The sequence below is a fragment of the Bacillus australimaris genome, assembly GCF_001307105.1.
Taxonomy (GTDB): domain Bacteria; phylum Bacillota; class Bacilli; order Bacillales; family Bacillaceae; genus Bacillus; species Bacillus australimaris.
Genome location: NZ_LGYN01000027.1, coordinates 1 through 115,343, shown reverse-complemented (window position 1 = coordinate 115,343; position 115,343 = coordinate 1). Strand labels below are relative to the sequence as shown.

Sequence of the window (115,343 nt, the reverse complement as noted above, 5' to 3'; positions counted from 1 at the left end):
TAAAAATTCTTGAATTTTCAGCTTTATTAATCTTTATTTTATTGGCATAATAGAATTACAAGAAAAAGAGAAGTAGGTGAAATGGATGAATCATTCGGAACAGCCTTTCGATGTAAAAGAAGCACTTTTATTCAGTCAAAGAATGGCCCAATTGAGCAAAGCTCTTTGGAAATCCATTGAAAAGGACTGGCAGCAGTGGATCAAACCGTATAACCTAAATATCAATGAACATCATATTTTATGGATTGCGTATCAATTAAAAGGAGCTTCAATATCAGAAATTGCAAAGTTTGGCGTCATGCATGTATCAACGGCGTTTAACTTCTCCAAGAAACTGGAGGAACGAGGATTTTTAAAATTTTCTAAAAAGTTAAACGATAAACGCAATACGTATATTGAGCTAACGCCAAAAGGCGAAGAGACATTCCATAAACTACTCGAAGATTATGACCCGGCACGAACTGGTATTGTCAAAGGCGCACAGCCGCTTCATGACATTTACGGAAAATTCCCTGAGATTTTAGAAATGATGTGTATCATCCGAAACATTTATGGTGAGGATTTCATGGAGATTTTTGAGAAATCGTTTTCAAACATTGAGAAGGACTTTTTGAATGAGCGAGGAAAAGTCACGAAAAAGCCTGAGGAACTTGAAAACTCAGCTGAGGCAGCAGAAAAAGCGGCTAAAACAAATCAAATTGTTTAATGATCTTTATAAATTCATTCATTAATGGCTGAAACAGTCCTTGATCATGCAAAGCAAATATGGTCTCATGAACATCCAGCTTTTCAATTAATTGTCCCGCAAAAAGCGCAAGGAGATCGTCAAACATGACGTAGCCTTGTGCTTTTTGCTTATCCATTTCCTCAGAAAGCTCAGCACAAATACGCTCAATATCCTCTGCCTCTTCTTTTGATACTCGCTGCCTGATCAATAACGCATAATATGGATAACGGCTCATATCGGTTGCCGTCAATAGAAGTTCCATATAATATTCGAGCTGGCTCATTCGTTCCTCAATACTCATGTACGTTCCCTCTTTCTCTTAGTCCTTCTATTTTAGCCGAAATTACTCATTGACGAAAGAGACGAACCTCCCCCTTCTGTCTTTTTTTCTTGAAAAATCCAAAGTTTCCTCTCTTTATTCCATATGAAGGCAACATTTTATTTTTTTTCACCAAAACCATTGATTTTTATCCTCAGGAAGAGTAAATTATCTTGAGATATTCAATTCGATTTGTAGATTGGAAGGATGGAAATGAATTGTTGGAAGACCATTAATCTTGAAAAGGATTATGGTTATACGAGAATGATGATTTCAGCCATAAGTCTTGCTATACTTTTTTTCATTATGGCATTTTTATGTTTTCAGCTGACTCATCCTGAAACGAGGCTAAGTAGCCATAACGCACCGCTTTTTGCTGTGCTTTTACTTATGACATTGCTTGTCCACCGTGTAGTTCACTTGATCCCAGTGATGAAAAATAAGAAAAAAATGACGCTTTTTATAAAACGAAATTGCTGGCAGCGCGTGCCTAAGAAAGTGATGCTTTATTCACTTCTCAGCCCATTTTGTGTCATCTCACCAGTTTACTTTGTGCTAGGCGTGGTGTTCCCAATGTACGCCCATTATTTTATCATCATCGCAAGTATTCATGCAGGCTATTGTTTGCCTGACTTTTTATTTGCTTGGAAGCTGCTAAAAGCACCTAAATCCTGTATCATCGATCAAGCTCAAGACGAGTTTGATATTTTAGTTGACCAAACTTCCTCATCATGAGGTTTTTAAAGCCAACTTCTATCTTTTTCATAAAAAATTTGGTAATGTAGTATGGGAATAGCATAGAGAGGGGGGATCTCCGATAGTTTTATTTTACTTCATCGTCTTTGCCGCGTTTATTGTCTATTCAATAAACAGGCTTACTAATACATTATGCCTTGTCAGAGAGATTCCTGAAGAACGGCAAGATAAGGTGTTTCGCTTTATCAATGTATCGATACTGATTTTACTTATCTCATCATTTGTTGAAATTACCATTTCTATTTAAGATCAAAGCAAAAGCTGCCAGGTTGAGGGCAGCTTTTTGTGTATAATCAATGATTAGCAAATCCAAGATGCACCGATGATAATCAATAAAATAAATAACACGACGACTAGTGCAAAACCGCCAGCAAAGACTTCTCCTCCCATGTGAAAACACCTCCTGCCAGGTCTTCCTCTGTTCTAAGCTCAGTGTATGCAAAAATATTAAAAACGTTTAGGCACCTGTCATCGTTTGAAAAAAGAACCGCCCGCACGCACGGCAGGACGGCTCCCCTCTGTCACAGCGATTTAATTAATAAAGATATGCTGCACCAACGATGATCAGCAAAATGAATAGCACGACCAATAAAGCAAACCCATTAGAATATCCTGCTCCCATATAATTCAGCCTCCTTTTTGTGATCACTATATGTGTATGTCGCACGCAATTTTTTGACTAGACGAATGCCCTTCCATTTGCATTTCTTTTTACAGCATGTCACAATATGTTATGATACAAGCAATGATAAATAAATTGGAAAGATTAGGAGTGTTTTTTGAATGAAAAAAATGGCTTTAGCAGCTGTAACAGCAGTAAGTGTTTTAACTCTTGGCGCATGCAGTAGCGGTGATAAAGAAGTTATTGCAACAACAAAATCAGGAGATGTCACAAAAGAAGAACTTTATACAACTCTTAAGAAGCAAGCAGGTGGAGATGCATTAAACCTACTTGTTCAACAAAAGGTTCTTGCTGACAAATACAAAGTATCCGATAAAGAGATCGATAAGAAATTGGAAGAATATAAAAAGTCACTTGGTGAAGATCGTTTAAAACAGCTTCAAGATGAATTCGGTAAAGATTACATCAAAGATCAAGTGAAATATGAGCTGCTGACTCAAAAGGCTGCCAAAGCTAACATCAAAATCACTGATAAAGAAGTAAAAGCATATTACGATGACCTAAAAGGGAAAATCCGTGCAAGCCACATTTTAGTAGCTGATAAGAAAACAGCGGACGAAGTGGAAAAGAAATTAGATAAAGGCGAAAAATGGGATGCCCTTGTATCTGAATATTCAACTGATACCGCTTCAGCAGCACAAGGCGGCGATGTAGGCTGGTTCGCTAAAGAAGGCCAAATGGACGAGAACTTCAGCAAAGCTGCTTTCAAACTAAAAGTAAATGAAATCAGCAAACCAGTGAAATCACAATTCGGCTACCATATCATCAAAAAGACCGAAGAACGCGGTAAATACGATGACATGAAAGCAGACTTGAAAAAAGAATTACTTGACCAAAAACAAGCTGACACAAATGAAATCCAAACCATCTTAAACAAATTGGTGAAAGATGCTGATGTGAAAGTAAAAGATAAAGAGCTTGAAAACACGTTCAAAGAAAAATCTCAACAACCGGCACAACAAACTCAACAAGGCCAATAATCAAAAAACCCCCTCTGCAGTGAACGTGCAGAGGGGGTTTTTGTATGACTAGATTTAAGCAATCGAGTGATCTTCATGTGACGCGGTATCCTGTGATCTTTTCACTTGCTGATCCTGACGTCTGCGCTCTCTTTCTTGTTCCATTCTCTCGATAAAAATTTCTCCTTCCTTTTCAATAAAGGATTGATCAATCTCTTGCTCCTCTTTGGCTGTTGTCATTAATTTATATGCACAGAAAATAATGCCAATGATACACGCATACACCCACCACGGAAAAAACAACATTTTTTCATCGCCTCCTTTTCTCAGGACATTCCTCTCTTCCTTTGTGTTACATGCTTATGCGAAAAGAAGACAAGTTATGAAAAAAAACGCCCGCATAAACGGACGTTTTCACATAATTATTCTTGATGGAAGGTTGGTTTATAAAACGAGCGATTCTCAAGTGCAAAAATACGTTCTGTATATTCTCCTGGCTTCACATGCTCAAGCGCACGATCCATCATGTTCATCTTCGCATCTAAATTATCAATATAGTGAAGAATTTCAGCTTCCTTCACCATTGGTGGTTTCGGGCTGCCCCATTCCCCTTTTCCGTGATGACTCAGAACTAAGTGCTGTAAAATCAGAATTTCTTCTGAATCAATGCTAAGCTCTTCTGCAGCTTTCGCAATTTCTGTCACCATAATGGAAATATGGCCGATTAAATTCCCTTCCACTGTATATGTGGTGGAGACTGGACCCGAGAGCTCTTTGACTTTCCCTAAATCATGAAGAATGATGCCTGAATATAAAAGATCTCGATCTAGTGAAGGATACAGGTCTACAATGGATTTTGCCAAATGCAGCATGGACACCACGTGATAGGCGAGTCCAGAGACAAATTCGTGATGATTTTTGGTCGCTGCTGGATAATCAGCGAATTCCTGTCCATATTTCTTCAGCAAATGTCTTGTGACACGCTGAATATTAGGGTTTTTCATATCAAAGATATATTGCATAATCGTATCCATCATATCGTGTTTTGGAATAGGAGCTGTTTCGAGAAAGTCATCAATACGAATTTGCTCGTTCTCAGCAACAGGGCGTATATTCCTAAGTTTTAGTTGATTCCTCCCGCGATAATGATGAATGTCGCCTACTACCTTCACGATGGTTTGCGCAGCATAGGTGATTTCATCATTTTGCTTTGCATCCCATAGTTTCGCCTCAATATCTCCACTTTGATCTTGAAGAATGAGCGTTAAAAATGGTTTGCCATTACTCGCAATTCCTTTAGTAGATGATTTAATTAATAAATGCAGGTCAACTTGTTCGCCGACATCATAGGTCATGATCCCTTTAGCCATTCAATAAAAGCTCCTTCCATGTTTCTGCTCATATAAGTATAACATAAGTCATTATTTGTCAATCAACTGCTAAACTCGTAATCTGTCCATCTTCTGCTGCTTGTGTCATATGCTGATGACAGGTGAAATAGAACAGCTGTGTTTCAAATCTTGTAAGCTCATTCATCAACTCCAGCACTCTTCCTAGACGAACATGATCAAAATGAACGAAGCTGTCATCCATCATAAACGGAAGCTGACAATCCTTCTGATGAGACAAAGCGAGTGCAAAACGAATCGCCAGATAGATTTGTTCACATGTTGCCTGTGATAGCTCCTCTGGCCGGAATATTCGTCCATCCACTCTTTTCACCATCAATCGATCATCTTCGGTTGAAAATAAAATGGCTTCATATCGGTCATTCGTTAACGGCTGAATAAAGCTGGAAGCTGTTTGCAGCAGTGCTGGCAGCCTTGTTTCTTTATGCTCATTCAATTTTTCTTGAATGACGGAGCGGACTAGCTGAATTGCCGCCCATTTTTTCGCAAGGTGCTTTGCATGCTCCTGCTCAGCAGCAAGCTGATGAGTCAAATCAGACACCGTACCTGAAGCTTCTATTTGCCGGATTTCAACTGCTAGTTCTGCCAAGCGTTTTTCCATATCCGCCGCATTCAATTGCATGTTTTGCAGGTGCTGCTCCGCTTCTTGGCACTCCTCTTCAAGAAGGCGCAACCCTTTGCGAACAATCCTTTCCTCCTCATTGAAACAGCCGCTTCTATGCAGCTCTTGATTCAGCTGCTGCAATTGGGAAAGCCGTTCTCGATATTCTTTTGATAAATGAGAAAGGACTTGGTAATCTTCTTTGGACGCTGCTTCTACTTGACGAAAAAGCGCGCCAGTTTGTTTTTCGTAGTATTGAATTTCCCCTTCAAGCGTTGTGAGCTGCTGCTTCACATGTTGAATGGATACATCCAATGTCTGACGTTCTTTTTCTCTTTTCGCCTCATCTTTCAATATCTCTTGAAAGGCCGAGATGTTGTCTTGAATGGTTTCTTCCTCTTTGTGAAGATGACTGCTTAACACGGATACCTTGTGTTCATAGATGGATTGCTGACCAGTAAGCTCGTCTATTTCCCGTCTAAGCCCCTCATATACCGCTGTATCCGTTTTTAATTGCTTCAAGATAAGGAAGGCTTCTACAAGAAAAGAAAGCTCTGAGGACAAGCCCAGCTGTCTTTTCTTTTCCTCTACTTGCTGCTGAACAGGTTCCAGCTCCAGCTCCCAGTCTTCATATTGCCGGATGATTCTTTCATACAAAAGCTCCTTTTGCCTCACAAGCGTTTCAGCTGAAGCTGCCTGCACTTGGAAAGAATCGAATGTTTCTCCGCCGCTTCTCTGTTTCGCCTGTGTCAATTTTAAAAATGGATAAATGGCAAAGAGAACAAAAACAGAAAATCCTGCAAATAAGAAAGTGACCCACCATTCTGTTAAAAAGAATAGAACAAGCAAAAATGCAGCATCAAACATCACCATGACAGGAAATAACCACGCCCGGGAATGAGCCTGTTTCTCTTTTGCTCTTATTCCTCCGGCTTCCACTGTACCATGCGGGCTGGTTTGCTGTTCCTTTAATCCTTTTAAAGCAGTTTCCGCTTCTTCCAGCTCATGTCTTGCATGATCAAACCGATCATCCAGCTGCGCCTTTCTGTCCATTAAACGAACGTATTGGCCCACAGCCTCCTTTAATTCCCATTCAAATTCAAGTGAGTCGTCAATCTGATCAAGCCTGATTGAACCCTGCCACTTCAGCTTTGCTGCCGCTTCGTCTATTTTTTGTTTCAATGAATCACTGTCTGCTTTACATTCGGCTAAGCGATTTTTGACACGTTCAGCATTAGACGCTTCATCAACGACACGTTTCATCTCCAGTAACGCCTCCTTGTCATGAAGCGGTTGAACTTGTGTCAGCGAGGTTTGCAAATGATCTAATTTTTGCTTTAGTGCAGTCATTTGAGCCATTTTCGGATGAAGATGTGATTCTAATTTATCCAATTCATGCTCTGTTTCTACTCTAAAGCGTTTGACTCGTTCTGGATAACGGGCTAATTCCTTTTTTAACTCCACCTTGTTCTCTATCATGGGATAAAGTCGAATGTATTCAGTTAATTGCTGAATCTGTTCTTCTGTCTGCTTCATGTCATTTTGAAGCGTTTCGGCCGCCTCTGTTAATTCAGCATGCTCCCGTTTTTTGTCGGTATAACGGCCTTCTACCAATCTAGCTTGTTTCAGCTGACCAGTTAGCTCTTTTAAACGATCAAGCTGCTTGTTTAATTCCGGCTTGCGTCCATTTGGTTTAAACAGCTGCTCCTGCTGCTTAAGCAGCCTGCTATCCATCTTAGAGGCAGCATCTGAGCCAAATAAACTTGAGAAAAGTAGAAATTCACCGATTTGATCTTGGTTTAGGGCTTGGACATTTTGCAAGCCAAATACATCAAATGAATAGATGGATTGAAATAATCTGCGATCCGTTCCCTTTAAAAGAGTTTGTAGAAATGCTTCGTCTTTTACTTCACCATTTGATAAAAACACCTGTGCTTGACCGCCTCGGTCGGACGTTCTCTCAATATGAATGTCGCCTAGCTCCTCATCTAAACAAGTGAGGGAGCCGCCATAGAAAGTTCCTTGTTTCGGCTTGTACGTCTTATTTTTAGAAAAACCAAATAACATCGACTCAATAAACGCCTTCAATGTCGTTTTCCCCGATTCATTTAAGCCGTAAACTAGCTGAAAACCGTCATCAGAAAAGTGAAAGGTTCGATTTGAAAATTTCCCGAAATTGATTATATGGAGTGATCGTATTTTCATCATGCCTCTCCTTTTCTCATCATTGTTTCAGCTGTTCAGTCAGCAGCCTTTGTGCTTCTTCTTTTATATCCAATTCATCTTCTTTGGTGAGCGATTTTCCTGACTTCCTATAGACTGGGTGACGCTTGATCGGTGAGAGCAGCTCTTCATATGCCTCAAACTGTGCGATTTCTGCAGTTAGTTCCTTCAAAAAAGAGTCTTGCGGATAGATCACATTCTCGTTTGTTCGGCAGTCAATCGACATCACCCAAACGAACACGTCTTCCTCTTCTTCCTGTTCATGAAGAACAGTCATCAGCTCCTCGAGGACCTCAAGCTGCGTGCGCTCAAAGTAAGGAGGGGCATCACCTGTCAATTCAATCTTCACAAAATGAGGAATGCCTTCCTCTTTTAATTCACCGATTTTACTTTCCACAAGCGTCACAAGATCCGTCATATGACTTGTTTCTGTGATGTCTATAGCCAGCGTCTCAAAGATGACATCTGCACAGCTTATAAATTCTGCTGTCTCAGAATTTTCGGAGAGGTGAACAAAATAACAGCCCTTTTCACCCGTTTCTTTTATATGCCTGCCCTGTACATTGCCAGGATAAATAATCAGTGGGTCTTCATGCAAAAAGGCTCTCTTATGGATATGTCCAAGCGCCCAATAATTGAAATCCCGCGAAAGAAGCTGCTGAAGCTGAAATGGTGCATACGCATCATGTCCTTCTTGACCGGCTAATGTGCCGTGAAGCATCCCAATGTGATAAGCCGCATTTGTCGTTTTTTCATAATGAGATGTCATATTTTCATAGACAGCCCGCTCTTTGTAGCTAAATCCATAAATACTCGCGACAAGCTGATTCTCTCTATAATAGGATTGCTCACTTGGTGTACTGCTTGAAAAAACATGTACATTCTTGGGCCACTCAATCGGTGTCCATTCACCGCCTAAATGATCATGATTCCCATAAATAATAAAAACTTCAATCCCGTGTGTTTGCAGTCTTAAAAACTGATTTCTTAAAAACAGCTGTGCTTTCAGACTGCGATTGGATTCATCAAATAAATCTCCGCTCAGCAGCACAAAGTCTACAGCCCGCGCAATGGCGTGATCAAACATGTTCTTAGCACTTTGAAATGTACTTTCTTTGAGCCGCTTAAAAATGGAATCAGGGATATTCGACATCCCTGCAAATGGACTGTCTAAATGTAGATCTGCGGCATGAATAAAGGTGAGCTTAGTCAAACTTCTATCTCCTTGTCCGATACTGTCATTGTCCATATTTTATCACGCCATTTTTACGAATGCACGTTCTATCACTCTCATTCTAAAAAACACATTTTAAAGGGCTAAAAAAGAGGTTTTGTTATATTCCTTGTTTAATTACATTAAAAAACAGAGGAAAGGAAGATGTGGAATGGAGAAGACATACTATTTAACCGTATTTGACCGGTCAGGTGAGGCTTTACTAAATGAAAAAGTCACAGCAGACAGTGACGAAAAGGCAAAGGAATTAGGGCGTCATCGCTTAATGGAACAGAAATACACGAAGCATTCACATCGACTCGTTGATGATGCAGGCAAACTTCTTTTATTTGAACGTTAAAAAAGCCGGCATTCGCCGGCCTCATGTTCATCTATGCTTTTTGAAACACAGGTCGTCTTTTTTCTAAAAAGGCCTGTATGCCTTCCTTGTGATCATGGCTTTCTCTCAGTCTTGCCTGTGCGGCTCTCTCTTTTTGAAGAACTGCTAAGAGCTTTGATTCTGACTGCTGGAAATAGATCATCTTTGTTTCAATAAATGCTTGAAGCGGCATGTTCATGAACGGCTTCACACACACCTTTTGATACGTATCGACCTCATCCTGAAACACCCCGTCTGCAAGGCGCAGCTTTAACGCTTCATCAGCTGGAAGCTTTTGGCCGCTCCAAATCAATTGTTTGGCAGTTTGCTCACTGACTCTTTTTGTAAGGAAAAAATGCCCCCCGCCATCTGGGATTAATCCTACTCCATTAAAATTCATGGCGAGCTTTGCATCCTGATGCATAAACAAGTAGTCACAGCTTAGGGCAAAGCTAAAAGCAAGGCCTGCTGCTGATCCGTGGACAAGCGCAATCGTCACTTTTTTCATACCAGCTAGAGAAAGTGTAATTCCCTCGATCAAATCCATCACACGATGGAAATCCTCTTCATTTTCCTGCTTAAGCATCATCCCAATATCTCCGCCAGCTGAAAACCCTTTCCCCGCTCCCTTGATTACAACGACTTTTGCAGGGCTTTCCTCCGCTGCATCACATGCCTCTTTGAATTCAGCAAACATGTCCACATGAAATGAATTATAAGCTTCCGGTCTGTTGAAAACGATTTCAAAAACATCCCCGTCTAACTGACAATTGATATAAGTCATCATCCATCCCCCTTTTCAATTAAAAGCTCATGACTTACTTCCATTTCCATCAAATAAAACCTTTTTCTCTAAATAAAAAATTTCAAGATCAATTGATACTAAAACAAGCATAATGATTGAAACAAGAAATATATTTTTATATAGTAAAATAAGAAAGAAAATAATGTTGAAAGGAGGATGATGTTCGATAAGATGTTCCATTATAATGTTGGTTAGCTTCATCGTCATGTTTTCTCCTTTTTCAAATAGCGTTTTTGCTTCACAAGCAGAAGCGAGCACACTTGGCCTTATTTCTCCATCCATCTATGATGAAGAAATAAACGCTGTGAAGACACCTCCATTTACCAAAAAACATGCCTCAACTATTCTGTTGAAAGACAAACTATCAATGGCTGATGCAAAGACCTTTCTTACAAGGGCTGCTTCATCACCTGCGTTATCCATTGATCTATGTTTTTTGGAAATGAAATGTGCGATCCCCATTATGTATCAATCAAATTACCTCTACTCATTCATTTTATTTCATCCGTATTCACTATATGAGAAACACAACCTATCATATTCGGAGGGATAAAATGAACATTAAAGAAAATGATCTTCCTGGGATCGGAAAGAAATTTGAAATTGAAACGAGAAATAGAGAAAAGATGACGATTGTGATTCATGATGATGGCAGACGAGAGATTTATCGTTTTGACGATGATGATCCAGATGAAGTGCTGTCCACCATTTCTCTCGATGATGCTGAATCTCGGCAAATCGCTGCTATTATCGGCGGCATGGTGTATAAACCGCAGGCACTAGAAACCATTGAAATGGCCTTTAACGATTTGATCATTGAATGGTTTAAGGTGGAAAAAGGGGCAAAAGCGGTTGGACATACACTCGGTGATTTAGATGTGAGACAAAATTATGAAGTCACCGTGATTGCGATCATTAAACATTCAAATGAAAAATTACTCAACCCTGGTGCCGATTCGATTATTCAAGCGAATGATACGATGATTATTTCAGGCGAAAGAAAACACTTGAAGCGATTGGTACGTGATTTTCTTTCTAGAGGGGGAGAGTGATGAATGGATCATTTAGTCTTTGAGGTTGGGACGGCGCTTATTCTCATCGCCATCGCCAGCTTAATTGCCAACAAAATTAAATTTTCTATCATCCCTTTTCTCATAGTGCTCGGAATGATTGTTGGGCCGCATGCACCAACCATCGGGATCATTGATTTGAAATTTATCGAAAGCACAGAAATTATCTCGTTTTTTGGCAGAATGGGCGTCTTGTTCCTCCTCTTCTATCTTGGACTTGAGTTCTCTGTCGGAAAACTGATTAAATCAGGCAAATCCATTGCAGTCGGCGGATCTATTTATATTTTGATCAACTTCAGCTTAGGGCTGCTTTATGGTTTTATCACAGGATTTGGATTCCTTGAGGTTCTCATTATGGCAGGGGTTATCACCATTTCATCCAGTGCCATTGTCGCCAAAGTCCTTGTCGATTTGAAACGAACAGCGAATCCTGAAACAGAGTTAATTCTAGGGATTATTATGTTTGAGGATATTTTTCTCGCCGTTTACTTATCGGTCGTATCAGGTCTTGTCCTTGGAGATGCCACTACTGTTGGCGGTGCCTTATTATCCATTTTAATTGCTTTTGGTTATATGATGCTTTTCTTTATCATTGCGCGCAAGCTGCCAAAACTATTAAACAAGTTGTTTGATATCCGTTCGAACGAAGTGTTCATCATTGTGATTTTTGCTGCTCTGTTCTTTGTCGCTGGTTTCTCAGAAACGATCCACGTAGCAGAGGCTATTGGGGCACTCTTACTTGGTCTTGTTTTCTCAGAAACAGAGCACTCTGACCGCATCGAGCATCTCGTGGTTCCATTTAGAGATTTCTTTGGGGCAATGTTTTTCTTCAGCTTTGGTCTCAGTATTGATCCATTTACATTAGGTGACGCTTTCTGGCTTGCGATCGGCGCTGTGATTCTCACCTTAATCGGGAACTTCACTGCCGGAATGTTCGCTGGACGGAGAGCTGGATTTTCTCATAAAGCCTCTTCTAATATTGGATTAACGATCGTATCAAGGGGAGAGTTTTCAATCATTGTAGCCGAGCTTGGCATTGCGGGCGGACTTGCCGCTACATTGAAACCATTTGCTGCATTGTATGTCTTAATCCTAGCGATTTTAGGACCGCTGGTCACGAAAGAATCTAAGCGGATCTATCAAATCCTAAACAAAATTTTCAAATGGAAACCTGAAAAACCAAAAGTAAAAAAAGAAACGACGATCCCATAAAAAAGGGCCCTATGCTTGGGCCCTTTTTATGTCTTATTCAAATTGCTGAAAGGCTGTTTCTTGCTTGGATGGCGCTTCCTTTACCCCGCGAATGGTTTGAATCACTTTCTGGTTGCGGTAGATCGACAGCTTTAAATTCGTCGCCGCTGTTCCATGAGAGTGATCAAGATTCGTGAATGTAAAGAAATGATAGGGGCGCTTGTCTTTGAAGACAAGTCTGAAGTCGTCTGTCACTTTAAAATGATCATCACTTTCCCATTCAATGAAAGGTTCATATGCGTGAAACCATTCAGGAATATTCGGCGTGTACCCTGTAGCCAATACGACATGATCTGCTGTTATGCTCTTTTCTTTCTTCAGCTGCCACTGCCTAAGGTGCAGCTCCAAAGGCTGATATTCGCCTATTTGAATGGATTCAAGCTCGGTCATTGGCTGAATGATCACAGATGGCTCATCACCTGAAACAGAACGATGGTACAGTTCCTGATAAATGCGTGAGAGCGTTGATGCATCTATGCCATTTCTTAATCCTGTCAGCCTCGGCAATGTGTTCATCCGTTCTTCATAAGGGAGAGAATGAAAATACTCGACATATTTTGGTGTAAATAGCTCTTGACCAAGCTCTGCTGTCTCCAGCTCTCTAAATTCACTTGAACGTGTAAACCACGAAAGCTGCTGTCCTTTCTTTTGATGCAAAAGCAGGTCTAAGAAGATTTCAGCTGCACTCTGTCCTGAGCCGATCACCGACACCGAATCAGCTTCGTGAAGTGCTTCCTGCTGATCTACATAACGGCTGCTATGGGTCACATATGGGTATGCTGCTTCAGGCACATCGACCGGTATCATCGGTTTGCTTCCTGTTCCAAGCACGACATGCTTTGCACGATACTCAGATAACGAACCATCTTTCAATCGTCTGACTTTCACAAGGTAGCCTTCTTGGCAGTCCGTCACTTCTTCTACCTTCATCCCAAACTGACAGCTATCTAACTCTCCTGCAACCCATGATAAATACTCATTGAATTCTCTTCGCGGGATATCAAACTGTTCAAATGTATAGAACCGGTGAAGTCTATTTGATTCATGTAAATAATTTAAAAATGTATACCTGCTTCTTGGATTCGCCATTGTCACAAGGTCTGCTAAAAAGGAAACTTGTAAATCCGTTCCTTTTATCAGCATACCTGGATGCCAGGCAAAGTCGGACTCCTGTTCAAAAAAACAGCATGAGACATCCTCATACTCCTCTAACAACGCTGCCAATCCTAAATTGGCAGGCCCAATCCCAATTCCGATCACATCAATCATATGTACACCCGCTTTAACTTTTTATCCCTTATATACCCTTTTGTATATGAAAAAAACACTGCGTCACCGCAGTGTTTAAACGTGAGAAACGAACAATGACTCTAGGAATTGAATTTTCTCTTCTGTATAGTGTTCATAACGATCATTATACGACTTTGGATCTTTTGGATTGGCATACTGCGTAATTTTTCCTGACCGCGGATCAATGAATTTACTCGCTGCCCCGCAGCCAATACCAATGATTGTCTGCACTTCTTCCATGATGATGATATTATACAAGCTTTCCTGCCCATCTAATGAATACCCGACATTTTCGAGATTTCCCAAAATATTTTTTTGTCTATATAAATAATATGGGTAATATTGATGTGCTTTCGTCCAATTGACCGCTTCATCCATCATACGTGTGATTTCTTCTCGGTCTGCCACTTGATATTTCTCCTTATTGCGGGTCATTTCAGATGCTCTTTTAAAGGAGAGCGTATGCACGGTTAAAGATTCAGGCTTGAGCTCTTCTGTCTGCTGCAAGGAGTTCTGAAATTCTTTGATCCCTTCTCCCGGTAAACCGATGATTAAATCCATATTAATATTATTCATCCCGTACTGTCTTGATAAATGATACTTCTCAATCGTTTCTTCCACACTATGGTGCCGTCCGATGGCCTTTAGTGTTTCATTCTCATACGATTGCGGGTTGATACTAATCCGGTCAATATTGTAGCGGTTTAACACCTCTAGCTTATCAGGCGAAATCGTATCAGGTCGCCCTGCTTCTACTGTAATTTCTCGAATATGCTTCACATCAGGGAACGAACGGTACATTTCTTCATACAGCAAATCCATTTCTTCCGCTGTAATGCTCGTTGGCGTGCCTCCGCCAAAGTATACGGTCGTCACTTTGATGCCATGTTCCTTTAACCATGCGCCCATTTTTTGCATTTCATAATGCAGACCAAACAAAAACGTTCCCACTCTTCCAGCTTGTCCTTTAATCGCGTAAGCAGGGAACGTACAATAAGCACATTTTGTTGGGCAGAAAGGAATGCCGATATAAATACTCACTTCCTGCTGAAGATCATACAGATCTGGAATCGCTTGAAGCTGACGGTCGACAATCTCCTGCATCAAATCGATTTTTTCATCATGAATCAAGTAATCCCGTTTTAACGCCGCATGTGCGTCTTCCTTTGTCATGCCTTCTCTCAGCATTTTATGAAGCAATTTCGTAGGACGTATTCCTGTGAGAATCCCCCACTTTTGTGTCATTCCTGTATGCTCCTGAAGCAGGTGTAAATAAACAGACAGCACTGTGTTCTTGATTTGCTTCCAGCGCTCCTTATCGTTCAAGCCCTCCGGGACATCTCGTGTAAAATGGCTGGTGATGTCAGATCCAGCGATATGGCCTGATGCTTCCACCATGCCATTTTCATCTTTCCAACTAAATACCATGACCAAACCATCATCCAATTCACTTGGATCAAATATCACTTCACTATCTTCTTCAAATAAATTGGCTATATTGACAAGCGGGCGATGAAATCGTTCATCTGACAGCCCTTTAATTAAAATTCGCATCGTATCACCTTTATCTTCAAACTTGTTTCATTTTACAAAATTCATGTAGGAAAAGCAATGAAGGGAACAGATGAAGACCCTGTCATTTCTTGATTGACAGGGTCTTCACTGTATTATCGTTTAATATCAAATTGATGTAAAAACCCTTCTCTTTGCTGCATTCTAAAGTATTCCTTGATCATATAAGCGACCCCCTGCTCATCATGAGAACGTGTCACCCAATCGGCTTTACGCTTGACATCAAGGGGTGCATTTCCCATCGCAACACCTAAACCAGCCAGTTCAAGCATTGGAATATCATCTGTTCCATGTCCAATGACGACCGTATCTTCTAAAGTAAAACCGAGTGCAGAGGTTAAAAGAGAAAGTCCCGCTTCTTTCGAAACCCCTTTGCTTACAATATTCATTTTCTCATCACTGATCCTAATAAGATCTACAGATGGAAATGCTTGTTGAATGGTCCGGTGAATCTCAGGCTGAAGCTCCGCGGTCGAATAGACTTCAATCACTGGTGTACTAACCGGTTCATCCATCAGCATATCACTTAACGATTCAACAAATTGGACGGGATAGAAAATAGGATCAGACGGATGAATTAACGTCTTTCCCATGAGCTGAGACTGCGTTTTTTTCCGATTGCCGATCGAGAATTTTTCATGCAGCAAGCGGACATTACAATCAAAACTTTCAAGGATTTGCACAAGATTAAATGTTTTTTCTTCCGTTAATTTCTTCACATGAAGCGGCTCATCGAGTTTATCGGCGATAAATGCACCACTATGCGTCACAAGAGTTGAAGCTGGAATCTTCAACGCCTTGGCAATTTTTTGTGCAGAACGAAAATGCCGGTTGGTGACAATCGTCACGTAAACCCCTTTTTTCTTTACATATTCAATAGCTTCTTTTGTAGCGGAATGGATTTTTCCATTGGAACGCAGTAACGTCCCATCTATATTGAGTGCAAGTAGTTTTTTTGACACTGAGGCATCCCCCTTCTTGATGACTGTACTTACGATGAGGATATGCCCTAGCTTTGTACTTTAGAACATGCAGTTGTAAGAGCCCAGATTTATGAATAATTAATAAATAAAAAAAGCCTACCCCTAGGCTTTTTTTTATGTATGGTTTGGATGCGTAACAATGGAGTGGTGAAGCTCCCCATGATCCCCTTATCTTTCACACACCAAAGCATTGCTTATATCAGATCCCCTTATGCTTTGCGTTTCTCCCAGAAGCGCTTCTCTCTCGTTTGGCTCACCGCCACAAATCCCAAGTGAAACGCACCCAATTGCCCCTTGAGAGCGCCCTTTTGAAAGCACTTTCAATATATGTATTATCGCAAAATTTATGAGCTTCGACAACCTTTTTTTAAAAGATATTCATGGGAAATATGAAACAAAAAAAGGGCGAATTTCATCGCCCTTTCAATTAATTTTCTTCTGGATTCCCATAAAGCTCTTCAAGAGGCTTCATGATAATTTTATTTAATTCACCGATCAGAACACTCACACGTTGTTCTGCTTCCATCAACTGAGAGATTTTATCGTGCTGTTGAACAAGTGCAACTGTTTTTTGAGCTTGCTCCACTTCTTCTTGAGTGATCTCTTGACCAGTCATTTGTTTTTGTTGAAGGTTTACTTGAATGTCACGGAAGTTCTCAAACATTTTTTTAGAGGACTCATCCGCGTTTACCTCATCATAAAGATTTCTTAAAGTTGAATATTCTTCGCTATGACGCAATGCTTTCTCAAGGTCATATGCAACATCATAAAGATTTACAGACATGTTATGTCTCCTTTCTATCCGTTATCACCGATATGATCGGCGGACACCACTCCACTATAACAAACTATGGCTTTCGTTTCACATATATACAATGAATTCAATAAAATTTCTCTAGCTTATCTTAGAATAGCACAACAAAAACAGCCTGGATTGCACCAATTATTCCGCCTAAAAAACCGCCTAGAAATGTAATCATCTTCAGCTCTTTACTGGAGATGCTGACCACAAGTTCCTCCATTTTTTCAAGCGGGAAAAGTTCAATTTGTTCACGAATGATGTCTTCAAATTGCAGCTTTTCAAGCAGCCCCTCTAAAGCAGTTGATGCCGCTGCGACTCCTTTATGAATCAATACTGGTGCAAAGTGTGTTTTAAGGTCATCAGCTACAGCACCGACATATGTTCCAACTGGTTTGTCTAATATCAGCTTTGTAGAGAAATGAGAAAGCAATTGGTTTTTCACACTAAAAATAAGCTCCTTCACATTCCATTTTTCATCAAGCTCATGAAGAGAAAACTGCTTCACCTTGTCCCATTCTTGAACAAGCAAATCTGATAAAAATCTTTTTGTTTCTGCGTTTCTTAAAAACTTAATGATTTCAGGATGTACACGATCAATTAAGCTTGAATTTCCTAAAAACATTTGGACCATACTGCCAAGCATCCCACGCTCTTTTAAGAAATCATCAATCATATTGCCAAGCCTTGCCTTGCCTTCATCACTTTCAAAATAATGAATGCCTCTCTTTAATATATAATCTGCAGCATCTGGAATTTTCGACGTTATTTTGCTTTCCACTTCCAGCGGGAGCAATTCAAATAAAGTTTGCTCATTATATGTTTCAAGCAATGAACCGAGCTTCTGATCAGACCACTGATGGAGCCATTCATCTGCTTTGACGTCAGCCTGTGAAAAGCCGAATTTTTCTAGCAGAGAGAGCACGGTTATCTCCATACTTGCACCTTTGTCAATATAACGATGGACTGTATGCAGTATCTCTTGCTTTGCCTCCGAGGTTTCAAATCGTTTTTGAATACCTTCTGGCGTAAGTAAATGCTCCATCACCATGACACCAACCTGCTTGGCTACTTCATCTCTTCTTTTAGGAATGAGTCCTGGAGTAAATGGAAGCTGTTTCCCAAATAAGTAATATGGCTTATAAGGCCGAAAAAGCATTTTAATTGCAAGATGATTTGTCGCTGCTCCTATGACTGCTCCTATAACAATCATAAAGATAAACGTTGTGAATATATTCAAAGTCGTCATCTACCTTTCAAACAACACCCGATGTTTATTGTTTTGATCTATACGTATTATAGTGGTTGTCAAGATCCCAAGCAAATGAAGCACGCAGCGAGAGACATATGATCAAGCAATCTGTCGTAATGATAAAGGAGCGCAGGCATTATGTAAAATCATGAAAAAGTGTTTTTCTGATAGTAAAAAAGAAGTTGAAAAGAAGGTGCTTTTTAATGACATCAACATTAGGTATTGTAACCCTTTCTCCGCAATATGAAGAGATATTTACACGTCAGCTCGCCAAAGCTGCCCCTGCTTATCGTTTAAAGGTTGTTCGTTTTACACCACTTGATTTAAAGCCGGCTTCTAATTTGATTCAAGGTCAAATATATACGAGTAGCAAAGGGTTTACCGACGCAGAATTTCCGATCCCTGACTTGATTTACGACCGCTGTCTTTACCAGCATGACGCACAATCTAAAAAAGCAAAACCAATCATGGAATGGCTAAAAAAGTATCCAAAAACAGATTTTTTGAATACCGGCATTTCAAATAAAATGGTCCTATACGAGCAGCTCCGTCTTCTCCCTTCTTTACAGCCATATTTACCAGTCTGCTCATTACTAAAGGAGCCCTCAGATCTGATCAATTTGGCAAGGAAAGGCGGCGGTTATTGTAAGATGCAGCCTCTCTCTCAGCAGCATGGAGCATCTACTTACTTCATTTCCTTTGATGGCACATCAACGTTCACCGTTCAGCTAAGTCCCAAGCAAATTATTACATTTTCTCGAGCGTCAGAGATGGAGCGCTGGTGCAAAAAATATATCGGGAGGTATTTCCTTCAATTTTTTAACACGAGTAATCAAAAAAAGTTTTTCATCAATGAAATCAGGATTTTTCTTATGAAAGATTCAAAAAATCAATGGAATCGTATGGGGATTCACACAAAATCACCTGCGGAAAATAGCCTTTTTAATCTTACACAAAAATCAGCTGCTGTGATAAGCTTTGAACACTATTTAAACACATTGCAGTCACACATCAAGGAGCTCCTTTTAGATGATATTGAATCCATTCAAGCATCACTCCCAGCTTTTATAGATAAAACCCTTTCCCCTTGCTTTGAATTTGCGGTAGATTTACTTCATACAAGTGAAGGCAGACTTTTCATATCAAATATAAAATCAAAGCCAGGACGCTCCGCTTTTTTAAAAGCTTTCCCTGAAAAGGAAAATCAATTGGTTCGTACCATTCTTGAACACGCACACTCAATGAAGTCTCAACGGAAGGAGGTTTCTCATGAACAAAAATCGCTGCATCATCGCCCCACATCCCACAAGTGAAAAAACAATTCATTTTCCCGTCCATTTTAAACAGAAGGATGCCATTTATTCTCTTGCTCTAGGGTCTCGTTTAGTAGACGACTTCAACATTTCCTATCATCAACATCCAAATAAAATTTTATTATCGGAAGATCTATATAGAGATTTACTGATTCCTTATCCATCAAAAGCTGATGTGATTACCATTGATCATACACTTTTTATCGGACCGTTGATTGGCATTTTCACGGCAGGTTTTAAGCAAGGCACGCAGCCATTAAGAAAGAGATCAGACTTTTTCATCAAACTTTTGCACTCTTTCAATCGGCATGCTGGCTTTGCCTATCTTTTTGGTACACATTCTATTGATTGGGAAAAAGGAATAGTTGAAGGACTGTTTTACCAACAACAATCATGGGTTAAAAAACAGATGCCCTTGCCGTCAGTTATTTATGACCGGCTTCCAAATAGAAAAGCTGCTCAATCAGCTTTCATTCAAGAAACGAAGCGAAAACTCACTCAAGACTATGATATCCCTTGGTTCAATCCTTACTTTTTTAATAAATGGGAGATTCATGAACAGCTATTAGCAGATGAAAAAACATGCCCCTTTCTTCCACATTCCGAAAAATTAGATCCAGTGGACGCTCTAAGGAAAATAGAAACACTTCTCCATCTGCATCATGTTATCTACTTAAAACCGATAAACGGAAGTCATGGAGACGGTATTTATCAATTAAAAAAGGAAGACCACGGAGTCACTGTATCCTCAAATCTTGGATGGGCTATTCCATATCGCTCAATAGAACATTTCGTTCAAGGGCTGCGAAAGGATTACGCCATTCATGATTTTATTGCTCAACAAGGCATTGAGCTTCTTCAAATAGATAATCAACCGACGGATTTCAGAGTTCATACGAATAAAAATAAGCGCGGTCATTGGACAGTCACGGCAGTAGCAGCAAAGGTTTCTGGAGGTCAAACTATTACGACTCATCAGTTACATGGGGGAGCTGTGAAAACACTTTATGATGTGTTTCCAGAAGAGAAGGAGCGATTGCAGATTTTACAGCAGCTTTCTCATACCGCCATTACTCTTAGCCAGGTGATAGATGAAAAAATGGCCGGACATATTGGTGAAATCGGTTTGGATTTAGGCATTGATCTGACAGGCGCAATCTGGATGTTTGAAGCCAATTCCCGCCCAGGACGAGAGATTTTCCAGCATGCCTCTTTGAAAAACTCAGAATGGCTAATCGGAAAAAGAATTACGGAATACGCATCTTATCTTTCAAAAACCTCACTCTCAACTACAGACCACGCGAACGTATAATGATTGCTTCCTTGTCACATTACGGTGTTCTGAAATCTTTGCTTTTCCTATGCTCTTTTCATTAGATGAGATACAATAAAAGCAAGTTCAAGGCTGTTTCCGGATTGTCGTGTTTGTTTATTGTTTCATCAATAAAAGCAAGGAGGCAATGATGATATGATTTCTCATTTTCAATGGAAACCCCTTTTTAAGAAAGCACAATTGCCAGGCTGGAAAATATCCTTTTTTCACAATGGTGCACACTATGAAGGCATTTACCACAAAACAGGTGATATTGAATGGGGCTCCCAGCTTCCGCCTCATGAAGTTGAACCAAACTTAAAAGAAGAAATCCACGAATTAATGCTATTCCATATCTATGATTAAACTGTTTAAGGAGCCTCGCCATGTTAGAAAAATTAAAGCTTGTTTACGGAGACCATATCATCAGCTCACCTACTCATGACAAACAAATCCTTTGGTATCAAACAGAAGAAGGCGAAATTTTTGGAGTAGATGAATCGGCACTTACAGCAAGAGAAACACGTCTTCTTAATTCTCTTCTTACACCGATTGATCTATCTCATACAGCTCAGACGGAAGATGAACAAAAATGGTCCAGCTTTCTTTTTGATAACAAACCACTAACCGTCCAACTTCCCGTCCGTGTTTATTATTTTAAAATGGTCCATCAAGCAGAACAAAGACAGCAAATTAAAGAGGCTGTGAATAACAGCCTCGAACATACTCATTATTTCATATGGACAGGCACTGAAACAGCCATGCTAATTCAACCAAACGCGACCTCAGAAAATAGTCAATTAGATCAGCTAAAGGATTTGTCTCTGGCCATTACAAGTGATTTTTTAACCGACTCCGTCTTTATACAAGGACAGCTGCATTTGCCAAATGACCATTTGAAGATGAGATTATTAAATGAACAACAGCTCTTCTTGTACCATATGCAGCGAGACAAGCTTAGATCAGGGGTTTCCACATTTTATCAATGCCTGCCATCGTTTCTTTGTTATGATGCATCCGCCCTCTCTGAGGCTATTTCGGATGCCTTTAAAGAAGCGGTCATGGACCGGGACGTTTACCGCACTCTCATGACCTATATGCAATGTAACTTAAACGCATCCAAGGCAGCAAAAGCGTTATATGTTCACAGAAACAGCCTTCAATATCGAATTGATAAATTTATTGAACGTACTGGGCTAGATATACGACATTTTTCAGAAGCATCAGCCGCTTATTTTATGATGACTCTTCTTGATCTTTCATAAGCATCCTGCCCAAAAATAAAAATAAGATGTTGTGCACGTTGTCCATTTACAGACCATTCCCCATTTTATACACTTTATTTACGAGTAAAGCGCTTTCAAAAAAAAGAAAAGGGGAGGTTGTCATCAATGGCTGAAATGATGCTTAATCAAATTTATAAAGTATACGATAACAAGGTAACAGCAGTAGACAACTTTAATCTACATATAGAAGATAAGGAATTTATTGTGTTTGTTGGCCCATCAGGCTGTGGAAAATCAACAACCCTTCGCATGATTGCGGGTCTAGAAGAAATTTCACAAGGAGACTTTCTGTTAGATGGAAAACGAATGAATGATGTAGCACCGAAAGACCGGGATATCGCAATGGTTTTCCAAAACTATGCGTTGTACCCTCATATGAATGTGTACGATAATATGGCGTTTGGATTAAAGCTGCGGAAATTCCCAAAAGCCGAAATTGATGAACGGGTTCGAAATGCCGCCAAAATATTAGGACTCGAGCAATATTTAGATAGGAAACCAAAAGCGCTATCTGGCGGTCAAAGACAGCGTGTGGCACTTGGCAGAGCGATTGTACGTGATGCAAAGGTCTTTCTTTTGGATGAGCCGCTCTCTAATTTAGATGCAAAACTTCGTGTTCAGATGCGTGCAGAAATTTCTAAACTTCATCAGCGTCTGCAAACGACATTTATCTATGTCACACATGATCAAACTGAAGCCATGACAATGGCAACCCGCCTTGTTGTCATGAAAGATGGTTTTATTCAGCAAGTTGGGGCGCCAAAAGATGTATATGAAAACCCAGAGAATGTATTTGTAGGTGGATTCATCGGCTCACCTGCGATGAACTTTTTTACAGGAAAGCTCTCTGAAGGTGCCATTGCGGTTGGGAAAACGCATATTCGTGTACCAGAAGGCAAGATGAAAGTATTACGCAGCCAAGGCTATATTGGAAAAGAAGTCATTCTTGGCATTAGACCAGAAGATTTTCACGATGAGCCAGTATTTATAGAGGCGTCTGAAGGCACAAAAATTGATGCTAACGTAGAAGTCGCTGAATTAATGGGAGCAGAAACGATGCTTTATTCTTCTCTCGATGGTCAATCGTTTATTGCACGTGTTGATTCTCGTACGGATGTACAGGCCGGACAGTCTATACCTCTTGCGATTGATATGAACAAAGCACACTTCTTTGATTCGGATACGGAGCTGCGCATTCGCACAGCTGAATAAAGGGATGTAGAGCTACGCCATCACTCAATATTGAGTGATGGTTTTTTGTATGCTGACACAACATTTACCATGTTCTTTTCTCGTATGTTTTTTTCGGAAATAACCATAATACTTAGTACAAAGCAGTTACTGCATTGGGTTTCGCCAAGTGGCAAATGACTTGATCATTTCGCTGGTGCGATACCAGCAAACCCAACCAAAAAAATCATATACAAAAAGGAGAATCATCATGGCAAATTCTAATAGTTCAAATCAATTACTAGTTCCTGGAGCAGAGCAAGCAATCGATCAAATGAAATACGAAATCGCTTCTGAATTTGGTGTAAACCTTGGAGCAGAAACAACAGCTCGTGCTAACGGTTCAGTTGGTGGAGAAATCACAAAACGTCTTGTGTCTTACGCTCAACAAAACCTTGGTGGAACAAAAGCTTAATTTCATATTTGGATCATAGAAGGCACCTCTTACGGTGTCTTCTTTTTTTGTTTTTATCCTTCACCAATCACCTTTCTAGCTCATATCATGTAGTAGAAAGGAGCGGATCTTGATGGACATTATTTCCGGTATGAACTTTGAACTTCTACAATTTGTAGGGATCTCTCTATTATGTGAATATGCTCATAGTATTCGGTCCTTTCACCTTTATAAAAAAAGCATCACATAAAAGTTGTACCATTTTAGGTTCTTTTCACTTATAGTATGTAGTGGAGGGATCGAACAGATGAAAATAGCTCTTTTCGGTGCTCATGGACGTGTAGGACAAGCATTTCTTCGTTTCGTTCAAGTAGATGATCGTTACATGGTTCGTTCATTGATTCGAACAAACCGAGAAGAAATGCTTGCGGGTATGTTTCAAGTCACCGGCAATTCAAGAAATCGAGAAGATGTGCTTGAGACAATGAAAGGAGCAGATATTGTTGTGAGCTGTCTATCAACTGATGGCGATGATACACTATCTGTTTCCATGGAGAATATCGTACAAGCCATGAAGCAAACAAATACATCAAGAATAATTACCATTGGTACGGCAGGGATTTTAAAAGCAAGGCAGCAGCCGGAGCTTTACCGTTTTGAAACAAATGAATCAAGGCGGACCACTTCCCGAGCAGCTAAAGAGCACGCCAAAGCGTTTGAAATCCTTCAATCGACTGATCTAGATTGGACCATTATTTGTCCAACCTATTTACCAGATGGAGAAGTGACACGGTCATATCGCTACGAGAAAGATTTTCTCCCTATAGATGGAAAGAAAATTTCAGTTGAAGATACCGCCCACTTTTTATATCAGCAGTTAAATTCGAAGGAATTTTTGCATCAACGCGTCGGTATCGCTTATTGATGATGCAGCCTATCCAAACAATATAATCAGTAAAGGGTCGAGGGCAGAATCCACGACTTTTTCAAGCAAGCGAAAAGAGCCTCATTCAATTTCGAAGAGGCTCTTTTTTGTAATCATTATCAGCTGTTTGCAACAGCACCCTTTTGCAGTTCATACATTTGCGCATACAGTCCTTCTTGCTCCATGAGTTGTTCATGACTGCCCCGCTCGACAATTTCACCTTTTTCTAACACCAAGATCATATCGGCTTTCTTAATGGTGGATAATCGATGTGCAATGACAAAAGTCGTCCGCCCTTCTTTGACGACATCAAGCGCCCTTTGAATAATCGCTTCTGTTTCTGTATCAATGTTGGCGGTTGCTTCATCTAAAATTAAAATCGCTGGATCGTATGCCAATGCGCGTGCGAATGAAATCAACTGACGTTCCCCTGAGGAAAGGGTGCTTCCCTTTTCAACGACTGGTTCATCAAAGCCTTGCGGCAGGTGCTTCAATAACTCTACTGCACCTACTTGCTTTAATGAAGATTCAATCGTTTCTCTTTTGATGTCGTCATTTCCTAAGCTGACATTGGATGCAATCGTACCAGAAAATAAATACGGGTCTTGAAGCACAATGCCCATTTGTTTACGCAGCGTTTGGCGCGATTGATCATAAATGCTTTTGCCATCTATGAGAATGTCTCCTTGCTGAATGTCATAAAAACGCAGAAGCAAGTTCATAATCGAGCTTTTTCCAGAACCGGTATGACCCACAAGTGCCACCGTTTGGCCTTTCTTTGCCTCAAACGTAATGTTCTTTAAGACATTTTTCCCTTCATTATAAGCAAAGGTGACATCCTTGAACTGAACGTGTCCCTCTATCTTCTCCTGAACAGGTTCTTCCACTTCTGTTCCTGGCTCATCTAATAATCGGAACACCCTTTCCGATGAAACTCTTGCTAATTCCAGCCGCGAAAATTGATTCACAATGCCTGTGATTGGCTGAAACAATCGATTCAAATAATCGACAAACGCATAGAGCACACCAATAGACACGATGCCGGTCGCACTTAATGACGCACCGCCAAAATACCATATGAGTGCCACATACGCTAAGTTTCGAAGCAAGTTAACTAAGTTATGTGAAAGAAGTGAATTTAAATGCAGCATCTTTCGCTGATATCGAAAGTGATTGTTATTTAACTCATCAAATTCCTCTTTCGTCGCTTTCTCATGACGAAATGCTTGAATAATGGTCATTCCTTGTATGGCTTCATTTAACTTGGCATTGATTTCACTGATAATTGAACGAATGCGGTGATTGTACACGGATGCAAACTTTCTGTAAGTCATCGACCATAAGAAAATAATCGGCACTGCCACCAAACAAATGAGTGCCAGCTTTACATTTAATAAAAACATGGCAATATAAATCCCAATCATGTAAATGGCACTCGTTACGAAATTAGCTAGGACTGTTACATATAAATCACGAATGGTTTCTGTGTCATTGGTGATCCTCGCTACAACCTTTCCAGCCGGTAAATTATCAAAATATCGGATCGGCAGCGTTTGGATGTGCTCAAATACGTCTATCCTCATTTTTTGAATAATGCGATTTGCAATCCTCTGGAGCAAATAATGCTGACCATACTGAAAGAAAATCGCTATGATGAGCAGCCCTAGATAAAATAAAACAAGCTGCAGCAAACCACTGATTTCCGGCTGATAAAAAGCGAAAATTTCCTCTTTTGATAAGCGCTGTACTTGATAGGTCGCATGCTCGTTCCCATTTTCAATGGTGAGCTGATCTCCTGAAATCTTTCTGTTTCCATCAAATCGAATCGGCTCATTTACAAAATAGTAACCGAATCCGACTTGCACCACATTGATTTGCTTCCCAGATTCGACTCCATTGTTTAATCGATCGCTTCGTAAATAGTTATTTCCCTGGTAATAAACGGTTTTGTCTGTTTTTTCATTGACCTCGACATACGGTTTTTCTACACCTAGAATATGATCATCAATCATTTTCTTCCCAATAAATGGTCCTGTCAGCTCAGCACCAACTGCAATAATGAGAAAAATTAAGGCAACAGACAATACTTTCTTATATAGGAGTGCGTAGGCAAGGAGTCTTCTTCCTGTTGTCATGCCTCATCCCCTCCTTCCAGCTGATTTGTCAGCTGCTGACGCAGAAATTGTTCTTTGTACCACCCATCTTGCTGGATGAGTTCGTTGTGGGTGCCCTTTTGGACAATACGTCCTTCTTCCATGACAAGAACGAGATCCGCATGCTCAACAGCTGAAAGACGATGAGTCGTAATAAATGTTGTTTTGCCATGACGATTTTGTCTTAAATTTTCTAAAATAGCGGTTTCTGTTTTTGCATCTACCGCAGAAAGTGAGTCATCGAGAATTAAAATGTCAGGATCAATTAATAAAGCACGTGCGATGGATATTCGCTGTTTTTGTCCGCCTGACAGCGCCACACCTTTTTCCCCAACCATGGTTTCAAGGCCCTCTGGCAGCAGTCGTAAATCCTTTTCAAAATAAGCATCTTTAATGGCTTGCGTCAGCTCATCTTGCTTCGCGTCCCGATGACCAAAACGCATATTCTGTTCAACACTTTTCGAGAAAAGAATATGATCCTGCGGTACGTATCCGATCCATTGAAATAGTTGATCCATTTCAATGTCTTGGATCGGAACACCTGATAGCAAGATTTGCCCATCACCTGTTGGATACTGGCGCAGAAGCTGTTTCACGATGGTCGTTTTGCCGCTTCCCGTTTTGCCTGTAATTCCAATCGTCTGCCCTTTTCGAACCGTAAAGGACACATCAATGAGATTATTTTTAGATGAAGTTGGATACCTGAATGTCACATGATCAAATTGAATATCTCCCGGCTCTTGTAACGTTTTTGGCTGAGCAGCATCTGTTACATCCGGCTTGTAGCTGAGTGTATCATTCAATCGATCTAATGACGCATTTCCTCTTTGCATAATATTAATCAATTCGCCAATCGCAAACATTGGCCAGATCATCATTCCAAGGTAGACGTTAAAGGCGACAAGCTCCCCAATGGTTAAATCACTTTGAAACACGAGATAGGCTCCGTAGCCGATTCCAATTAAGTAGCTGATCCCCACAAGTAATTTCACTGTCGGCTCAAACAATGAATCAATGATCGCCACTCGCATATTTTTTTTGAATACATCATCTGTCATTTCGCGAAAGCGTTCGACATCTTGTTTCTCCTGTACAAAAGACCGAATGACGCGAACACCTGCTACTGATTCAAGGACACGATCGTTCATATCACCAAATGCATCTTGAGCGACTGTAAAGCGATCATGAATCTTGCTGCCATAAAATGCAATTAAGAGCGCCATGAGTGGCATAGGGATAATCGCCATCAAAGTTAATTTCCAGCTAATCGTCATCCCCATCGTAAAAAAGATCATCAGCATATAGGCAGTGGAATCAACTAAGGTCAGAACGCCAAAACCCGTCGTTAAGGCAACTGCATTTAAATCGTTTGTTCCTAATGCCATTAAGTTGCCGGTTTTTTTCTTTTCATAAAAGGTCGGTGTCATTTTCAGCAAGTGTCGCATCAGTTTCCCGCGCATCACACGCTCCATGACATTTGCGCCGCCAAACAATTGATACATCCAAAAATATGTAAGTGTATAAACGACGACACCTAGTAAACAAAAAATAGTCACATAAAACAAAATACTGGATGTTGTAAATTGACCAGAACGAATGTCATCAACTGCCTGACCAAGATATTTTGGCGGCAGCATTTCAAATACATTCACAATGAGCAGGAGCGTAATAGCAATCGTATAACGCCTCCACTCTTGTTTAAAGAACCAGCCTAATTTCGCAAATACTGAAAACATGTTTGTCTCTCCTTTTCAAGCTAGCCGCTTTCTAAATTTTCCTGCAAGTCACCTTGTTTCATTCTTTGAGCTTTTGTCATTTGTCTTGATTTTGGCATGTTCACATGCTTTCACTCCTCTTCATTTACTTGTTGTTTTCCATTCCTTTATTTCGAAATCCGAAATGAATCCAACAAAAAAAGAGGCCACCAGCTGGCTGGTACGCCTCTTTTCATCATAAAAAAAGGCGCATGTTGACAAATACGCAACATACGCCTTGATTCATCCGATCAATTGGAACATACGTGTTCCTTTTCAATGACCAATGAAGGTGTAATTGTCACGTGAATCAACCCAATCATGAAGTTTGATTTCATTCTTCCAAGTTTGCACATGACATTTCCTCCTTTTGGCTCTTGAATCCTTTTTTATCTTATAGTGGCTGTCACCATTTTGTCAATAAATATTTTTCAATAAATGAAATTTTCTAACAAAAAGTCGGTTCCCTTTATGTGTATCTTTTTCTCATAACGGGTATACCATGTGTGTAAAGACTCCTTTTGAAAGGAATGAGGACATTGTTTCAAGCTGATCGGATGGTCGTTGCGTTTGATGGACATGAAGACAGTAAGAAAGCATTAAAAAAGGCAATCGCTTTAGCCAAAACCTTGCATGCTCAGCTGACCGTTGCCTATGCACATGATGGCAAATCTAGCAGACAGGTATTTGATGCCCCGCGCCCAATGACTGGCGGAGCTTATATCGGCGGCGGTACGGCAGATCTTCAAACACCTCCTGTGTATGTACCTCATGATGAACAGCAAAGTCCCTTGATTTTTGAAGACCATACTGAAGAGGTCGTTGCGGAAGCAAGAATGCTTTTAAATGAGGAACAGTTTGAGGCTGCCATTGAAATTGTTGAGGGAGAACCAGCAGAAGCGATTATCGAATATGCTGAAGAAATATCAGCAGACCTCATCGTTATGGGAGCACGTGACCAAAGCAGATTAAAAAAGATGCTATTTGGCAGTGTAAGTGAAAAGCTATCAGCAAAATCAGATATCCCTGTGCTTATTGTGAAATAAATGCATCACAAAAGGCTGTAAACTAATGTTTACAGCCTTTTTTATTTATGAAGAAATGGATGCTTCACTTTCATGTTTAATTTTTTGCTGGAAGCCTTCCTGTACATGCTTTGTCAGCTCTCCTGGAACGCCTTCCCCTACTGGCTCGCCATCTATTTCAACAATCGGAATGACTTCAGCTGTCGTGGAGCTGATGAAAATTTCCTGCGCGCGCAGCAGTTCTTCTTTACTTATACGAGTCTCTTCAACACTATACCCTTCTTCCTCACATACTTCTAACAGCTTTCTACGGGTAATGCCGTTTAAAATGAGATTGGTGGCTGGATGAGTGCGAATCACGCCGTCAATAACGGCATATACATTCGAGGAGGTTCCCTCTGTCACAAAACCTTCTCTAATGAGTATTGCTTCAAACGCACCTGCTTCAGATGCTTTCTGCTTTTCCATGACATTATATAAAAGATTTAAGCTTTTGATATCACATCTTAACCAGCGAAGATCCTCAGATAATATAGCCTTTGCACCAGCTGTCTGCTCTTGAACAGGCTTTTTCACTTGGAACGTATATGCCGTGATTTGAGGAGTAAGAGAATCGCTATATTGATGTTTACGAGGTGCGACTCCCCGCGTGACTTGAATATACACACCACCATCTGTTAATTGATTGTGAGCGACGAGCTGTTTTAACTTTTCTTCCATATCAGATACTGTACCTTGCAGATGAATGCCGATTTCCTTTGCACTCTTGAACAGACGCTCTGTATGTTCCTTTAATGTAAACAAAGTACCATTGTATACACGGATGACCTCATAGACTCCGTCACCAAATTGATAGCCTCTGTCCTCAATATCAACATGTGCATCCTTTTTTTCAACGATCTCTCCATTGTACAAGACTTTCATATGGAATCTCCCCTTCGCTTTGCAATAATGGTTGAATCTGATGCTATCTTAGCGGATAAATGGGTATGTTTCAATGATTATTCAGAATTATTTCACATCATCTAAAATGGATAACTCCTTATTGTAACAAATATAGATTCATAACCAAAAAGATTCCAATTTTTTAGCATCTTCTATATTCATAGGCTCTTTTTTCCTGTATACTGACTCCATATGAACACGACAAAAAACATCGAAAAAAGACAGAATCCACTACATAGTTACACAAATTTTTGATTTATTGGAGAGATTGTCATGCAACGGGTTACGAAAAAAAAGACACCTTCAAACACCATGCTGCTTACAAAGGCGATTGGTTTAGTCATTCTGACACTAATCCTCTTTTTTATTTGGGATATGTCCAAAACCAATATGCAAGCAGCAGATCAGCCGGCGAAATTGTCTGCGAGCAGTCAATTTAGAGACACGAGCACTAGTTTGAAAGCAAAAGATGATTCTAGAAAAACATTAGATGCACATTTTAAAATTAATTCAAATAAACATATAACAGATCAAACGATCTTTTTAACCTTTGATGATGGTCCATCAGCAACATCTAATCAGCTGTTAGATGTGCTAAAAGCGCATCAAGTGAAAGCCACATTCTTTATGCTTGGACCGCAGATAAAAGAACACCCGGCAGCTGTGAAAAGACTTCATCAAGAGGGGCACCAGTTAGGGCTTCATGGCATCACGCATGATGTGAAACGCTTTTATCAAAAAAGTGATTCTCCCGTGAACGAGATGAAAGAAGATCAGCGCATTTTAGCTTCTGTCACAGGTGAATACACACATCTTGTGAGAACACCTTATGGCAGCGTCCCAAATTTAACTGATCAGCAAAAAACACGGTTAAAACAAAAAGGCTTTATATACTGGGACTGGACCATTGACAGTCTTGACTGGAAATATAAAAGCGCCAAATACGTACCAGAAGTATTAAATCAGCTGCAAGTGCTGGAGACAAAGTATCCAAAAGAACCAAAAATCATTTTAATGCACGATCAACCTGCGACCGCAAAATACTTGGGCAGCCTAATTACGCAGCTAAAAGCGAAGGGCTATACATTTGAAGTTCTTGATGAAACAATGAAGCCACTGCAGCAATAAAGAAAACCCCGCATCCTAAAGTGCGGGGTTTTTTAATCCTTTATAAAGCTTTCACGAGATCGCCAATTCGTTCATGAAAGACAAGATCAAAAAGCGGATCGAATTCTGTTTCACTCAGATTCATCATCACCATAAAGATGGAAGGATGATGAGCTGCATCTTCTGGAATATATCTTGCTGGCGCTACTTCTAGGGAAGTTCCCATGACGAGCAGCATGTCCGTTTTCTGAAGTGATGACTCTACTTGATCAAAATGCTTTACCCTGTCTCCAAAAAGGACAACATCTGTTTTCAGCACACGTCCACACGTACTGCCATCTGAGGAAATCCTTTGACAGACTGGCACCTCTTCTTTTAATAAATAAGGAAGATCATACACCGCCTGACACGATGGACAAGCAGCTGTTTGAATGGAGCCATGGAGTTCATATACATGCTGGCTTCCCGCCTTTTTATGCAGGCCGTCGATATTTTGGGTGAAAATATCCACATGCTTTCCTTGTTTCTCAAGGCTGGCTAAAAAGGTGTGCCCGCTATTTGGCTCGTACTGTCCGCTCATTTTCATCTGAAACAATTCCTTGAATTTCGGCCAGAATTGATGAGGGTTTGATAAAAAGTAGGACCGGCTCATCGCCTCCATGCGAGCAGTATCTTCTGTCCACAGACCACCTGTTGATCTAAAATCAGGAATACCCGATTCTGTGCTCATACCCGCACCTGAAAGGACTGTAATATGTGAAGCCTGCGATATTCTCTCTCTTAGCGCTTCCACCTTTGTTTGATCCACTCACCATTCCTCCTTTATTGGCCTACCTGCTTTTCACCTTTTTGTTTCATATAAATGGTCTGTCCAGGGAAAGCAAATTCTACACCTTCTTCGTGGAAAATATCCATGATGCGATAGTTAATATCTTGCTTAATATCGAGGTTTTCAGACCAAGCTGTCGTGTTTGTATAAAAGTTGAAAAACAAGTTCAAATAACTGTCTGCCAATACGTCCAGATTCACCATAATCGTTTCCTTATGCACACCATCATGCTCGTGAAGCATTTGTTTGAGACGCTTAATACACTGGTCAATGTTTTCCTTTGGTGTATTGTAGGAAACACGAACAGAGAACGTAATTTGACGTTTATTCATTCTAGTCCAGTTTGTGATCGGCTCCTTAGAAAGCGTAGAATTCGGAACCGTCACAACTGCCTCAGCAGGTGTTCGAAACTTTGTGCTTCGAAATGTAATGTCCTCGACAGTCCCAAGAACACTTGGCGTCTCAACAAAGTCACCCATCGTAAAAGGCTTCTCTGTAATGATGACAATCCCTCCAAAAAAGTTAGCCACTGTATCCTGCGCAGCGAGCGCAAAAGCTAGGCCGCCTAGACCAAGACCTGCCACAAGTCCATTGACATCATAATTAAATTCTTGTGCAATGATACTAATACTTAGTGCGATAATAATGAAGCGAAGTACCTTTGATAAAAACGGTGCTAAAATATCATCCATTTCTAATTCAAATTTCGAATTTACCTTTTGAAATAAGAAGGAAGATGCTGCGGTTAAATTACAAAGTCCCCACGTCAGCATCAAAATAATGGAGGATCTATACAATTTAATGATGACATCCATATGATGCTCAAAGTATGGTGCCTGCCTTAACGCAAAATATAAACCAAGTGCTACAAAAAACAGTCTAGCTGGTTTTTCAAATGCCACAACAATTTGGTTAATGACCTCCGTTTTAGACCGATTCGTCAGCCTAAAAAGAAGTTGAAATAAATACTTCGTAAATACTTTCCGAAGCAATAAAAAAAGCAATAAAATACAAAGGCTAATACCTATTTGGATCGCGATATCTACTGTGAAATATGTATCCATCCATTTTTGTGTAAACATATCTGTCTCTCTCCTTTAAAACAATCCTCTCTAGTTTATAATATAACCTTCGTTCATGTCCTCTCTTAAATGTCTGACCTCTACATAAAAAGCCTCGGGACCGGCCCCGAGGCATGATGTTCAAATATGAAATTTTGGCTAGAGACATATCGACGGGCAGCAAACTACTTTTTCTTCTGAGCCTGATCAAGGAGAGTCGCTTTAAACATTTCAGCATCCGTTTCGGCCTTAATACGTTCTTCCACTCTAATTCTCCCTTTACCCAATCATCTCGCCTCCTTTTCATCATTATAAAACATCAGAATTTTCAGTCAACATGACGAAAGCACTAATATTTTGACGAACGCTGACGATTTGGACAAAATTGATCGAAGAAAAAATGATGTAGTTCAGATTTACTCAATAATAGCTTGGGATATTCCTGCCATTTTTCATATAACAAGCTTTCTCAGCACATCCCATTCATCATTACATACAGCTCTCCTACGCTCCATATAGTAAAGAAGGAAAAGCAGCAAAAATTTGATATGATAAGACCAGAACTTATGTCAGGAGCTGGAGCATGTGTATATTATCGCGCATAGAGGGTCATCAAGCGCTGCCCCAGAAAACACCCTCGCCGCATTTGATTTAGCTGTTCAGCAAGGTGCGGATTATATTGAGTTAGATGTACAGCTGACAATGGATCAGCAAGTAGCTGTCATTCATGATGATACCGTTGATCGAACGACAAACGGAAGCGGACTCGTGAAAAGTTATACAATGGATCAGTTGAAGAAACTGGATGCAGGAAGCTGGTTTGATCAACAGTACACCAACGAACGAATTCCTACATTACAAGAAATTCTTGAGAGATACAGCCAGCGTATCGGGATACTGATTGAGATCAAGCATCCAAAACGGCAGATTGGGATTGAAAAGGCAGTTGTCGACATCATCAACCGGTTTGCCTATTCCCGTCACATCATGATTCAATCTTTTGATGACGCTTCACTTCAAAGAGTCAAAGCTTATGCTCCTTCTCTTCGAACAGCTTTTATTATAAAACCCTCTGCCTTCAAGTTGACGAAAAGAAACTTAGCGGAGTACAGTTTATTTGCGGATTGTCTTAATATGAAGAAAACAATGATCAACAGATGGTGGATTGATCGCATCCATTCATTCGGGATGGATGTCTTTATATGGACAGTGAAAGACCAAAAAACAGCCGACCGGATCAAAACATACCCCATTGATGGGGTTGTGACAGATCATCCTCTATTTTTTCTAAAGGAGAAATGATGTAAATGAAAGCATATCTCGCCGTATTTATCGGTGGACTGGTTGGTACACTTTGCAGATATGAACTAAGCCAGTCCGTTATCAGCCAGACGTTCCCCTATGCAACGATGATCGAAAACGTAACAGGCAGTCTGCTTCTTGGTTTTTCAACAGGATACTTTATATTCAAAAAGGGAAAAAAGTATCTTGCCGCTTTGATTGGAACAGGGTTTTGCGGTGGTTTTACGACAATGTCCACTTTTTCTAAAGAAACGGTCCTCTTATTACAGAATGGTCAGTTCACATCAAGTGTGATGTACATTCTGCTCTCTGTGATTGCCGGAGTGGGCGCTGCCTTATGTGGTCTGATCATCGCTCAGCGCCTTTTTCATCAACATGAACAGCAGAAAGGAAGCAGATAAATGATTGTATTTTATACAGCTGTTGCTGGCGGGATTGGCAGTGCCCTTCGTTTTTTCATCAGCACATCAATTCAGAAAACCAGATCTCATGCTCGTTTTCCATATAGCATCATTCTCATCAACTTACTCGGCGCAGCCGGGTTAGGTTTACTGACAGGTACAGTGACTGACAATGATCCACTGCTTATGATTATTGGAACCGGTTTTTTCGGTGGCTTTACAACATTCTCCACATTTAGTGTAGAAGCTGCAACTATGCTGCATGAACGGCAAATTGGACAACTTGCTGTCTACTTATTAGTCACAATCGTAGGTTCTTTATGCCTCTTTGCGGCATTTTTTCAAATAGGACAACGTCTCTTTTAAATATTGGTGATCGCAGCTAAGCTGATGAGCAATTGATCCATTAGCTGGCGCTTCATTAAAAAGAGTGTTTTTTCACTATAGCCGATTTCCATTGCACATTTTGCCATTCGCCAATCTCGAAAATATTTGTTATCGATGAGCTGCTGCTCAATTTCATCCAACTCTTTTAGTGCTGTTTCAATACAAGCAACGATGAGTTCATACTGACTTTTTTGCTCCTCTAACTTTTTCCGTGTCATGTGGTTCAGATGATGCGGGCTTCTTTTTTCAAGCTGCCTTTCGATATTTAAGATCGCAGCTTGATAATTTTTGAAATTTTTTAAATGAAACTCAATTCGTTTCATTGAGCTTTTTTTCTCTGTGATACTTACAGTTTCATACCAAAGCATGTTCATCCCCCTTAACGAACGTTTGTTCTCATTATATACGAACGCACATTCGTTAAAAAGAGACTAAATACCTAAAAAAACCTTGAGCTTATTTTTCGCTCAAGGTCATTTCATTTACTAGTAAAGGCTCCTTTATATCAAGCCCAGAGTGTGTTTCTGACGATGTGACGCCTTTCTTCAAGTCGATCTTCTTAACGTAGCGTCCATCCATTTCCAGCACTTTCATCCGAATATCAGCAAGATAGATGGATTGCCCTTCTCGGATATCAATATTCTCATTTAAGATTAATCCGCCTATTGTATCAATTTCTTCATCATCATAAGAGATTTCAATCAAATCTTGAACTTCATCTAATCTCACTTTGCCATCTATAACATAATGATGATCGGCTCTTTTTTGAATAACCGGCTGCTCATCTTCATCGAATTCATCTCGAATATCTCCAACAATCTCTTCTAAAATGTCTTCCGTTGTAACAAGACCAGACGTTCCGCCATATTCGTCAGTTAAGATCGCAAGGTGCATTCGATCGCGCTGCATCTTAACGAGAAGCTCCTGAATCGGAATCGTGTCAATGACCTCAATCACTGGATAAATATAATCTTGAATCTTCAGTTGATCTTTTTCTTCTTGATACACAATATCTGCAAAAAGCTGCTTTTTGTTCAGCATGCCGATGACATGGTCTTTATCCCCTGAGAACACAGGGAAACGGGTATACTTTTCCTGCGTCATGATGGCAAGGATATCATCTAATGGCATATCTTCTGGAATCGCACAAATTTCTCTCCGCGGTATCATGATCTCTCTGGCAATTCGATTATCAAAATCGAAAATTTTGTTCATATAATTATATTCTGATGGGTTGATTTCCCCGTTTTTTAAGCTCTCAGATAATAAAATCTTCAATTCCTCTTCAGAATGGGAATGCTCTTTTTCAGACCCCATATCGATGCCCATCATTTTGGTTAACAAACGGGCTGACCCGTTTAACACATAAATGAAAGGGAACATAAGGATATAAAATGCATGCAGCGGTCCTGACAGCCATAATGTCATTTTTTCCGCCTTTTGAATCGCAAGTGTTTTTGGTGCAAGCTCACCAACGACTACATGTAAAAAGGTAATGATAGAGAACGCAAGTGTTGCTGAGATCAGGCTGATTGCTGAATCAGGAATGTTTGTCAAACCAAAACCTCGAACCAAAAGTTCTTTTACCGCCGGCTTACCAATCCACCCTAAACCAAGGGATGTCACTGTAATACCGAGCTGACAGGCTGACAAATATTCATCTAACCTTGTTGTCACCTTTTTCGCCATGATGGCCTTTTTGGACCCTTCGGCAACAAGCTGATTAATTCTTGAACTTCTCACCTTTACAATGGCAAATTCAGATGCAACAAAGAAAGCGGTCAACGCAATCAAAACACCGACTATACTCAGATTAACAATATCGTCCATTTAACCTTGCTCTTTCTTAGAAGAACAAGGAGTCACCTCCTGATTGATGTCATGTTTTGTAAAACGGTTAACTGATTAAATAAGACGACTTTGAGGGCCCCACTTAACCACCTCCGGTTCACATTAAAATTCCGCCTCTCTACATATATATGAAACGGTATTCATTTTATCTTACCATAAATAATCTGAAAATTCCTGTATCGTCATGTTATTTTTGACATGACTGACTAAATTGAGGGAAATCCTCCTCTGTTTCTTCTTATTGGCAGGAAATATGAACAATTAACTTGTATTTCAGCCTAGAATTATATTAAACTATTTTCATAAACTATAACGTGACGGTTAGGAGGAGATGTTCAGATGGGGCTGAGAAAAAGTATCGTATTGGTGAACTAGCACAGATTGCACAGGTGACGAAACGAACTGTAGATTATTATACAAACCTAGGTTTGCTTGCGCCTGTTAGATCTTGCTCAAATTATCGTTATTACGATGAACATGCTTTAAAACGATTACAATTAATCGTTCTTTGCAAACAGCAGAGATTGGCTCTTTCTGACATCAAATCCAGATTAGATGAACAATTCCCTTCTCAAAAGGAAGATCATGATGAACTTGTCCATTTAACCTCTGATATCGATCGGATGAATGAGCATATGGACCGCATTTTGACACGTTGTAAGCAGCTTCAGCCAGAACAACGTGAAAAACTAAAAGAGCAGCTTACTCCTGAAAAAATGACGGCTGTCCAATCATTTTTACTGCTGTTAAGTTAAAATTTTTACTAAACAGGAGGTGTTACCTTCGTTCTCAAAGTCAGAACGAAGGCCTTAATTGGACATAGTTAATTTACTCATAGTTGCTTTACTTATAGCTTTAACCGCGTTTTTCGTTGCATCAGAGTTTGCGATCATTCGTTTAAGAAGCTCAAGAATTGATCAATTAATCGCAGAAGGTAATAAAACAGCAGTTGCTGTCAAGCATGTAACGACTCACCTTGATGAGTACCTATCAGCCTGTCAGCTTGGTATTACCATTACCGCCCTTGGTATTGGTTGGTTAGGGGAAGAAACAATTGCGCATATGCTTGCTCCACTATTTGTAGAGCTGTCGATTCCTCAATCAGCTAGTTCTATTGTCACTTTTATTATTGCGTTTAGTATCATGACGTTTTTACACGTTGTTGTTGGAGAGCTTGCACCAAAAACACTCGCCATTCAAAAGGCGGAGCAAGTATCCCTTCTATTTGCTAGACCACTGATGATCTTCTACAAAGTGATGTTCCCGTTCATTTGGGTATTAAATGGATCTGCTCGTTTGTTAACGAAAGCGTTTGGTCTTCAGCAAGTATCTGAGCATGATATGGCGCACTCTGAAGAAGAATTGCGGATTATTTTATCAGAAAGCTATAAAAGCGGCGAAATTAACCAGTCTGAATTCAAATATGTAAATAAAATTTTTGAATTTGATGACCGTCTGGCGAAAGAAATTATGATTCCTCGTACCGAAGTTGTCAGCTTCCCTCATGATATTACTATTGAGGAAATGCTGAAGGTGACAAAGGTAGAGAAATATACACGTTATCCAATTGAAGATGGCGATAAAGACAACATTATTGGTGTTCTAAACATTAAAGAGGTTCTCACTGCCTGCATTAGCGGTGAGTGTTCTACAAGTGATACGATCGAAAAGTTTGTGAATCCGATTATTCATGTGATTGAAACGATTCCTGTTCATGATCTATTGCTCAAAATGCAGCGTGAACGTGTACACATGGCCATTTTATCAGATGAATATGGCGGTACAGCTGGACTTGTGACTGTTGAAGACATCCTTGAAGAAATCGTCGGTGAAATTCGTGATGAGTTCGACATTGATGAAATCAACGAAGTGCGTAAACTTGGAGAAGACCATTACATCTTTGATGGCAAGGTCCTTGTTGATCAAGTCAATCTGCTATTAGGTACACAGCTTGATAATGAAGAGGTCGACACGATCGGCGGCTGGTTCCTTACTCAGAAATATGAAGTAGAGAAAAATGACGCCATTCGTGAACAAGGATATGAATTTATCATTAATGAAGTCGATGGCCACCATGTGGCATACATCGAAGTAAAAAAATTAAATGAGCAATTATTAGAAGCAGCTGAAGAAGGCGCTTCGTAAGAAAAAAACGACCCTTGCCTAAGCAAGTGGTCGTTTTTCTTATGCCTTTTCCATTAATTGAGCTTCAAGCTCTTTGATTCTCGTGTTTAATACTTCCGTCATGGCACCTAATCTTTCTTTTGGCGGCAGATGGTCAAATTCAGACAGCTCAATCGGTTCACCGATGATTAAACGCATTTTCCCTTTTTTGAAAAGACTTTTCGCATTTGAAGGCCCTTTATATGCAGCTGGAACAATTGGCGCTTTACCGAGCTGCGCAATGGTCACTGCTCCTCTTTTTAAAGGAACATCCTCTGTTGTACGTGTTCCGCTTGGAAAAATCCCAACGATCTTTCCCTCTTTTAATAATTTAATGGGCGTTTTAATACTGCTTGGCCCAGGATTCTCTCGATCAACTGGAAAGGCATGAATCTTTTTTAAAAATCCACCGATCCATTTATTTGCAAACAATTCTTTTTTCGCCATGTAGTGGATCTCAAACGGAAGAATTCCTGCGCCTAATGCAAGAACATCCACAAAACCCTCATGTGTACAAGCAATGACAAAACCCCGATCAGTTGGCAGATTCTCTTTTTGATATACTTTGATTCCACCTCGGAGACCAAATAATACTTTGACGGTATAGCCTGAAAATTTATACATAGTGCACTTCCTTTGTTTGAAGAATGAAGGATTTGTCTCTATTATAACAAATTTTTTATTACCTGGTACTAAAAATTTCTAAGCAGGCAGATGCCTCATCTCATTTTTCGTTTAAAATGAACGATCTGTCTGTATTCATACGCAAGGTTTTAGGAGAGAATAGAATAGGAATTATGTCCAATTTTGTCGTTTTACGATGATTTTTCCTGATTTGTTCTATTGAAAATGCTTTATAAATGACGCAAATTTCGCTATGATAAGGAGAAATGATTTTGATTCAGCGAAAGAAATGAGTAATGTACGGTAATGACAAGTTTCGTGCAACTTTATGCCTTTCTTATGCGTGTATAACATAGAGGGGAGAAAAATCAGTGACGATCGATGAAATTTATCAAATGTATATGAACGATGTTTACAGGTTTCTGCTCTCCATGACAAAAGACAAACATTTGGCAGAAGACTTATTGCAGGAAACCTTTATGCGTGCTTATATACATATTCATTCCTACGACCATAGCAAAGTGAAACCTTGGTTATTTCAGGTGGCACGAAATGCTTTTATTGATTATGTCAGGAAACATAAAAAAGAAGTGACCATATCGGATGATCTCATTGGCGGTCTTTTACAAACGTCTGTACAAAGCCCTGCTGAACAGGTTGAGATAAAAGAAGTCCTCAACATGTATTTGGAGCAGCTTCCAGATAACTACAAGGAAGCGTTGACATTGTATTATTTAAAAGAACTGAATTATAAGGAAGCATCCACGGTCATGAATATTACTGAAGCAAATTTTAAAAGTGTTTTATTTCGTGCAAGGCAGCGCCTAAAAGCACTTTACAACAGAGGTGTTAATGATGAATGAAGAGTTTAACAAGCGATGGGAACAATATAATAATGGTGAGATGAATGAGGATGAAATGATAGCGTTTGAAGAAGAGCTTGAAGAAAACGAAAAGCGCTTAAGTCAGGAACTGAACGACTCGGATTGGACAGACTTTTCCATCAGTCCTGAAAAACAAAAAGCCATTTTACAATACGGAAAAAGAAAGTCATATTTACGTATTTCCGTACTTGCTGTCATATCGACACTCATTATTTTACCGCTTTGTACATTAGGAAGCTATCTATACTACGGTGTTGGCGGAGCTGAGAGCAAAGGCAATCATTTCATGGAAACAGCTGCTGTAACAGTCGCTTTGACAAAACCAAACGTGGCCATTGATATGAAGGATTTAAAGGGTCAGGTCAAGCTTTTTGGGATGAACACCGAATTGAAGCTGCAAAAACAAATTGGCAATAAAACAGAAGCCATTGGCAGTGAACAAATCGAGATGTTTTTCGATAAATTAAAGCAGCCTACTATCTCTTATTATGGGGACAGCGCACGCGAAACAGAGGATTTCTTTACCCACCCTTCGGCGCAGGCAGATACCTCCAAAAAACAAACACTCACTACTTTAGACAAGCTTCCTGAAGGAACAGTGAGTGAAGTGTATGTATCCTATGACAAAGCTTACACACCTAAAGACGTGTATTCTTTTGCTAAAAAATACGATATGAAAGTACTCTGGAATGCGATGAAAACAGAGGATTCTTTAAGTGGCAACCAGCGGCCGATCGGCTTCCCTGGAAGAGACTCTGAATTTTTAAAAGAGCTCCAACACACATCAAAAACAGAGGTAGATCAATTCAAAGATGCCCTTGCTTATGTTAATCAGCATCCGACCTGGGCAAAAACGATTTCTGGCAGACCTGAGCTTGATCTGTCTAACCGAATTCGCTATATCAATCAAAATGGCGTCATGATTTATGGCTCTGTGATCACAGGTCCTTCTAAAGAAATTGAGAAATTTGTGAAAACAAAACGCATTAAAACGGCAAAAGTGAGCGAGGTGGAATTATGGAATTGGTAAGAATTTTTAAAGAGCATAATGTATTCGGCTGGATTTCTGTCGGCACAGCGATATTATCCTTGCTCATGCTGAACCTCGCGATTATCAGTAACGTGACATTTTATTCTTTTCAAATGCTTCCTTTTGCAATGGCCGCAGTTCCATTTGGCATTATTGAATTGTTCATTAAAAAAGGCCGTACGGGCCCAGGTTTCCTTGGTGTCGTACTGAATATCTTTGTCATTGTTTGTGTCTATGCCATCGTATCAATCGATGTCGATCTTCAACTAGGTTTTTAATCAGTACCCAAAATGGAAAGCCCGTCTTACTTGACTGCACCAAGTAGGCACGGGCTTTTTTTGATTCATTTATTTTTTATTTAATTCCGAGTGCTTTCTTGAATATAAGAAATATACGACTAACCCAATAGCAAGCCAGATTAAGAAACGAACAAAAGTAATGGCACCAAGCTTATAAATGAGCAATCCGCAAGATAGAATAGCTAAAATAGGGATAAGCGGAACTGCTGGACATTTGAATGCTCTCGGTAAGTCCGGCTGTGTTTTTCTCATCACAATGACCGCCACTGAAATCAAAATGAATGCTGATAGTGTTCCGATGTTTACTAGACTTGCCAGTTCATCAAGTGGAATAAAGCCACCCATTAATGCTGACAATGTACCAAAGAACAGTGTATTAATATAAGGTGTTTTATACTTTGGGTGAACCTTTGAAAGTACCTTTGGCACCAAGCCGTCGCGTGACATAGCAAACATAACACGTGTTTGGCCGTACAGCATGACTAGCATAACAGTTGTCATTCCTAGAATTGCTCCGACATCTACAATACCAGCCACCCAATTTTGTCCGGCTACTTGTAAAACTAGAGACACTGGATGGGATACTCCCTCAAAATTCATGAAAGGAACGATGCCCGTCATAATCGCACTAACAATGACATAAAGCAGAGTACAAATTAATAAGGAAGTGATGATCCCTCTAGGCAGGTTGCGTGATGGATTTTTTGTCTCCTCTGCCGCAGAAGCAACTGCATCAAACCCGATAAAGGCAAAGAATACAAGGGCTGCTGCACTTAAGACACCTGATGTCCCAAATGGCACGAAGGGTGTCCAATTTTCAGGTTTGACATATTTCACAGCCACTAGAATAAAGAGCAGGATGACCGCAATTTTCATAATCACCATGACGTTATTGACACGTTTTGATTCTTTAATACCAAAATACAGCAGGAAAGTGATGATCATTAAAATAATAAATGCTGGAAGATTAAAATATGTCACTTGCCCCTTTAAACCACCTGGTGCTGCTGTTAACTCCACTGGTATATGAATTCCGATCCCATTTAAAAATGATACAAAATAGCCTGACCAGCCTGCTGAAACAGCACTTGCGGCTAGCATATACTCTAAAATTAAATCCCAGCCAATGATGAACGCTAAAAATTCTCCCATTGATGCGTACGTAAATGTATACACAGATCCTGATACAGGCACAGTGGAAGCAAATTCCGCATAAGAGAGTGCTGCAAACAAACAAGCGAGACCTGCGATGACAAACGATAGAACGAGTCCTGGTCCTGCAGTGACGGCCCCTGTACCTGTCAGAACAAATATCCCTGTTCCGATAATGGCTCCAATGCCAAGCATGGTTAAGTCAAATGAACCCAATTCCTTTTTTAACGCTTTTTCCCCTTGTGTTGCCGCAATGAGCTCTGAAATGCTCTTTTTTCTAAACAACGAATTGCTCATACTATCACTCCCAAAACTTAGTATCAGTCTAAAGACGCCACAATTATATCATTCACAATATTTTCTGAATATTTAGATTAATTTTAGCGCAATAAATTGATGGCGTAAAATTATTATATATGAAAATTAAAAAATGAAAACACTTTTTTTAAAAAAAGTGTGAAAATTCTTATATATCAAAGGATTCATCTGTCAATCAGTCTGTTAGATTTTCTCCATTCCTTATTCATTTAATAACTTGTCCCTCTCAATTTATTATCCAACATTGAAAATTATATTTTATTAGTAAACTTATTATTCAACGAAAAAATAAGACCCCTTTTTCAAGCGAGTCCACACTTATGTTATTTTAAAGGCTATAGACCGATAATACTCTATGAGAAAAGGCCAATTCTGCACCCTAAATGATATATGAAAAAAGAGACTGCTTCATCGCAGTCTCTTAAAATAAATTAGTTCACAAATGTTTTTGCTCCAAGATAAATCGGCTTCCAATAGCTTGAAGTCATATCACTGATCGTTACACCATCAGAACCAGCATGGATGAACTTGTTGTTTCCAATGTAGACACCCATGTGAGATGGGCCCGATTTATACGTTGTAAAGAAGACAAAATCTCCAACTTTTGGTGTTGATACACTTTTCATCGATCCCCAGAAACCTTCAGTTGTCTGTCTTGAAATCTTTTTTTGTTTGTTAATGATATACCACATAAATCCACTGCAATCAAAGCCATTCGGTGTTGTTCCACCCCACTTATACGGTGTACCAGTCTGCGCTTTAGCATCCGATATAAGCTTAGACGTGTTTAAGGAAGAAGTAGAGACCGTTTTTTCTTTGACAGGTGTTGTCTTCACTTTAGATGTCTTTTTCACCTTTAGCTTTTGCCCAACTTTAATGACGTCTGATTTGAGTTTATTTAACGATTTTAGTTGTTTCACAGTCATTCCGTACTTTTTGCCAATCTTAGATAATGTATCACCTTTGACAACTTTATAAGTGGCTGTTGATGAAGCCGCTTTTACTTTTGTTGTTGTTTTTGATGCTTTTTTCAAGGCAGTGCCATTCACTTTTAAGGTTTGTCCAACATAAATCACGTTAGATTTCAGCTTGTTGTCTGATTTAATCTTGCTGACGGTTGTTTTGTATCTTTTCGCTAAAACAGAAAGAGAGTCACCTTTTTGAACCTTTACTGATTGTGCTGAGGCAGCTCCAGCAAATAATGTCGTCCCAAGTAGAACTGCACTTGCAGCTGTGATCAATTGTTTTTTCATCTGTTCCTCCTGTATGTATCAATCGTGATCCGAATTTTTATCTACTTACTATTATAAGGATCGAATACCAGAAGAAATAGTCTTGACTTCCTACGACATTATGCTTATTAATTCGGCAAAATTTATTTTTTTTTAGGGTTCTTTTTATTTCATTTTTATTACACAATCATGACAAAAAATCGCATCTTGTCATGGATAAATGATACATTCATTTCTCTTTTTGGTTCATTCTATGTAAAGTGGACCTTTACAATTTTAAAGTGAACTTTACGGTCCTGTAAAAAGGAATCCACAATTCTGCTCTACCATTGTAAACGTAAGAGCGATACATAAACAATGAGGAGGCAAAATGAATGAGTGTGTTGAAAAGCTCGAAAACGAAAATCGCTGCAGTAGCAGCAGCATCTGTGCTATCAATTGGCATTTTTTCAGGGATTGAATTTGGGCAAGCTGACAAGGCTGAGGCTAAAAAGAAGCCAAAAAATGACGTGCAAAATGTGATCGTGCTGATTGGAGATGGCATGGGAACACCTTATCTTTCAACTTACCGCTCATTTAAACACAACGGTGACCTTTCAAAGCAAACAGTGTTTGATCCTTACCTCACTGGCATGCATAAAACATACCCTGACGACTCTAAAAATAACATCACCGATTCAGCAGCGGCTGGTACAGCCATGGCGACTGGTAAAAAGACATACAACAATGCAATCGGCGTAAATAAAAACGGCAAAAAATTAAAAACCGTTTTAGAAGAAGCCAAACGCAAAGGAAAGTCTACGGGTCTTGTCGTGACATCTGAATTAACAAATGCCACGCCTGCTGCGTATGCCGCACACGATGTGTCTAGGAAAAACACCGCAGCCATCGCTGATGATTTCTTCGATGAGAAAATCGGAAAACAGCATACAGTCGATGTCATGCTTGGCGGAGGGCTCGTCGATTTTGTCCGGAAGGATCGTGATCTGACGAAGGAATTCAAGCAAGCAGGTTATGATTATGTCACCAATAAAGACGCTTTACAAAAAAACAAAAATCAAAAGGTGCTGGGCATTTTTGCGGATGGAGGTCTCGATAAAGCCATTGATCGTGATAAAACGACACCTTCCCTGCAAGACATGACATCTTCAGCTATCAAGCAGCTGTCTAAAAACAAAAAGGGATTTTTCCTGATGGTCGAAGGTAGTCAAATTGACTGGGCTGGACATGATCATGATATTGTCAGTGCGATGAGCGAAATGAAGGATTTTGAGAAAGCATTTGAAGAAGCGATTCGTTTTGCGAAAAAGGATAAAAATACGTTAGTCATCACTACTGCTGATCATTCAACTGGCGGACTTTCCTTCGGAGCAGATGGTTCAGGCAGCTGGGATTATCAGCCTGTCAAAGCAGCAAAAAAGACACCTGATTTTATTGCAAATAAAATAGCAGGCGGCATGACGGTTGAAACTGCGCTCAAACAATACATCGACCTTGATTTCACAAAAGAGGAAATCGCTTCGATTCAAAAAGCAGCTGAAACAAAAGATCCTGTTCAAATTGATGATTCAATTGAAAAAATCATCAACACGAGATCACATACAGGCTGGACCACATCTGGTCATACAGGTGATGAAGTACCATTCTTTGCATATGGACCAACAAGCCAGCAGCTAAAAGGTCTCATGGAAAACACAGATCAAGCGAAACATATTTTTAAGCTGCTGAAAAACCAATAAAACGGGCAAAAAAGATGTCTGCTAAGAGACATCTTTTTTGGTCTTTTTTAAGCCAGATACTTCCTATGAACGCCTTTTCCATCATACGAAAACATCACTTCTTTTCCTTCAAGAACTGACTCGATGTGTACACTTCTCCCCCACAGCTGAAACAAATATGGAAGCACTTTTTCTAAGTATTTGAGATCGAGCTCAATGCCTTCATACCAATGTTTAATATAGAGTTCATTATTTTTTAAATAGTCGCCGTCGATGACCGTCAAATACGGAAAGCCGCCATTGACCCTCATGCTGACTAGCTGGTCACGAACAGCCTTCCATTCTTTATCAATGACTTTATAATCTCTCCCCTGCTTCTGAAACAAGTACAAATCTTCTCTCATGACAAGATCTTTCGTTAAGTAGTTTCGAATAAAGGAAATATCTGATTCAATTTCTCTGACTTCAAACATTTTGCTGCGGCCAGATCCCTCTGTGACCCCTGCTTTTTTTAATTCTTCACAAGGGTTGTCATAGCGCTCTTCGATATCTTCAAAAATCTTCAAGCCTAAATAATAAGGATTGATCCCTGTTTTAGATGGCTGCACCACACCTGCATTTAATTTTGCAAATTCAATTGATTCACTTGAATCCAAATCAAGCTCTCGCATAATCCGCTGATGCCAATACGATGCCCAGCCTTCATTCATAATCTTTGTTTCCAGCTGCGGCCAAAAATAGAGCATTTCTTCTCTCAGCATGGTGAGGACATCCCGCTGCCACGGCTCTAGCTCCCTGGAATGCGCCTCAATAAAGAGTAAAATATCTTTTTCCGGCTTTGGCGGGAATTGCTTGACGGTTTTCTTTTTCTCACGCGTCTTTGGCTCATCCATTCCCCACAAATCATCATACGGCGTTTGACGTTTTGGTTTATCTTCTTCATATTCTTCTTCATCGTCCATATTCCAGCTTAATTTTGAGCGAACAAGAGACGGATCAATATGCTCTTGAAGAGCCAATACAGCGTCTAAAAAGGATTCCACTTCTTTTGTTCCATGGATATGCTCATATTCTTTGATCCGCTCTGCCGCCGCTGACATGCTTTCGACCATATCTCGTTTTGTGTTTTGGAAACGGCAATTATTTTTGAAGAAATCACAGTGTGCCAATACATGAGCCACAATTAATTTATTTTGAACAAGCGAATTGTTATCAAGTAGAAAGGCATAGCAAGGATTTGAATTGATCACCAGCTCATAAATTTTGCTTAATCCTAAATCATAATGAAGCTTCATTTTATGAAATTGCTTTCCAAAGCTCCAGTGGCTGAATCGCGTTGGCATTCCGTATGCACCGAACGTATAAATAATTTCCGCGGGACAGATTTCATACCTCATCGGATAAAAATCTAGACCAAATCCTTCTGCAATTTCTGTAATTTCATCAATGGCTCTTTGTAAAAGACGTTTTTCAGATACGCTCAAGGAAACCATCCCTCCTCATCGGACTTATCCCTACTATATGAGCGTATGTAAAAAAACATGATGTTCCGCCAATCGTTTAGACGACTTCCATTTCTTTCGTAGATTGCCCGCCGAATGCTTCGAAATGAATATTCTGTGCTGGAATTCCCAGCTCTTTTAAAATATGAATGATCTCCTTTGTAAACACCGGGGAACCGCATAAATAAAATTGGCCTTTCCCTTCTCCGATCATCGATTGAAGGAATGGAAGATCAATGCGGGAAGCTGCCTTTTCAACAAGCTCACCTTTACCTGGCTGTGCTAATTGTTCGTTACATAGGATTATGCGCCCATGAGAAGCTGCTGTTAGAACGCTTTCAAACTCCTTTTCAAAAGCGGTCACATCCTCTATTCGATCTGCATGAATCATTGTAAATGGAAGGCTGTTTTGAGCTGCTGTTTTCATTAAACCGATCATTGGTGTAACACCAGACCCAGCACTGATGAAATAAACAGGCTCATTTGTGTTTTTTTGTAAACAGAACATCCCCTGCGGCATACTCACTTGAAGAACGTCCCCTTCTTCCATTTCATCATGCAAAAAAGTGGACACATGACCATCGCGCTTAACCGTAATGCGGTAATAAGATGGATGATGCTGATCTGATAAACTGTATTGTCTGCTGCACATATATGCTTCACCCGGCATATCTGCCTGAACCGTAATATATTGGCCTGCTTCATACATCGGCAGCTCTGATTCATCTTCTGGTACTAAATAAAAGGAGATAAGCGATGGAGATTCTTGTAACTTTTTCTTTATCACAAACGGTTTCACATCTGCCCATCCGCCTGTTTCTTTCACATTTTTATCCATCATGTCTGCTTCTATGGTGATGAAAATATTCGCAATGATGTCATATGCAGATTTCCAAGCTAATAAGGTGTCATCTTCTTCTGTTAAACCAAATACGTCTTTCATAGCTTCAATCAGATGATATCCCACAATTGGATACTGCTCTTTTTTGACCATGACACTCACATGCTTATGGGCAATTTGTTTAACCGCAGGAAGCAATTCCTCTAATCGATCGATATGCAATGCAGCTTGATATAGTGTGGCAGCAAGTGCCTCTGGCTGACTTCCGTTCATAAGATTTGTTTTATTAAATTGATTGAGTAGCTCTGGATGCTGGCGAATCATATTTTGATAAAAAACAGTCACAAGTTTGGTTCCCTCGGCTTTTAGTAAAGGGGCTGATTTTTTAATCGCATTCAATTGGTCTTTAGATAACATCGTTATTCCTTCTTTCAAAAGAAGTATTTTAAATACATCTTTATCGTAATGGAAGACAGTCTCTAAAAGCAATATTTACAATACATGTTTTAAATGTTGTCACATTTCACACTTTATCGAACAGTTTTTGTCTAAAATGTGTTACGATGATACAAAACTCTATTAGGTTTAGAGGTTGTCAAAATGAAACTTACGAATTATACAGATTTCTCATTAAGGGTACTCATTTATTTAGCGTCAAGAGAAAACAATGAACTGTCAAATATTCAGCAGATCGCCGATGTATATCGCATTTCAAAAAATCATCTGACGAAGGTGATTTATCATCTTGGAAAACGTGGATATGTGGAAACGATCCGTGGAAGAAATGGCGGGATTAGGCTTGGGAAAAGCCCAGAAAGCATTAATATTGGCGAGGTTGTCCGTTATACAGAGGATGATTTAGTCATGGTTGAATGCTTTGATCCTAAGAAAAACAGCTGCATCATCTCCCCGATTTGTTCATTAAAGCATGTACTTCATGAAGCACTCACTGCTTATTTAGGCGTTCTTGACCAATACACACTAAAAGATTTAACACAAAACAAAGATGCTCTCAGAGAGCTCCTGCTTTAAGACGAAAGAATATGATTCTTTCGTCTTTTTCTTTACCTTCTTGTAATAATAATTTATTTAAAATTATTATAAATAAATATTGACTATCATGTTTGATTCAATATAATTAGGGTATATAGATTGCTAGAAAACACTTTTTTGTTTACAGGAGGAGAAAAGAATGACAAATTCAAATCATAAAAATTTGACAACGAACCAAGGTGTGCCTGTTGGCGATAACCAAAACTCAAGAACAGCTGGTCACCGTGGACCTTCCTTTCTTGATGATTACCATTTGATTGAAAAACTTGCACACTTTGATCGTGAACGTATTCCAGAACGTGTCGTTCATGCAAGAGGCGCCGGCGCTTACGGTGTGTTTGAAGTAGAAAATAGCATGGAGAAGCATACAAAAGCAGCCTTCTTAAGTGAAGCAGGGAAACAAACAGACGTTTTTGTTCGCTTCTCAACGGTTATTCATCCTAAAGGTTCACCTGAAACATTGCGTGACCCGCGCGGCTTTGCTGTCAAATTTTATACAGAAGAAGGCAACTATGATCTAGTTGGTAACAACCTGCCGATCTTCTTTATTCGTGATGCATTGAAATTCCCTGATATGGTTCACTCTCTCAAACCAGATCCTGTAACCAATATTCAAGATCCTGACCGTTATTGGGATTTTATGACCTTAACACCTGAATCCACTCATATGCTCACATGGCTCTTCTCTGACGAAGGAATCCCTGCGAACTACGCTGAAATGCGCGGTTCTGGTGTGCATACATTTAGATGGGTCAACAAATACGGCGAAACAAAATATGTGAAATATCACTGGAGACCATCAGAAGGTATTCGCAATTTATCGATGGAAGAAGCAGCTGAAATTCAAGCAAATGATTTCCAGCATGCGACTAGAGATTTATATGACCGTATTGAAAAAGGCAACTACCCAGCATGGGACTTATATGTTCAGATTATGCCGCTTAGCGACTATGATGAACTTGATTATGATCCATGTGATCCAACAAAGACGTGGAGCGAAGAAGATTACCCGCTTCAAAAAGTAGGACGTATGACACTCAACCGCAATCCTGAAAATTTCTTTGCTGAAACAGAACAATCTGCTTTCACACCAAGTGCACTTGTTCCAGGAATTGAAGCATCTGAAGATAAACTGCTTCAAGGTCGTCTGTTCTCATATCCTGATACACAGCGCCACCGTCTTGGTGCGAACTACATGCGCATTCCGGTGAACTGCCCTTATGCACCTGTACACAATAACCAGCAGGATGGCTTTATGACAACGACTCGCCCAAGCGGTCATATTAACTATGAACCAAACCGTTATGACGATCAGCCAAAAGAAAACCCTCACTACAAAGAAAGTGAGCCAGTTCTTCACGGCGACCGTATCGTGAGACAAAAAATTGAAAAACCGAACGATTTCAAACAAGCTGGGGAAAGATATCGAAGCTACTCTGAGGAAGAGAAACAAGCATTGATTAAAAACCTAACAGCTGATCTGAAAGATGTAAATGACAAAACAAAATTACTTGCAATCTGCAACTTCTATCGTGCTGATGAAGATTACGGACAACGTTTGGCGGATTCACTTGGTGTGGATATTCGCGCTTATCTTCAAGGAAGCATGAAGTAATTTTATCGTAATGAACGTTTCTAATTAAAATGTTGGACAAAGGGCTAAAATGATCTTGATTTTAGCCCTTTTTTTGTTTTCAGCTTAAGTACTTGAGTGTTTTTTATAGCCGGAACACGTTAATACTAATCAAATGACCGGTCACCGGATGAAAATAAATTTCTGCATGTGCAGCAAAGTGAGTTGAGCCTTCTTTTACGGTCACGCGAAACACATCTTTTGTCTGCTCATCATTCACTTGTGTACGGCCGATGTAATGATAATCGTTTAAAGCGGCACCTTCATATTCATCTTGCAAGGCAGTGTATGCAAGTCTTTCCCAATTTTCAAGCGGCTGCCCCGCTGCCTTTGATGCAGGATGGTTCATCAAACTGCCAAGCAAAACCATTCCTGCTGTAAAAAGCATCCACAATTTCGGCTGCATGATATCACTGATCTCACTTTCATCTATATTTTGTTTAGGTTTTGCTGGCCAGTCCTTTTTCATACATGAAGCATTTATTCAGCCTATAATTCCCGGTACACGATTGATGCAGGCACCAACATTTCCCCTGAAAAAGTCGATATGATCCGAGCAAACTAATGAGGACTTCTCAAGGGAAAGGAGAAGGTTTAATGAATGTGGCGGATTATGATAAAGCACTTTATTATACGCATCGCTCGCAATGGGATAATTTACTTATTCTTATGGTACGTACGCAAGATGACTTGCTCTCGAAACGTATTGAGCATTTCTTACATGCGTATCAATTTAACCGGAACGATGCAGATGTTGAAAAATGTTTATATGGACTCCTGCAGTACATTGACCACGCCTCTGAAGCTGCTGCTGCTGAAGTTTATTCACAACCGATGTACACATAAAGAAAAAGGCTGATTTTCAGCCTTTTTACATACCTTTAACAGTGCGCTGTGATTGGAAACATAAAGTGGCCTAATGCCCAATCTTTTTTTGTGTAAATAAACAGTGCATCCTCGTCATTTGGTGTCGTGACCGCGTGTAAGCCATCAATTGACGTATCAGGCGTAAAATAGAAAATCACTTTTTCTGTCGTTTCCTTCACAATGCTTGCTACAACTTCTTCTACATTTGGCGTTTGAAGCGAGATCATATCAAACACATGCATCGTTTCATTTTCTTCATTCATCAGCACAATGGTATCTAGCGTTTCAATATAAAAAATGGCATCTGGCCATACTAATGTAAAATAAAACATCAATAAGCTGCCATGATCCTCAGCGTTCAGCGTCATTGAGCCCGTTTGACGTTTTTCTGCGAACTGTTCAAGGATTGGCAGGTCTTGCTCCAATGTCAGCTGTTTGAGTTGTACATCTTTTTTCATTTGAATGGTACTTTTATTGATATCTAAGCAAAATTCACTTTCGTGATAACGAGTAAAGCCAAATCTCGGATAAAAATTCAGCACGGAATCGTTGGCAAAAAGAAAGATCATATCACAATCATTTTCGTATTGATCCATAATATGCTGTATTAACTTTGTCGCTAATCCTTTATGACGATAGGCTTGATCTGTCATTACCGTACCGATTTGAACAGCCCGATACGTTTGACCATCAATGATCACAGACATGAGATAGACGGAAGCGTTTGAAACCACTTTTCCATGATGAACAAAGGAATAAGGAATATATTTTTCATCCCAGTACCCTCTTTTGTACCAGTCACTAAAATCCAAATCAAATGTATTGATCGCAAGCTGATTAAAGCTCTCTTTCAATTTGTGATCATGACGATAATCACTTACTAATTCATATGTCTCCACTTTGTTTTCCTCCTATTTTAGTTTTCGTTTTCCCTGTGATTGACCGGCTCATCACCTCCTCCAAAATAAAAAAGACTTGATGAGCATATCTCATCAAGTCTTTTATGGTATCTTAATTAGAAATTAGACTGTTCATGCTTCTCTTTTCACGCAAAAGGGCACGACAAATAAACCAACATCTGTGCTCTTTTTTATTCAATTCATTGAATTGAATGTGCGCTTAAAAGTTTTAGCATAGCGGTAAAATTCCTCTCTGTCATAGCAGCTCTTTTGGCTGATTTTTTTGATAATCGACTGCATATAGAGCCGCTTGGGTTCGATCTGCCAGCTCTAACTTTGATAATACATGAGATACGTGCGTTTTGACAGTCTTTTCAGAAATAAACAGCGATGAGGCAATTTCTTTGTTGCTTTTGCCCTTTGCAATTTCAAATAGGACATCTTGCTCTCGATTGGTCAGCTCTTTCATCAATGCCCATTTCTGTTCTTTTGGTTCTGTCAAATGCTGCACAAGAAAGGTCGTGATATAACCATCTAACTGATAGGTGCCATTTTGTACTTCTATCATTGTTGTGAGCAGCTTTTCAGGTGCAACGTCCTTTAACTGATAGGCTTTCGCCCCTGCTTGAATGGCAGGAATGACATAATCCTTATCCGCATAGCTTGTCAGGATCACAATGCGGGTGTCCGGCATTTCCAGCGTCATTTTTTTCGTTGCCTCAATACCATTCATCACGGGCATAGACAAATCCATTAAGACAATATCAGGCTGTGTTTGTCTAACAACTTCTAAAGCCTCTTCCCCATTAGATGCCTCACCAACGATGTCCACATCAGGCTGTGTTTGCAAGAAAAACACCAGCCCTTTTCTCACAATATGATGATCATCTGCAATAACGACTCTCATGACGATCCCTTCCTCTCTTGTGAAAATGGCACTTTTACATGAATCATGGTTCCTTTACCTAATTCAGAATTGATACAAAACGTACCACCGGCTCTTCGGATGCGGTCAGACATCCCTTTCAGTCCAAGGGAAGGAAGGCTCATCTGCTCGTCATACTGAAATCCTTTTCCGTTATCAATGATTTTCATTTCAAATGTGTCTTTTGATTGATTAAGTTTGACCTCAACTTCCTCTACTCCCGCATGTTTTTGACAATTATTCAGCGCTTCTTGACATACCCGAAACAACATTTCATGTTGCGAATGGTCCATCTCCATACAACCTGATAAAGATAATCTGCAGCGCAATCCTAACAGCTTTGCATACTCTTCAATGCCTGTCGTAAACCCTTTTTCAATTCCTCTTGGTCTAAGCTGCCAAATGAGTGAACGCATTTCAATCAGTGCATCTTGTGACAAATGCTGAATAAAATCAATCATTTCCCCTAAATTCTGATCATTTGTCATTTGACGGGCAGCCTTAGCGGTCAGACTGACTGAGAACAGCATTTGGTTGACAGAATCATGTAAGTCCTGTGCCAGTCGGTTTCTTTCTTGTAAAAGGGCGTGCTGCTGTTCATTTTGCACAAGCTTCATTCGCTGTATAGCTGTGCCAATTTGAAGTGCAATGCTTTCAAGCAAATTCAGCTCTTCTTGTGAAAATGTGACTTTTCCCTTTGCCGCCACATTTAATAAGCCGAACGTACGCTTACATGCTTGTAGCGGCACCGTCGCATGATGTGTAATCCCTTCTGTATCCCCAAGCCTTTGTTCAATTGCCGTTTCAATCCGTTTGCAGTTCATAATATTGGTGGCTGATTGAAGTGAGCCTTTCGTGTATCGGTTGATACAATAACAATCATTTTGACACATGAGCTGCTGTCGATTCTTCGAGAGAGCTTCAGGTAAGGAAACCTCTGCCATCAATTCATATGATCCGTCTTGTTCTATAAAATAAATCCATGCTGAATGAAAGCCTGTAACATCCATCAGCATCTGAAGCACTTCATGAAGCGTATCTTTCATTTCCATGCCTTCATTTAGCTTTTCAGCAATTTCTTTTAACGTTTTTAATGTTTCAACCTTTTCTTGGTATTCTCCCATGCTGTTTACCCCCGGCATGCTGCCTTCTCTTATCATTACGCTTATTATACCATGAGCACCCTGCTGGCTCTTTCTCCAAAAGAATGATTTCTTCTCATTCTTTTGGCTGAGAAAAAAGCCATCATGCATTCTTGCAAGATGGCATCGTCTTTCTTTATTTAGCTGTTTCTTCTACAATATCATAAACCACTTTCATCACTTCTTCTGACAGAAGCCTCAGTTTTTCTTCGCTGTCTGTTAAAGACGTGCCTTTGACTGCAATATAAAATTTCACTTTAGGCTCAGTGCCGGAAGGTCTTAAGCAGAACCACGAGCCATCCTCAAGGAAATACTTCAACACATTTGATGCTGGCAGGTGAATGGTTTCTTCTTTCTTTTCATCCACAAGATGTCTTTCACTTGATTGGTAATCCTCAATCACTGTGATCCGCTGTCCTGCGATGGCAGCTGGCGGATTTGTTCTAAAAGTATGAAGGATGGCTGCAATCTGCTCTGCTCCTTCTTTTCCTTTTAAGGTTAACGATTTTAATCCTTCTCTGTAAAAACCAAACTCCTTGAAAATATCGACAAGCGCGTCATACAAGGACTTACCTTGTTTTTTATAAAACGCAGCGACTTCAACCGCTAACAGTGCTGCTTGCACGGCATCTTTATCTCGTGCAAAATCACCGATCAAATAGCCATAGCTTTCTTCATAACCGAATTGAAATGTGTATTCTCCGCTCTTTTCAAATTGCTTAATTTTTTCGCCAATAAATTTAAAGCCAGTGAGTGTGTCTATCGTGTCGGCACCAAAGGCTGATGCAACAGCACGGCCAAGCTCACTTGTGACAATGGTTTTCATGACGACGGGACGAGGCGGCAGCTGACCCAGTTTTTGTTTTTCAGACAATAAATAATGAAGCAGTAAGGCTCCTGTTTGATTGCCTGTTAAAACGGTAAATTCTCCATCGTGATTTCTAACCGCAATACCTAACCTGTCAGCATCTGGGTCTGTTGCAATAAGAATATCAGCATTTTGCTTTTCGCCGAGCTTAATGGCATACTCAAATGCTGCATGCTCCTCTGGATTCGGCGAGGTCACTGTTGAGAATTGTGGATCTGGTTTTTCCTGCTCAGGTACAACAGTGACATGCTGGTAGCCAAGAGCTTGAAGTCCGTTTCTGACAGGGTGATTGGCTGTACCATGAAGCGGAGTAAATACGACTTTGACATCGACCTCATTTCCCAGCTCAGGATGCACACTTATGGTTTTTAATTTTTCAATATAGGCATGATCAATTTTTTCTCCGATCATCTTGATCAGCCCTTGCTGTTTTAACGTTTCCTCAGAATCAACTGAAATCGACAGTTCATTTTCAATTGCATCTACTTCTTGAATGACTTGATCGGCTTCAAATAGGGGCAGCTGTCCGCCATCTTCCCCATACACTTTATAGCCATTATATTCTGGCGGATTATGACTTGCTGTCACGACGATTCCGGCAAATGCATGCAGCTCACGAACAGCAAAGGAGAGCTCTGGTGTCGGACGCAGTTCATCAAATACATATGTTTGAATGCCTTGTGAAGCAAGCGTTTTGGCTGCTTCCATTGCAAATTCAGGCGATTTATGGCGTGAATCGTATGCAATGGCGACGCCTCTTTTTTTTGCATCCTCTCCATGTTTCGCAATATACGCAGCAAGACCTGCTGATGCTTTACGAACAGTGTAAACATTCATTCGGTTCGTGCCTGCACCAATCTCACCACGCATTCCTCCAGTGCCGAACTCAAGGTTTTTATAGAAACAGTCTTCCAATGCTTGATGATCATGTTGATGCGCTTCCAGCCATTCCCTTAGCTCAGTATCCAGGTGCTTCTCATTGATCCATCGCTCATAATTCGTCTTCCAATTCATGGTCGTCCTCCCCAGCTCTTATCATCAATAAAATACATCTACTGTTATTTTATATGGAATCAGCCTTTATGTCATGCTATATCATTAGCAGCTTGAGAAAATGCTGAACAAATAAAAAAAGCCGATACATGATCGGCTTTCACATTGTTGACAAAGGGCTAAAATGATCTTGATTTTAGCCCTTTGTCTTCTTTTCAGCATGATAGAAAACCTTTGCAGTCTAGGAAGGGCGAGCAGCGGAGCGAATTTGACATTCGTGAGCACCGGAGCGCAGACCTGACACCGAATGCGAGGGTTTGCCTACATGCTGAAAAGCCGATACATGATCGGCTTTTCCTTTTATTCAGCATCAAGCGGTACGACTGCTTCATGGAATAATTGATCTAATTCTGTTTGATGTTTCTCTTTTACTGCTTCATCCCAGCCAAAACGCTCTGCCATATAATCTACAACCGGCTGTGCGTATTTTTTTGCCCAGTTGATGTTAAATAATAGGCTGCCTGTTCTTCTTAAGAAGAAATCAACAGGTGTAACAGCTAGTTCTTCTTCAATCGCATAGACAAGCACTGCTAGCACATATGCCGGAATGTTTCGTTTGTCTGCTTCACCTTGAAGCTGCTCTACTCGCTTGTAGACACTGCTAACGTTTGAACCATATTTTTCAGCTAGTTTTTGTGCAATCGGTTCTGTTAAACCAACAGACGCTCCTTCTGCTGTTTTCGCTTGAACAAAGGCTTCCATATTTTTAGAACCGCCTACATGACCGCCTGAGATTGGCATATGCTTTGTTTTACATGGTCCGTAATCTTTACCTGTTTCTTCTTTCAGTCCTTCACGTACAAGATTCACAATGTGCTCAGCCATTTTGCGGTAACCTGTTAATTTACCACCAGCAATGGTGATTAAGCCTGAAGATGATGTCCATACTTCATCCTTACGAGAAATTTCTGAAGGATCTTTGCCCTCTTCATGAATCAGTGGACGAAGACCTGCCCAGTTGGATTCTACATCTTTTTCTGTAATATTAAGATCAGGGAACATGTACTGAATTGCTTGGATGACATAGTCGCGATCGGCTTTTGTCATACGCGGATGCTCCAGCTGTTTTTTGTATACTGTATCTGTTGTGCCAACGTACGTTTTACCTTCTCTTGGAATCGCAAAGACCATACGTTTGTCTGGCGTGTCAAAGTAAATCGCTTGTTTCAATGGGAATACAGATTGGTCAAATACTAAGTGAATTCCTTTTGTATGCTGTAAGTGTTTCCCTTGTTTTGAGTGGTCTTTGTCTCTAAGCAGGTCTACCCATGGACCTGTCGCATTGACGATCTTTTTCGCATACACATCGTATGTTTTCTTCGTCATGACATCTTCAATGACAACACCAACCACTTTGCCTTTATCATAAATAAATTCTTTTACTTTCGCATAGTTGACCGCTTCTGCTCCGAATTTCACAGCCTCTTTCATGACTTCGATTGTGAGGCGTGCATCATCTGTACGGTATTCAACATAGTAGCCGCCGCCTTTTAAGCCGTCCTTTTTGACAAGCGGTTCTTTTGCAAGTGTTTCTTTCGCACTTAGCATACTTCTGCGTTCGCTATGCTTTACACCCGCTAAAAAGTCATACACTCTAAGCCCAATAGATGTTGAAAACTTACCAAAAGTCCCGCCTTTATGCATCGGAAGAAGCATCCATTCTGGCGTTGTAACATGAGGACCATTTTCGTATACAATGGCACGCTCTTTACCGACCTCTGCGACCATCTTCACTTCAAATTGTTTTAAATAACGAAGTCCCCCGTGCACTAGCTTCGTTGAGCGGCTAGACGTACCTGCTGCGAAATCCTGCATTTCCGCAAGACCGACACGCATTCCGCGTGAAGCCGCGTCAAGTGCTGTACCAGCGCCTGTAATACCCCCACCAATGATAAACACATCATATGGTTTTTTTGTCATTTCCTGAAGCATTTGTTCTCTTTCTAAGCTAGAAAAAGTCATCTCTTGTTCCTCCCATGTTGTACGGTAAAGAAAAAGAGACCGCAAACACCCAAAGCGTATTTCTACACTTCGGTGCCTGCGGTCTCTCCAGTTCTCCAACCGTTCTATTAACTTACTTGAAGTATATCATACTTTTGGTTTATTTGAAAGCTTGAGCTGCTTTTACAGCCTTTTTCCACCCGCTGTATAACGAGTCGCGGCTGTCCTCTTCCATTTTAGGATCAAAGCGCTTGTCAAGGTTCCATTGTTTTGCAATGTCTGAACGGTCGTTCCAGAAGCCAACTGCTATTCCCGCAAGATAGGCCGCACCGAGTGCCGTCGTTTCATTAATTTCTGGACGCTCTACTGGTACATCCAGCAAATCACTTTGGAAGCCCATTAAGAAATCATTCTTTACAGCTCCGCCATCAACTCGCAAAGTTTTTAATGAGATGTTTGAATCCTTTTCCATCGCATCTAAAACATCCTTTGTTTGATAAGCAAGTGATTCTAACGTTGCACGGACAAAGTGCTCTTTAGAAGTACCGCGTGTTAATCCGAATACAGCGCCTCTGACATCACTGTCCCAGTATGGTGTGCCTAGACCAACGAATGCTGGAACGACATATACGCCATCTGTTGACTCAACGCGCTCTGCATAGGCTTCACTGTCTTTCGAGTCTTTAAACATTCTCAGTCCATCGCGCAGCCACTGAATTGCTGAACCAGCAACGAATATACTTCCTTCTAAAGCATATTCAACTTTACCGTCAATGCCCCATGCAATCGTCGTTAATAAACCATGATCCGACTTAATTGCTTTTTCCCCTGTATTCATCAACATGAAACATCCTGTACCATATGTGTTCTTCGCCATTCCTTCTTCAAAGCAAGCCTGACCGAATAGAGCAGACTGCTGGTCTCCCGCCGCTCCTGCAATCGGGATATTTTTGCCGAAGAAATGATAGTCTGTTGTTTCACCATAAATATGTGAAGATGGTTTCACCTCTGGAAGCATAGAAGCAGGTACGCCAAGGATCTCAAGTAATTCTTCATCCCATTTCAGATCGTAAATGTTGAACATTAATGTTCTTGACGCGTTGGAATAATCTGTAACGTGTGATTGACCGCCTGTCATCTTCCAAATGAGCCATGTATCGATTGTGCCAAACAGTAAGTCGCCATTTTCAGCTTTCTCACGAGCACCTTCTACATTGTCTAAAATCCATTTTACTTTTGTGCCTGAGAAATAAGCATCAATGAGAAGACCTGTTTTATTTCTAAACGTTTCATCGTGTCCTTGTGCTTTTAACTCTTCACAAATACCAGACGTTTGTCTAGACTGCCAAACAATTGCATTATATACTGGCGCGCCTGTATGTTTATCCCAAACAACAGCTGTCTCACGCTGGTTCGTAATACCGATACCAGCGATTTGATCTGCTTCAATTCCTGATTCGATTAAAGCAGTTGAAATGACGGATAGAATAGAGCTCCAAATTTCATTTGCATTATGTTCTACCCAGCCTGGGTTCGGAAAATATTGATTGAATTCCTTCTGAGCTGTATGTGCAATTTTGCCCTCTTGATCAAATAAGATCGCTCTTGAGCTTGTTGTCCCTTGATCTAATGCGAGAATATATTTTTCTTTTGCCATGGTGTTTTCCTCCCCTTACATACTTTCATTAACAGCATTTGTTTGGTTTTTCGTAGAAACATAGAGTCCTAACAATACCACAACTAAAATAACGCTTACAATCCAAAAGGCTGGTGTGACGTTCGCTTTAAAGGCTGCATTGTAGAAAACACCGCCAAATGCGCCGCCTAAAATTGGACCAACAACAGGTACCCACGCATATTTCCAATTCGATGGACCTTTACCTGGAATCGGTAGAATCGCATGTGCAATTCTCGGACCTAAATCACGTGCAGGGTTGATTGCATAACCAGTTGTACCACCTAAAGAAAGACCAATTGCGACAATTAAGAAACCAACAATCAGCGGATTCACTCCGTCTGCAAATTTATTTGCACCAATCGCTAAGATTCCTAGAACCAATACAAATGTACCGATGACTTCACTGAGTACGTTTGCAAAAGTATGCGGAATCGCAGGACCAGTTGAGAATACACCTAGCTTTGCACCTGGATCGTCTGTCGCTTTCCAGTGCGGTAAGTAATGTAAAAAGACAATAATAGCTCCTAGTAATGCACCAAGCATTTGACCGGCAATATACATTGGAACATCAGCCCAAGGAAAACTTCCTTCTAAGGCAAGACCAATTGTGAGTGCTGGATTCAAATGCGCTCCGCTGATTCCACCAGTTGCATATGCTGCAATGGCTACTGCAAACCCCCATCCGAAAGCGATTACAATCCAGCCGGACTGATATGCTAGCGATTTCTTTAAATTAACTGCCGCACACACACCGCCTCCAAAAATAATGAGCAGCATTGTACCTACGACTTCACCCCAAAATGGTGTCATGAAAATTCCTCCTCTGGTTCAGTTGCCATCCCCTATAAATGTGTAGAAAAGATGATAAAGAAAAAAGATCCACAACAAACATACTTTACGTCAGGGTCATTTGTCACCTAGTAAAGCGCTGTTGTGGATCTCCGTTTCTCCATCACATGATATTAACTTAGTGCTATAGTATCAGAGGATGAAAACGTTGTCAATCAATTTTCACATTTTATCTTTTTCACTTTTGGAATGCTTTCCACAGCGCTGTATTCGATGTGGTTACAGCTGTCGCACCTGCTTCAAGCGCTCTTTCTACATCTTCTTTTGTTCGGATAAATCCGCCTGCAAATATTGGTATTCCAGCTCTTTCGCGCACTTCTGTAATTAAATCCGGCACAACCCCTGGCAATACTTCAATAAAATCTGGACGATGTTTCCCTACGAATTCCATGCTTTTTTCCATAGCACTTGTATCAAGTAAAAACATTCTCTGAATAGCATATACCTTCTTTTGCTTTGCTTTTACTATGACAGAAGACCTAGTAGAAATAATCCCTGCCGGCTTCATTTCCTGACAAATAAATTCCGTTCCATACTCATCATGTTTAATCCCGTGAATGAGATCGACATGGACAAACATTTTTTTATGATGGGCATTTGCCTCATTCATAATGCCCTTTAACCGGCCTAAATGGACATCAAGTAAGACTCCATATGTAAATGGACTTTTTAAAAATTCCTCAAATTGCTTCATATTGCGAACAGCAGGTAGAATGGGTTGATCATGAAAACTCATATGCCGTCTCCTTCTAAAGTGTATTGGTTCAGCCTTCTCCTAACAGTAATAGAATCTCTGCTATTTTTCAATACACCTAGTGTGTCCAATGCCGATTTCACGAAGCAGCTTATCGAAAACATCCTTCATAGAAAAAAGCAGAGATGTCTCTCTGCTATAACTGCGCTATACTTTCTTTTAATGTGTTTATGATAAATGAGGCGTCTTCGTCTGTTATATTTAGCGGCGGTGCAAGCTGAGCCACATTATTATAGCCGGCAACCGTATCACCATTTTTCCCAATGATGAGTCCGCGTTTTTTACATTCTGAAATCAATTGCCCGACAACCTGTTGGTCAGCTGGTTTTTTGGACTGTTGATCCTGGACAAGCTCAATTCCAAACAGCAGGCCTTTTCCTCTAACATCACCGACAAATGGATGCGCCTTTAACTCTTGCAAACGTTCAAGCATATCTCGGCCAAGTGCGTCAGACCGTTCCACTAGTTGCTCGTTTTCCATGATCTCTAGGTTGGCAAGGGCCACCGCACAGGAAGCAGGATGACCGCCAAATGTATTCACATGACGGAGCCGGTCATACGTATCTTCGCCAGCGTAGGCTTCATAGATTTCTCGTTTGACGCACGTTGCAGAAAGCGGTAAATAGCCGCTTGTGATCCCTTTTGCCATTGTGATGATGTCTGGTTTTACTTCCTCATGCATAAAACCAAACCGTTTCCCTGTCCGGCCAAAACCGCAAATCACTTCATCCACAATCAGAAGCGCTCCATGAGTCTCACAGATGTCTTTGACCTTCTTCAAATACCCTTTTGGCGGCATTAAGATACCGCCGCCTGTAATAATCGGTTCCATAATGACCCCAGCAATGGTCTCGCTTAGTTCCCACGTCATAGCTTGATCAATTGCCGCTGCACTTGCCAAATTCTCTTGATCCTCAGGGTGACGATACACATCAGGCGGTGCGACATGAATAAAACCTTGACCTAATGGTTCATATTTATATTTACGCTGCGCCTGCCCTGTTGCGGCAAGAGCTGCTGCTGTATTGCCGTGATAGGACCGATATCTGGAGATGAACTTTGTTCTTGCACTCTCTCCTTTTTGCGCATGATATTGTTTGGCGATCTTAAATGCGGCTTCATTGGCTTCAGAACCACTGTTAGAAAAAAAGATAACATAGTCCCCGCCAAGCCATTCATTTAGCTTTTCAGCCAGCTGAATTGCAGGCACATGGCTTTGTGTCAGCGGATAGTAAGGCATTGTACTTAATTGCTTATATGCCGCCTCAGCAAGCTCTTTTCGGCCATATCCGGCATTTACACACCATAGGCCTGACATCCCGTCTAAATATCGATTTCCATAAATATCTGTCACCCATGCGCCCTCTGCCTCGTGAATGACCATACTTTCGTTTTCCTTGTTTGTCCCTTTCATATGATGCCAGATCAACTGATCATCTTTCGCCTGAAGATTTTGAGCCTGCTCATGTATTTTCATTTTCCCGCCCCCATGTATCCGTTTTCATCATCAAAGAAGCTTAGACCGGTTCAGCAGCACATTGCCCCTCCTTTCATTATATGGATGAAAAGGGAGGCATATGAAACTGAAACTTGGCCGCCCGTAAGAGTGAACCAATGGTTACTTTCATTATAAAAAAGGGGCCGGGCCGATTACATTAGACAGATCGTCAACTGATTGAAAAGAACCATAAGACACTCCACTTGATGTCTGAGCAAATCTAACACACCTTTTTAGCGGAGATCTCCTTGCAGGAATTCATACGCAAGAATTGCAAATTCAAGTGCCTGACGTTTGGGCGCCTGCATCATATCCTCACCAAGCAAGGCATGCAGTTTATCTAGTCTATGATAAAGGGTCTGCCTGACAATATAAAGCTGGCTTGCGGTTTCTTTTTTAGAACCGTTTGTCTGTAAAAAGATATTCAGCGTTTGATAGAGTCTTCCGTTATTTTGCTTATCATATAAAATCACAGGCTCCAAATACTCTTTCACCATACATTCAAGGAGTCCGCTTTCCTTCATAACAGGCATAAGACGGAGCATATGTAAATCTTGATAAAATGGACTTTCCACCCGCTCAGGGATGGCTTTCTTTAAATGCAGCACTTCTTTGGCTGCTTGAAAGCTTTTTCTCATCTGCTGAAACTGTTCACAATATGAACCGATGCCAAAATTGATCACGGTCCCGCGGGGCCCCTCCCGATCATACAATTGTTTAATGTCACTGGCCGCCTTCTCTGCACGCTCTTTCCAGTCCTCTTTCTTTCTTGTGTTTAATAAAATAAACAAGGTTTGTCCTTGATGCTCATACGCAATAAGATGGAAACCCGCACGCTGAAAGATAGAGCGGCAAGATACGAGAAAATAAAGATTTCCTGTGATTTCTTCGATTTGATGATGCTTTTGAAAGAGCATCACCACACAGCCGGTTGGCTTTTTCAATCCTTCTGTTTCTTCAAGATGCTCTAAAATTTCTCTTTCTGTATGTTCTTCTTGGAACCATTTTTGCAGCCATTCGTTCTCTTTTGTCTTCTTCAGCTCTTCTGTATATAGCTCTCTTAACGTTTGCTGAGCAAGAGCATTCGCACCTTTATCCATTACGAGCATTTCGAATTCTGAGAGCGTGTTCGTTTGATGAATGAGCACAAGGTCTGCAAATGTCTGCTTGAGTGCGAGCACTTGTTTTTGGGTCACTTCGTATCCTTTTGGCAAGGAAGCGAACTTCAAGTAATTCATGACCAGCTCTTCGGTTTGTTTGGAAGAATCACATAAAATAATCGGCTCCCCCTGAACGGGTATGAGTAAAAGAATTCCCCTTACGTGCTGATACACTTGATCCAAAATGTCCATCTGTGGATGCGGGGTCAGTAAAAGCTCATTAAGCTTTGATGATAAAGCTTCTAAATCAGCCATCATTTGATACTGTCGCTCAATCATCATCGTATGAAGATGCTGTGTAATGTTGACGAATTTCACTTCTTTTGTAAATAGAATGAGGGGAAAATCTCTTTCTTCTGCATACGCAATAAGTTCTTCCGGCACATCGAATCTAAGTGGAACAAATTCAATACACAAGCCAGCCGCACCAGAATCGATCAGCTGCTTTAAAAATGCTTGAAACACACCCAATTGATCGTGAAAGCCAGCGGCCGTTGTTAAAATGAGCTCGCCCCCGTTTAGTAAATCTTCTACTGCAGGCACTTCTAGCACATGGACCCATTTGACCTGCCGAAACAATCCCTTTTCCCCAGCTAACACTTTCGCATGGGCAAAATACTTCGTTTTCAACACATCACTCACTTGAAAATGAACATCTGTATTCATTGGTATGTCCCCCTTTGTTTGCCGACCTGACCCTATCCTAGAGGGTGCATAGATAAAATCCATAATAAAACAGGTAAAGTCACGATACTTAAAATGGTACTAAGAAAGGTCGTGCTTGAGACAAACTCAGGCTTCGTTCGAAATTGTACAGCCATCAGTGTAGTATTTGCTGCTGTCGGCATTGCGGCAACTAAGATCATAATTTGTTTCACCAAATCATCTACAGGTAAAATAAGCGTAAAACCGAATGCGATCATTGGTGAAAGAAATAGCTTCAGCAGGACCGCATAAGAAATATTGCGATAATCGACTTGCTTAAAAGAAATGACGGCAAGCTGCATGCCTAAAATAAGCATAATCGTCGGTATGGCCGCATCTCCCACAAGCTGAACACCCGTCATCAGCTCTTTAGGTAAATGAAGGTCAATCAGCTGAAATAATAGACCGATGAGTGCCCCATAGGCAACCGGCATACGCAGCACTTTTTTTAGCACAACCTTTAAATCTCCTGCATCCTCTCCGCCCTTTGCTGCATAATACATTCCGATTGTACTCATGACGAGCTGCTGCAGGACCATTAAAACGATGGCAATATCTAAACCAGCTGCTCCGAAAACAAGCAGAACAACAGGCGTACCGTAATTCCCATTATTCATAAATGCAGACGACAGAATCATGGCACAATACGTTTCATTCGAATAACCATAAATACGAGATAAAATAAAGACACATAAAACAAGTGAAAGACAAAGTCCGACAACAAAAATAGATAAGTACACATAGTCCATCGACACTTTGTTTTGATAAAAGGTTTCAAACGCAAGAAATGGTGACATTAAATATAAAGACATCGATGAGAGCGTATGTATGTCAAAACCAATAGCCTTCTGCCCGATATACCCAATCAGAAAGATACCGAACACTGGCAGTAAGACAAGTAAAAACTCCATGCTGCACCTACTTTTCTCTAGATGAATTCCTAATTTTTTCTTCCTCTTTATCATACCATTGTTAAACAATAAAAAAGAAGCGCCCTTATGAAAGGGCACTTCTGATTGTTGGCAAAGGGCTAAAATGATCTTTATTTTAGCCCTTTGTCTTCTTCTCAGCGTGATAGAAAACCATTGCAGTCTAGGAAGGACGAGCAGCGGAGCGGAGCGAATTTGACATTCGTGAGCACCGGAGCGCAGACCTGACAACGAATGCGAGGGTTTGTCTACTCGCTGAAGCGCCCTTATGAAAGGCCGCTTCTCTCCTCATCCAAATAAAACACTTCCCACAAATGACCATCAAGGTCTTGAAAGCTCCAACCATACATGAACCCATGATCCTGCTTTTCCTTAAATGGTGCCCCCCCTGCTGCTATCGCCTGCTCCACCAGCTCATCGACCTCTTTTCGTGAATCAACACGCATAGAGATGATCACCTCTGATGCCTCCCTTGCATCCACCAATTGTTTCTCTGAGATGGTTTGAAAATGCTTATGGGATAGCAACATGACATTGATGGTGTCATCAATGACTAAGCAAGCCGCCTGAGAATTCGTAAATCGTTCTTGGAATTCAAATCCAAGCTGCTCAAAAAAAACCTTTGATTCCTTGACATGCTTTACCGGCAAATTGATATACAAATGTTTAGATTGTCGTCCCATGTTCCTCTCCTTTTTAAACACATGATCTCCTTTCAGTATATTCGGCTTTTGCTCGGGCATCCCTTAGTCACATGAAAAAATAAGCGCTATGCCTCATTTACCTTATTTTTACAATAAATTATGATGAATCGTGAACAGAAAAATTACAATCATTAGGAGGTTTTCACATTGAAAACAATTGTAAAATCATTGATCTTCTCCACTTCTGTCGTTTTATTTGCTTCTCCCTTTACCCAAACAGCAAATGCTGCACCTGCCTATCATGAACAGGTGACAGCGCAAGGTGATTTTCAACTTCCCTCTGTAACCGATACGATTAAACGCAACATTGAACTTTCATTCGAGAAACAAGAAAAATGGCTGCTACATCTTGAGCTGCTTGCGGGACCAGAAAAACGCGAACAAGTCGAGCCGTATTTCAAGGAGTTTATACGCCCTGCATTACAAAAGCTTTTAGAAGAGTCTTCTCTGACATGGAACCAAGTAAACCAAACGATTTACCAGTCTCTTATCCAATCAGGTATCCCGGTCTTAGCTGCGAAAGCTTTAGCTCATTCAGGTACTTTATCTCTTAAAAAAATGTAATCAAAAAGAAGCGCCTATGACGAGGCGCTTCCTTTCATTATTTCTTATATTCAATATGGTACACATCTCTTCTTCTATCTTTCAGCTGACGTACCGTTCCATCTTGCCGTTGTCTTCTTAAAATTTCTAAATCGACATCGCCAACAACAACCATTTCTATATTTGGATTACACTCTCCTACAATCCCATCCCTTGCAAATTCAAAGTCAGATGGGGCAAAAATGGCCGATTGTGCATATTGAACATCCATATTTTCGGTTTGCGGAAGGTTTCCGACAGTTCCCGAGATGACCGTATAAATTTGGTTTTCAACCGCTCTAGCCTGTGCACAGTAACGCACTCTTAAATAGCCTTGGCGGTCTTCTGTACAGAACGGTGTAAAAATAATCTTTGCCCCTTTATCAGCTGCAATCCGAGCAAGCTCAGGGAACTCAATATCGTAGCAAATTTGGATCGCAATTTTGCCGCAGTCCGTATCAAATACCCGAACCTGATCACCTGCTGAAATCCCCCACCATTTTCTTTCATTCGGCGTAATATGGAGCTTATATTGCTTTTCAATCGTTCCATCACGTCTAAATAAATAGGCGATATTGTAGATTTTCCCTTCCTCTTCAACAAAATGTGACCCGCCGATGATATTAATGTTGTACTTTACAGAAAGGTCTGTGAACAAATTAATGTAGTCCTCGGTATATTCTGTGATCCGCTGGACGGCAAGACTTGGTGATCGCTCTTCTAAATAGGACATGAGCTGCGTTGTGAAAATTTCTGGGAATACAGCAAAGTCAGCTGACGCATCTGATGCGACATCAACATAATACTCCACCTGATTCATAAATTCCTCAAAGGAATGAATTTGTTTCATCGCATATTGAATCACGCAAATGCGAACTGGGAACGCCGATTTATAATATCTTTTTGATTGCGGGCGATAATCGACGTTGTTCCATTCCATTAACGTTGCATATGTGCTGGATGCCTTATCATCTGGCAAGTAATTCGGATTGATCCGCATGAGACTGAATTCATTTAATAGCTGAAATGATAAAACAGGATCATAAATTTGGTGAAGCATTACCTGCTCTACATATTGGCGGGGCGTCATTTCCTCTTGGTATTTATGATAATTCGGGATGCGTCCGCCAATGATGATGCTTTTTAAATTTAATCTTCTCGCTAAGTCTTTTCTTGCTTCATACAAACGATGACCAATTTTCATGCGGCGGTACTCAGGGCTCACCATGACTTCAATTCCGTACATATTCATCCCATCTGGGTTATGGTTTGTGATGTACCCATCATCTGTAATGTCCTGCCAAGTATGGCGGTCATCGTATTCATCAAAGTTAATTAATAAACTTGAACAGGAACCAATGATTTCCCCCTCGAATTCAGCACAAAACTGACCTTCTGGAAAATGCTCAAGATGGCTTTCAAGGTGCTCTCGTTTCCATGGATCCATGCCTGGAAAGCAGATCTCCTGCAAGGCAATGATTCGGTCAATATCTTCTTCCCGGATATTACGGATCACCATTCTTTTTTCAAACCGTGTTAAATCGAGTTTTTCTGCCATGATGTTTTTGCCCCCTTACTGATCCTCTTTTTCAAGCTGATGGAATAGCTGGAGCAATTCAATTTCAGCCATTGATTCTAATCTGACATCATATTCTTCAAATTGCAGCGTGCTCGTCACTTTGTTTGGGACGATAACGCATTTCATGCCTGCCCGTTTGGCGGCAACTGAACCATTCACAGAATCCTCAAATGCAACACAATCCTTAGGCTCTACACCTAAGCAGCTTGCGGTTTGCAAATAAAGCTCTGGATTTGGTTTCACTTCTTCCACATCATCTGACGTGCGGATACATTCAAAGTAATCGAAAAGACCAATCTGCTTCAGGTGATCTGACACCCATTTATAGTCTGAGCTGGAAGCAAGTCCAATCTTGATTCCAAGCTCCTTTGCTGCCTCTAAATAAGCTTGTACGCCAGGTCTTGCTGATTCGTCCTTCATTCTCTTTTGAAAACGAGAACGCCGGTCTTTTGTAAGTGCCTCATGATCCAGCGTCTTGCCTAGCTGCTTTTCCAAGTATTCAAATGGCTTAAAGCCTGCCTGCGTTCCAATGACATTGCCCCATACTGAAAGAGGCAGCTCCGACTCATGCTCCGCAAACATTTCTTGTAAAACCTCATATTCATGTGTTTCTGTATCTAAAATTAATCCGTCAAAATCAAATATAATCGCCTTTACCAACGAGGCCACTCCTTTTTTTACGAAAGTCTTAAACATGATACTCAATGCTATCATATCGTGAATAAAATTGACTTTCAAAGATGAATGTCTGCTAAAATGATTATGTATAAAAGGAGCCTGTCCCATTTTGTCAGGCTCCTATCCGTGTCAGGTTCATTCTGCAAGAGATCCAAGCGCTCCGATTCGTGGAGAAATAGGCAATGTTGAAAAAGAGCGGGTTTGGTATTACAGATCTTAAAGGTTTCTCCATTCCCTTAAAAATAGTATGTGCGGCGAACTTGTAAGTTAACAAGGAAGTTCACACCAACTTTTACGCATTTTGAAGGTGTCGGCTGACAAAATCGTCCAAATCAAACGGAAATGAAAAGCCGCATGCATTGACCTGCTCACGGTTTCGCTCGAATAGCTCACGATCATGTTTTGTAATATGGCGTTTAGGTTTGACAATAATGGTATGTAATAGCTGAAGTCCCGATAAAATACGAAAAGCATCATCCATCGTCCCGTTATATACCCCATCAATAAAAGTAAGCGGGCGCTCTTGTTGACGCACGGTGAGCTGTTCTCCATTGACAGCATGGGATAGAAGCTCTTCAACATCCTTTGATATTTCTTCAATTGCCTGCTCCTGTAGGTCTGTAGCAGCTTTCATTAATCTCACGTGACATCTACCTCTCTGTCGTTATTTCTCCATTCAGAATAGCACAGAAAAAAAGGCGTTCGCCAAGGTAAGTGTTTCCTATATATACCCAAAGAGAGGAACGATATCATGATCATGAAAGGACACACGCTCTCACTAAAAGTAGGTGAGCAGCAGCATGACACTTCACTGAGTCATTTTTTAAAAACAGCCGTGTCTGCCTCAAAGCCAATTATCCATTTTTGGATGGAGAATCAAAAAATACGTTTAAATCAAAAGCCTGCCCATCACGCAGCCAAAGTCAGTACAGGCGATCAAGTCCTGATTGATTTATTTGAAACGGAAGAAAGTGATGTGACACCAGAATACGGTGAATTAGAGGTGCTTTTTGAGGACGAGCACTTATTAATTGTGCAAAAACCTGCTGGACGACCAACGCATCCGAATGAAGAGGGACAAACGGGCACACTGGCTAACCTTGTGGCCTTCCATTTTCAAGCAAATGGAGAGGAAAAGCGGGTAAGACATATCCATAGGCTGGATCAAGACACAAGCGGCACTGTCATTTTTGCTAAACACAGATTAGCGCATGCAGTGCTTGATCAAATGCTTTCTAAAAAAACGATCAGACGAACATACATTGCCATCGCAGACGGACTTTTCAAGAAAAAGAAAGGCGTTATCAATGCGGCGATCGGCCGTGACAAGCACCATGCGGTCAGACGGAGAATCTCCCCTAATGGACAACATGCTGTGACTCATTTTCAGGTCATGGATATGAATAAACGTCTGCAAATGACAGCCGTCCAGCTGCAATTAGAGACTGGAAGAACGCATCAAATTCGCGTTCACCTTAGCAGTCTCGGTCATCCTTTAGCCGGAGATACATTATATGGCGGTGTTCGTGAATATATCAACAGATGTGCCCTTCATGCCAAACAAGTAGACATGAAGCATCCTTTTACAGGTGAGCACCTGAGCATAGAAGCACCGCTTCCAGCGGATATGGCTCAGCTCATGGACATGATCATCCATTAAAAAAGAGAGCCTGCTGTTCATGCAGGCTCTCAGATTATTGAAAAAGGGTTAAAATGATCTTTATTTTAGCCCTTTTTCTTCTTTTCAGCGTAATAGAAAACCTTTGCAGTCTAGGAAGGACGAGTACTGGAGGAGAGCGAATGTGAGATTCGTGAGCACCGGCACGCAGGACTGACACCGAATGCGAGGGTTTGTCTACACGCTGAGAGCCTGCTGTGCATGCAGGCTCTTTTTTCTTTAGACAGATGCTCTTTTTGCATAAATAATGTACCGCTCTGGTGCATTGCCAACGAAATGAAATGGATAGCATGTGGTTAACACCAGCTCTTCCTTTTCATTCTGCAAAGTGATAATGGATGTATCATGCTGATCGACGATTTTCGTATGCGTGATTTCATAAACAAACTCACCATACGGTACAGTGATTTTCAGCTGATCCCCAATATCCAGCTCACCTGTCCGGCGAAACACCGTGTCTCGGTGGCCAGATAGGACGATTTGTCCTTTCTGATCAGGGTAATAACTGTCTTTGTAATGCCCGACTCCCTTTGCAAGATCATCGGCATCTGTCCCTTCGACAATGGGAAAGTCAGCCTTTAATTTTGGAATTGTCAGGATGCCTGAGGCTTTCCCCATTTCAGGAGCAAACTTCTTCTTTGACATCCCTTGATCAACAGCCACCGCCTTCTTCGCTTCTTCTAATGATTGTGCCGTTTGAAGGTGAGTAGAGGCGATTTGCCAAATTCCCCAGCCGAGCAGAACAATTCCTGCTGTCATCACAGTAAGTGCAAGCCACTTTTTCATGCTTAAACTCCTTTGCCTGTTACATTTCTCTTAGATGATACGATTTCAGCTTGCTGCTTTTTCTTCTTGTTTTGCTTGTTGAATTCGTCCCTCTTTTTGATACACAATGGAAGCTCCCCCAAAGCTTTTCACAAAATCGACCGTGGCTTCTAAATCTTCGGGGCCTGTTTCAGGATTTTTCCCAAGCCTGCCTATCGGCGCATATTTACTACCAGTTGCAGTTGCCATGAAGTTATTCACGGTGAGTGTATACGATTGATCGAAAGCAACGGCTGAACCATCCGGCAGCTTCAGGTCGACTACTTTATATGTTACCGGATCATAGGAATATGAAAAGCCCGAAATACTATAATCTGGTCCAAATTGAGGTGAAATTTGCGCTTCAATGATTTCAACTAAGTCTTTTCCTTTAATCTCTAGTTTGACTAAAACGTTGCCGAATGGCTGAATATTAAACAGATCTCCCCACGTTATCGGCCCTTTTTCGAGATTTTGCCTAATGCCGCCCCCATTCATCATAGCAAAGTCACTTTTCATTGAATATCTCATCCCATCGGCAATCAGGTTGCCAAGCGGCGTGTCTCCATCATTTGAATAGCCGCCTTCCATTTTGACACCAGCTTCTCCAACAACCTCACTAATAATCGGCTCAACTTCTTTCCCATAATGAGCCAAAATGCCGGCTGCTTCCTTGTCTTTTTCAATACCAGATTGGTCTACATACTGGATATTTGCACTCTTTTTGACTATATCCTTCGTTTTGCGGTCAAGTGTAACATTGACTTCACCAATGGCTTTCCCATATTCAAAGGCTTGAACAATTAATTTTCCATTGACCTCTCCGTTTACCACTTCATGATTATGCCCTGCAAAGATGACATCAATTTCATCGTCGCCTTCTTTGGCAAGCTTCGCACTCTCTCCTGTGATGGTATCTCCATTTTGGGAGGCAGTCATATGAGCTAATACTGCGATGGCCTTGACCCCTTTTTGTTTTAATTCCTTCGTGGCTTCATTTACGGCTTTGACTTCATCTGTAAACTGAATGTCTTTAATCCCTTCTGGCATCACCATTCCTGCGGCTGATTTAGTCACAACACCGATAAATGCAACTGGGATTCCTTCTACATCCATGATTTCATAAGCAGGTAAAAGCGGTTTGCCTGTATCTTTGTATTCACAGTTTGCACAAACGAGCGGAAAGTTCTGTCCGTCATATCCCTTTGTGCCTTTAGGATGTTCTCCGCCATTTATGATACGTAATAGCTCGTCCACCCCTTCATCAAATTCATGGTTGCCGACCGTACCAACATCAAAGCCAATGTTCTCCATGAGTTCTACCGTTGGTTCATCCTGTAGAAGAGAAGAGATTGGAGAGCTCCCGCCAATCATATCTCCGGCATGAACCGTGATTGTATTTTTGTATGCCGCTTGTTTTTGTTTCATATAAGCCGCGACGTAATCCATCCGTCCGTATGTCCCTTTATTGCCATCACCTTTTAGATCCAGCTCGTATTCTTGATCAATTTTACCGTGTAAATCATTCATACTTAAAATCGTTAATGGGACATCGCCCGCGTCCTCTGCAGGCTGATAACCAGCCTTTTCTGCTTCTTCTTTGGAAGCAAAAAAGATACGTTTATCCACAGCGATTTCTTTCCAGCTGTCAGGCGATACGTAGGTTTTTGCAGATGAATCACCAACATAGCGTGTCAGTCCTTTTTTCTGCTCACGTGCTCTAAATTCAAACGGCTGTTCCAGCAAGGGGTCCGCTTCATTCCAAATGCCCAGCCCTTTTTCTTTCGCTTCTTTGACAGCTTTTTGGAACGTTTGATAGTCTTTTTCATCTCCAACTGGCCATATGAAGTACGTAGGGGCATATCCTTTTTTCACAAGCTCTAAATTCGTATTGATCCCTTTTTTGGTTCTGACTTGAGCTAAAAGACGTCCGTAGCCATCCTTCGCTTCAGGACCAATCTTTAATGTGACTGTATCGCCGCTTGAAAGAAGTGTTTTCAAATAGTCTGCCGCCTGCTGTCCAAAACGCAGCTGGTTTTGATCTAATTCATTTTTTGGCTGATGGTACGTTTCCGGCGTGTCCATATTGACAAAGCGCACCTTTGTTGTACCAAGCACAGGCTTCTTTAAATGAATCGTATCTCCATCCACCACCCGGTCTACTGTTGCCTTGTATTCTTTCTTGATTTTTGGCGGCTTTGGCTGGTGTTTCAACAGATTGACATCATCCTTATGTCTTGGAAGCAACTGCAGCGTATCATACCTGCTTAACAGCCCTGTGAACTCATACCATTTCCCTGCCTTTACTTCATCAATGGCACTTGTATCCACCATCACTCTAAGAATGGTACTATGATACTTTTTATCAATGATCACTACATTGTATCCACCGCCAGCCGGCTGCTCTGGTTTTGATTCAACATAGCCTTTGACCTTCACAAGTTTGCCTTCATGTTTACGTGCCTGATCCGTTTCTAGTTGTTTCACGGAAACTCGCTTTGGCTTTGGCAAGGTTTGATTGACAGCATCTACCTTCAGGGCGTCTTGATTCGGCACAATTTCGATCAGTCCTTTATAAGTCGTGATCTTCCCCGTTACTGTCACCTTCATACCTGCTTTTAGTTCTGGAAAGTTGTCCGGCTGTGCTGAATAAATATTGATTCCAGCAGATTTGTCTTGAATGTAAGTTGACAGTTTCCCATTGCCTATAGCAGCTTGATCTGCTGTCACAATTCCACTCACCGTCACCGTCTCTCCGATCAACTGACGGGCTTTCTTGATGTTCATTGGCTTCTTTTGTTTCCATACCATTTCCTTCTTTTCAGACGCACTGATTTGATCAGCTGAGATCATGCCAGGCAGTAAGGATTGCAGACTAAAGATCACCAAAACTAAACAACACATCATGCGAATGGACCGAACACGTTTCATTAGACTTCTCTCCTTCCGAGCTTCATCTCTCATAGTGTACTAAGTAAATATTGACGGTGGATGGATTTCTTGTAAAACTTATCTCTTTCAACTCACTGGAAACGTAATAATCACTCGTGTTCCCTCAAAGCTTTTGCTTTCAAAACGAATACTGCCGCCGTGGCTTTCAATGATTTTAATCGTCATCATTAATCCAAGTCCTGTTCCTTTTTCTTTCGTTGTATAAAAAGGCTCACCCAGTTTTCCTATTTCGTCTTCTGGTATGCCCTTTCCTTGATCTTCAAAGATCAGCATTATTTGGTCATGTTCCAATACTGATGTGACATGAATAACACCTGTCACACCATCCATCGCTTCAATTCCATTTTTAAGGATGTTTAAGAAGACTTGTTTCAATTCATTCGGTATACCTTGAATGTTTGGCAGAGACGGAGACAAATTCTTCTGAATGGACACACCTTTTAAAACCGCCTGTGATTCAACAACCATGATGACCTCTTCGAGCAGCAGATTGACATGCACCGGCTCAAATTTCACTGATTTGCTTCTAGAAAGCACGAGGAATTCGTTAATAATGGCCTCAAGCCGATTAAACTCAGACATCATCACATCTGCATAATCCTTCTGATATTTCTTGCTTTGAATCATCAGCTGTAAAAATCCCTTTAACGACGTCAGCGGGTTTCTTATCTCATGAGCGATGCCGGCTGCAAGCTGACCAACTGCGGACAGCATTTCTGACTTCATCAGCATCTTCTCTGACTGCTTTTGATTGGTAATATCCTCTGAAATACGCATCACGGTCGATTGCATTTTGTCAGGATCATCAATTCGATGTAAAGAGACTCTCTCCCATCGTTCACGGCCTGATACATCCTGAAAGTACATCTCACCTGTCCAGCTGCCTTCTCGTAAACAAACGTCCCATTGCTCCGCTAAATCATCGCATTGACATAACGAATGATAGACAGAAAAAATATCTTTGCCGATCAGGTCATACTCATGCTGCTGTACAAACTGGCAAAAACGCTGATTCACACATTGGATGGTCCCTTCCTCAGTTGCAACCACAATGTGAATATGGCTGTTATCCAGTGCTGTGACCGCCAGATGGAGCGACTGTTTGATTTTCATCATTTCCGTCATTTTAACCCATGTCATCACCGCTCCCTCTTGATCCTGATCAAAGATAGGTGTGATATGGACGGTGAATTGCTCTCCTTCATTCGTTTCAATTTCTCGTTCGATGACACGTCTGTCTGAAATGACGGCTTGTATATCATGATAGAGCGTTTCCTCTGTAAGCTTCTTAGCCATCAACTGGAAGGATTGCTGGTGCCTTATTTGAGCTGAAGTAAATAAAGTAGAGGCTGCGGGAGTGTAATAACGAATGTTCATATCCCGATCCACAAACAACGTCGCAAGCTCTGGCTTGACTGAAGGTCTGTACAGTTCTTCTCTTGTCACCTTTAAGTTGTTTATGATATTAATAAAATGTTCGTGTTTTTTCTCAAGCTCCGCTATTTGTGTGTTTTTCGCTTTTAATTGCGCCCTTGCCTCCTGCTCCTTTTGTTTGACTTCATTGAGTTCATTTTCTAAATCGACAATACGCTGCTGATAGACTGAATTCTGATCTGACATCCCTTTGCCCCTGCCGTTCTTTTGATTTTTTCCTCTCTCATTCATTCGAATGAGAATGACGTATACTCCTTTAAAACGGCGATCAAAACTCTTTACGGTAAAATCCGCATACTGCTTTTTGCCTTTTTCCGAAATGAGGACATGCTGAAACACAACCTCTGTCTCGTCTGTCCACACCTTTTGAAAGGTTTGACTCAACATCTCTTTCATATAATCAGGTGTCACATATTCACATGACTGATCTGACACTTCTGTATGATCTAAGAAAGAATAGGCCCCATTTGATATCGCCAGGATCTTGTCACAATCATTGATCACCATGCATGCGTCATAACCCTCGCTCACTTCTTGCATATATTGTGCGGCTCGCTCTTTTAACTCTGCATCACGAGTGTCTCGTGCCCAATGGACATTGTTTTTAGGAACACTGGAATGGGTGTAAATGTTCCACTTTTCATTGAACAATTGAAACAAACGAGGGATATTGGGAATCGTTTCATTAGGCCCTAATATCAACATTCCTTGATCTTTTAAAGCATATTGGAATCGGGATAATACTCGTTTTTGTACTTCTGGCTGAAAGTACATCAGAACATTTCGGCAACTGATAAAATCGAGGTGGATAAAAGGTGAATCTATCAATAAATTGTGAGGAGCAAAAACAATATGTTTTCTAAGCGACTGCTTCACAATAAAAGCGTCACCTTTTTTGTCGAAATATCGCGCACGCCATTTTTCCGGCATGCTTGCCATAGACTCTCTCGAGTAAAGACCTTTACTAGCTATTTGAATGGCTTTTCGGTTGATATCTGTCGCAAAGACTTGAAGTTCAATGGACACATCTCTTCGCTTCATTTCTTCTAAAAATAAAATCGTAAAAGAATAGGCTTCTTCTCCAGTGGAGCATCCCGCAATCCAAACACGGCATCGAGATTTCCCGTTTTCCATTGAATGTTCAATAATTGACGGTATGATCTTATGTTCACATACACGAAATGCCTCCATATCTCTAAAAAATGAAGTCGTGCCGCTTAGAAGATGGACGTGCAGACGATCAAGCTCATCTGGTTCTCTTTCTAATAAACGATCGTACTCTGATAATAATGACATTGGTTGCTTTGCACTTCGCATTCGTTTTTGAATGACAGATAGCATCCTTTTCTTTTCATAGGCTGAAAAGGCAATACCTTTATACATTTCAAGACGTTCAATGATTCTTAGTAAAACTGGATCTGTCTCATCAATATGCGGGATATTGATGAGATTGGCGATATACGCCGCAAGGGTGGATGGATCTTTGAATGTGTGATGATACATGCTGTCAAAACCACTCTCTATCTCGCTGCACGATAAGGCGGTACCACCTTGCTCAACCAACTGAAGCAAGCCACTCCCCACACAATGACCTTTTTGAAAAAAGATCGCAAACGCCTCTTCCTTTTGAACGCTGGCAAGCGACTGAAAAAGCGAGTTGACAGAGCATGCCTTGTTTGGTGGTAGCGGCTCTGAGACATGTAGCCGATAATCTTCTGTTAACGTCACAAACGCATGCTGCGGACAAAAATAGATCGTCTTCTTCATGACTTTCTCACCATGTTTAATCGTTTTTGCCCGGTAGCCAATCGGTAAAACAAGTGCTTCAAAATCTGTTATACAATCGCCTGTCACATGATTTTGCACAACAATAAAAGAGGCATTTAAATCATGTGGAAACGATTGAAAAAAAGCCTCAAGATGATGCTGTTCAAACGGCGAAACACCGATGCCAATCACTGGTGCCTGCACATGTTCGTCTTCTATCAAACGATTAATGATTTTGTCCTGCATCTGGTACCCCCATGTTCATTCGTCTGATACTTTTTTTCGACAAAAAGGAAGAAAACCCTCTAATTGTAAATAATGTTTTTTGCATAAAAAAAGGAAAATATCCTCACATTAAAACAGATTGTATAAATAGAAGGAGGACTCTTCAATGCAAAACGATCAGCAACCATTGTTTCAAGGAAGCGCTCCGCAGCCTGAGCTCAACCATGGCGGGCATGAGTTATTCGATTTACATGAAATTTTAGCCGGCACGATTAATATTTTGGATCAATATATGATTTTGCGGCAATTTATTCAAGACCCTGCATTATCCGACATCCTGGATCGACAATATCAATTCGTTTTGTCTCAGTACAATGTCACTGTAGATTGTTTTTCTACTGGACAAAAGCCTAGTGAAGAAACAGCTACTTATATGATGAAAGAACACACACAAGTGACATACGGAATCAAACCTTCTCAGCCTAAAAAGCCGAACCAGTCACTACAGGATGTAAAAGACTTAGGCATCACAGGACATATGCTCAGCCTAGTCAAATCACACGCTGGGTTACTTTCTATGTCCGCATTAGAAGTTACAAATCCTGTTGTCAGACGTGTACTTGCTGCGCAAATTCCGAACTTTATTGAAATGGCGTATGAAATTTTCTTGTATCAAAACAAACATAGCTACTATCAAGTTCCTCAGCTTTCCAAACAAGATATGACAGCCATGACGTCAGCTTTCGCACCGCTTCAAGGGCAAGTTCAAATGCCGCCAAGCAAGTCCGATCAACAAAAGCCTCTTCATTAAAAAAACGGCTGACCTCCTTCTCTGGTCAGCCGTTTTTTCTTTGATACACCCTGTTAAACTGTTCTTCAAAATCTGAGAGCTGCTCCCCCGTCGCCTGCTCAAAGCCACTAGCAAATTGACCCGTTTTCGCTGTTTCCTCCATGATCTCATGGATGATGTCTCGTCCGTAAAGCTGCACCAGCTCATAGATCATATAATAGCTTTGCAAATAAACATCTGTCTCATACGTCATCCGAGATTCCTGCCAGTCTTGATCAGAATGAAGTGATTGAAACGGGACGACGTCGAACCGTTCAGACGTCGCATTTAATACGTCATAGGCCGTCCATTCTGCTGTGCCTTCATGGAACCAAAGAGGAAAGATGACCGGAGACACCTCGTATGAATGAACTTTTTCATAGAAAATAAAATGAGTATACTCATGAATGAATAATGTGTTGAAAAAGTATAAAGGCAGTGTCTCTTTCTGCAATAAAGCTTCCCGTTTATCTGGATATAACCCAATCATTTGATCATGATCAGAGTAGAAACCCGTAATATGCTTGATTCCAGCAAATTGTTCGATCGTCTTTTTATCATCAAAATAAATAATGTCTAAAGGTTTGTCAGTTTCAAACTGAAACACTGACGTTGTCCTTTTTTCTGCCTGTTTCACGGCCTCAATTGTCAGATCAACAAAAGGTTCCTCTTCCTCTGCATAGTAAATTCTAATATGTTCATAGACTTGCTTATTGAGTCCCTCCGTTAAAACGGTTTTAGGAGAAGACTGCTGCTCTAAATATTGTCCTGTCAGCTGAAACGCAACATAAATCAAGTACGCGGTGAAAGCATAAAAAATCAGACCTGCTGCAATCATTCCGCCTACAAGCTTTTTATGAATCAATGACGGCTTGGCTTTCATTTGCTCCCCACCTGAATTCATCCTGTAACCTCTTTCTCTGAAGAAACAAAGATCAACAAGAGGTGATATATTTTTTACTTTATGCAGTCAGGTGCGCGAGGTGCGGTTCCAAACAAAAAAGCCGCATATGACATACGGCTTTTGTCGCAGCTATTTTGATTCAGGGAATACACGTCTAACCGTTTCAGTAAATTCATCGAAAAATCCTGAAATGGGCTCTCCGCTTCTAATACGTTTTCCGTACCCTTGCATACGATCGACAAAGTCTGGATTAGCAGATACATACACGTTGTCGATTTGTTGATCCGTTGATTTCACTTTGTCTGAAATTTTCTTTTTCAGATCATCGGTCACATCACCGCTTTTATTGCCTTCAAGCACAACAGCAACAAATGCATTTTTTCCTGTGACAAGCACGTTCGCTGTTTTCACTTCAGGCATGTTGGCTACAAGCTCTGACGCCTTATCTGCCACTTTGACCTTCCGAGGTGTTTGAACATCTGGTTGATCCTGTCTCATGTGGTCATTCTTATATGTGACATTTTCATACTGTCGTTTCATTGTTCCTCTACGTTCTTCGCCTTGGTTGTTCATTCCACACCCTGTGGTGATTAATGTTGGAACGAGCAGTAAAGATAGCATCCATTTCTTATTCATTATTATTCCCTCCTTTTGCTCATAGGTTTTTCATCCAGATGGCTTTTTATGCACACATCCCTTCTTTCCGCAAAAAGAGTTCATAATTCAACTTTGTTTGGTCATCCTAAACATGATGAAGTATCATCACGATCAAATGGAGGGATTCGTTTGTTTAAAAAAAGAAAAGGCATGAGCACTGGCGCAATGATCGCAGCATCAACAGCCATCATTGCATTATTCTCCCCGGTATTAAGAAGAAGGCTAAAAAGTATGACGCAAATGAATATGTCTTCAATGATGAAAGGCAGCAGCCACCAGCACCAAGACTCGTCTCGCCATGAGTCACACTTACACAAAGAATCAAAAGGATCAGCTGAAGTTGGGCAAATGATCAAGCAAGCATTCACAGCGGTTCAGCCAAATCAAACGAACCAGCACCAATCATCATCTAGAGCCCAGCAGCCAAGAGAGTCTTATGCACAATCTCTTCACATTGATGAAAGTGTGATGAATGTGATGGATGATGAATCAATCCAGCAAGTCATCAATGAAATCGAGCACAAATAATAAAACAGGAGCCCTTCATAAAAAGAGGCTCCTGTTTATTCTCCTGAAAAATGTTCTTTGACCATCAGACAAAAGGATGGTAAAAAAGTGATTTCGATCGTTGTAATGAACCGGTCATGATGATCTATTATGAGCAGCAGCTCTTTTTCTCCCTTTCGATCTTTTTTTATCTCTACATGCTGCACTGTTTTAAAATCATATATTCCTAAAACAGCTTCGGTCTTCTTTCGTACAACCTTTAATGTAAACTCCTGCATAGCGAGCGACATGCTGACAACAAATCGCTCCTCCTGATTCTCGAATCGAAACGTCAAATCTTGATATTCAACCGGCATGTCTTTTTCAAAGCCGCCATGTGGCATTTTTTCAAAAAAAGAAAGCCAGTCCGTTTTATCTGGGAAGCGTTTTCCTCGCATTTTCTTCAATCCTTCATCATTAAAATTTTTTATTAATTATCCTTTTCCCTCTTTTCTTTTGCAACAAATTTTAGTAATTTTAAAAAGGTGATTCTATTTTGCTAAAAGACCTCTTTATTAATTTAACAATTCTTGTCACTTTCCATTATTTATTTATGCTTGTGTTTAAAGAGAATTTTCTGAAGAAAGAAGATACCTTGCTCAGACAACTATGCAAAGGCATGCTTTCTGGATTACTCGGTGTCCTCTTAATGTTCTTCTCTATTAAAACAGGACCAGCTATCATCGATTTAAGACATATTCCCCTTATTTTAACGGCCTTTTATGGAGGCATTGCTCAAACAATGATTGCAGCCTTTGTAGTCATTATTGGCCGATTATTAATTGAAGCTAACGTCGCTTCTTCCGTCAATATTTTTTCCATGATGTTTATCGCAGCCTCTTCATTTTTGATTGCAGAGCGTCATATGAATCATGTTGTGAAAATGCTGTTATCCATTACGATTGGTAATGTGATGGCCACAAGCCTGTTTATCATGGTCGTGCATGAGACATCATTTCAACTGCATTTTAGTTATTGGATTTTCTCATATATTGCTGGATTGTTTAACTTTTATGTCATTGAGCATCAAACAAAAGCATATCAGCTTTTAAACCTGTATAAATTCCAAGCTCATTATGACTTTTTAACAGGTGTTTTAAACAAACGGAAGTTCGATGAAGTATTAAGTGATGCTTTTACTATGAAATTGAAGCAACCTATCCATCAAATGTCCCTTATTTACCTAGACATCGATTACTTCAAAACCATCAATGATCAATATGGGCATCATGAGGGAGATATCGTTTTAAAAGAAATCGGAAACAGGCTGATCAAAAACACAAGAAGCTCTGATTATATTGGGCGGATTGGCGGTGAGGAATTCGCTGTCCTTCTACCAAATTGTACAATTGAAAAAACTTGGCAGATTGCAGAACGTTTACGAAAAAAAATTGCAGATCAGCCGATGTATTTACAAAACGGCAAGTCCATTCACATTACGGTATCACTTGGGTGTGCTTATTCCCACGGAACAAGTGCAGACATCAAGCAACTACCAATTATAGCTGACCAAGAGCTCTATAAAGCAAAGGAGTCAGGACGAAATCAAGTGAGCTTTTCAGAAAGAAAAAGAGACCATTTGACATAGGCTATTTCCTCAATTTGTTAGCGCTAATTATTTTTAAAAAAGTTTTCGGATAACAGTTGTTTTTTCCCGCAAACACTGGTAAAGTAAAGGTAATTATTTTTGTTCGTATCATCTTTAAGAAGAAAGTTTTGAAAGAGTTTTCGTCTTTGAAGTTTGTGTAAGAGCAAGAATAGTGAATTTAAGCGTTATGATCGCTTTAGGAGGAAATTTCATGTTAGAAGGTAAAGTAAAATGGTTCAACTCTGAAAAAGGTTTCGGATTCATCGAAGTAGAAGGTCAAGACGATGTATTCGTTCACTTCTCTGCTATCCAAGGCGAAGGCTTCAAAACTTTAGAAGAAGGTCAATCAGTTTCTTTCGAAATCGTTGAAGGTAACCGTGGACCACAAGCTGCTAACGTTAACAAAGCGTAATTTAAGAGCATCTGCTCTTTTAGCACTTTATAGAGTGAAGGAAAACCGCTCGGCTTCTGCCGGCGGTTTTTTGTGTCATAAAAAAAGAGAACCTGATGAGAGGTTCTCTTTTTTTATTTGTCCTTCTGCTTTAGCTTCTGCAAAGCAGAACGATACATATCATCATTCATTTTTGTTTCTGGTTCTTTCTCTTTGACAGGTGGTTCTGGCTGCTTAAACTTTTGAAGCGCCTGTCTATAGAAATCGTCGCCAGACGCAGCATCATCCGTTTGAGAAGGCTCTGACGCTTTTTCTTCAACTTCAGGCTCTACAGGTCTCGCCGCAGCTTCTGGCTCGCTGTGCGGCACGTCAGGCTGATTGGAGACATCTTCTTTAATCTCTTCCTTATCGGCCGATGCGTGTCTGACATTGAACGCTACTAATCCAATAATGACTAGAACAGCAGCTACTAACGCTACAATAATCGTCGCCAAAAGAACCCTCTCCTTATCGCTTAAATGATGCAGTGACTGATGCTACACGTCTTCCTAATGCTTTCCCGAGTTCAATGCCTTCTGTAGAAATTAATTCATCAGAATCAATGGGACATGTGACGCCAGCTCCATAGTAAGAGCCGTATAAAGCATTCTCTGGAACATTTCCAGGAAGGCCAACAACAAGCATCCCTTGATGGAACATCGGTGTAATCAAATTGTGCATCGTCATTTCTAAACCGCCGTGTGTTGTAGCAGTTGTACAGAAAACAGCTCCGACTTTATCGATCAGTTTTCCTTCTGCCCATAAGTAGCCAAGGCGGTCAATCCATGTCTTTAACCCAGAACTAATGGTACCAAAGTGACCAGGACAGCCCCAAATGATCGCATCCATTTGATCGAGTTTCCGAATGTCCGCATCTTTCACGTGATCAATGAATACTTCAGCTTGCTCTGTTTCACCTGCGCCTCTTGCAATCGCTTCTGCAAGTGCTTTTGTATGGTCACCTTCACTATCGTATACGACATAAATTTTCATGTACGGTCCCTCCACACTTATCTAGCATCTTGGTTTGCTTCCTTAGGTGCTGGAAGCAGTGTTATTTCTTGTTTCTTATCTTGCTGCTCTTTTCGCTTTTTATCCTTACGTACATCTCGCAGGAACAAGCTGAGAATGACACCAGCCGCACAGAATAATGTCACCCACATGTAAGCATCATTGATGCCCATCACGTTTGAATCAATCTGTGCTTTCGTAAAGAGCTGGGTGGATACATATTTTTGAGCAGCTGCAGCTGTCATGCCCATATGATGCATCACATTTGACACAGCCGCCTGGAATGAATTCATAAAGAACGGGTCCGCTGTATTTGTTTGATCCGCCATATTGGAATAATGGAAAGTCGTCCGATTCGTATAAATCGTTGTGATCAAACTCGTACCGATGGAACCGCTGATTTGTCTTAATGTATTAGACATCGCTGTACCATGGCTGTTTAAGTGCTGTGGTAATTGGTTCATCCCTGCGGTCATTACCGGCATCATAAGGAGTGACATACCAAATGCACGTACTGCATACATGAGTACAATGTGACTATAAGAAGTATCGATGGTCAGCTTTGTAAACTCATATGTGGTGACAACGGTAATGAGCATACCCACAATGGCAAGCGGACGAGGTCCAAATTTATCAAACAAGATCCCTGAAATCGGGGACATAATCAGCATCGCAAGTGCCCCTGGAAGCATTAATAGCCCAGATTGCAATGCAGTAAACCCAACGAGGTTTTGCAGATAAATCGGAAGTAAGAACATTCCCGTATATAAAGCAACCGTAATAATGATGTTAATAACACTTGATAATGAGAAAATACTGTATTTAAACACTCGGAAATCAAGCATCGGATTATCAACTTTCAACTGTTGGAAAATAAAGAGAATGATCGCAATCGCACCAATAATAATCGTAGATAAGACGATCGGATCTGTCCAACCATCGCTTCCTGCTTCACTCACTCCGTATAGAAGAGAAGCAAAACCAACGATTGAAAGAATCGCACCAAGACTGTCCAGCTTGATTTTTTTCGGCTCTACAATATTTCTAAACATAAAGAAAGCCGCAATAATGACAATCGCACCGATTGGTACAAGTCCATAAAACATAATACGCCAAGAGTAATGCTCAATAATGTAACCAGATAATGTTGGTCCTACTGCAGGAGCAAACATCATCGCAAGACCAAAAATCCCCATTCCTTTCCCTCTGTTTTCCGGAGGGAAAATAAAAAGGATTGTTGTCATGACGAGCGGCTGTAAGATACCACCGCCGACAGCCTGAATCAAACGGCCAATAAGCATCGTTGAAAAGTTTGGCGCAATACCGCAAATAAATGTTCCTAGTGTAAACGAAATCATAGCCACTAGGAATAAGCTGCGCTGTCCAAAACGTGTGATTAAAAACGCAGACAACGGAATCAGTACACCGTTGACAAGCATGTAGCCTGTTGTCAGCCACTGAATCGTCGTTGCGCTCACATTAAATTCAGTCATTAAATGGGGCATAGCTACGTTCAAAAGCGTTTGGTTTAAAATCGCCACGAACAAACCGGCCATTAAAATGATCAGTAAAGACAAGGAGCCTGCTCCCTGTTTTGTCGCTGCAGGTTGATTTGCCATCTCAGACAACCTCCTTTCATTTTTTAATAACAATCATCATTAAGATGAGATTTTGACAGAAGCATTCATACCAGGAAGTACTTTGTCTGATGGATTTTTAATTGAAATTTTTACTGCTACTTTTTGCGTTACTTTTGTATAGTTACCACTAGAATTTGTTGCTGGAAGCATATTGAATGTTGAGTTTGTCGCATAACCAATTTGTTCAACTGTACCTTCAAATGTTGTATCAGGATCTCCATCTACAACGATGTCGACTTTATCGCCTTTTTCAATGTCTTTAATATCTGTTTCTTTAATATTTGCTGTGATATAAAGCTTGCTTAAATCAATTGTTTCACCAAGAACTGTACCAGGCTGCACTTGTTGGTTGTTTTGGATTTCTTTTTTGACTAATGTGCCATCAGCCACTGCTTTAATGTTTGTTTTTGTTTGTCCTTCAACTTTTGCAACTGTGCTGTCTTTTTCCACTTCGTCACCTTCGTTGATATCCCAGCCTTTGATTTGTCCAGCTGCTGGTGCTGTGATTTGATACATGTCACCTGTCACTTTTGCCTCGTCTGTTTTAACAAAGTTTGTGCTTTCGTAATAGTAATAAGCACCTCCGGCAATAATGGCAAGAATCACAATTAGGCCAATAATGTTCGTTAGCAATAAACGCCCTCTGTTCATGTTTTGTTTCTCCTTTCATGTATAAAAATTTAGTGTCATCTGCTTTAGCAAACTTAGAATGCCCATCATCTGACAGAATATGAAACAAGCTCAACAATCTGTCCTTATCCCTTCATCTACTCCCGCCCAAAACATGGTGTGCAGCCCATTTATAGTTATTGTTCACTTATGAGCAAGGAGCAGAAAAAGAAGAAAAGACGATCGGCATCTTTTTTGAAAAACTTATATTTAACAAGATTAAATATTAATAAATGAAAATTGAAATGTCAAAGAGAAAGTTTTACTTTTTTTCTGGTGATCGCTTCCTTCTCCACAAAAAAAACCTTTCAGCCCTTATGCTGAAAGGTTTTTTCAAATGTGCTCTTTATGAATGAACTTCTTCCTGCTGAAAAAATTTTTTTAGTGCGAGAAAAACGTCTGATTTTTGCTTCAAAATATAATGCTTAAATTTCTCATCCTGAATATGCTTATATGCTGACATTAACGTAGAATGCCGGTTGTATTGATTCACTTCACCATAGCAGAATAAATTGGCTTTTTTCATGATCTCAGTCACAAGTTTCACGCACCGGGCATTGTCTGAAGTTAAATTGTCACCATCAGAAAAATGAAAAGGATAAATGTTATATCGCGACGGCGGATATCGTTCGTCTATGAGCTCTAGTGCCTTTCGATAGACAGACGAGCAAATGGTTCCTCCACTCTCACCCCGCGAGAAGAAATGTTCTTCGTCTACAACCTTCGCCTCTGTATGGTGGGCAATAAATTCAATATCGACCGTCTCATACTTTGTCCGTAAGAAACGTGTCATCCAAAAGAAAAAGCTTCTCGCCATATATTTTTCCCAAAGTCCCATACTTCCGCTCGTATCCATCATGGCCAAAACGACAGCCTTCGACTCTGGTTTGGTCACTTCATTCCACGTTTTATACTTAATATCCTCTGGATAGATTGGATAAAAGGAAGGACTGCCTGTCATCGCATTTCGTTTAAATGCCGACAGCATCGTTCGTTTTTTGTGAATATTGCCTGTTAACCCTGTTTTACGAATATCGTTAAACTCAATTTGTTCGACAATGATGTCGTCAAGCTCCTTTTGTTTGAGGTTTGGCAGCTCCAGCTCACGAAACAGCGCTTCCTCGAGATCCATTAATGAGACTTCTGCTTCGTAATAATCTTCACCAGCTTGATCTCCAGCGCCCTGCCCCTTTCCTTGCCCTTGCTTACTGTCTGAGCCATCGCGCGCAACAACATCGCCAACCTCGCTGTCTCCATCCCCTTGACCCACATGCTTATTTTTGTCGTAATTATACCGAATTTTATATTCATCTAACGAACGGATCGGAATTTTGACAACATCTTTTCCGTTAGACATGATAATGCTTTCTTCTGTGACAAGATCCGGCAAATTGTTTTTAATCGCCTCTTTGACTTTTTTCTGATGACGCTGCTGGTCGTCATAGCCTTTTCGATGGAGGGACCAGTCTTCCTGAGACACAATAAACTGACTTTTTTCTTGCCGGGACATTCATCCCCCTCCTCACCTGTTTGCAAACCATCAATTTCTTTATCCTATGCTGCTCGTCACCCAAGTTGACGAGCATTTCTAAAAAAGACATTACCGGTGCTAATACACCAATAATGCCTCCTTCATTTATTAACGATTCAGAAGACTGCCTACATATTTTAAAAGTTCATTTGCACTTGTTGAATTATAACCATGCTCATCAATTAACCTCGCCACTACTTCATTGACCTTTTTCAGCTGCTGTTCATCTGGTGTCTTCGTCGATGTCGTAATTTTCACCACATCTTTTAGATCAGCAAACAGCTTCTTCTGAATGGCCTCCCGCAATCTCTCGTGAGAATTATAATCGAAGCGTTTGCCCTTTCTCGCATAAGCTGAAATACGAATGAGAATTTCTTCTCTGAAAGCTTTTTTGGCGTTTTCAGAAATACCGATCTGCTCTTCAATAGAACGCATGAGCTTTTCATCCGGATTCATTTCTTCACCCGTTAACGGATCACGCAGCTTGTTTTTATTGCAGTAAGCCTCGACATTATCTAAGTAATTATCCATCAGTGTTTTCGCAGACTCCTCATAGGAATACACGAATGCCTTTTGAACTTCCTTCTTCGCAATATCGTCGTATTCTTTTCGTGCGACAGAAATGAAATTCAAATAACGCTCCCGGTCCTCGCTAGAAATAGACGGATGCTGGTCAAGCCCTTCTTTTAAGGAGCGAAGAACATCCAGTGCATTGATCGATTCCATATTCTTGCGAATGATAGTCGAGGAAATTCGGTTGATCACATACCGCGGATCAATCCCGCTCATCCCTTCATCATGAAATTCCTTTTTCATCTCATCAATGTCAACCGATTGGAAACCTTCGACACTTTCTCCGTCATACAGACGCATTTTTTTCACCAAATCAATATCAGAACGCTTCGGCTCTTTAAGTCTCGTCAAAATCGAGAACATCGCAGCTACCTTCAGCGTATGCGGGGCAATATGCACATCTGCGACATCACTTTCTGAAATCATCTTATGATAAATGCGTTCTTCCTCAGTCACCTTTAAGTTATAAGATATTGGCATCACAATAATTCTTGAATGTAAAGCCTCGTTCTTTTTATTTGAAATAAACGACCGGTACTCAGTTTCGTTCGTATGAGCGACGATCAATTCATCTGCACTAATTAAAGCGAAACGACCTGCCTTAAAATTCCCTTCCTGCGTTAATGACAGAAGGTGCCATAAAAATTTCTCATCACACTTTAACATCTCCTGAAACTCCATCATCCCTCGATTTGCTTTATTGAGCTCTCCATCAAAGCGGTAGGCACGGGGATCTGACTCCGATCCAAATTCAGCAATGGTTGAAAAATCGATACTGCCTGTTAAATCCGCAATATCCTGAGATTTCGGATCAGACGGACTAAAGGTACCAATGCCGGTCCGTTTATCCTCTGAGAAAAAGATCCGCTCGATTCTTACATCTTCAATTCTGCCGCCATATTCCTCTTCCAGTCTCATCATATTCAGAGGCGACAAATTCCCCTGCACACGAATGCCATATTCTCTATAGAAATCCTCCCGCAGATTTTGCGGAATGAGATGAAGCGGGTCCTCATGCATGGGGCAGCCTTTGATCGCATACACCGCGCCATGATCTGTCAGTGAATATTCTTCAAGTCCTCTTTTCAGCCTAGTGACAAGCGTAGATTTCCCGCCGCTTACGGGTCCCATCAATAATAAAATACGCTTCCTGACATCTAGCCGCTTTGCAGCAGGGTGAAAGTATTCCTCTACTAATCTTTCGAGTGATTCCTCTAATCCAAAAAGCTCCTGATCAAAAAATTTGTAGGTTCTGACCCCATTCTCCTCTTCAATCCCGCTGTCTTTAATCATATGATAAACGCGAGAATGAGCAGATTGAGCGACAAGTGGATTTTCCTTAATAATATCTAAATAATCGCTAAATGTGCCTTCCCATTTGAGACGCTGCTCTTCTTCTCTGTGCTGTTCAATTTTCTTTAAAATATCCATATGAACCTCCTCTTTCAAGATTGAAGCTAGAAATCAGATACTGTTTTACAATCTATGCGGAGGCGTCCTATTACATGCTTTCGTTCTTCAAAATGACGAATTGGCAAACTGAATTGACAACCATCCGCAAGACCCTTCATAATAAAGGAAAAATAGGAGAAAAATGATCTTCTTCTCCTGCTTTTCAAGGCGAACTTCACACCATATGAAACAGGCAGCGATCGGAACAAAGGGATAAGGGGGAGCTTATATGAGAACGGTCATTATGATGGGCGTCATCATTACGTTTTTAGTATCCATTTTCACAGCTGGCTACGAAGGCAAGCCTGGTAAATGAAAAAAAGGATGTTCCATTAGCGGAACATCCTTTTTCATTTAGTTCGTTGTCTTCAACACTTGAATATTACTGTATTCCCTCATTCGAACAGTACTTTCATGTCAAAAATATTTCTTACCTCAAATAAAAAAGCCGAGATCGATATCTCGGCTTTTAACAAGATCTTATATGAGGTCTCGATATTGCTGCTGGCGAAGTGCCTCATATACAAGAATGGCTGCCGTATTCGACAGATTCAAGGAGCGAACATGTTCTGTCATCGGTAAACGAAGACAGCGGTCCATATTTTGTTCAATCAAATCTTTTGGCAATCCACTTGTTTCTCTACCAAAGACGAAGAAATAGTCTTCATCCACTTGAGAGTAATCAAATGTCGTATGCGGCTGTTGACCAAATTTTGTGATATAGAAGAATTGCCCCTTCGGATGAGCCTCAAACAATTCATCGAGCGAATCATGATAGACCACATTGGCAAATTTCCAATAATCGAGCCCTGCACGCTTCAGCATTTTGTCATCTGTCGAAAAACCAAGCGGACGAATCAGATGAAGGGTTGTATTTGTTGCTGCACATGTACGCGCAATATTTCCAGTATTAGCTGGAATCTCTGGTTGATATAAAACGACATGAAGTCCCAAAAAAGTTCACCTCTAATTTTCTTTTCCGCTCAACATTATACCACTAACTATCCTTCGCGGCATCGTCCAAAATGTGAAAAAACGTATAACGAATCGCAGGTGTATAGGCAGTCGAATCCTCATATGACCAATAACGCATGCGGCAGTCATACGTCTGTGCATTCACAAGAGGCATGCCGCCTTTGTCATGATCGACGACAATGGTTGTATGATTATACCTTCCATCACCCTCAAAATCGTAGCAAATGACATCACCAATTTGGAGCTCTCTCGCTTCTTTAAGCTTCTTTGCTCTTAAACCCGCTTTCGAATTCGCTAAATAATTTTTCATCGAATGAGCGACCGTCCAGCTATAGCTCCACGTATGCGGGCGCACCCACCAGCCAGACCCTCGGTTCGGATACCCTCTTGTTGGCGCGTTCCCTGCTTTCAAACATTGTGAAATAAAATTTGTACAGTTATCTTCAAAATTTTTATAGGCTGGATTCCGTTTATTCCAATACGTCTCCGCATACTGCACGGCTGCCCGCCGGTCATAATGAAAGGCTCTCCCAAATTGTTCTTCGGTCTGAAAGCGCTCATCCATATGCTTTTCCCTTTGCCGCTCTTCTAATGTCATACGATCTTTTACAAGCATATTGTGATAAAGAAAAGCTTCCCTTTTTTCCACCTGTTCCTCTAAATAAAAAGAATCGTCTATATCCTTGCATACATAAGTGAGATGAGCAAGATACTGCACATGCTGAGCCCCATCATCCTGAATAGCTGAATCAAGAAGTGTTGCTTTTGCTTTCGCCTTTACAATCTCAACCTGTCTTCTAGCAAAAAGTTCTTTTTTCCGCTCTACCGCTTCCACATCAGACATAAGCTGCGGCTGTTTGATTGCACGGCCATTGATTAAATACGCCAGCCTGTCTTCTAACGCTTGCTCTAATAGTTGTTTCACACAGACACCACCAAACTTTTTTTAAAAACTCTGTTTGGTTCATTCTATGTTCATAGGGATGTTATTTAGTATTTAAAGGTGTCTGCAAGAGCTCAATCCCTTTTTCAATCTCTTGTTTCGCTTCATCATCACTTTCCCGTTCAAGGGCTTTTTCCAGCTCTGGGAGCTGCTGATTGTCGCCAATTTTGCCAATCGCCCAAGCGGCTGTTCCCCGAATGACCGGTCTTGGATCCTTGTGCATCAACTCAACCAACACCGGTAAGGCAGATGCGTCTTTAAAGTGAGCAAGTGCTAAAATCGCATTCCGCTGAATAGGCTTTTTCCCGCGCCATGATCCTGAAACATGACCGTATTTTTCCTTAAATTCACGATTACTGATCGTAAGAAGCGGCTTTAACAGCGGCTTCGCAATTTCAGGGTCCGGCTCCATTTCTGGATGCAAATGAAAGTCTTTTCCTTTATTAATCGGACAAACGATTTGGCACGTATCGCACCCATACAATCGATTTCCAATTTTCGAACGAAATTCATCAGGTAAAAATCCTTTTGTCTGAGTTAAAAACGAAATGCATCGCTGTGAATTAAGCTGACCCGGATTCACTAGCGCACCCGTTGGACACGAATCCACACATTTATTGCATGTTCCGCACTGGTCTTCAATTTTCTCATCCGGTTCAAACGGGACATTTGTAATCATTTCAGCCAAATACACATAAGACCCAAACTCTGGTGTGATAATCATACAGTTTTTTGCACTAAAACCAATGCCAGCACGCTCTGCTACAGCGCGATCAGACAGTTCTCCTGTATCCACCATTGACTTTGTCCGTATATCGACATGTTTGCTTCGCAAAAATTCCTCGAGCATATCGAGCTTTTTTTTCAGCACGACATGATAATCCGTTCCCCATGAAGCCCTGCAAAAGATTCCTCTTCTCGCATCCTTTGTGCTTCGCGGAGCATCTTTCATTTTGGAAGGATACGCGAGCGCTATCGCCACAATTGATTTAGCCTTCGGAAGCAGCAAAGAAGGGTTTGTCCGTTTTTCGATATCAGGCTCTTCAAAGCCTGACAAATACCCTAACGATTCATGTAAGATGAGACGGTCTTTTAATGAATCAAATGTATCAGCGCTGGCAAATCGAATTTTATCGACACCAATTTCTTTCGCATATTGAATCAACTCTTCTTTTAATTCTCCAACATGAATCACCTTGCAAACCTCCTTTCTTTGTTTCTTCTGTTGTTTTCAGTATAATACGAGTGTATCATGACCGATTGGAGTGAGTCACTGTGAAGATACATATGGAAATATCTCATCCTCAAAACCCGTCTATCCATGTTGGACAGATTGAATATTCGCATATTGAAGTTGGTACATCACCTCAAATGTTAAAAGGCCGCTTACGTCTGTTTCAAGAATCTTTATTTTTTGAATACGAAGATAAAGTATTAGAAGACGTACCAGCCATCAAAGAATGGATGGATCTTTTAAAAGATGTTCCTTTCCTTCCACTTCTTTCTGATATCCAAAAGGAACAATTTATTGACTCGACCAATTCCGTACAGGATTTGTCGATATTTTTCTCATTAAAATATTTCTTACCCATCCTGACATTAGATGCCGATCGTATCAAAGAGCCGCTTTCACTGGCAAAACATGAGGCTGGTCACATCGAATGGCAGGACGACGCAGGACTGAATGGATTATTTTCTCAAGCAAGTAAAGCACAAATTTCTCAAGACACAAAGAACATTGTTCAACTCATCCTTTTCCCGCCGTCTATTTCCCGGGAAAAGAGTGAAGCTCTTATTCAATCCTTGACGAAGATGTTTGTACAAATACATGGCGGAGAAAGCAAATACGAACTCATTGAAAAAGCACTGTAGCCTGACAGTGCTTTTTCACATTATACTGACATAATAAAAAACGCAACACTTCGTTTATCTATGAAACGAAATACTGCGTTATTAACAAAATTATGTATTGGAGCGGGTGATGAGAATCGAACTCACGACATCAGCTTGGAAGGCTGAGGTTTTACCACTAAACTACACCCGCATCAATCTTTTAAAAGCAACGTCATCGCGTTGACTTTTCTTATGTTACAACTTTCTTAACAATTCGTCAAGAGAATATGAAGATTTTTCGTCAAAAAACTTCATATTCTCCGTATATATTACGATAGTTATTTATCTAACTGAATATAAAATAAGTACGCATGTGACTTATTCTTCAATGCTTCCTTTGGATTCTTCTCAATTTCGTCAAGTGTTGGTGAATTCCCGTCTTTCCCCATTGCTGCTGTATACGCAATCAGTGCCTTTCCCCCTGAAGCAACTTTGACAGATTCAGATTGTGCAGAAAAAACATAGTCATTTACTTTGAAAGGAAAGCTTGATGTCGCTTTCGTCAACCCATCATTCTTTTTGTCTGACCAAATACTAAATTGTGATTCATATACATCTTTCTCATGATGTAATTGAAAGAGCACATTCATCGTTTGGTCGGCTCCATCCTGATGTAAAGTAAAGGTAGAAGATGATGCTTCCTTTTTCACTAATCGGCCATTTTTGTAATGACTCCCGATAAACGTAATACTCTTGTCCTTCTTCGTTAACCCTTTCAGTGTCAAAGCCACCATTTCATTAGTGGTTGATGCCTCTAACAAGGTTTTTTCTTTTTTTGTCAGTTTCATTTGTTCGATAGTTACTTGCTGCTTAGATACAGGATCTGTTTCTATTGTAGAAACCTTCTTCTCTGTCGTCGTGGTTTCTGCGGCCTTCTCACCGCACCCTGCTAATAGAAAAACAGTGAATAAAAGAATGCTCCATTTTTTCAACATTGTGATCCCCTTTGATGTTTTTTCTCATTATACTAAAATTTGGTTTATTATACAAAAAAAAGATTAGGAGAATTCTCCTAACCTTTTGCTTTTTTCTGTTTTATAGCTGATAGAAATGCCACAATGAGAAAACTCGCAGCAAAGATCACGATCATATAAATAAAAAAGTTTGGCTTGATCTGAAAAGTAAACGCAGACGAGCCTTCCATTTCAAAAGCGAGACTGTTAAATAATAATGCATCATTCGTTTTTGACTGAAATAAATGATAGAATAGTACGCCGATTGTCAGCATCGGAAAGCCTAAAAATCCTAGAAAGCCACCAACTATAGCACCTTGTTTCATCGCCTGTACATTCATGATCGTTGTCCTCCTATTCCCCCAAGCAATAGCTGCTTCATAATGGACTTACCATCCCCCATAAACGGAAGAAGATAGAGTAATTGAATAAAATATGTGATTGAAAAAATGAAGAAACCAGTCGAAATCGGGTTTTCTTTTAGAAATAAAACGGTCACAATGATTCCTGCAGCCCCAATCACACCGGGAACGAGTGGTCCAAGCAGCGTAATCCATATCTGCTTTTTCTGAAACGGATCTAGTACGGGTCTCACAAATTTCACCGACATCATATCACTCGCAAAAAAGCCTTGAGGACCATCTCGTCCCGCAAATTTTCGATGCGCATATCCATGGGCTGCCTCATGTAAGGCGGTCCCGGTAATCAATCCAAAATAAATAATTGTAAAATAAATCGCAATAGCCGCAATCGACGGGTCAGGAATAAATACAAAAGCGATTCCTGCCATGACCATGAAAAGCAGCCAGAAAAAGATGATTTTACGCGTCACCATAAGCAAAGCTGTCCCCAATATATGAAGGAATGAATGCCCAGTACAATCGAATCGTTCCTTCATTTTTAGTTGATACTGCTTGAAAAATTGGTAGCAGGCTGTGACGATCCGGTATGGTGATTGATAATGAATCGACAGCAAGTGATGCTGATTCAATCCCATCATCAGCTGATAAAAGTCTCGAGCAATCACAGACTCATCGACCTGAAATAAATCGGCGAGCTCTGCCGCAATACTCGCTTCTGACCTTTTCCCATCCACTTTCGTTAACATATGATACGCACTTTCATTAATCGGGAGTGTGCTCCCATACTGCGTATCAGAGAGATGCCTCTTTTGTAAGGTCACATACGGCGCTAGTGCCGGTACCCGCTCAATCTTTAGCTTACTGTTAAGAAGTTGAATCATGTGAATACCTCCATGAAAAACCTTTGTATATGGCAAAGATGAGCAGACCCTCAAATGCAGCCATAAGCAGCCACTGGAGCGTTTGATTCGACGCCCCTATGACATAGTTTCCAATAAAAACAATCGGAATCATGAGTAAAATCAGCGCCCCAAATGAAAAAATACCTGTGTAGGGATTGTTTCGATCAAGAGGAAGTAAAATACCTACCACATAAAAGAGCGCAGTGGCATTGCATAAAACAGCAGCACCAATGACCACGTCCCAAATCTGATCAGGAATCGTCAGTGTTGTCAGCATGAATAAGACAATTTGCAGCACACCAACGAGCAGAAGGCCGATAAACTTATACAAAGCCACTTCCCACGATCTTAGGCCAAATGTTTTATACATCCCCAGCATTCGTTTATCATTGCCAAACGAATTAAAGGCTGTTAATCCAGCAAGAGCACATAGAACAAAAAACGCTTCTTCTTCAAAGCGGAATCCAAATTGATAACGGACGAATAAGATCACAATGAGAAGAATAAGAAAGTTTAAAATGTTTTCTTCATTCCGTACCTGTGACTTCACTTCCTTTACAATAAGTGACCACTTCTTCGAAGAAGAGAACGGCAGCTTGTGTAAAAAGGTTAACGCTTTTTTCTCTGCCATAATTGGCATCATAGCAAGAGAAAGAAATGCGCCGCCTGCCGATAAGAGGATGAACAGAATCAAGATGGCATAATTCACCCCTTCAGGAGACATTCCTTGTGCCGCTAAGAAAAATGGTGCTGTAAAATACATCAAATGATAATCAAACTGTAGATATGATTGCTGAATTTGGCTAATATCAAAATGCGTCAATCCATACGCCACAACGAGTGCCAATAAAACAAATATCGCTGCAAATTTTTGCAACGGCAATTTTAATTTCAGAACGAGTAAATAGGTGATGTTGTAAATAAACTGCAGCAGCATTAAAACAAAAAGCGATTGCAAAAGCACCATCAAAAAGAAAGTGAAGATAAAGAAAACACCGATTCCTTGAGCAATAAAATTAGGTAAAAGCAAGATGCTGATGAAAAATAAAACAAGCCCTGCCACCACTGTCACCATTGGAATGAAGTATCCAAGACTTTTCTGAAAGGTAGAGAGCGGAAACCAGCTGAGCTGCATAGAAAACCGGTCTTGTTCAGGCGTTCTGACTTTGATCAATACGAATAACAGGCTTGTAAAAATAGAAGCATTGATCGCCATTGACACAACGAGTAATCCAAGTGACCGTTCATCTCCATTTAAGAAAGCCTTCATAAAGACACCCGTAAAGCTGTATCCGATAATAGCCCCCATTGTGACGGCAAACAAAAAGAATAAGACCGCAATGATCCGCTTCGTTTGAGTATCAAAGAGCTTATACATTTCCTGCTGCCACATTTTAAGCATCATTTTAGAAATGATTAATGATTTCATCAAAATGTGCACCCCTATCACTTAACATTGAAGCTTTCAGAAACACCTGTTCCAGTGTGCTTGATTGATACTTCTCCTTTAAGGCTGAGACCGTTCCTTCATCCATTTTATTTCCCTTAGAAATAATGGCGATTTTTTGGCACAGCTCTTCCGCTGAAAGCATATCATGCGTTGAAAGCAAGATCGCACCATGGTGCTCGGCATAACGCTTCATCAGTTTTTTTGTGTTTATAACCGCTTCAATATCAAGTCCTCTAAAGGGCTCATCCATGATCACCAATTGACTATCAAGCATAAAGGCAGCAATCAGCTGTGTCTTTTTTTTCATACCATGTGAATAGGTTTCGATCGGTCTTGATAAAGCCGAGTCCATATCAAACAGTTCAATTAGTTGATTTCTTCTGTGAATTGTTTTACATTCATACATAGAAGAAACAAAATCTAAATATTCAGCACCAGTCAATGCTTCAGGGAGCAGCAGATCATCTGGAACATAGGCTACTTGCTTTTTAAAGGATGGTTCATCATTGGTGACGTCCTGCAAATGAATCGTTCCTTCTGTATGCTTAATGATGCCGAGTATACAGTTAATCATCGTTGTTTTACCCGAACCATTCGGTCCAGCAACAGCAACGATTTGATGAGGGTCGATTTTTAAATGAAAATCATTGACAGCAGTCACGTTATTTTTATACGTCTTGGTTAAATTCTCGATCGTAAACATATAACCTCCAAGTGTCTGCATATTCTTTATAAACAGATCAGGCTAAACCGCCCGCCACAGACGGTTTAGCCCAGGTGTCTTATCCTAGAAGTAAAAAGATGAATCCTAAGTATAGCTACTTACATTCAATTTGGACTTTCAAGCCACTTTCCCACTGAACGGCTCCCGTAAAGCTACCCTTGCCGTTTGCTAAACACCAAACTGCTGCTCCTAGAACTACTGTTGCTCCCAAACCAAGAAGGACAGCAACAAATACTAAGAACCAAGCTTGGTCCATAATAGCAGGTTCCATAGTGGAATAGTCAACTTGCGGCGCTGCATAAGTCATACTTTTCACCTCCCAGCTTATGATGATCGTATCATAGGCTTCATCCTCCAAACATCTACAGAACATCCCATTTTCGACCGAACATACATTTGAGTAAAACATGACTTTTTATTCAATTATTCATTTTCAACCACTTAAACTCTCTCTTATTTACTAGATTTTGGTACCCCTTAAGAACTACAAGAACCATTTAATGTCAATTAAACCATCTTTTTTCTTCCTTTTTGGAAATAGTCCATATTGATCATCCGATATTTATCTTCTTTCTTTTTTCTGAGATAGAAAGAATTCCCCCGTTATATCAGATATAAAAGTCCTGATTATATGTCGCAGCAACGCCAATTATGAAATATTTACTGATCATTCCGATAAAAGAGTGAGTATATTTTCCTTCTTCTCTTGGCTCTTAAAATATGTATATACAAGAAAATCGATTGGGAAAAAAGCCCTTACTTTGTTCAGTAGTACACAACATATGACTCGCTCCCTTTCTATAAAAAAAGCAAAGCAGTCATCGCAGACTGCTTTGCTTTTTCATATTTATGAGGAACTCGCTGCAGAGGCTGCATCTGGGAAATGATTGTTTCCAATAATTTCACCAGCTGGCACATGAAGTTCTGCTTCCCCCTGTTTATTGAATGGAAGGAGCGGGAAAACAAGCTCTGCTAAATAATAAGCTTCTTCCAGGTGCGGGTATCCAGAAAATATAAATGTATCAATGCCTAGAGACTTATATTCTAATATACGCTCTGCCACTGTTTGCGGGTCTCCGACGAGGGCTGTTCCTGCACCGCCGCGTACTAAACCAATGCCTGCCCAAAGATTTGGGCTGATTTCAAGTTTATTTTTATCCCCTTGATGCAATTCCACCATTCGTCTTTGACCTACTGAGTCCATGCCCTGTAGAACTTTTTGTGCCTTATCAATTGTTTCTTGATCTAGATGACGAATCAGATGTTCCGCTGCCTGCCATGCCTCCTCTTCTGTTTCTCTCACAATCACATGAAGACGAATGCCAAACTTCACCGTTCTTCCTTCCTTTTCAGCCTGTTTCTTCACCTGTTCAATTTTCTCTTTTACTTGTAATGGCGGTTCGCCCCAAGTTAAATAGACATCTGTATGCTTGGCGGCTGTTTGAATCCCCGCTGCCGATGATCCGCCAAAAAAGACTGGTGGATGGGGTGTTTGAGCTGGCGGGAATAACAGCCGGCCATTTTCTGACTGTAGATGTTTTCCTTGAAACTGTACATTTTCTCCTTTCAATAACCGCTTCCAAATCGTCAAAAACTCTTCTGTTGCCTCATAACGTTCATCATGAGAAATAAATAACCCATCTCCTTCAAGCTCCTCTTTACTTCCCCCTGCTACAACATTAATCAGCAGCCTCCCGCCTGAAAGACGATCTAATGTAGAAGTCATTCTAGCAGCAACAGACGGCTGCATCAGACCTGGTCTAAGAGCCACGAGGAACTTTAAATGCGTTGTTTCTGCAGCTAAAGCGGACGCCGTCAGCCATGGATCTTCACAGGATCTCCCAGTCGGCAGCAAGACCCCTGTATAACCAAGCTGGTCGGCAGCTTGAGCAATCTGTTTAAAATATGGATAGTCTGCCTTTCTTGCACCTTTTGTTGATCCTAAATAACGGCCGTCTCCATGCGTTGGAATAAACCATAGAATATTCATCACATCGCCCCCTATTATTATTCACCTTGATAACTAGTGCGCCACTTAAGCAGACGCTTTTCTAACAGTCGTACCAATGAATCTGTCAGCTTACCTACTACTGCAAAAATGATAATTCCTACAAACACCTTATCTGTTTGAGAAAATTGCCTTGCATCCATAATCATATAACCGACGCCGCTGCTTGAACCCATCAATTCAGCTACCACTAGACCAAGCCAAGCAATTCCTAATGACAGCCTCACGCCAAGAAGAATATGAGGAAGAGCAGCCGGTAAAATCAACTTTGTGATGCTTTGATACAAATTAAATTCTAAGGCGCGAGCCACATCAAACAGCTTATTATCCACACTGCGAATCCCTAGAAAAGTATTGATATAAATCGGGAAAAAAGCTCCAAGTGCAATCAATAAAATTTTCGCTGTCTCATCAAAGCCAAACCAGAGGATGAATAAAGGAGTGACAGCTAAATGTGGGACTGTTCTCAGCATTTGAAGGGACGGATCCACATACTGCTCTGTTCTTTTGGAGAACCCTACGCATATGCCCAGGATAAGACCTAAACCTCCTCCAAGTAGAAACCCACATATCGCTCGATACAGGCTGATGTATAAATGACCAAACAGTTCACCAGAACGTATCAACTCTCGAAAGGATTCTGTGATCAAGACGGGCGAAGGCAATACAGTGGAAGAAACAATTTGAGAACCAGCTATGACCTGCCAAACCACAATTAATAAAATGGGTAATACCAGCCCCTTTAATTTATACAAAGAAGAAGTTTTTCTCCTTTTTTTCTTTGTCCGCTCACTTTTAGACGCTATAGCCGGGTTAGAAATAGCTTTCATCCTTCCTTCTCCTCTTTCAACATTTTTTCAATAAACGAATTGTCTACCACGTGATTCACATCAATTTTCCGCTGGATAGCCTTTGTTTTATATTGAAAATCAGCGGTATGCTGCTGAGCATCGATGATTTTCTTCGAGATGGGCTTATTGAGTGGTTCCGTATTATTTAATACTTGTGTTACGACCTTCTTATCTAAATTTTTCAAACGCGCATATAGAGTAACAGCTTCTTCTTGATGTGCTTTCTGCCATTTCACCGCACGATCATATACCTTTAAGAATTTCACCACTAGTTCAGGATGCTGTTCAGCAAACTGTGTTCTAACAAGTGTGAAACCTGGAGAATATAAATCTGATGCTTCCCCATTCACTAGAAGCTTTGCTCCCTTCTCTATCGTTTCCAGTGATAGGAACGGCTCCCAGATCGACCAAGCATCAACGGACCCATTTTCAAATGCAGATATCGCTTCATCTGGCTGAAGCTGAATGATTTGAACATCCTTTGCAGATAAACCTGCCTGATCTAATACTTTGTATAAAAAGTCAAAGCCACTGCTCCCTTTAGCAACAGCAATTTTTTTCCCTTTTAAGTCTTCTACTTTTTGAATCTCACTGTTCTTATTCACTAAAATACCGTTCGCTTTCAGCCCATCCTGAGATAAACCAATTTCCTTAAAATCAATACCTGCTGCCTGGCCCGCTATGACTGGTGAGTTCCCAACCTGTGAAAAATCTAATTGATTTGCCGCAAGTCCTTCAAATTGGGGAGGACCACTTTGAAACTCCACCCACTTTATCTTCACTCCTTCTTTTTCAAATGCTTGTTCAAACCATCCCTTTTCCTTTGCTAAAAGAAGCGGGCTCAAACTTTGCTGAATCCCAATCCGAATCTCTTTCACCTTGTTTTCTGAGCCGTCTGCTGCTTGATCACACCCTGCTAAAACAAGTAAAAGACTCAAAAAGAAAATGATCATTTGTTTCTTTTTCATGCGATTGTCCTCCTTAAATTCCTGATCCATCCGTTAGTAACAGTTCATCTGTTTTCTCAAATTCTGAAAGCACCTTTTGTCTTAAGTTTTGAAAATCAGTTGACGTTCTATCACGCGGAAAAGGTAAGTTCACGGGAAGAATTTTATGAATTCGGCCAGGCCTTGCTTGTAAGAGCACAATTTCATTTCCTAAATAAATAGATTCATCAATATCATGAGTCACGAGCACCATCGTTGTTCTTTTCTCCTGCCATATGTCCAGCAGCACATCCTGCAAGTGTTTTCGTGTGAATGCATCCAGCGCACCAAATGGTTCATCAAGCAATAAGATCTCCGGATCACGCAGGAGTGCTCTCGCAATGGCAACCCGCTGTGACATCCCTCCTGAGAGCTCATGTGGATAAGCATGTTCAAACCCTTTTAATCGAACAATTTCAATCAATTCATCCACTTTGCGGCGTACATCCGATTGTTTTAAATTGAAATTGGCTGCTATGTTTTCTTCGACTGTCAGCCATGGAAACAAGCGGTGTTCCTGAAAGATAAATCCCTGTTTCATTCCTGGTTCTGTGATCTGTCTGTTCCCTATCGAGATGTGCCCATCATACTCTGTATCGAGCCCGCCAATGATCTTTAGCAATGTACTTTTCCCGCATCCGCTCGGACCAATCACCGTCACAAATTCACCGGGGACGATGGTCAATCTCATGTCTTCTAGCACTCGAATGGTCTGTTTGTCTTTCCAAAAGGACTTATCCACAATATCAATTGAAATCGTCATTGAAACCTCCACTCCCCTTGCCATCAGATAGATACACAGAAAGGCCCTTATCCCAAAAGAGAGATAAGAGCCTTCGTGTTGTCCGATCAGCTATTCATATTGATTTGTTAGCACCATCCTAAATCATACTAATCCTATAAATCAACTTAATTTTATAAAATAGTTATTTTGTCCTTGTATGCTTTTCATCAATTCGATCGTAAATCGCTTCTATTCGTTCCTTGTTGCTGTATATCTCATATTTGTTCCGCTCAATTAATATATCTAATGTGATATCCATGTGTTTTCTGTATTTTCTTCGCTTTTTCTTTTTTTCCATCTTCATCATCCTTTCTTATTCAAATAAAAAAAGGCTCTTCACTCATGCTTGAGTGATAGAGCCTTCGGTTGACCGATCAGCCATTCTTGTTTGTGTTTTCAGTATGCTCATGTTAATACATACTATTCCGACCTGTCAACTTTATTTATTGTTTTTTCAGATTTATCTAAAAAATGATTGACCGGGCAGGGAACAAGATTTATAGTCTTATTAAATATTTCTTATCAAAACAGTTGGTTTTATCTAACAAAAGGAGGATATACACATGTCAGAGGAACGTTCATTTCGTTTAGAAACAAAAGCCATTCACGCAGGTCAGGAGCTTGATTCAGCGACCTATTCAAGAGCCGTACCGATTTACCAAACAAGCTCATTTGGTTTTAGAGATAGTGAGCATGCAGCAAATTTATTCGGCCTTCAGGAGCCTGGCAATATTTATTCGCGTATTATGAACCCTACAAATGACGTCTTTGAAAAACGAATTGCTGAGCTTGAAGGTGGAATTGGTGCACTTGCTGTTTCTTCTGGACAAGCAGCTACGACTTATTCTATTTTAAACATCGCAGGAGCAGGGGATGAAATCGTTTCCTCAAGCAGCCTATATGGAGGCACCTACAATTTATTTGCCCATACGCTCAAAAAACTCGGAATTACAGTAAAATTTGTCGATTCATCTAACCTTGAAGAACTCGAAGCAGCGATTACAGACAAAACAAAGGCAGTGTATGCAGAGAGCATTGGGAATCCAAAAGGCGACATTTTACATATTGAAGCCATCTCAGCGATTGCACACAAGCACCATATTCCACTTATTGTAGACAACACGCTCGCCAGTCCCTATTTATTAAGACCTATCGAGTTCGGTGCAGACATTGTCGTCCACTCAGCTACGAAATTTATTGGCGGTCATGGTACATCAATTGGCGGTGTCATCGTTGATAGCGGCAAATTCCCTTGGGCTGACAGCGATAAATTCAAAGGGCTGACTGAACCAGATCCAAGTTATCATGGCCTGACATATACAGAAGCGATTGGTGAAGCAGCTTATATCACCAAAGCACGAGTACAGCTCTTACGTGATTTAGGGGCTGCCCTGTCGCCATTCAACTCATTTTTACTTTTGCAAGGCTTAGAAACATTACACCTTCGTCTTGAGCGGCATAGTGAAAATGCGTTAAAAACTGCACAATTCTTACAGGATCACCCTCTTGTCGATTGGGTAAGCTATCCTGGTCTTGAAAGTCACGAATCGTTTGAGCTTGCTCAAACATATTTACCAAAAGGACAAGGTGCAATCCTCACATTCGGTATTAAAGGCGGGCGAGAAGCAGGTAAAAAACTCATTGATTCCGTGCAGCTTTTCTCCCATCTCGCAAACGTGGGCGATTCTAAATCCTTAATCATTCATCCTGCCAGCACAACGCATCAGCAATTAAGTGAAGCTGAACAAAAAGCGACAGGTGTCACACCAGAACTCATTCGTTTATCGGTTGGAACAGAAGCAATTGAAGACATCCTTGCAGATCTTGAACAAGCCATAACAAAAAGCCAGTCTGAATGAAATAAAAAAAAGCACACGCTGTGTGCTTTTTTTCTTATTTGTTGAGTAATCGAATATCTTGGAATGGATAAAATACAAATGAGGTAGTTCCTTGAATATCACGTTTTGTAAAAAGTCCTAAGCCGTTGCGGCTGTCCATTGAATTTTGGCGGTTGTCACCCATCACAAAATACTTTCCTTTTGGAACAGTAAGAGGACCAAAATCAGGTGTCAGCAATGTACCGTCTGCAGCTGCTTTCTTTTTATTTGACGCTAAGTAAGGCTCCGCCACTTTTTGACCATTGACGTATAGCTGGTCATTTTTCATTTCAATCTTATCACCAGGTAAACCAATCAAGCGTTTGACATAATGGGTGCTGCGGTCTTCCCCATCAAGAACAATGATCTGTCCTCGTTTATAATCATCGAAATAATCAACTGTTTTATTCACAAACACCCGCTCTGTATCATGCAATGTCGGGTACATAGAAGAACCTTTGACAATGTATGGCGCGAATAAAAAGTTCCGAATGATAAAAACAGCAATGAATGCGATTAAGATGGCTTTGATCCAGCCCCATAATTCTGATTTCTTTTTTTGTGTTTTTGTATTTGTTGTCATAAACTCCTCCTGAATTCCCCTAGGACGAAATGTGTTTCACCAGCTGTCTGCCAGCGTCACGCTTGTTTCTCCCTAAATATAAACATATTTTGCCAACAAATCAAGCAATGAGAGAAAAAAGGCAAGCACCTTTCTGTGCTTGCCCAAAACTCAGTTAGTTAGCAGAAGATCCTGCATCTTTTTCTTCGTTTGTTTTACCATAGAAATAATCCGATGGATTCACTGGTTTGAAATCAGATAATTTATGGAATCGAAGAAGATCCCTGTAGAGCACTTTATCTGAAAGACTTAACTGATTATCAACACGGGCTTTAATCGCCTCTGTCTGTTTATTTTGTTTCACCACTTTACCTGTCTTCGTATCATAGACAGTATTATCGACAAGTGTGTATTTCGGTGTCACATAGTTTCCATTACGGAAGGCAACGGTCTGATCATGCTTTTTAGAGAATAAATCTGTTCCAAAATTCACGAATTCATTTGAATCGATACCTTGTAAGTGAAGAAGCGTTGGCATTACGTCTACTTCACCACCATACGTATGGTTCACGCCGCCCTGCTTACCAGGAATACGAATCATAAGCGGAACACGCTGGTTTTGTGCATTTTGGTAAGGCGTAATTTCTTTTCCTTGAATTTCACTCATTGCACGGTTATGGTTCTCAGAAATACCGTTATGGTCACCATATAACAAAATAACTGAGTCTTTATATAGACCTGATTTTTTCAAGTCCTTAAAGAATTGCTCTAATGACTCATCTAAATATCGTGCTGTCTGGAAATAGTTATCCACTGTTTTATCGCCAGTTGTTGCTTTAGCGATTGTCGCATCTTTTTCATCCAAATTAAATGGATAGTGATTTGTCAGTGTCATTAAGTGTGCATAAAATGGCTTTTTCATTGATTCTAACATTGGAATGGATTCTTTGAAGAACGGTTTATCCTTCAGACCCATATTCACAAGGTTTTCTTCGTCCATGTTGTAATGGGAAGCATCGAAGAATTGATCAATTCCCATATGTTTATAAATCGTGTCACGGTTCCAGAAAGATTTATAGTCTCCGTGAAGCACTGCACTCGTATAGCCTGCTTTTTGATCTAAGATGGCAGGAAGTGATTGGAAGGTATTTTCACCCTTTGTCACAAACGCCGCTCCCTCTGGCAAACCAAACATACTATTGTCCATCATCAGCTCAGCATCAGAAGTTTTACCTTGCCCAGTCTGATGGAAGAAGTTATCAAAATACGTAAAGTCGTCTTTTCCATGAGCGAGTTTGTTTAAAAATGGTGTCACTTCTTCTCCATTTAACTTGTAGTCAATTAAAAATGACTGGAAGCTCTCTAAATGGATTTTAATAATGTTTTTCCCTTTTGCTTTACCAAAATATTCTGCATTTGGCTTTGCATAGTGAGACGTCGTATAGTTCACAACATCCGTTAAATCATCACTGCTCGCATTAGCTACCTGCGTCGCATTTTGCGCTGTTTGAACACCGTCATAAATCGCGTAGTTATACACGCCTAAATATTTGACAATATACTTATGATCGAATGTTCTCGTTAATAATTCTGGACGATCCTTTTCTGCTAAATGAAGGTTAACAAAGAACAGACCTACACCAGCAGCCACAATCAGCAGTGCAAATGTCTTTTTCATTTGGAACTTCTTCACTTCTGGTCTCCAAATGACAATCGCAATCAAGATAATGATATCAAGGAAGTACAAAAGGTCATGCGGCTTAATACTTGCTAACACACCGCCTGTCATACCTCCTCCCAGATTTCCTGCTTGCTTCATTGTTGGGAAGGTCAAGAAATCATCAAAGAAACGATAATACGCTACATTGGCATATAAAAGTGCGGTCATAATAAAATCAATTACAATTAAAACAATGGCAGATTTACGCCCCTTAAAAAAGAGAGCAAGTCCTAAAAACACAATGGCTGAACTGAATGGATTTAATAAGAGAAGACCCTCTTGAAAAGATCCCTTCACTCCTAAATTAAAGTCCATTTTGTAGGCTGTGTACGATTTTGCCCAAAATAAAAGAACAGCCAAAACAAAAAAGCTATATTTGTTCGCAAATATTTTTTTCATAAAACCTCTTCTTTCTTATTTTCGATCTGATATAAGTGAAATCATAAAAAATTTACATTCATTTTGCAAATGTAAATCTTCTGCACCAGGCATTCGAATGCTCTGTCAATGCCGGTACCATGTACTCCTTTAATATAACGAATGAGAAGCATCATAAGTTTCAAAAAAATACGAGTAAATAAAAGGAAAAATATCCATTTACATTTAATTTACTCACACTTCAAACTTCATTGAATGATGAAGGCTTTGTAAATCACTCAGTATTACTTTACTTTTTTCATCTGATCGTGTCAAAGTAATTATAAAGAAAGGGAAGAATAACCTAGGCTTTTCGACTCACTTACCCAAATTTATACAAAATTCGATCCCTGCTTCCTTTATTGTGACTTAACCTTCAAGAATCCATGTATCCACCTAAAAAAACAGTTTTAAACAAAAAAAGCTTGATTTCTTCTACTAATATGCGGTGTGATAAAGATATAGATTTTGATCATATCATCCTTCTGTTCATGACAAAAAACTCAATCTGGAGGACATCACATGAAGATTAACAAACAAATAAACACATTTGAAGAAAGATTTTCAGAAGATATTGTCAGCATCATAGCTGTCACAGGACCTTCTGGCGTAGGCGCAGGGAAGGCAGGACAGCAGTCTCTTTGGACTGCCTCTATTCCACTGATTGCCTGGAAGGAAAATGGCCACATCACAACCGAAACAATAAGGCTCTGCTGGTTAACAGATGACGAAGGATTAAGGGAAAAGCAGGCACAATTACATAAAGAATCAATCGTCTCACTTCAAGTTCGAAAAGGTGAAAGTGAATTCATGCTTGTATCATTGATTGATATAGATACAAAGGATCAAGAGCTTCAAGAGATTTTAGAAGAAGCCCAAAAACCTGTCTTTTATCATGATGACACACTTGGCAGCTTTGAATTAGTGAAGGGACTAGACTTATTTGAAAAGATGATCCAATGGAACAATCAAGAATGCCTCCTCTACTTCAACCTTGAAGAAGAGGAAAAAATAAATGATTCTCTACAGACAGCAAGCAAACTCATGGAGAAGCAGACCAAATGGGATTCTTCTATTAAATCGTTTGCCGCAAATCAGCTGATCGATCTAGCAAAAGACTGGCAGGAACAAGACGAATCTGCTGAAGAACAAGAAGAACTTACACTGGATCAATTTATAGACCGCATGTCATTTGAAAGCCTGCATGTTTACCCTGATGGAGAGTTTGAAGTCTACTGTCATGACGGTGATTTATTTTGGGGACATGTCATTATTGTCACAGGAAATATAAATGGTACATTTCAAGATGCACACATTGCAGGCTAAAGGCTGGAGGGACTATCAATGGAGATCAAAGCTTTTCAAGAATTAAATCAAATTGGGAAAACGCCCGTCATCGCCAAAATTGGCGGCTTCCGTCCTGATCCAGCTGTACACAGCTGGTTTGCCGGTCATTTTTTCATCCATCCTAATCATGGCTGGCCGACAGATCAAGATGGGGCCATGGTTCCGATTTTACAAATTTATTTACCTGAAGTACCAGGAGGAATAAACGGCTTCAATCAATGTAAGATGATTCAAATTTTTCTCAATCAGAAAGAACTTCCGATTGATATCACCAAAAACGGTGAAGGATGGAAGCTCATTGAATATTCGACAATCGAAGGTTTAGAATTAGCTGAGACTCCTGAAGAAGTGAGAGGGCTCAAACCCTTTCAAATCCAATGGAACGAAAGTGAGCAAAAGGACTTCCCTTGCTGGGAAGAAGCCTGGTCATATGTAGATTTATCAGAAGTAAACGAAAGTGTAGAAGCGACAGACCACTTCTTTAACCAATACACAAATTACTCGTTCACAAAAATCGGTGGATATGGGGCTTATATTCAATCTCCACCCCATCAACAATCAGGCGATTTCATGCTGCAAATCGCCTCAGAAGAAAAACCTCGTTTTATGATTGGCGATAACGGCACGATGTATTTCTATTACGACAAAGAAATCAACGAATGGTTTATGCATTGGGATTGTTTTTAATTGTATGTCAACTTAGGGTACGAACGTAAATTACTACAAGCATTACAACGTGCCATGTAAACTGAAAAAAGAGCCACACTTTCCTGTGGCTCTTTTTATATCAATTGAATATTCCTTTTGAAGAAAACAATTGACGCCAGGACAACTCACCCCGTATATTATGTATAAATCCATCTTTCTCAAAGAAAAGGGGGCCTCACATGCGCTTGTTTAAGAACTGGAGAAAAAAGCAGCCTGCACAGCAGTTCACTACAGAAAAGCAAGAAGACAGCATCCCAATCAACTTCTCCACACTTCCCTTTGGCACAGACACCTTAGATGATTTTCTGTTCAACCTAGACCTGACCTCCAAGCTCACAGATCCCTATAAAGAAACAGATACGAACAAACTAACCTAGACCTTCCGAAAATTCTCATCCAATTCTGGATGATTTTTTTATACTCAATGAAAGGTGTATTCAAATGAAAACATATTATATCGTCAGACACTGTCAAGCAGATGGACAAGCGAAAGATGCCGCTTTAACGCCAAAAGGCATCGCTCAATCTCATGAATTGGCACAGTTTTTTTCCAACATTCATCTCAATCAGATTATCTCAAGTCCTTATAGACGAGCGATTCAAACCACTGAGCCCCTTGCTCATGCAAAACAGCTAGAGATAAAAATCGATGAGCGCCTCTCTGAACGTGTGTTAAGCAGCAAACCAATGGACAATTGGTATGAGAAACTAAAGCTCAGTTTTACGGACTTACATATGACCTGTGAAGGCGGAGAATCTAGCCAACAAGCCATGAATCGTATTGTAGAAGTGCTCCACGAACAAATAAAACTAGAAAAAGATCATACCCTATTCGTCACACATGGCAATATCATGAGCCTGCTTCTGAAACACGCCGATTCAACGATTGGATTCGAGGAGTGGGAAAAACTAAGCAATCCAGATGTCTATATCCTGAGATATTTTAGTCCAGATCATATAGAAACAAAGCGAATATGGCATTAAAATACGGCAGAATGAATTCTGCCGTTTTCTCATCTATTGCTGATAATAAAAGGCCTCTACCCACTCATACGGCTTCTTTCGCTCCGCACACCATTTCATAAAACCTCTTGTCTCCGTCTTCTGAAATGCCATCCAGTCTGTTAAAAGCTGACCATAATAAGCTGCTTGTTTTTGAACATTGGTACGAGTCCTTACATCTTGGATCATCATCATCACATCTTCAATACCTTGAATTCTCTCTTGATCCTTCTCATAGGTACTTAAATAAAGATCTTCATGTATATGATGAAACGAATACCACAAGGCCGATAAATAGGTTTCACAAATTTGAACAATCACACGCTGCTCCTTGCTGCCCCCAAGCTCTAATGCCTTCAATAAATAGGGCATCCCTTCTCCCTGATGCACAAACAAACCTCGCCAGCGATATGGTCTCACATCCAATGGATCAACATTTTCCCACGTTTGAAAAACAGGCTGGATCACCCCATTCACCAACGGATACACAAGTAGATGATGACCATCCTCAAATCGTTCAATCCACTCAAACAGCCAAGTAACAAATACACGCTGCACTTCAAAATCATTCTCCTTCATCTCTTCAATAAAGGACTGAAGAACTTTTAGCGCATCTTTACGCAAGCCCTGTTCTTTTCTCATACAGTACTGTCTAAAAAGTGGATAATCCTTTGAGCCCTCGTCTTGAATGATGGTCTGTAATATCGTCTTTGTTTGCAACATAACAACGCCGCCTCTTTACATTCATTCTCTGTATTTGATATAGCCAATTGTAACATTTACCGTATGAAGGTAAGCTACTCATTTTGATTTCTATTGTCTTTCTAATTTAAAGGTAAGCAGTTTACATCCATTCTTTTCTGTGGTCATGAATAAATTGAATGTCTTTTTGATAATGTATGAGATGTCCTTCATGAATCATGTTTTGAAAAGCGATATCCCCCTCACTCGCTTTTCGTTTCATGTACTGACATAATCCTTCTAAACGCAGCAACACCATATCCAAATAATCTTCTGCTATTTCCTCACCATATGATTCAAAAAACAGTTTCACTCTATGCTTTATATGGTCTGCATGTTCTGATGAATCATAGTTCACGATATCTCCTGTTTTGGTGCGAAAAAATCTACTGATAGGTACACATGTATACAGTGTATATGCGATATCCCAAAGTCTTGGACCAGGAGCAGCTACATCAAAATCAATGATTCCTACTGGTTTTTCATTATTGAAAATGATATTGTACATAGCAAAATCATTATGGCATACAACCTCTATGGTGTTCGGCGTATTGTCCATTCGTTCCCAATCGTCTGAAATGGGGAAATCCCGAACAGCATCATGATAAAGTCTTAGCATTTTGGCTATTTCTTTTAAGACATCTTGAGAACACATATATTCTTTTAAGGGGTTATGACCGGCCACACCTTCAATGAAGGACAAGATCTCTCTACCTTTTTCATCAACCCCTAAAAACTTTGGAGCATAGGAGAAATTCTTTTCTTCTAAATGCTTTAGCAGCTTTTGTATATTGATATTGTCTGACTTTACTTCTCGACGAACCGTATCTCCCGAACGATATACGTTCGAGACATTGCCACCTGTCAATAACTCTTCATGATCATTTTGTTTTTTCATAAATTCTCCCCTCAAATTGGGTCACAATAATGATATCAGCTAAAGATGTGTATTGATCTATATATTCATTTAGTTACACAAAGGTTAGTACACTGTTTTATGTGAATGTGCTACCCTATTTTGTTTCCTTACATGGTTAAATGTATCTTAATCCAATGTTGCAAATCACTTAAGATTATTCTGCTAATAGAAGTACATCCTCATTATTTTCTAATAGGTTTCTATTTTTATCCAAATAACTCATTTAAACCACAAAAAAACGATCATGAAACTTTTAATAGATACCGGTGGCCAGTGAACCGGCACTCCTTGATAAATTATTCCTAAAAGGCAAGGTATACCCTCTTAAAGTAAAGCACCCGTTAATGAAATAAGAATTAAAGTTCTTCTTGAAATATTTTTGATTTTATCGGCTTTAAACTCAAAGGTATTTTAAACTCATGAATACTTTCAATTTGATTAAAAAAATGATCTATATCGTCATAATCCATTGACCATTCTTCTACCACCTTTAACTTTTTTAACTCGGTTGTTGGTTTAAATAAAAATTCACAGTGTAGTTGTTCCATGTGAGAATAATCATCTTCTTCATAAACTGTAAACTGACGTACAAAGTCTAAATGAAATAGTTCCTCTCCTGTAAAATCATAGACACCACACTGAAATAAAATTTCTTTATCTTCTTCGCCCTCGACTGTCTCCTTTGAAAAAGCCTTAAATGTTTCCCAAACCTTTTTTATATCATCGGTATCTTCACCAATGCTATCTTTAAGAAAACTTTCAGCATTTTTAACCGTAATCATTACAACACCTCCTACGTACAATTTAACCAATCCTGTCCCTTTAGTTTAATAATAAAGGTAACATCAATAAAGTAAAAGTTAATCTCCTTTTTCACCAGTGAACAAGATTTGAAATAATTTTGTCGTGTGAAAAATCAGCTAAAAAACAAATAAAAAACGCCCTCCTACAATTTGTAGAAAGACGTTTTTAACGTTGATATTCCTTAATTCTTTTGTAATTGATGATAATAAAGAATATCTAAAACTAGATACCGGTGGCCGGGGTCGAACCGGCACTCCGTGAGGAACACGATTTTGAGTCGTGCGCGTCTGCCAATTCCGCCACACCGGCATGATCATTAAAGAGCGCAACTTATAATAAAAAACATGGTGCCGAGGGCCGGACTTGAACCGGCACGGTAGTCACCTACCGCAGGATTTTAAGTCCTGTGTGTCTGCCAATTCCACCACCCCGGCAATCTTTTCAAAAAGGCGACACCCGGATTTGAACCGGGGATAAAGGTTTTGCAGACCTCTGCCTTACCACTTGGCTATGCCGCCATTATTGGAGCGGAAGACGGGATTCGAACCCGCGACCCCCACCTTGGCAAGGTGGTGTTCTACCACTGAACTACTTCCGCACATCAACTGGGCTAGCTGGATTCGAACCAACGCATGACGGAGTCAAAGTCCGTTGCCTTACCGCTTGGCTATAGCCCAATAATAAAATGGGGCGATTGATGGGAATCGAACCCACGAGTGCCAGAGCCACAATCTGGTGCGTTAACCACTTCGCCACAACCGCCATAGATGTAATGAATTATAAAGTATAATTGGCAGGGGCAGTAGGAATCGAACCCACACCGGAGGTTTTGGAGACCTCTGTTCTACCGTTAAACTATGCCCCTATGAAAATAAAAATGGTGGAGGGGGGCGGATTCGA

Annotated in this window: 114 protein-coding genes and 8 tRNA genes; 40 read left to right on the top strand and 82 right to left on the bottom strand. The window is 40.4% G+C overall.

What is annotated here, in order from left to right; translation table 11 throughout:
- The first annotated feature begins 85 nt into the window (after positions 1-85).
- On the top strand, positions 86-706 hold the full coding sequence (locus tag AKG37_RS14710; RefSeq protein ID WP_060699485.1) for an HTH-type transcriptional regulator Hpr: 621 nt from the start codon (positions 86-88) through the stop codon (positions 704-706).
- On the opposite strand, the gene AKG37_RS14705 is transcribed toward AKG37_RS14710, so the two are convergent.
- On the bottom strand, positions 684-1,028 hold the full coding sequence (locus AKG37_RS14705; RefSeq protein WP_060699484.1) for a YhaI family protein: 345 nt from the start codon (positions 1,026-1,028) through the stop codon (positions 684-686). The two genes, AKG37_RS14710 and AKG37_RS14705, sit on opposite strands and share 23 nt — an antisense overlap.
- Before the next feature lie 231 nt (positions 1,029-1,259).
- On the opposite strand from AKG37_RS14705, the gene AKG37_RS14700 reads away from it, so the two are divergent.
- Together AKG37_RS14700 and AKG37_RS19235 are read left to right on the top strand one after the other, a co-directional pair.
- Positions 1,260-1,781 carry a DUF3267 domain-containing protein gene (locus AKG37_RS14700; protein ID WP_060699483.1) on the top strand — a complete coding sequence of 174 codons (522 nt, stop codon included), beginning with the start codon at positions 1,260-1,262 and terminating at the stop codon, positions 1,779-1,781.
- 82 nt (positions 1,782-1,863) lie between these two features.
- A complete protein-coding gene (locus tag AKG37_RS19235) occupies positions 1,864-2,049 on the top strand; it encodes a hypothetical protein (protein ID WP_072368131.1) in 186 nt (61 codons plus the stop codon).
- 53 nt (positions 2,050-2,102) lie between these two features.
- Here the strand turns inward: AKG37_RS19235 and AKG37_RS14695 are convergent, their stop codons facing one another.
- A complete protein-coding gene (locus AKG37_RS14695) occupies positions 2,103-2,192 on the bottom strand; it encodes a YjcZ family sporulation protein (RefSeq protein ID WP_017360317.1) in 90 nt (29 codons plus the stop codon).
- A gap of 145 nt (positions 2,193-2,337) precedes the next feature.
- A complete protein-coding gene (locus AKG37_RS18625) occupies positions 2,338-2,424 on the bottom strand; it encodes a YjcZ family sporulation protein (protein WP_008361129.1) in 87 nt (28 codons plus the stop codon).
- A 161-nt stretch (positions 2,425-2,585) separates the two neighbouring features.
- Between AKG37_RS18625 and AKG37_RS14690 the strand changes: the two genes are divergently transcribed.
- Positions 2,586-3,464: a peptidylprolyl isomerase gene (locus AKG37_RS14690; RefSeq protein ID WP_060699482.1), complete on the top strand. Its 879-nt coding sequence runs from the start codon at positions 2,586-2,588 to the stop codon at positions 3,462-3,464.
- A gap of 54 nt (positions 3,465-3,518) precedes the next feature.
- Here the strand turns inward: AKG37_RS14690 and AKG37_RS14685 are convergent, their stop codons facing one another.
- The 4 genes from AKG37_RS14685 to AKG37_RS14670 all read right to left on the bottom strand — a co-directional run bounded on the left by AKG37_RS14685 (position 3,519) and on the right by AKG37_RS14670 (position 8,889).
- A complete protein-coding gene (locus AKG37_RS14685) occupies positions 3,519-3,749 on the bottom strand; it encodes a sporulation YhaL family protein (RefSeq protein ID WP_060699481.1) in 231 nt (76 codons plus the stop codon).
- Positions 3,750-3,865: 116 nt separating this feature from the next.
- Entirely contained in the window at positions 3,866-4,813 is a 948-nt protein-coding gene (gene yhaM / locus AKG37_RS14680; RefSeq protein WP_060699480.1) for a 3'-5' exoribonuclease YhaM, read from the bottom strand.
- A gap of 58 nt (positions 4,814-4,871) precedes the next feature.
- Positions 4,872-7,658, bottom strand: a complete 2,787-nt coding sequence (locus AKG37_RS14675) for an ATP-binding protein (RefSeq protein ID WP_060699479.1) — start codon at positions 7,656-7,658, stop codon at positions 4,872-4,874.
- Positions 7,659-7,677: 19 nt separating this feature from the next.
- Positions 7,678-8,889 (bottom strand): metallophosphoesterase family protein, encoded by a 1,212-nt coding sequence (locus tag AKG37_RS14670; RefSeq protein ID WP_060699478.1) that lies wholly within the window; start codon positions 8,887-8,889, stop codon positions 7,678-7,680.
- A gap of 172 nt (positions 8,890-9,061) precedes the next feature.
- Between AKG37_RS14670 and AKG37_RS14665 the strand changes: the two genes are divergently transcribed.
- Complete coding sequence (locus AKG37_RS14665) at positions 9,062-9,250, top strand: YhzD family protein (RefSeq protein ID WP_060699477.1); 189 nt, start codon at positions 9,062-9,064, stop codon at positions 9,248-9,250.
- A 31-nt stretch (positions 9,251-9,281) separates the two neighbouring features.
- Here the strand turns inward: AKG37_RS14665 and AKG37_RS14660 are convergent, their stop codons facing one another.
- Together AKG37_RS14660 and AKG37_RS18935 are read right to left on the bottom strand one after the other, a co-directional pair.
- Positions 9,282-10,055, bottom strand: a complete 774-nt coding sequence (locus AKG37_RS14660; protein WP_060699476.1) for an enoyl-CoA hydratase — start codon at positions 10,053-10,055, stop codon at positions 9,282-9,284.
- Positions 10,056-10,079: 24 nt separating this feature from the next.
- Positions 10,080-10,274 carry a hypothetical protein gene (locus AKG37_RS18935; protein WP_060699475.1) on the bottom strand — a complete coding sequence of 65 codons (195 nt, stop codon included), beginning with the start codon at positions 10,272-10,274 and terminating at the stop codon, positions 10,080-10,082.
- A gap of 353 nt (positions 10,275-10,627) precedes the next feature.
- On the opposite strand from AKG37_RS18935, the gene AKG37_RS14645 reads away from it, so the two are divergent.
- Positions 10,628-11,125, top strand: coding sequence for a cation:proton antiporter regulatory subunit (locus AKG37_RS14645; protein ID WP_060699474.1), 498 nt, complete (start codon positions 10,628-10,630; stop codon positions 11,123-11,125).
- 3 nt (positions 11,126-11,128) lie between these two features.
- Positions 11,129-12,355, top strand: coding sequence for a cation:proton antiporter (locus AKG37_RS14640; protein WP_060699473.1), 1,227 nt, complete (start codon positions 11,129-11,131; stop codon positions 12,353-12,355).
- Between the two features lie 33 nt (positions 12,356-12,388).
- Here the strand turns inward: AKG37_RS14640 and AKG37_RS14635 are convergent, their stop codons facing one another.
- From AKG37_RS14635 to AKG37_RS14615, 5 genes are all read right to left on the bottom strand, one after another.
- Positions 12,389-13,663: a lysine N(6)-hydroxylase/L-ornithine N(5)-oxygenase family protein gene (locus AKG37_RS14635; RefSeq protein ID WP_060699472.1), complete on the bottom strand. Its 1,275-nt coding sequence runs from the start codon at positions 13,661-13,663 to the stop codon at positions 12,389-12,391.
- Between the two features lie 75 nt (positions 13,664-13,738).
- Entirely contained in the window at positions 13,739-15,238 is a 1,500-nt protein-coding gene (locus AKG37_RS14630; protein WP_060699471.1) for a coproporphyrinogen III oxidase, read from the bottom strand.
- 113 nt (positions 15,239-15,351) lie between these two features.
- Positions 15,352-16,218: a Cof-type HAD-IIB family hydrolase gene (locus tag AKG37_RS14625; protein ID WP_060699470.1), complete on the bottom strand. Its 867-nt coding sequence runs from the start codon at positions 16,216-16,218 to the stop codon at positions 15,352-15,354.
- A gap of 448 nt (positions 16,219-16,666) precedes the next feature.
- Positions 16,667-17,023 carry a YlbF/YmcA family competence regulator gene (locus AKG37_RS14620; protein WP_060699469.1) on the bottom strand — a complete coding sequence of 119 codons (357 nt, stop codon included), beginning with the start codon at positions 17,021-17,023 and terminating at the stop codon, positions 16,667-16,669.
- A gap of 121 nt (positions 17,024-17,144) precedes the next feature.
- On the bottom strand, positions 17,145-18,278 hold the full coding sequence (locus AKG37_RS14615; protein ID WP_060699468.1) for a DUF445 domain-containing protein: 1,134 nt from the start codon (positions 18,276-18,278) through the stop codon (positions 17,145-17,147).
- A gap of 215 nt (positions 18,279-18,493) precedes the next feature.
- Between AKG37_RS14615 and AKG37_RS14610 the strand changes: the two genes are divergently transcribed.
- The 7 genes from AKG37_RS14610 (at position 18,494) to AKG37_RS14580 (ending at position 24,750) form a co-directional block, all read left to right on the top strand.
- The gene (locus tag AKG37_RS14610) at positions 18,494-19,603 is read left to right on the top strand and encodes a YheC/YheD family protein (RefSeq protein ID WP_060699467.1); all 1,110 of its coding nucleotides are present in this window, start codon (positions 18,494-18,496) and stop codon (positions 19,601-19,603) included.
- A complete protein-coding gene (locus AKG37_RS14605) occupies positions 19,560-20,915 on the top strand; it encodes a YheC/YheD family endospore coat-associated protein (RefSeq protein WP_060699466.1) in 1,356 nt (451 codons plus the stop codon). The genes AKG37_RS14610 and AKG37_RS14605 overlap by 44 nt, the downstream gene beginning before the upstream one ends.
- Before the next feature lie 156 nt (positions 20,916-21,071).
- A complete protein-coding gene (locus tag AKG37_RS14600; protein WP_060699465.1) occupies positions 21,072-21,281 on the top strand; it encodes a YheE family protein in 210 nt (69 codons plus the stop codon).
- A gap of 20 nt (positions 21,282-21,301) precedes the next feature.
- The gene (locus tag AKG37_RS14595; protein ID WP_060699464.1) at positions 21,302-22,180 is read left to right on the top strand and encodes a helix-turn-helix domain-containing protein; all 879 of its coding nucleotides are present in this window, start codon (positions 21,302-21,304) and stop codon (positions 22,178-22,180) included.
- Between the two features lie 126 nt (positions 22,181-22,306).
- Positions 22,307-23,413 carry an ABC transporter ATP-binding protein gene (locus AKG37_RS14590; protein WP_060699463.1) on the top strand — a complete coding sequence of 369 codons (1,107 nt, stop codon included), beginning with the start codon at positions 22,307-22,309 and terminating at the stop codon, positions 23,411-23,413.
- A 229-nt stretch (positions 23,414-23,642) separates the two neighbouring features.
- Complete coding sequence (locus AKG37_RS14585) at positions 23,643-23,846, top strand: alpha/beta-type small acid-soluble spore protein (RefSeq protein WP_039177528.1); 204 nt, start codon at positions 23,643-23,645, stop codon at positions 23,844-23,846.
- Between the two features lie 286 nt (positions 23,847-24,132).
- Positions 24,133-24,750 carry an NAD(P)-dependent oxidoreductase gene (locus tag AKG37_RS14580; RefSeq protein ID WP_060699462.1) on the top strand — a complete coding sequence of 206 codons (618 nt, stop codon included), beginning with the start codon at positions 24,133-24,135 and terminating at the stop codon, positions 24,748-24,750.
- Positions 24,751-24,869: 119 nt separating this feature from the next.
- On the opposite strand, the gene AKG37_RS14575 is transcribed toward AKG37_RS14580, so the two are convergent.
- Both AKG37_RS14575 and bmrC read right to left on the bottom strand, forming a co-directional pair.
- Positions 24,870-26,885 (bottom strand): ABC transporter ATP-binding protein, encoded by a 2,016-nt coding sequence (locus AKG37_RS14575; RefSeq protein WP_060699461.1) that lies wholly within the window; start codon positions 26,883-26,885, stop codon positions 24,870-24,872.
- A complete protein-coding gene (gene bmrC, locus AKG37_RS14570; RefSeq protein ID WP_060699460.1) occupies positions 26,882-28,639 on the bottom strand; it encodes a multidrug ABC transporter ATP-binding protein BmrC in 1,758 nt (585 codons plus the stop codon). The genes AKG37_RS14575 and bmrC overlap by 4 nt, the downstream gene beginning before the upstream one ends.
- A gap of 557 nt (positions 28,640-29,196) precedes the next feature.
- On the opposite strand from bmrC, the gene AKG37_RS14565 reads away from it, so the two are divergent.
- A complete protein-coding gene (locus AKG37_RS14565; RefSeq protein WP_060699459.1) occupies positions 29,197-29,703 on the top strand; it encodes a universal stress protein in 507 nt (168 codons plus the stop codon).
- Positions 29,704-29,748: 45 nt separating this feature from the next.
- Here the strand turns inward: AKG37_RS14565 and dat are convergent, their stop codons facing one another.
- Complete coding sequence (gene dat, locus AKG37_RS14560) at positions 29,749-30,606, bottom strand: D-amino-acid transaminase (RefSeq protein ID WP_060699458.1); 858 nt, start codon at positions 30,604-30,606, stop codon at positions 29,749-29,751.
- A gap of 294 nt (positions 30,607-30,900) precedes the next feature.
- Here dat and AKG37_RS14555 point away from each other — a divergent pair, with 294 nt between their 5' ends.
- Positions 30,901-31,755, top strand: a complete 855-nt coding sequence (locus AKG37_RS14555) for a polysaccharide deacetylase family protein (protein ID WP_060699457.1) — start codon at positions 30,901-30,903, stop codon at positions 31,753-31,755.
- A gap of 40 nt (positions 31,756-31,795) precedes the next feature.
- On the opposite strand, the gene AKG37_RS14550 is transcribed toward AKG37_RS14555, so the two are convergent.
- From AKG37_RS14550 to AKG37_RS18855, 3 genes are all read right to left on the bottom strand, one after another.
- Positions 31,796-32,527: an NAD-dependent protein deacylase gene (locus tag AKG37_RS14550; protein ID WP_060699670.1), complete on the bottom strand. Its 732-nt coding sequence runs from the start codon at positions 32,525-32,527 to the stop codon at positions 31,796-31,798.
- A gap of 29 nt (positions 32,528-32,556) precedes the next feature.
- Positions 32,557-33,645: a mechanosensitive ion channel family protein gene (locus AKG37_RS14545; RefSeq protein ID WP_060699456.1), complete on the bottom strand. Its 1,089-nt coding sequence runs from the start codon at positions 33,643-33,645 to the stop codon at positions 32,557-32,559.
- A gap of 164 nt (positions 33,646-33,809) precedes the next feature.
- The gene (locus AKG37_RS18855; RefSeq protein WP_017360338.1) at positions 33,810-33,911 is read right to left on the bottom strand and encodes a YhdX family protein; all 102 of its coding nucleotides are present in this window, start codon (positions 33,909-33,911) and stop codon (positions 33,810-33,812) included.
- A gap of 298 nt (positions 33,912-34,209) precedes the next feature.
- Here AKG37_RS18855 and AKG37_RS14540 point away from each other — a divergent pair, with 298 nt between their 5' ends.
- From AKG37_RS14540 to crcB (AKG37_RS14530), 3 genes are read left to right on the top strand one after another with little or no spacing between them, the layout of a single operon-like run.
- Positions 34,210-34,926 carry a glycerophosphodiester phosphodiesterase gene (locus tag AKG37_RS14540; protein ID WP_060699455.1) on the top strand — a complete coding sequence of 239 codons (717 nt, stop codon included), beginning with the start codon at positions 34,210-34,212 and terminating at the stop codon, positions 34,924-34,926.
- A gap of 5 nt (positions 34,927-34,931) precedes the next feature.
- Positions 34,932-35,327: a fluoride efflux transporter CrcB gene (gene crcB, locus AKG37_RS14535; RefSeq protein ID WP_060699454.1), complete on the top strand. Its 396-nt coding sequence runs from the start codon at positions 34,932-34,934 to the stop codon at positions 35,325-35,327.
- Positions 35,328-35,693, top strand: a complete 366-nt coding sequence (gene crcB, locus AKG37_RS14530; RefSeq protein WP_060699453.1) for a fluoride efflux transporter CrcB — start codon at positions 35,328-35,330, stop codon at positions 35,691-35,693.
- Here the strand turns inward: crcB (AKG37_RS14530) and AKG37_RS14525 are convergent.
- Together AKG37_RS14525 and AKG37_RS14520 are read right to left on the bottom strand one after the other, a co-directional pair.
- Positions 35,690-36,082 carry a hypothetical protein gene (locus tag AKG37_RS14525; protein ID WP_060699452.1) on the bottom strand — a complete coding sequence of 131 codons (393 nt, stop codon included), beginning with the start codon at positions 36,080-36,082 and terminating at the stop codon, positions 35,690-35,692. The two genes, crcB (AKG37_RS14530) and AKG37_RS14525, sit on opposite strands and share 4 nt — an antisense overlap.
- 88 nt (positions 36,083-36,170) lie before the next feature.
- Positions 36,171-37,544: a hemolysin family protein gene (locus AKG37_RS14520; protein ID WP_060699451.1), complete on the bottom strand. Its 1,374-nt coding sequence runs from the start codon at positions 37,542-37,544 to the stop codon at positions 36,171-36,173.
- A gap of 335 nt (positions 37,545-37,879) precedes the next feature.
- On the opposite strand from AKG37_RS14520, the gene AKG37_RS14515 reads away from it, so the two are divergent.
- Complete coding sequence (locus tag AKG37_RS14515) at positions 37,880-38,320, top strand: MerR family transcriptional regulator (RefSeq protein WP_060699450.1); 441 nt, start codon at positions 37,880-37,882, stop codon at positions 38,318-38,320.
- Positions 38,321-38,378: 58 nt separating this feature from the next.
- Positions 38,379-39,710 carry a hemolysin family protein gene (locus AKG37_RS14510; protein WP_060699449.1) on the top strand — a complete coding sequence of 444 codons (1,332 nt, stop codon included), beginning with the start codon at positions 38,379-38,381 and terminating at the stop codon, positions 39,708-39,710.
- A 39-nt stretch (positions 39,711-39,749) separates the two neighbouring features.
- On the opposite strand, the gene AKG37_RS14505 is transcribed toward AKG37_RS14510, so the two are convergent.
- On the bottom strand, positions 39,750-40,352 hold the full coding sequence (locus AKG37_RS14505; RefSeq protein WP_060699448.1) for a lysophospholipid acyltransferase family protein: 603 nt from the start codon (positions 40,350-40,352) through the stop codon (positions 39,750-39,752).
- 371 nt (positions 40,353-40,723) lie between these two features.
- Here AKG37_RS14505 and AKG37_RS14500 point away from each other — a divergent pair, with 371 nt between their 5' ends.
- The 3 genes from AKG37_RS14500 to AKG37_RS14490 are packed head-to-tail and all read left to right on the top strand — an operon-like array spanning position 40,724 to position 42,544.
- Entirely contained in the window at positions 40,724-41,215 is a 492-nt protein-coding gene (locus tag AKG37_RS14500; RefSeq protein WP_060699447.1) for a sigma-70 family RNA polymerase sigma factor, read from the top strand.
- Positions 41,208-42,266: an anti-sigma factor gene (locus AKG37_RS14495; protein ID WP_060699446.1), complete on the top strand. Its 1,059-nt coding sequence runs from the start codon at positions 41,208-41,210 to the stop codon at positions 42,264-42,266. The genes AKG37_RS14500 and AKG37_RS14495 overlap by 8 nt, the downstream gene beginning before the upstream one ends.
- Complete coding sequence (locus AKG37_RS14490) at positions 42,254-42,544, top strand: hypothetical protein (RefSeq protein WP_024425288.1); 291 nt, start codon at positions 42,254-42,256, stop codon at positions 42,542-42,544. The genes AKG37_RS14495 and AKG37_RS14490 overlap by 13 nt, the downstream gene beginning before the upstream one ends.
- 69 nt (positions 42,545-42,613) lie before the next feature.
- Here the strand turns inward: AKG37_RS14490 and AKG37_RS14485 are convergent, their stop codons facing one another.
- Both AKG37_RS14485 and AKG37_RS14480 read right to left on the bottom strand, forming a co-directional pair.
- The gene (locus tag AKG37_RS14485) at positions 42,614-44,014 is read right to left on the bottom strand and encodes a branched-chain amino acid transporter BcaP (RefSeq protein ID WP_060699445.1); all 1,401 of its coding nucleotides are present in this window, start codon (positions 44,012-44,014) and stop codon (positions 42,614-42,616) included.
- Positions 44,015-44,466: 452 nt separating this feature from the next.
- The gene (locus tag AKG37_RS14480; protein ID WP_060699444.1) at positions 44,467-45,288 is read right to left on the bottom strand and encodes a C40 family peptidase; all 822 of its coding nucleotides are present in this window, start codon (positions 45,286-45,288) and stop codon (positions 44,467-44,469) included.
- Positions 45,289-45,641: 353 nt separating this feature from the next.
- Here AKG37_RS14480 and AKG37_RS14475 point away from each other — a divergent pair, with 353 nt between their 5' ends.
- Complete coding sequence (locus tag AKG37_RS14475; RefSeq protein WP_060699443.1) at positions 45,642-47,006, top strand: alkaline phosphatase; 1,365 nt, start codon at positions 45,642-45,644, stop codon at positions 47,004-47,006.
- A 47-nt stretch (positions 47,007-47,053) separates the two neighbouring features.
- On the opposite strand, the gene AKG37_RS14470 is transcribed toward AKG37_RS14475, so the two are convergent.
- On the bottom strand, positions 47,054-48,478 hold the full coding sequence (locus AKG37_RS14470; protein ID WP_413596955.1) for a SpoVR family protein: 1,425 nt from the start codon (positions 48,476-48,478) through the stop codon (positions 47,054-47,056).
- Positions 48,479-48,545: 67 nt separating this feature from the next.
- Positions 48,546-49,745, bottom strand: a complete 1,200-nt coding sequence (locus AKG37_RS14465; protein WP_060699441.1) for a globin domain-containing protein — start codon at positions 49,743-49,745, stop codon at positions 48,546-48,548.
- Between the two features lie 183 nt (positions 49,746-49,928).
- Between AKG37_RS14465 and AKG37_RS14460 the strand changes: the two genes are divergently transcribed.
- Both AKG37_RS14460 and AKG37_RS14455 read left to right on the top strand, forming a co-directional pair.
- Positions 49,929-50,360 carry an Rrf2 family transcriptional regulator gene (locus AKG37_RS14460; protein WP_060699440.1) on the top strand — a complete coding sequence of 144 codons (432 nt, stop codon included), beginning with the start codon at positions 49,929-49,931 and terminating at the stop codon, positions 50,358-50,360.
- Positions 50,361-50,520: 160 nt separating this feature from the next.
- On the top strand, positions 50,521-51,996 hold the full coding sequence (locus tag AKG37_RS14455; RefSeq protein ID WP_060699439.1) for a catalase: 1,476 nt from the start codon (positions 50,521-50,523) through the stop codon (positions 51,994-51,996).
- 103 nt (positions 51,997-52,099) lie between these two features.
- Here the strand turns inward: AKG37_RS14455 and AKG37_RS14450 are convergent, their stop codons facing one another.
- Positions 52,100-52,483, bottom strand: a complete 384-nt coding sequence (locus AKG37_RS14450; RefSeq protein WP_060699438.1) for a YqzG/YhdC family protein — start codon at positions 52,481-52,483, stop codon at positions 52,100-52,102.
- Positions 52,484-52,611: 128 nt separating this feature from the next.
- Here AKG37_RS14450 and AKG37_RS14445 point away from each other — a divergent pair, with 128 nt between their 5' ends.
- Positions 52,612-52,860: a YhdB family protein gene (locus tag AKG37_RS14445; RefSeq protein ID WP_024425297.1), complete on the top strand. Its 249-nt coding sequence runs from the start codon at positions 52,612-52,614 to the stop codon at positions 52,858-52,860.
- A 35-nt stretch (positions 52,861-52,895) separates the two neighbouring features.
- Here the strand turns inward: AKG37_RS14445 and AKG37_RS14440 are convergent, their stop codons facing one another.
- From AKG37_RS14440 to AKG37_RS14385, 12 genes are all read right to left on the bottom strand, one after another.
- Positions 52,896-53,780 carry a GNAT family N-acetyltransferase gene (locus tag AKG37_RS14440; protein ID WP_060699437.1) on the bottom strand — a complete coding sequence of 295 codons (885 nt, stop codon included), beginning with the start codon at positions 53,778-53,780 and terminating at the stop codon, positions 52,896-52,898.
- 256 nt (positions 53,781-54,036) lie between these two features.
- A complete protein-coding gene (locus AKG37_RS14435; protein ID WP_060699436.1) occupies positions 54,037-54,687 on the bottom strand; it encodes a response regulator in 651 nt (216 codons plus the stop codon).
- Positions 54,684-55,829, bottom strand: a complete 1,146-nt coding sequence (locus AKG37_RS14430) for a GAF domain-containing sensor histidine kinase (protein ID WP_060699435.1) — start codon at positions 55,827-55,829, stop codon at positions 54,684-54,686. The genes AKG37_RS14435 and AKG37_RS14430 overlap by 4 nt, the downstream gene beginning before the upstream one ends.
- A gap of 154 nt (positions 55,830-55,983) precedes the next feature.
- Entirely contained in the window at positions 55,984-57,729 is a 1,746-nt protein-coding gene (locus tag AKG37_RS14425; RefSeq protein ID WP_060699434.1) for a phospho-sugar mutase, read from the bottom strand.
- Between the two features lie 339 nt (positions 57,730-58,068).
- On the bottom strand, positions 58,069-59,730 hold the full coding sequence (gene glpD / locus AKG37_RS14420) for a glycerol-3-phosphate dehydrogenase (RefSeq protein WP_060699433.1): 1,662 nt from the start codon (positions 59,728-59,730) through the stop codon (positions 58,069-58,071).
- 139 nt (positions 59,731-59,869) lie between these two features.
- On the bottom strand, positions 59,870-61,366 hold the full coding sequence (gene glpK / locus AKG37_RS14415; protein WP_060699432.1) for a glycerol kinase GlpK: 1,497 nt from the start codon (positions 61,364-61,366) through the stop codon (positions 59,870-59,872).
- A gap of 15 nt (positions 61,367-61,381) precedes the next feature.
- On the bottom strand, positions 61,382-62,197 hold the full coding sequence (locus AKG37_RS14410) for an MIP/aquaporin family protein (RefSeq protein WP_060699431.1): 816 nt from the start codon (positions 62,195-62,197) through the stop codon (positions 61,382-61,384).
- 217 nt (positions 62,198-62,414) lie between these two features.
- On the bottom strand, positions 62,415-62,972 hold the full coding sequence (locus AKG37_RS14405; RefSeq protein WP_024425304.1) for a glycerol-3-phosphate responsive antiterminator: 558 nt from the start codon (positions 62,970-62,972) through the stop codon (positions 62,415-62,417).
- 154 nt (positions 62,973-63,126) lie between these two features.
- Entirely contained in the window at positions 63,127-64,467 is a 1,341-nt protein-coding gene (locus AKG37_RS14400) for an aspartate aminotransferase family protein (RefSeq protein ID WP_060699430.1), read from the bottom strand.
- Between the two features lie 254 nt (positions 64,468-64,721).
- Positions 64,722-66,314, bottom strand: coding sequence for a PucR family transcriptional regulator (locus AKG37_RS14395; RefSeq protein ID WP_060699429.1), 1,593 nt, complete (start codon positions 66,312-66,314; stop codon positions 64,722-64,724).
- Between the two features lie 32 nt (positions 66,315-66,346).
- Positions 66,347-67,264, bottom strand: a complete 918-nt coding sequence (locus AKG37_RS14390) for an AEC family transporter (RefSeq protein WP_060699428.1) — start codon at positions 67,262-67,264, stop codon at positions 66,347-66,349.
- Between the two features lie 284 nt (positions 67,265-67,548).
- Positions 67,549-67,965 (bottom strand): VOC family protein, encoded by a 417-nt coding sequence (locus AKG37_RS14385; protein WP_060699427.1) that lies wholly within the window; start codon positions 67,963-67,965, stop codon positions 67,549-67,551.
- A gap of 168 nt (positions 67,966-68,133) precedes the next feature.
- On the opposite strand from AKG37_RS14385, the gene AKG37_RS14380 reads away from it, so the two are divergent.
- Positions 68,134-68,550, top strand: coding sequence for a hypothetical protein (locus AKG37_RS14380; RefSeq protein WP_060699426.1), 417 nt, complete (start codon positions 68,134-68,136; stop codon positions 68,548-68,550).
- A gap of 37 nt (positions 68,551-68,587) precedes the next feature.
- Here the strand turns inward: AKG37_RS14380 and AKG37_RS14375 are convergent, their stop codons facing one another.
- The 3 genes from AKG37_RS14375 to AKG37_RS14365 all read right to left on the bottom strand — a co-directional run bounded on the left by AKG37_RS14375 (position 68,588) and on the right by AKG37_RS14365 (position 71,468).
- Entirely contained in the window at positions 68,588-70,126 is a 1,539-nt protein-coding gene (locus AKG37_RS14375; protein WP_060699425.1) for a bifunctional GNAT family N-acetyltransferase/carbon-nitrogen hydrolase family protein, read from the bottom strand.
- A gap of 15 nt (positions 70,127-70,141) precedes the next feature.
- Positions 70,142-70,807, bottom strand: coding sequence for an HAD family hydrolase (locus AKG37_RS14370; RefSeq protein WP_060699669.1), 666 nt, complete (start codon positions 70,805-70,807; stop codon positions 70,142-70,144).
- A 310-nt stretch (positions 70,808-71,117) separates the two neighbouring features.
- The gene (locus tag AKG37_RS14365) at positions 71,118-71,468 is read right to left on the bottom strand and encodes a DUF5365 family protein (protein WP_060699424.1); all 351 of its coding nucleotides are present in this window, start codon (positions 71,466-71,468) and stop codon (positions 71,118-71,120) included.
- Between the two features lie 108 nt (positions 71,469-71,576).
- On the opposite strand from AKG37_RS14365, the gene AKG37_RS14360 reads away from it, so the two are divergent.
- Entirely contained in the window at positions 71,577-72,485 is a 909-nt protein-coding gene (locus AKG37_RS14360) for an RluA family pseudouridine synthase (protein ID WP_060699423.1), read from the top strand.
- Between the two features lie 237 nt (positions 72,486-72,722).
- On the opposite strand, the gene AKG37_RS14355 is transcribed toward AKG37_RS14360, so the two are convergent.
- From AKG37_RS14355 to AKG37_RS14345, 3 genes are all read right to left on the bottom strand, one after another.
- Positions 72,723-73,289, bottom strand: coding sequence for a class D sortase (locus AKG37_RS14355; RefSeq protein ID WP_060699422.1), 567 nt, complete (start codon positions 73,287-73,289; stop codon positions 72,723-72,725).
- A 45-nt stretch (positions 73,290-73,334) separates the two neighbouring features.
- Positions 73,335-76,238, bottom strand: a complete 2,904-nt coding sequence (locus tag AKG37_RS14350) for a 5'-nucleotidase C-terminal domain-containing protein (RefSeq protein WP_060699421.1) — start codon at positions 76,236-76,238, stop codon at positions 73,335-73,337.
- Positions 76,239-76,325: 87 nt separating this feature from the next.
- Positions 76,326-79,706 (bottom strand): CheR family methyltransferase, encoded by a 3,381-nt coding sequence (locus AKG37_RS14345; protein WP_060699420.1) that lies wholly within the window; start codon positions 79,704-79,706, stop codon positions 76,326-76,328.
- A gap of 145 nt (positions 79,707-79,851) precedes the next feature.
- Between AKG37_RS14345 and AKG37_RS14340 the strand changes: the two genes are divergently transcribed.
- Positions 79,852-80,496 (top strand): spore coat protein, encoded by a 645-nt coding sequence (locus tag AKG37_RS14340; RefSeq protein ID WP_060699419.1) that lies wholly within the window; start codon positions 79,852-79,854, stop codon positions 80,494-80,496.
- A 25-nt stretch (positions 80,497-80,521) separates the two neighbouring features.
- Here the strand turns inward: AKG37_RS14340 and AKG37_RS14335 are convergent, their stop codons facing one another.
- Together AKG37_RS14335 and AKG37_RS14330 are read right to left on the bottom strand one after the other, a co-directional pair.
- A complete protein-coding gene (locus AKG37_RS14335) occupies positions 80,522-81,397 on the bottom strand; it encodes a hypothetical protein (protein WP_060699668.1) in 876 nt (291 codons plus the stop codon).
- A gap of 150 nt (positions 81,398-81,547) precedes the next feature.
- Entirely contained in the window at positions 81,548-82,054 is a 507-nt protein-coding gene (locus AKG37_RS14330) for a YhcN/YlaJ family sporulation lipoprotein (protein ID WP_060699418.1), read from the bottom strand.
- Between the two features lie 150 nt (positions 82,055-82,204).
- Between AKG37_RS14330 and AKG37_RS14325 the strand changes: the two genes are divergently transcribed.
- Positions 82,205-82,603 (top strand): hypothetical protein, encoded by a 399-nt coding sequence (locus AKG37_RS14325; protein ID WP_060699417.1) that lies wholly within the window; start codon positions 82,205-82,207, stop codon positions 82,601-82,603.
- 35 nt (positions 82,604-82,638) lie between these two features.
- Here AKG37_RS14325 and AKG37_RS14320 read toward each other — a convergent pair whose 3' ends face one another.
- Entirely contained in the window at positions 82,639-83,019 is a 381-nt protein-coding gene (locus AKG37_RS14320) for a hypothetical protein (protein ID WP_060699416.1), read from the bottom strand.
- Positions 83,020-83,117: 98 nt separating this feature from the next.
- On the opposite strand from AKG37_RS14320, the gene AKG37_RS14315 reads away from it, so the two are divergent.
- On the top strand, positions 83,118-84,209 hold the full coding sequence (locus tag AKG37_RS14315; RefSeq protein ID WP_060699415.1) for a GGDEF domain-containing protein: 1,092 nt from the start codon (positions 83,118-83,120) through the stop codon (positions 84,207-84,209).
- 211 nt (positions 84,210-84,420) lie between these two features.
- Positions 84,421-84,621 carry a cold shock-like protein CspB gene (cspB, locus tag AKG37_RS14310; RefSeq protein WP_008349061.1) on the top strand — a complete coding sequence of 67 codons (201 nt, stop codon included), beginning with the start codon at positions 84,421-84,423 and terminating at the stop codon, positions 84,619-84,621.
- Positions 84,622-84,734: 113 nt separating this feature from the next.
- Here the strand turns inward: cspB and AKG37_RS14305 are convergent, their stop codons facing one another.
- The 9 genes from AKG37_RS14305 to queG all read right to left on the bottom strand — a co-directional run bounded on the left by AKG37_RS14305 (position 84,735) and on the right by queG (position 94,625).
- Positions 84,735-85,094, bottom strand: coding sequence for a hypothetical protein (locus AKG37_RS14305; RefSeq protein ID WP_060699414.1), 360 nt, complete (start codon positions 85,092-85,094; stop codon positions 84,735-84,737).
- A gap of 13 nt (positions 85,095-85,107) precedes the next feature.
- Positions 85,108-85,632 carry an NAD(P)H-dependent oxidoreductase gene (locus AKG37_RS14300; protein WP_060699413.1) on the bottom strand — a complete coding sequence of 175 codons (525 nt, stop codon included), beginning with the start codon at positions 85,630-85,632 and terminating at the stop codon, positions 85,108-85,110.
- 17 nt (positions 85,633-85,649) lie between these two features.
- On the bottom strand, positions 85,650-87,269 hold the full coding sequence (locus tag AKG37_RS14295) for a DHA2 family efflux MFS transporter permease subunit (protein WP_060699412.1): 1,620 nt from the start codon (positions 87,267-87,269) through the stop codon (positions 85,650-85,652).
- Positions 87,270-87,308: 39 nt separating this feature from the next.
- A complete protein-coding gene (locus tag AKG37_RS14290) occupies positions 87,309-87,941 on the bottom strand; it encodes a biotin/lipoyl-containing protein (protein ID WP_060699411.1) in 633 nt (210 codons plus the stop codon).
- A gap of 364 nt (positions 87,942-88,305) precedes the next feature.
- Positions 88,306-89,469, bottom strand: coding sequence for a sporulation protein YhbH (gene yhbH, locus AKG37_RS14285; RefSeq protein ID WP_060699410.1), 1,164 nt, complete (start codon positions 89,467-89,469; stop codon positions 88,306-88,308).
- Between the two features lie 129 nt (positions 89,470-89,598).
- On the bottom strand, positions 89,599-91,494 hold the full coding sequence (locus tag AKG37_RS14280; protein ID WP_060699409.1) for a PrkA family serine protein kinase: 1,896 nt from the start codon (positions 91,492-91,494) through the stop codon (positions 89,599-89,601).
- A 501-nt stretch (positions 91,495-91,995) separates the two neighbouring features.
- On the bottom strand, positions 91,996-92,469 hold the full coding sequence (trmL, locus tag AKG37_RS14275; RefSeq protein WP_060699408.1) for a tRNA (uridine(34)/cytosine(34)/5-carboxymethylaminomethyluridine(34)-2'-O)-methyltransferase TrmL: 474 nt from the start codon (positions 92,467-92,469) through the stop codon (positions 91,996-91,998).
- Between the two features lie 43 nt (positions 92,470-92,512).
- Entirely contained in the window at positions 92,513-93,415 is a 903-nt protein-coding gene (locus AKG37_RS14270) for an amidase domain-containing protein (RefSeq protein WP_060699407.1), read from the bottom strand.
- A gap of 61 nt (positions 93,416-93,476) precedes the next feature.
- Entirely contained in the window at positions 93,477-94,625 is a 1,149-nt protein-coding gene (gene queG, locus AKG37_RS14265) for a tRNA epoxyqueuosine(34) reductase QueG (RefSeq protein WP_060699667.1), read from the bottom strand.
- 83 nt (positions 94,626-94,708) lie between these two features.
- On the opposite strand from queG, the gene AKG37_RS14260 reads away from it, so the two are divergent.
- Complete coding sequence (locus tag AKG37_RS14260; protein WP_239686119.1) at positions 94,709-95,305, top strand: hypothetical protein; 597 nt, start codon at positions 94,709-94,711, stop codon at positions 95,303-95,305.
- A gap of 98 nt (positions 95,306-95,403) precedes the next feature.
- Here AKG37_RS14260 and AKG37_RS14255 read toward each other — a convergent pair.
- The 12 genes from AKG37_RS14255 to AKG37_RS14200 form a co-directional block, all read right to left on the bottom strand.
- Positions 95,404-95,477, bottom strand: a tRNA-Gly gene (locus AKG37_RS14255).
- Positions 95,478-95,604: 127 nt separating this feature from the next.
- The gene (locus AKG37_RS14250; protein WP_060699406.1) at positions 95,605-96,261 is read right to left on the bottom strand and encodes a putative periplasmic lipoprotein; all 657 of its coding nucleotides are present in this window, start codon (positions 96,259-96,261) and stop codon (positions 95,605-95,607) included.
- Positions 96,262-96,338: 77 nt separating this feature from the next.
- Positions 96,339-96,620 (bottom strand): hypothetical protein, encoded by a 282-nt coding sequence (locus AKG37_RS14245; protein ID WP_060699405.1) that lies wholly within the window; start codon positions 96,618-96,620, stop codon positions 96,339-96,341.
- Entirely contained in the window at positions 96,617-97,522 is a 906-nt protein-coding gene (locus tag AKG37_RS14240; protein ID WP_060699404.1) for a PqqD family protein, read from the bottom strand. Before AKG37_RS14240 ends, AKG37_RS14245 begins: the two co-directional genes overlap by 4 nt.
- The gene (locus AKG37_RS14235; RefSeq protein WP_060699403.1) at positions 97,506-98,972 is read right to left on the bottom strand and encodes a hypothetical protein; all 1,467 of its coding nucleotides are present in this window, start codon (positions 98,970-98,972) and stop codon (positions 97,506-97,508) included. Before AKG37_RS14235 ends, AKG37_RS14240 begins: the two co-directional genes overlap by 17 nt.
- On the bottom strand, positions 98,950-99,696 hold the full coding sequence (locus tag AKG37_RS14230; RefSeq protein WP_060699402.1) for an ABC transporter ATP-binding protein: 747 nt from the start codon (positions 99,694-99,696) through the stop codon (positions 98,950-98,952). Before AKG37_RS14230 ends, AKG37_RS14235 begins: the two co-directional genes overlap by 23 nt.
- A 115-nt stretch (positions 99,697-99,811) precedes the next feature.
- Positions 99,812-100,024, bottom strand: coding sequence for a hypothetical protein (locus tag AKG37_RS14225; RefSeq protein WP_003211695.1), 213 nt, complete (start codon positions 100,022-100,024; stop codon positions 99,812-99,814).
- A 540-nt stretch (positions 100,025-100,564) separates the two neighbouring features.
- Positions 100,565-101,707 (bottom strand): FMNH2-dependent alkanesulfonate monooxygenase, encoded by a 1,143-nt coding sequence (ssuD, locus tag AKG37_RS14220; RefSeq protein WP_060699401.1) that lies wholly within the window; start codon positions 101,705-101,707, stop codon positions 100,565-100,567.
- Positions 101,708-101,724: 17 nt separating this feature from the next.
- Positions 101,725-102,555 (bottom strand): ABC transporter permease, encoded by an 831-nt coding sequence (locus AKG37_RS14215; protein ID WP_060699400.1) that lies wholly within the window; start codon positions 102,553-102,555, stop codon positions 101,725-101,727.
- Positions 102,552-103,529, bottom strand: coding sequence for an aliphatic sulfonate ABC transporter substrate-binding protein (locus tag AKG37_RS14210; protein WP_420805466.1), 978 nt, complete (start codon positions 103,527-103,529; stop codon positions 102,552-102,554). Before AKG37_RS14210 ends, AKG37_RS14215 begins: the two co-directional genes overlap by 4 nt.
- A 28-nt stretch (positions 103,530-103,557) precedes the next feature.
- Complete coding sequence (locus AKG37_RS14205; RefSeq protein WP_060699398.1) at positions 103,558-104,325, bottom strand: ABC transporter ATP-binding protein; 768 nt, start codon at positions 104,323-104,325, stop codon at positions 103,558-103,560.
- Positions 104,326-104,488: 163 nt separating this feature from the next.
- Positions 104,489-104,644: an FbpB family small basic protein gene (locus tag AKG37_RS14200; protein WP_060699397.1), complete on the bottom strand. Its 156-nt coding sequence runs from the start codon at positions 104,642-104,644 to the stop codon at positions 104,489-104,491.
- A 265-nt stretch (positions 104,645-104,909) separates the two neighbouring features.
- On the opposite strand from AKG37_RS14200, the gene AKG37_RS14195 reads away from it, so the two are divergent.
- On the top strand, positions 104,910-106,205 hold the full coding sequence (locus AKG37_RS14195; RefSeq protein ID WP_060699396.1) for a homocysteine synthase: 1,296 nt from the start codon (positions 104,910-104,912) through the stop codon (positions 106,203-106,205).
- Positions 106,206-106,239: 34 nt separating this feature from the next.
- On the opposite strand, the gene lepB is transcribed toward AKG37_RS14195, so the two are convergent.
- Together lepB and ltaS are read right to left on the bottom strand one after the other, a co-directional pair.
- A complete protein-coding gene (gene lepB / locus AKG37_RS14190; RefSeq protein ID WP_060699395.1) occupies positions 106,240-106,806 on the bottom strand; it encodes a signal peptidase I in 567 nt (188 codons plus the stop codon).
- A gap of 154 nt (positions 106,807-106,960) precedes the next feature.
- Positions 106,961-108,904: a lipoteichoic acid synthase gene (gene ltaS, locus AKG37_RS14185; protein WP_060699394.1), complete on the bottom strand. Its 1,944-nt coding sequence runs from the start codon at positions 108,902-108,904 to the stop codon at positions 106,961-106,963.
- A gap of 540 nt (positions 108,905-109,444) precedes the next feature.
- Here ltaS and AKG37_RS14180 point away from each other — a divergent pair.
- The 4 genes from AKG37_RS14180 to AKG37_RS14165 all read left to right on the top strand — a co-directional run bounded on the left by AKG37_RS14180 (position 109,445) and on the right by AKG37_RS14165 (position 111,961).
- Entirely contained in the window at positions 109,445-110,248 is an 804-nt protein-coding gene (locus AKG37_RS14180) for a DUF2262 domain-containing protein (protein ID WP_060699393.1), read from the top strand.
- 18 nt (positions 110,249-110,266) lie between these two features.
- Complete coding sequence (locus AKG37_RS14175) at positions 110,267-110,956, top strand: DUF1963 domain-containing protein (protein WP_060699392.1); 690 nt, start codon at positions 110,267-110,269, stop codon at positions 110,954-110,956.
- Between the two features lie 200 nt (positions 110,957-111,156).
- Positions 111,157-111,354 (top strand): hypothetical protein, encoded by a 198-nt coding sequence (locus AKG37_RS14170; RefSeq protein WP_060699391.1) that lies wholly within the window; start codon positions 111,157-111,159, stop codon positions 111,352-111,354.
- 64 nt (positions 111,355-111,418) lie between these two features.
- Positions 111,419-111,961 carry a histidine phosphatase family protein gene (locus AKG37_RS14165; protein ID WP_060699390.1) on the top strand — a complete coding sequence of 181 codons (543 nt, stop codon included), beginning with the start codon at positions 111,419-111,421 and terminating at the stop codon, positions 111,959-111,961.
- Between the two features lie 33 nt (positions 111,962-111,994).
- Here the strand turns inward: AKG37_RS14165 and AKG37_RS14160 are convergent, their stop codons facing one another.
- The 10 genes from AKG37_RS14160 to AKG37_RS14115 form a co-directional block, all read right to left on the bottom strand.
- Positions 111,995-112,699 carry a hypothetical protein gene (locus tag AKG37_RS14160; protein ID WP_060699665.1) on the bottom strand — a complete coding sequence of 235 codons (705 nt, stop codon included), beginning with the start codon at positions 112,697-112,699 and terminating at the stop codon, positions 111,995-111,997.
- Between the two features lie 124 nt (positions 112,700-112,823).
- On the bottom strand, positions 112,824-113,618 hold the full coding sequence (locus AKG37_RS14155) for a phosphotransferase (protein WP_060699389.1): 795 nt from the start codon (positions 113,616-113,618) through the stop codon (positions 112,824-112,826).
- Between the two features lie 377 nt (positions 113,619-113,995).
- Entirely contained in the window at positions 113,996-114,421 is a 426-nt protein-coding gene (locus AKG37_RS14150; protein ID WP_060699388.1) for a hypothetical protein, read from the bottom strand.
- 249 nt (positions 114,422-114,670) lie between these two features.
- Positions 114,671-114,752 (bottom strand) — tRNA-Leu (locus tag AKG37_RS14145).
- A 36-nt stretch (positions 114,753-114,788) separates the two neighbouring features.
- Positions 114,789-114,877, bottom strand: a tRNA-Leu gene (locus AKG37_RS14140).
- A 13-nt stretch (positions 114,878-114,890) separates the two neighbouring features.
- Positions 114,891-114,961 (bottom strand) — tRNA-Cys (locus AKG37_RS14135).
- 5 nt (positions 114,962-114,966) lie between these two features.
- Positions 114,967-115,041: transfer RNA gene (locus tag AKG37_RS14130), tRNA-Gly, on the bottom strand.
- A gap of 7 nt (positions 115,042-115,048) precedes the next feature.
- A tRNA-Gln gene (locus AKG37_RS14125) sits at positions 115,049-115,120 on the bottom strand.
- Between the two features lie 9 nt (positions 115,121-115,129).
- A tRNA-His gene (locus AKG37_RS14120) sits at positions 115,130-115,205 on the bottom strand.
- 29 nt (positions 115,206-115,234) lie between these two features.
- A tRNA-Trp gene (locus AKG37_RS14115) sits at positions 115,235-115,308 on the bottom strand.
- Positions 115,309-115,343 lie beyond the last annotated feature (35 nt).

What these genes read in the sequence shown, in the direction of transcription:
- AKG37_RS14330 (WP_060699418.1), bottom strand. Translation starts at nt 82,054, where the DNA reads ATGAATAAGAAATGGATGCTATCTTTACTGCTCGTTCCAACATTAATC.
- AKG37_RS14635 (WP_060699472.1), bottom strand. Translation starts at nt 13,663, where the DNA reads ATGATTGATGTGATCGGAATTGGGATTGGGCCTGCCAATTTAGGATTG.
- AKG37_RS14605 (WP_060699466.1), top strand. Translation starts at nt 19,560, where the DNA reads ATGAACAAAAATCGCTGCATCATCGCCCCACATCCCACAAGTGAAAAA.
- AKG37_RS14400 (WP_060699430.1), bottom strand. Translation starts at nt 64,467, where the DNA reads ATGAAAATACATGAGCAGGCTCAAAATCTTCAGGCGAAAGATGATCAG.
- AKG37_RS14295 (WP_060699412.1), bottom strand. Translation starts at nt 87,269, where the DNA reads ATGGCAAATCAACCTGCAGCGACAAAACAGGGAGCAGGCTCCTTGTCT.
- AKG37_RS14350 (WP_060699421.1), bottom strand. Translation starts at nt 76,238, where the DNA reads ATGAAACGTGTTCGGTCCATTCGCATGATGTGTTGTTTAGTTTTGGTG.
- bmrC (WP_060699460.1), bottom strand. Translation starts at nt 28,639, where the DNA reads ATGTTTTCAGTATTTGCGAAATTAGGCTGGTTCTTTAAACAAGAGTGG.
- AKG37_RS14430 (WP_060699435.1), bottom strand. Translation starts at nt 55,829, where the DNA reads ATGGGAGAATACCAAGAAAAGGTTGAAACATTAAAAACGTTAAAAGAA.
- AKG37_RS14215 (WP_060699400.1), bottom strand. Translation starts at nt 102,555, where the DNA reads ATGAAAGCTATTTCTAACCCGGCTATAGCGTCTAAAAGTGAGCGGACA.
- lepB (WP_060699395.1), bottom strand. Translation starts at nt 106,806, where the DNA reads ATGACAACAAATACAAAAACACAAAAAAAGAAATCAGAATTATGGGGC.
- AKG37_RS14360 (WP_060699423.1), top strand. Translation starts at nt 71,577, where the DNA reads ATGATCATGAAAGGACACACGCTCTCACTAAAAGTAGGTGAGCAGCAG.
- AKG37_RS14405 (WP_024425304.1), bottom strand. Translation starts at nt 62,972, where the DNA reads ATGAGTTTTCATGATCAACCCATTCTACCTGCTGTTCGCAATATGAAG.
- ltaS (WP_060699394.1), bottom strand. Translation starts at nt 108,904, where the DNA reads ATGAAAAAAATATTTGCGAACAAATATAGCTTTTTTGTTTTGGCTGTT.
- AKG37_RS14355 (WP_060699422.1), bottom strand. Translation starts at nt 73,289, where the DNA reads ATGAAAAAGTGGCTTGCACTTACTGTGATGACAGCAGGAATTGTTCTG.
- AKG37_RS14695 (WP_017360317.1), bottom strand. Translation starts at nt 2,192, where the DNA reads ATGGGAGGAGAAGTCTTTGCTGGCGGTTTTGCACTAGTCGTCGTGTTA.
- AKG37_RS14235 (WP_060699403.1), bottom strand. Translation starts at nt 98,972, where the DNA reads ATGAAATCATTAATCATTTCTAAAATGATGCTTAAAATGTGGCAGCAG.
- cspB (WP_008349061.1), top strand. Translation starts at nt 84,421, where the DNA reads ATGTTAGAAGGTAAAGTAAAATGGTTCAACTCTGAAAAAGGTTTCGGA.
- AKG37_RS14385 (WP_060699427.1), bottom strand. Translation starts at nt 67,965, where the DNA reads ATGGGACGACAATCTAAACATTTGTATATCAATTTGCCGGTAAAGCAT.
- AKG37_RS14290 (WP_060699411.1), bottom strand. Translation starts at nt 87,941, where the DNA reads ATGAACAGAGGGCGTTTATTGCTAACGAACATTATTGGCCTAATTGTG.
- AKG37_RS14470 (WP_413596955.1), bottom strand. Translation starts at nt 48,478, where the DNA reads ATGGTTTCCTTGAGCGTATCTGAAAAACGTCTTTTACAAAGAGCCATT.
- AKG37_RS14375 (WP_060699425.1), bottom strand. Translation starts at nt 70,126, where the DNA reads ATGGCAGAAAAACTCGATTTAACACGGTTTGAAAAAAGAATGGTGATC.
- AKG37_RS14335 (WP_060699668.1), bottom strand. Translation starts at nt 81,397, where the DNA reads ATGAAAGCCAAGCCGTCATTGATTCATAAAAAGCTTGTAGGCGGAATG.
- crcB (WP_060699453.1), top strand. Translation starts at nt 35,328, where the DNA reads ATGATTGTATTTTATACAGCTGTTGCTGGCGGGATTGGCAGTGCCCTT.
- AKG37_RS14205 (WP_060699398.1), bottom strand. Translation starts at nt 104,325, where the DNA reads ATGACGATTTCAATTGATATTGTGGATAAGTCCTTTTGGAAAGACAAA.
- AKG37_RS14465 (WP_060699441.1), bottom strand. Translation starts at nt 49,745, where the DNA reads ATGTTATCTAAAGACCAATTGAATGCGATTAAAAAATCAGCCCCTTTA.
- AKG37_RS14595 (WP_060699464.1), top strand. Translation starts at nt 21,302, where the DNA reads ATGTTAGAAAAATTAAAGCTTGTTTACGGAGACCATATCATCAGCTCA.
- AKG37_RS14245 (WP_060699405.1), bottom strand. Translation starts at nt 96,620, where the DNA reads ATGAATGTACAGGCGATGAAACAAGGTGCTATAGTTGGTGGCTTTCTA.
- AKG37_RS14495 (WP_060699446.1), top strand. Translation starts at nt 41,208, where the DNA reads ATGAATGAAGAGTTTAACAAGCGATGGGAACAATATAATAATGGTGAG.
- AKG37_RS14210 (WP_420805466.1), bottom strand. Translation starts at nt 103,529, where the DNA reads ATGATCATTTTCTTTTTGAGTCTTTTACTTGTTTTAGCAGGGTGTGAT.
- AKG37_RS14455 (WP_060699439.1), top strand. Translation starts at nt 50,521, where the DNA reads ATGACAAATTCAAATCATAAAAATTTGACAACGAACCAAGGTGTGCCT.
- AKG37_RS14490 (WP_024425288.1), top strand. Translation starts at nt 42,254, where the DNA reads ATGGAATTGGTAAGAATTTTTAAAGAGCATAATGTATTCGGCTGGATT.
- AKG37_RS14545 (WP_060699456.1), bottom strand. Translation starts at nt 33,645, where the DNA reads ATGTTTACACAAAAATGGATGGATACATATTTCACAGTAGATATCGCG.
- AKG37_RS18625 (WP_008361129.1), bottom strand. Translation starts at nt 2,424, where the DNA reads ATGGGAGCAGGATATTCTAATGGGTTTGCTTTATTGGTCGTGCTATTC.
- AKG37_RS14200 (WP_060699397.1), bottom strand. Translation starts at nt 104,644, where the DNA reads ATGGAAAAAAAGAAAAAGCGAAGAAAATACAGAAAACACATGGATATC.
- AKG37_RS14345 (WP_060699420.1), bottom strand. Translation starts at nt 79,706, where the DNA reads ATGCAGGACAAAATCATTAATCGTTTGATAGAAGACGAACATGTGCAG.
- AKG37_RS14175 (WP_060699392.1), top strand. Translation starts at nt 110,267, where the DNA reads ATGGAGATCAAAGCTTTTCAAGAATTAAATCAAATTGGGAAAACGCCC.
- AKG37_RS14475 (WP_060699443.1), top strand. Translation starts at nt 45,642, where the DNA reads ATGAGTGTGTTGAAAAGCTCGAAAACGAAAATCGCTGCAGTAGCAGCA.
- glpD (WP_060699433.1), bottom strand. Translation starts at nt 59,730, where the DNA reads ATGACTTTTTCTAGCTTAGAAAGAGAACAAATGCTTCAGGAAATGACA.
- crcB (WP_060699454.1), top strand. Translation starts at nt 34,932, where the DNA reads ATGAAAGCATATCTCGCCGTATTTATCGGTGGACTGGTTGGTACACTT.
- AKG37_RS14630 (WP_060699471.1), bottom strand. Translation starts at nt 15,238, where the DNA reads ATGCGAATTTTAATTAAAGGGCTGTCAGATGAACGATTTCATCGCCCG.
- AKG37_RS14480 (WP_060699444.1), bottom strand. Translation starts at nt 45,288, where the DNA reads ATGAAAAAACAATTGATCACAGCTGCAAGTGCAGTTCTACTTGGGACG.
- AKG37_RS14700 (WP_060699483.1), top strand. Translation starts at nt 1,260, where the DNA reads ATGAATTGTTGGAAGACCATTAATCTTGAAAAGGATTATGGTTATACG.
- AKG37_RS14640 (WP_060699473.1), top strand. Translation starts at nt 11,129, where the DNA reads ATGGATCATTTAGTCTTTGAGGTTGGGACGGCGCTTATTCTCATCGCC.
- AKG37_RS14505 (WP_060699448.1), bottom strand. Translation starts at nt 40,352, where the DNA reads ATGTATAAATTTTCAGGCTATACCGTCAAAGTATTATTTGGTCTCCGA.
- AKG37_RS14585 (WP_039177528.1), top strand. Translation starts at nt 23,643, where the DNA reads ATGGCAAATTCTAATAGTTCAAATCAATTACTAGTTCCTGGAGCAGAG.
- AKG37_RS14590 (WP_060699463.1), top strand. Translation starts at nt 22,307, where the DNA reads ATGGCTGAAATGATGCTTAATCAAATTTATAAAGTATACGATAACAAG.
- AKG37_RS14485 (WP_060699445.1), bottom strand. Translation starts at nt 44,014, where the DNA reads ATGAGCAATTCGTTGTTTAGAAAAAAGAGCATTTCAGAGCTCATTGCG.
- AKG37_RS14195 (WP_060699396.1), top strand. Translation starts at nt 104,910, where the DNA reads ATGTCAGAGGAACGTTCATTTCGTTTAGAAACAAAAGCCATTCACGCA.
- AKG37_RS14660 (WP_060699476.1), bottom strand. Translation starts at nt 10,055, where the DNA reads ATGATGACTTATATCAATTGTCAGTTAGACGGGGATGTTTTTGAAATC.
- AKG37_RS14155 (WP_060699389.1), bottom strand. Translation starts at nt 113,618, where the DNA reads ATGAAAAAACAAAATGATCATGAAGAGTTATTGACAGGTGGCAATGTC.
- AKG37_RS14240 (WP_060699404.1), bottom strand. Translation starts at nt 97,522, where the DNA reads ATGATTCAACTTCTTAACAGTAAGCTAAAGATTGAGCGGGTACCGGCA.
- AKG37_RS14170 (WP_060699391.1), top strand. Translation starts at nt 111,157, where the DNA reads ATGCGCTTGTTTAAGAACTGGAGAAAAAAGCAGCCTGCACAGCAGTTC.
- dat (WP_060699458.1), bottom strand. Translation starts at nt 30,606, where the DNA reads ATGAAAGTCTTGTACAATGGAGAGATCGTTGAAAAAAAGGATGCACAT.
- ssuD (WP_060699401.1), bottom strand. Translation starts at nt 101,707, where the DNA reads ATGAATATTCTATGGTTTATTCCAACGCATGGAGACGGCCGTTATTTA.
- AKG37_RS14600 (WP_060699465.1), top strand. Translation starts at nt 21,072, where the DNA reads ATGATTTCTCATTTTCAATGGAAACCCCTTTTTAAGAAAGCACAATTG.
- AKG37_RS14685 (WP_060699481.1), bottom strand. Translation starts at nt 3,749, where the DNA reads ATGTTGTTTTTTCCGTGGTGGGTGTATGCGTGTATCATTGGCATTATT.
- AKG37_RS14280 (WP_060699409.1), bottom strand. Translation starts at nt 91,494, where the DNA reads ATGGATATTTTAAAGAAAATTGAACAGCACAGAGAAGAAGAGCAGCGT.
- glpK (WP_060699432.1), bottom strand. Translation starts at nt 61,366, where the DNA reads ATGGCAAAAGAAAAATATATTCTCGCATTAGATCAAGGGACAACAAGC.
- AKG37_RS14705 (WP_060699484.1), bottom strand. Translation starts at nt 1,028, where the DNA reads ATGAGTATTGAGGAACGAATGAGCCAGCTCGAATATTATATGGAACTT.
- AKG37_RS14395 (WP_060699429.1), bottom strand. Translation starts at nt 66,314, where the DNA reads ATGAATACAGATGTTCATTTTCAAGTGAGTGATGTGTTGAAAACGAAG.
- AKG37_RS14710 (WP_060699485.1), top strand. Translation starts at nt 86, where the DNA reads ATGAATCATTCGGAACAGCCTTTCGATGTAAAAGAAGCACTTTTATTC.
- AKG37_RS14320 (WP_060699416.1), bottom strand. Translation starts at nt 83,019, where the DNA reads ATGCGAGGAAAACGCTTCCCAGATAAAACGGACTGGCTTTCTTTTTTT.
- AKG37_RS14520 (WP_060699451.1), bottom strand. Translation starts at nt 37,544, where the DNA reads ATGGACGATATTGTTAATCTGAGTATAGTCGGTGTTTTGATTGCGTTG.
- AKG37_RS14675 (WP_060699479.1), bottom strand. Translation starts at nt 7,658, where the DNA reads ATGAAAATACGATCACTCCATATAATCAATTTCGGGAAATTTTCAAAT.
- AKG37_RS14390 (WP_060699428.1), bottom strand. Translation starts at nt 67,264, where the DNA reads ATGGAGTTTTTACTTGTCTTACTGCCAGTGTTCGGTATCTTTCTGATT.
- AKG37_RS14610 (WP_060699467.1), top strand. Translation starts at nt 18,494, where the DNA reads ATGACATCAACATTAGGTATTGTAACCCTTTCTCCGCAATATGAAGAG.
- AKG37_RS14250 (WP_060699406.1), bottom strand. Translation starts at nt 96,261, where the DNA reads ATGTTGAAAAAATGGAGCATTCTTTTATTCACTGTTTTTCTATTAGCA.
- AKG37_RS14225 (WP_003211695.1), bottom strand. Translation starts at nt 100,024, where the DNA reads ATGACTTATGCAGCGCCGCAAGTTGACTATTCCACTATGGAACCTGCT.
- AKG37_RS14580 (WP_060699462.1), top strand. Translation starts at nt 24,133, where the DNA reads ATGAAAATAGCTCTTTTCGGTGCTCATGGACGTGTAGGACAAGCATTT.
- yhaM (WP_060699480.1), bottom strand. Translation starts at nt 4,813, where the DNA reads ATGGCTAAAGGGATCATGACCTATGATGTCGGCGAACAAGTTGACCTG.
- AKG37_RS14410 (WP_060699431.1), bottom strand. Translation starts at nt 62,197, where the DNA reads ATGACACCATTTTGGGGTGAAGTCGTAGGTACAATGCTGCTCATTATT.
- AKG37_RS14165 (WP_060699390.1), top strand. Translation starts at nt 111,419, where the DNA reads ATGAAAACATATTATATCGTCAGACACTGTCAAGCAGATGGACAAGCG.
- AKG37_RS14340 (WP_060699419.1), top strand. Translation starts at nt 79,852, where the DNA reads ATGCAAAACGATCAGCAACCATTGTTTCAAGGAAGCGCTCCGCAGCCT.
- AKG37_RS14690 (WP_060699482.1), top strand. Translation starts at nt 2,586, where the DNA reads ATGAAAAAAATGGCTTTAGCAGCTGTAACAGCAGTAAGTGTTTTAACT.
- AKG37_RS14425 (WP_060699434.1), bottom strand. Translation starts at nt 57,729, where the DNA reads ATGAATTGGAAGACGAATTATGAGCGATGGATCAATGAGAAGCACCTG.
- AKG37_RS14450 (WP_060699438.1), bottom strand. Translation starts at nt 52,483, where the DNA reads ATGAAAAAGGACTGGCCAGCAAAACCTAAACAAAATATAGATGAAAGT.
- AKG37_RS14620 (WP_060699469.1), bottom strand. Translation starts at nt 17,023, where the DNA reads ATGTCTGTAAATCTTTATGATGTTGCATATGACCTTGAGAAAGCATTG.
- AKG37_RS14445 (WP_024425297.1), top strand. Translation starts at nt 52,612, where the DNA reads ATGAATGTGGCGGATTATGATAAAGCACTTTATTATACGCATCGCTCG.
- AKG37_RS14435 (WP_060699436.1), bottom strand. Translation starts at nt 54,687, where the DNA reads ATGAGAGTCGTTATTGCAGATGATCATCATATTGTGAGAAAAGGGCTG.
- AKG37_RS14180 (WP_060699393.1), top strand. Translation starts at nt 109,445, where the DNA reads ATGAAGATTAACAAACAAATAAACACATTTGAAGAAAGATTTTCAGAA.
- AKG37_RS14230 (WP_060699402.1), bottom strand. Translation starts at nt 99,696, where the DNA reads ATGTTTACGATCGAGAATTTAACCAAGACGTATAAAAATAACGTGACT.
- AKG37_RS14300 (WP_060699413.1), bottom strand. Translation starts at nt 85,632, where the DNA reads ATGAAAATTTATGTCGTATACGATAGTGAAGGTGACCATACAAAAGCA.
- yhbH (WP_060699410.1), bottom strand. Translation starts at nt 89,469, where the DNA reads ATGTCCCGGCAAGAAAAAAGTCAGTTTATTGTGTCTCAGGAAGACTGG.
- AKG37_RS14665 (WP_060699477.1), top strand. Translation starts at nt 9,062, where the DNA reads ATGGAGAAGACATACTATTTAACCGTATTTGACCGGTCAGGTGAGGCT.
- AKG37_RS18935 (WP_060699475.1), bottom strand. Translation starts at nt 10,274, where the DNA reads ATGAAGCTAACCAACATTATAATGGAACATCTTATCGAACATCATCCT.
- AKG37_RS14575 (WP_060699461.1), bottom strand. Translation starts at nt 26,885, where the DNA reads ATGACAACAGGAAGAAGACTCCTTGCCTACGCACTCCTATATAAGAAA.
- AKG37_RS14460 (WP_060699440.1), top strand. Translation starts at nt 49,929, where the DNA reads ATGAAACTTACGAATTATACAGATTTCTCATTAAGGGTACTCATTTAT.
- AKG37_RS14150 (WP_060699388.1), bottom strand. Translation starts at nt 114,421, where the DNA reads ATGATTACGGTTAAAAATGCTGAAAGTTTTCTTAAAGATAGCATTGGT.
- AKG37_RS14555 (WP_060699457.1), top strand. Translation starts at nt 30,901, where the DNA reads ATGCAACGGGTTACGAAAAAAAAGACACCTTCAAACACCATGCTGCTT.
- AKG37_RS14645 (WP_060699474.1), top strand. Translation starts at nt 10,628, where the DNA reads ATGAACATTAAAGAAAATGATCTTCCTGGGATCGGAAAGAAATTTGAA.
- AKG37_RS14525 (WP_060699452.1), bottom strand. Translation starts at nt 36,082, where the DNA reads ATGCTTTGGTATGAAACTGTAAGTATCACAGAGAAAAAAAGCTCAATG.